Origin of the sequence: Micromonospora sp. NPDC000121 (genome assembly GCF_042899165.1) — a bacterium.
Lineage (GTDB): Bacteria > Actinomycetota > Actinomycetes > Mycobacteriales > Micromonosporaceae > Micromonospora.
Genome location: NZ_JBIAZP010000009.1, coordinates 115,344 through 229,830, shown reverse-complemented (window position 1 = coordinate 229,830; position 114,487 = coordinate 115,344). Strand labels below are relative to the sequence as shown.

99 protein-coding genes and 1 pseudogene (2 of these 100 only partly in view) are annotated in these 114,487 nt (G+C 73.4%); 45 read left to right on the top strand and 55 right to left on the bottom strand.

What is annotated here, in order from left to right; translation table 11 throughout:
- Positions 1-327 carry the start of a class I SAM-dependent methyltransferase gene (locus ACFY23_RS24315; RefSeq protein ID WP_350683435.1) on the bottom strand. Its footprint begins 411 nt before the window's first position, so only the first 327 of its 738 coding nucleotides appear in the window; it begins with the start codon at positions 325-327; its stop codon lies beyond the left edge, outside the window.
- A 110-nt stretch (positions 328-437) separates the two neighbouring features.
- On the opposite strand from ACFY23_RS24315, the gene ACFY23_RS24310 reads away from it, so the two are divergent.
- Positions 438-830, top strand: coding sequence for a helix-turn-helix transcriptional regulator (locus ACFY23_RS24310; RefSeq protein WP_350683433.1), 393 nt, complete (start codon positions 438-440; stop codon positions 828-830).
- Positions 831-887: 57 nt separating this feature from the next.
- Here the strand turns inward: ACFY23_RS24310 and ACFY23_RS24305 are convergent, their stop codons facing one another.
- On the bottom strand, positions 888-2,075 hold the full coding sequence (locus tag ACFY23_RS24305) for a glycosyltransferase (protein ID WP_350683431.1): 1,188 nt from the start codon (positions 2,073-2,075) through the stop codon (positions 888-890).
- Between the two features lie 205 nt (positions 2,076-2,280).
- Between ACFY23_RS24305 and ACFY23_RS24300 the strand changes: the two genes are divergently transcribed.
- The 3 genes from ACFY23_RS24300 (at position 2,281) to ACFY23_RS24290 (ending at position 4,336) form a co-directional block, all read left to right on the top strand.
- Complete coding sequence (locus ACFY23_RS24300; protein ID WP_350683429.1) at positions 2,281-3,054, top strand: class I SAM-dependent methyltransferase; 774 nt, start codon at positions 2,281-2,283, stop codon at positions 3,052-3,054.
- Positions 3,055-3,233: 179 nt separating this feature from the next.
- Positions 3,234-3,779 carry an SRPBCC family protein gene (locus tag ACFY23_RS24295; protein ID WP_350819321.1) on the top strand — a complete coding sequence of 182 codons (546 nt, stop codon included), beginning with the start codon at positions 3,234-3,236 and terminating at the stop codon, positions 3,777-3,779.
- Positions 3,780-3,787: 8 nt separating this feature from the next.
- Positions 3,788-4,336, top strand: a complete 549-nt coding sequence (locus ACFY23_RS24290; RefSeq protein ID WP_350677296.1) for an SRPBCC family protein — start codon at positions 3,788-3,790, stop codon at positions 4,334-4,336.
- A gap of 306 nt (positions 4,337-4,642) precedes the next feature.
- Here ACFY23_RS24290 and ACFY23_RS24285 read toward each other — a convergent pair whose 3' ends face one another.
- The 4 genes from ACFY23_RS24285 to ACFY23_RS24270 form a co-directional block, all read right to left on the bottom strand.
- Positions 4,643-5,485 carry an ABC transporter permease gene (locus ACFY23_RS24285; RefSeq protein ID WP_350677294.1) on the bottom strand — a complete coding sequence of 281 codons (843 nt, stop codon included), beginning with the start codon at positions 5,483-5,485 and terminating at the stop codon, positions 4,643-4,645.
- Positions 5,482-6,468 (bottom strand): ATP-binding cassette domain-containing protein, encoded by a 987-nt coding sequence (locus tag ACFY23_RS24280; RefSeq protein ID WP_350677292.1) that lies wholly within the window; start codon positions 6,466-6,468, stop codon positions 5,482-5,484. The genes ACFY23_RS24285 and ACFY23_RS24280 overlap by 4 nt, the downstream gene beginning before the upstream one ends.
- Positions 6,469-6,584: 116 nt before the next feature.
- Entirely contained in the window at positions 6,585-8,291 is a 1,707-nt protein-coding gene (locus tag ACFY23_RS24275; protein WP_350677289.1) for an ABC transporter substrate-binding protein, read from the bottom strand.
- 23 nt (positions 8,292-8,314) lie between these two features.
- Entirely contained in the window at positions 8,315-9,313 is a 999-nt protein-coding gene (locus ACFY23_RS24270) for a methyltransferase (protein ID WP_350677286.1), read from the bottom strand.
- A gap of 204 nt (positions 9,314-9,517) precedes the next feature.
- Here ACFY23_RS24270 and ACFY23_RS24265 point away from each other — a divergent pair, with 204 nt between their 5' ends.
- Positions 9,518-10,840 (top strand): aminotransferase class V-fold PLP-dependent enzyme, encoded by a 1,323-nt coding sequence (locus ACFY23_RS24265; RefSeq protein ID WP_350677284.1) that lies wholly within the window; start codon positions 9,518-9,520, stop codon positions 10,838-10,840.
- A 13-nt stretch (positions 10,841-10,853) separates the two neighbouring features.
- On the opposite strand, the gene ACFY23_RS24260 is transcribed toward ACFY23_RS24265, so the two are convergent.
- The gene (locus ACFY23_RS24260) at positions 10,854-12,140 is read right to left on the bottom strand and encodes an RNA-guided endonuclease TnpB family protein (RefSeq protein ID WP_350677282.1); all 1,287 of its coding nucleotides are present in this window, start codon (positions 12,138-12,140) and stop codon (positions 10,854-10,856) included.
- 15 nt (positions 12,141-12,155) lie between these two features.
- On the opposite strand from ACFY23_RS24260, the gene ACFY23_RS24255 reads away from it, so the two are divergent.
- A complete protein-coding gene (locus tag ACFY23_RS24255; protein ID WP_350677279.1) occupies positions 12,156-13,838 on the top strand; it encodes an ABC transporter substrate-binding protein in 1,683 nt (560 codons plus the stop codon).
- A 53-nt stretch (positions 13,839-13,891) separates the two neighbouring features.
- Positions 13,892-15,082 (top strand): DUF885 domain-containing protein, encoded by a 1,191-nt coding sequence (locus tag ACFY23_RS24250; RefSeq protein WP_350677301.1) that lies wholly within the window; start codon positions 13,892-13,894, stop codon positions 15,080-15,082.
- A gap of 82 nt (positions 15,083-15,164) precedes the next feature.
- Here ACFY23_RS24250 and ACFY23_RS24245 read toward each other — a convergent pair whose 3' ends face one another.
- Positions 15,165-16,358, bottom strand: coding sequence for a macrolide family glycosyltransferase (locus tag ACFY23_RS24245; protein ID WP_350677276.1), 1,194 nt, complete (start codon positions 16,356-16,358; stop codon positions 15,165-15,167).
- A gap of 50 nt (positions 16,359-16,408) precedes the next feature.
- Positions 16,409-17,401 carry an aldo/keto reductase gene (locus tag ACFY23_RS24240; protein WP_350677274.1) on the bottom strand — a complete coding sequence of 331 codons (993 nt, stop codon included), beginning with the start codon at positions 17,399-17,401 and terminating at the stop codon, positions 16,409-16,411.
- A 196-nt stretch (positions 17,402-17,597) separates the two neighbouring features.
- Between ACFY23_RS24240 and ACFY23_RS24235 the strand changes: the two genes are divergently transcribed.
- The 11 genes from ACFY23_RS24235 (at position 17,598) to ACFY23_RS24185 (ending at position 32,606) form a co-directional block, all read left to right on the top strand.
- Positions 17,598-18,728, top strand: a complete 1,131-nt coding sequence (locus tag ACFY23_RS24235; protein WP_350819320.1) for a DegT/DnrJ/EryC1/StrS aminotransferase family protein — start codon at positions 17,598-17,600, stop codon at positions 18,726-18,728.
- Positions 18,729-18,762: 34 nt separating this feature from the next.
- The gene (locus tag ACFY23_RS24230; RefSeq protein WP_350677269.1) at positions 18,763-19,899 is read left to right on the top strand and encodes a nucleotide disphospho-sugar-binding domain-containing protein; all 1,137 of its coding nucleotides are present in this window, start codon (positions 18,763-18,765) and stop codon (positions 19,897-19,899) included.
- 68 nt (positions 19,900-19,967) lie between these two features.
- Positions 19,968-21,176 (top strand): cytochrome P450, encoded by a 1,209-nt coding sequence (locus ACFY23_RS24225; RefSeq protein ID WP_350677266.1) that lies wholly within the window; start codon positions 19,968-19,970, stop codon positions 21,174-21,176.
- A 40-nt stretch (positions 21,177-21,216) separates the two neighbouring features.
- The gene (locus ACFY23_RS24220) at positions 21,217-22,479 is read left to right on the top strand and encodes an NAD(P)/FAD-dependent oxidoreductase (RefSeq protein ID WP_350677264.1); all 1,263 of its coding nucleotides are present in this window, start codon (positions 21,217-21,219) and stop codon (positions 22,477-22,479) included.
- A 49-nt stretch (positions 22,480-22,528) separates the two neighbouring features.
- A complete protein-coding gene (locus ACFY23_RS24215) occupies positions 22,529-23,563 on the top strand; it encodes a ketoacyl-ACP synthase III family protein (protein ID WP_350677262.1) in 1,035 nt (344 codons plus the stop codon).
- A gap of 44 nt (positions 23,564-23,607) precedes the next feature.
- Positions 23,608-27,423 carry a type I polyketide synthase gene (locus ACFY23_RS24210; RefSeq protein WP_350677259.1) on the top strand — a complete coding sequence of 1,272 codons (3,816 nt, stop codon included), beginning with the start codon at positions 23,608-23,610 and terminating at the stop codon, positions 27,421-27,423.
- Positions 27,424-27,453: 30 nt separating this feature from the next.
- Positions 27,454-28,524 (top strand): methyltransferase, encoded by a 1,071-nt coding sequence (locus ACFY23_RS24205; RefSeq protein WP_350677256.1) that lies wholly within the window; start codon positions 27,454-27,456, stop codon positions 28,522-28,524.
- Between the two features lie 4 nt (positions 28,525-28,528).
- A complete protein-coding gene (locus ACFY23_RS24200; RefSeq protein WP_350677254.1) occupies positions 28,529-29,479 on the top strand; it encodes an SUMF1/EgtB/PvdO family nonheme iron enzyme in 951 nt (316 codons plus the stop codon).
- 2 nt (positions 29,480-29,481) lie between these two features.
- Positions 29,482-29,748 (top strand): MoaD/ThiS family protein, encoded by a 267-nt coding sequence (locus tag ACFY23_RS24195; protein WP_350677252.1) that lies wholly within the window; start codon positions 29,482-29,484, stop codon positions 29,746-29,748.
- A gap of 84 nt (positions 29,749-29,832) precedes the next feature.
- Positions 29,833-31,263: an NDP-hexose 2,3-dehydratase family protein gene (locus ACFY23_RS24190; protein ID WP_350677249.1), complete on the top strand. Its 1,431-nt coding sequence runs from the start codon at positions 29,833-29,835 to the stop codon at positions 31,261-31,263.
- Positions 31,260-32,606 (top strand): cytochrome P450, encoded by a 1,347-nt coding sequence (locus ACFY23_RS24185; protein WP_350677247.1) that lies wholly within the window; start codon positions 31,260-31,262, stop codon positions 32,604-32,606. The genes ACFY23_RS24190 and ACFY23_RS24185 overlap by 4 nt, the downstream gene beginning before the upstream one ends.
- 70 nt (positions 32,607-32,676) lie before the next feature.
- On the opposite strand, the gene ACFY23_RS24180 is transcribed toward ACFY23_RS24185, so the two are convergent.
- The 8 genes from ACFY23_RS24180 to ACFY23_RS24145 all read right to left on the bottom strand — a co-directional run bounded on the left by ACFY23_RS24180 (position 32,677) and on the right by ACFY23_RS24145 (position 40,627).
- Positions 32,677-33,249 carry an SRPBCC family protein gene (locus ACFY23_RS24180; protein WP_350677244.1) on the bottom strand — a complete coding sequence of 191 codons (573 nt, stop codon included), beginning with the start codon at positions 33,247-33,249 and terminating at the stop codon, positions 32,677-32,679.
- A gap of 245 nt (positions 33,250-33,494) precedes the next feature.
- Positions 33,495-34,046, bottom strand: a complete 552-nt coding sequence (locus tag ACFY23_RS24175) for a copper resistance CopC family protein (RefSeq protein WP_350677242.1) — start codon at positions 34,044-34,046, stop codon at positions 33,495-33,497.
- Positions 34,047-34,054: 8 nt separating this feature from the next.
- On the bottom strand, positions 34,055-34,648 hold the full coding sequence (locus ACFY23_RS24170) for a hypothetical protein (protein WP_350677240.1): 594 nt from the start codon (positions 34,646-34,648) through the stop codon (positions 34,055-34,057).
- Positions 34,649-34,727: 79 nt separating this feature from the next.
- Entirely contained in the window at positions 34,728-36,230 is a 1,503-nt protein-coding gene (locus tag ACFY23_RS24165) for a radical SAM protein (RefSeq protein WP_350677237.1), read from the bottom strand.
- Positions 36,231-36,519: 289 nt separating this feature from the next.
- Positions 36,520-37,725 (bottom strand): macrolide family glycosyltransferase, encoded by a 1,206-nt coding sequence (locus ACFY23_RS24160; RefSeq protein WP_350677235.1) that lies wholly within the window; start codon positions 37,723-37,725, stop codon positions 36,520-36,522.
- 214 nt (positions 37,726-37,939) lie between these two features.
- Positions 37,940-38,806, bottom strand: a complete 867-nt coding sequence (locus ACFY23_RS24155; protein ID WP_350677233.1) for a class II fructose-bisphosphate aldolase — start codon at positions 38,804-38,806, stop codon at positions 37,940-37,942.
- A complete protein-coding gene (locus ACFY23_RS24150) occupies positions 38,784-39,731 on the bottom strand; it encodes a hexose kinase (protein WP_350677230.1) in 948 nt (315 codons plus the stop codon). The genes ACFY23_RS24155 and ACFY23_RS24150 overlap by 23 nt, the downstream gene beginning before the upstream one ends.
- The gene (locus tag ACFY23_RS24145; protein ID WP_350677227.1) at positions 39,728-40,627 is read right to left on the bottom strand and encodes a sugar isomerase; all 900 of its coding nucleotides are present in this window, start codon (positions 40,625-40,627) and stop codon (positions 39,728-39,730) included. Before ACFY23_RS24145 ends, ACFY23_RS24150 begins: the two co-directional genes overlap by 4 nt.
- A 153-nt stretch (positions 40,628-40,780) precedes the next feature.
- On the opposite strand from ACFY23_RS24145, the gene ACFY23_RS24140 reads away from it, so the two are divergent.
- Positions 40,781-41,566 carry a DeoR/GlpR family DNA-binding transcription regulator gene (locus ACFY23_RS24140; RefSeq protein ID WP_350677225.1) on the top strand — a complete coding sequence of 262 codons (786 nt, stop codon included), beginning with the start codon at positions 40,781-40,783 and terminating at the stop codon, positions 41,564-41,566.
- 24 nt (positions 41,567-41,590) lie between these two features.
- Here ACFY23_RS24140 and ACFY23_RS24135 read toward each other — a convergent pair whose 3' ends face one another.
- Positions 41,591-42,583, bottom strand: coding sequence for a winged helix-turn-helix domain-containing protein (locus tag ACFY23_RS24135; protein WP_350677222.1), 993 nt, complete (start codon positions 42,581-42,583; stop codon positions 41,591-41,593).
- 65 nt (positions 42,584-42,648) lie between these two features.
- Between ACFY23_RS24135 and ACFY23_RS24130 the strand changes: the two genes are divergently transcribed.
- The gene (locus tag ACFY23_RS24130) at positions 42,649-43,866 is read left to right on the top strand and encodes an MFS transporter (RefSeq protein ID WP_350677220.1); all 1,218 of its coding nucleotides are present in this window, start codon (positions 42,649-42,651) and stop codon (positions 43,864-43,866) included.
- A gap of 566 nt (positions 43,867-44,432) precedes the next feature.
- Positions 44,433-45,662, top strand: a pseudogene (locus tag ACFY23_RS24125) (glycoside hydrolase domain-containing protein); the annotation flags it as partial.
- Here ACFY23_RS24125 and ACFY23_RS24120 read toward each other — a convergent pair.
- Both ACFY23_RS24120 and ACFY23_RS24115 read right to left on the bottom strand, forming a co-directional pair.
- Positions 45,649-46,317, bottom strand: a complete 669-nt coding sequence (locus ACFY23_RS24120) for a phosphotransferase (protein ID WP_350677217.1) — start codon at positions 46,315-46,317, stop codon at positions 45,649-45,651. The pseudogene ACFY23_RS24125 and the gene ACFY23_RS24120 overlap by 14 nt on opposite strands.
- A gap of 108 nt (positions 46,318-46,425) precedes the next feature.
- On the bottom strand, positions 46,426-47,232 hold the full coding sequence (locus ACFY23_RS24115) for a hypothetical protein (protein ID WP_387051275.1): 807 nt from the start codon (positions 47,230-47,232) through the stop codon (positions 46,426-46,428).
- 356 nt (positions 47,233-47,588) lie between these two features.
- Here ACFY23_RS24115 and ACFY23_RS24110 point away from each other — a divergent pair, with 356 nt between their 5' ends.
- On the top strand, positions 47,589-47,906 hold the full coding sequence (locus ACFY23_RS24110; RefSeq protein WP_350677213.1) for a hypothetical protein: 318 nt from the start codon (positions 47,589-47,591) through the stop codon (positions 47,904-47,906).
- Positions 47,907-48,265: 359 nt separating this feature from the next.
- Positions 48,266-48,952 carry an HAD-IA family hydrolase gene (locus ACFY23_RS24105; protein ID WP_350677211.1) on the top strand — a complete coding sequence of 229 codons (687 nt, stop codon included), beginning with the start codon at positions 48,266-48,268 and terminating at the stop codon, positions 48,950-48,952.
- Positions 48,953-48,999: 47 nt separating this feature from the next.
- Here the strand turns inward: ACFY23_RS24105 and ACFY23_RS24100 are convergent, their stop codons facing one another.
- On the bottom strand, positions 49,000-49,860 hold the full coding sequence (locus tag ACFY23_RS24100; protein ID WP_350677209.1) for a hypothetical protein: 861 nt from the start codon (positions 49,858-49,860) through the stop codon (positions 49,000-49,002).
- A 573-nt stretch (positions 49,861-50,433) separates the two neighbouring features.
- Here ACFY23_RS24100 and ACFY23_RS24095 point away from each other — a divergent pair.
- The 3 genes from ACFY23_RS24095 to ACFY23_RS24085 all read left to right on the top strand — a co-directional run bounded on the left by ACFY23_RS24095 (position 50,434) and on the right by ACFY23_RS24085 (position 58,755).
- Positions 50,434-55,902: a carboxyl transferase domain-containing protein gene (locus ACFY23_RS24095; protein ID WP_350819319.1), complete on the top strand. Its 5,469-nt coding sequence runs from the start codon at positions 50,434-50,436 to the stop codon at positions 55,900-55,902.
- Between the two features lie 380 nt (positions 55,903-56,282).
- Complete coding sequence (locus tag ACFY23_RS24090) at positions 56,283-57,986, top strand: tetratricopeptide repeat protein (RefSeq protein ID WP_350677205.1); 1,704 nt, start codon at positions 56,283-56,285, stop codon at positions 57,984-57,986.
- 76 nt (positions 57,987-58,062) lie between these two features.
- Positions 58,063-58,755 (top strand): hypothetical protein, encoded by a 693-nt coding sequence (locus tag ACFY23_RS24085; protein ID WP_350677203.1) that lies wholly within the window; start codon positions 58,063-58,065, stop codon positions 58,753-58,755.
- Between the two features lie 136 nt (positions 58,756-58,891).
- On the opposite strand, the gene ACFY23_RS24080 is transcribed toward ACFY23_RS24085, so the two are convergent.
- Positions 58,892-59,209 (bottom strand): hypothetical protein, encoded by a 318-nt coding sequence (locus ACFY23_RS24080; protein WP_350677201.1) that lies wholly within the window; start codon positions 59,207-59,209, stop codon positions 58,892-58,894.
- A gap of 384 nt (positions 59,210-59,593) precedes the next feature.
- Between ACFY23_RS24080 and ACFY23_RS24075 the strand changes: the two genes are divergently transcribed.
- Entirely contained in the window at positions 59,594-60,814 is a 1,221-nt protein-coding gene (locus ACFY23_RS24075; protein ID WP_350677200.1) for an MFS transporter, read from the top strand.
- A gap of 45 nt (positions 60,815-60,859) precedes the next feature.
- Here the strand turns inward: ACFY23_RS24075 and ACFY23_RS24070 are convergent, their stop codons facing one another.
- The 3 genes from ACFY23_RS24070 to ACFY23_RS24060 all read right to left on the bottom strand — a co-directional run bounded on the left by ACFY23_RS24070 (position 60,860) and on the right by ACFY23_RS24060 (position 61,789).
- Positions 60,860-61,015: a hypothetical protein gene (locus ACFY23_RS24070; protein ID WP_350677198.1), complete on the bottom strand. Its 156-nt coding sequence runs from the start codon at positions 61,013-61,015 to the stop codon at positions 60,860-60,862.
- Positions 61,016-61,103: 88 nt separating this feature from the next.
- On the bottom strand, positions 61,104-61,310 hold the full coding sequence (locus ACFY23_RS24065; RefSeq protein ID WP_184690149.1) for a helix-turn-helix transcriptional regulator: 207 nt from the start codon (positions 61,308-61,310) through the stop codon (positions 61,104-61,106).
- The gene (locus tag ACFY23_RS24060; protein WP_350677196.1) at positions 61,310-61,789 is read right to left on the bottom strand and encodes a DUF2975 domain-containing protein; all 480 of its coding nucleotides are present in this window, start codon (positions 61,787-61,789) and stop codon (positions 61,310-61,312) included. The genes ACFY23_RS24065 and ACFY23_RS24060 overlap by 1 nt, the downstream gene beginning before the upstream one ends.
- On the opposite strand from ACFY23_RS24060, the gene ACFY23_RS24055 reads away from it, so the two are divergent.
- From ACFY23_RS24055 to ACFY23_RS24035, 5 genes are all read left to right on the top strand, one after another.
- The gene (locus ACFY23_RS24055) at positions 61,775-62,218 is read left to right on the top strand and encodes a hypothetical protein (RefSeq protein WP_350677194.1); all 444 of its coding nucleotides are present in this window, start codon (positions 61,775-61,777) and stop codon (positions 62,216-62,218) included. The genes ACFY23_RS24060 and ACFY23_RS24055 overlap by 15 nt on opposite strands.
- Before the next feature lie 346 nt (positions 62,219-62,564).
- Positions 62,565-64,931: a nitrate- and nitrite sensing domain-containing protein gene (locus ACFY23_RS24050; RefSeq protein WP_350677192.1), complete on the top strand. Its 2,367-nt coding sequence runs from the start codon at positions 62,565-62,567 to the stop codon at positions 64,929-64,931.
- Positions 64,924-65,346 (top strand): roadblock/LC7 domain-containing protein, encoded by a 423-nt coding sequence (locus tag ACFY23_RS24045; RefSeq protein WP_350677190.1) that lies wholly within the window; start codon positions 64,924-64,926, stop codon positions 65,344-65,346. Before ACFY23_RS24050 ends, ACFY23_RS24045 begins: the two co-directional genes overlap by 8 nt.
- Before the next feature lie 69 nt (positions 65,347-65,415).
- Positions 65,416-65,742: a DUF742 domain-containing protein gene (locus ACFY23_RS24040; protein WP_350677188.1), complete on the top strand. Its 327-nt coding sequence runs from the start codon at positions 65,416-65,418 to the stop codon at positions 65,740-65,742.
- Complete coding sequence (locus tag ACFY23_RS24035) at positions 65,723-66,313, top strand: ATP/GTP-binding protein (RefSeq protein WP_350677186.1); 591 nt, start codon at positions 65,723-65,725, stop codon at positions 66,311-66,313. Before ACFY23_RS24040 ends, ACFY23_RS24035 begins: the two co-directional genes overlap by 20 nt.
- 167 nt (positions 66,314-66,480) lie before the next feature.
- On the opposite strand, the gene ACFY23_RS24030 is transcribed toward ACFY23_RS24035, so the two are convergent.
- The 5 genes from ACFY23_RS24030 to ACFY23_RS24010 form a co-directional block, all read right to left on the bottom strand.
- A complete protein-coding gene (locus ACFY23_RS24030) occupies positions 66,481-67,560 on the bottom strand; it encodes an NAD(P)/FAD-dependent oxidoreductase (protein WP_350677184.1) in 1,080 nt (359 codons plus the stop codon).
- A gap of 47 nt (positions 67,561-67,607) precedes the next feature.
- Positions 67,608-68,348: a helix-turn-helix transcriptional regulator gene (locus ACFY23_RS24025; protein WP_350677182.1), complete on the bottom strand. Its 741-nt coding sequence runs from the start codon at positions 68,346-68,348 to the stop codon at positions 67,608-67,610.
- Between the two features lie 113 nt (positions 68,349-68,461).
- Positions 68,462-69,547 carry a hypothetical protein gene (locus ACFY23_RS24020; RefSeq protein WP_350819318.1) on the bottom strand — a complete coding sequence of 362 codons (1,086 nt, stop codon included), beginning with the start codon at positions 69,545-69,547 and terminating at the stop codon, positions 68,462-68,464.
- Between the two features lie 16 nt (positions 69,548-69,563).
- A complete protein-coding gene (locus tag ACFY23_RS24015) occupies positions 69,564-70,100 on the bottom strand; it encodes a hypothetical protein (RefSeq protein ID WP_350677177.1) in 537 nt (178 codons plus the stop codon).
- A 133-nt stretch (positions 70,101-70,233) separates the two neighbouring features.
- Complete coding sequence (locus ACFY23_RS24010; RefSeq protein ID WP_350677175.1) at positions 70,234-70,818, bottom strand: CGNR zinc finger domain-containing protein; 585 nt, start codon at positions 70,816-70,818, stop codon at positions 70,234-70,236.
- A 114-nt stretch (positions 70,819-70,932) separates the two neighbouring features.
- On the opposite strand from ACFY23_RS24010, the gene ACFY23_RS24005 reads away from it, so the two are divergent.
- The gene (locus tag ACFY23_RS24005; RefSeq protein ID WP_350677172.1) at positions 70,933-71,946 is read left to right on the top strand and encodes a LacI family DNA-binding transcriptional regulator; all 1,014 of its coding nucleotides are present in this window, start codon (positions 70,933-70,935) and stop codon (positions 71,944-71,946) included.
- A 139-nt stretch (positions 71,947-72,085) separates the two neighbouring features.
- Here ACFY23_RS24005 and ACFY23_RS24000 read toward each other — a convergent pair whose 3' ends face one another.
- A complete protein-coding gene (locus ACFY23_RS24000) occupies positions 72,086-73,075 on the bottom strand; it encodes a helix-turn-helix domain-containing protein (protein ID WP_350677169.1) in 990 nt (329 codons plus the stop codon).
- Positions 73,076-73,308: 233 nt separating this feature from the next.
- On the opposite strand from ACFY23_RS24000, the gene ACFY23_RS23995 reads away from it, so the two are divergent.
- Entirely contained in the window at positions 73,309-74,106 is a 798-nt protein-coding gene (locus tag ACFY23_RS23995) for a DJ-1/PfpI family protein (protein WP_350677167.1), read from the top strand.
- 24 nt (positions 74,107-74,130) lie between these two features.
- Here ACFY23_RS23995 and ACFY23_RS23990 read toward each other — a convergent pair whose 3' ends face one another.
- On the bottom strand, positions 74,131-74,763 hold the full coding sequence (locus ACFY23_RS23990; protein WP_350677165.1) for a hypothetical protein: 633 nt from the start codon (positions 74,761-74,763) through the stop codon (positions 74,131-74,133).
- 8 nt (positions 74,764-74,771) lie between these two features.
- A complete protein-coding gene (locus ACFY23_RS23985; protein WP_350677163.1) occupies positions 74,772-75,239 on the bottom strand; it encodes a hypothetical protein in 468 nt (155 codons plus the stop codon).
- A gap of 193 nt (positions 75,240-75,432) precedes the next feature.
- On the opposite strand from ACFY23_RS23985, the gene ACFY23_RS23980 reads away from it, so the two are divergent.
- The gene (locus ACFY23_RS23980; protein ID WP_350677161.1) at positions 75,433-75,924 is read left to right on the top strand and encodes a hypothetical protein; all 492 of its coding nucleotides are present in this window, start codon (positions 75,433-75,435) and stop codon (positions 75,922-75,924) included.
- Positions 75,925-76,109: 185 nt separating this feature from the next.
- On the opposite strand, the gene ACFY23_RS23975 is transcribed toward ACFY23_RS23980, so the two are convergent.
- Positions 76,110-76,409 carry a hypothetical protein gene (locus tag ACFY23_RS23975; RefSeq protein WP_350677158.1) on the bottom strand — a complete coding sequence of 100 codons (300 nt, stop codon included), beginning with the start codon at positions 76,407-76,409 and terminating at the stop codon, positions 76,110-76,112.
- Positions 76,410-76,728: 319 nt separating this feature from the next.
- On the opposite strand from ACFY23_RS23975, the gene ACFY23_RS23970 reads away from it, so the two are divergent.
- Complete coding sequence (locus ACFY23_RS23970) at positions 76,729-77,679, top strand: helix-turn-helix domain-containing protein (protein ID WP_387051273.1); 951 nt, start codon at positions 76,729-76,731, stop codon at positions 77,677-77,679.
- Positions 77,680-77,748: 69 nt separating this feature from the next.
- Here the strand turns inward: ACFY23_RS23970 and ACFY23_RS23965 are convergent, their stop codons facing one another.
- The 3 genes from ACFY23_RS23965 to ACFY23_RS23955 form a co-directional block, all read right to left on the bottom strand.
- The gene (locus ACFY23_RS23965; RefSeq protein WP_350677153.1) at positions 77,749-81,498 is read right to left on the bottom strand and encodes a S8 family serine peptidase; all 3,750 of its coding nucleotides are present in this window, start codon (positions 81,496-81,498) and stop codon (positions 77,749-77,751) included.
- Positions 81,499-81,706: 208 nt separating this feature from the next.
- Complete coding sequence (locus tag ACFY23_RS23960) at positions 81,707-82,912, bottom strand: low temperature requirement protein A (RefSeq protein WP_350677151.1); 1,206 nt, start codon at positions 82,910-82,912, stop codon at positions 81,707-81,709.
- 515 nt (positions 82,913-83,427) lie between these two features.
- Positions 83,428-84,048, bottom strand: coding sequence for a helix-turn-helix domain-containing protein (locus ACFY23_RS23955; RefSeq protein WP_350677149.1), 621 nt, complete (start codon positions 84,046-84,048; stop codon positions 83,428-83,430).
- 63 nt (positions 84,049-84,111) lie between these two features.
- Between ACFY23_RS23955 and ACFY23_RS23950 the strand changes: the two genes are divergently transcribed.
- Positions 84,112-84,702, top strand: a complete 591-nt coding sequence (locus ACFY23_RS23950; RefSeq protein ID WP_350677146.1) for a dienelactone hydrolase family protein — start codon at positions 84,112-84,114, stop codon at positions 84,700-84,702.
- A gap of 11 nt (positions 84,703-84,713) precedes the next feature.
- On the opposite strand, the gene ACFY23_RS23945 is transcribed toward ACFY23_RS23950, so the two are convergent.
- Genes ACFY23_RS23945 through ACFY23_RS23920 form a run of 6 tightly spaced genes read right to left on the bottom strand, consistent with a single transcriptional unit; the run spans position 84,714 to position 90,773 of the window.
- The gene (locus tag ACFY23_RS23945; protein ID WP_350677144.1) at positions 84,714-85,472 is read right to left on the bottom strand and encodes an NAD(P)-dependent oxidoreductase; all 759 of its coding nucleotides are present in this window, start codon (positions 85,470-85,472) and stop codon (positions 84,714-84,716) included.
- Positions 85,473-85,477: 5 nt separating this feature from the next.
- Positions 85,478-86,623 carry a mandelate racemase/muconate lactonizing enzyme family protein gene (locus tag ACFY23_RS23940; protein WP_350677141.1) on the bottom strand — a complete coding sequence of 382 codons (1,146 nt, stop codon included), beginning with the start codon at positions 86,621-86,623 and terminating at the stop codon, positions 85,478-85,480.
- On the bottom strand, positions 86,620-87,474 hold the full coding sequence (locus tag ACFY23_RS23935; protein WP_350677139.1) for an SMP-30/gluconolactonase/LRE family protein: 855 nt from the start codon (positions 87,472-87,474) through the stop codon (positions 86,620-86,622). Before ACFY23_RS23935 ends, ACFY23_RS23940 begins: the two co-directional genes overlap by 4 nt.
- Before the next feature lie 19 nt (positions 87,475-87,493).
- Positions 87,494-88,312, bottom strand: a complete 819-nt coding sequence (locus ACFY23_RS23930) for a carbohydrate ABC transporter permease (RefSeq protein WP_350677136.1) — start codon at positions 88,310-88,312, stop codon at positions 87,494-87,496.
- Positions 88,312-89,301 carry a sugar ABC transporter permease gene (locus tag ACFY23_RS23925; RefSeq protein WP_350677134.1) on the bottom strand — a complete coding sequence of 330 codons (990 nt, stop codon included), beginning with the start codon at positions 89,299-89,301 and terminating at the stop codon, positions 88,312-88,314. The genes ACFY23_RS23930 and ACFY23_RS23925 overlap by 1 nt, the downstream gene beginning before the upstream one ends.
- Positions 89,298-90,773, bottom strand: coding sequence for an extracellular solute-binding protein (locus tag ACFY23_RS23920; protein ID WP_350677132.1), 1,476 nt, complete (start codon positions 90,771-90,773; stop codon positions 89,298-89,300). The genes ACFY23_RS23925 and ACFY23_RS23920 overlap by 4 nt, the downstream gene beginning before the upstream one ends.
- A gap of 295 nt (positions 90,774-91,068) precedes the next feature.
- Between ACFY23_RS23920 and ACFY23_RS23915 the strand changes: the two genes are divergently transcribed.
- Together ACFY23_RS23915 and ACFY23_RS23910 are read left to right on the top strand one after the other, a co-directional pair.
- Positions 91,069-95,760: an NEW3 domain-containing protein gene (locus ACFY23_RS23915; protein WP_350677129.1), complete on the top strand. Its 4,692-nt coding sequence runs from the start codon at positions 91,069-91,071 to the stop codon at positions 95,758-95,760.
- Between the two features lie 95 nt (positions 95,761-95,855).
- A complete protein-coding gene (locus tag ACFY23_RS23910) occupies positions 95,856-96,677 on the top strand; it encodes an IclR family transcriptional regulator (protein ID WP_350677127.1) in 822 nt (273 codons plus the stop codon).
- Positions 96,678-96,731: 54 nt separating this feature from the next.
- Here the strand turns inward: ACFY23_RS23910 and ACFY23_RS23905 are convergent, their stop codons facing one another.
- The 6 genes from ACFY23_RS23905 to ACFY23_RS23880 form a co-directional block, all read right to left on the bottom strand.
- Entirely contained in the window at positions 96,732-97,373 is a 642-nt protein-coding gene (locus tag ACFY23_RS23905; protein ID WP_350677124.1) for a DUF624 domain-containing protein, read from the bottom strand.
- Entirely contained in the window at positions 97,370-98,098 is a 729-nt protein-coding gene (locus tag ACFY23_RS23900) for an SDR family oxidoreductase (protein ID WP_350677122.1), read from the bottom strand. Before ACFY23_RS23900 ends, ACFY23_RS23905 begins: the two co-directional genes overlap by 4 nt.
- A complete protein-coding gene (locus ACFY23_RS23895; RefSeq protein WP_350677120.1) occupies positions 98,095-99,234 on the bottom strand; it encodes a mandelate racemase/muconate lactonizing enzyme family protein in 1,140 nt (379 codons plus the stop codon). The genes ACFY23_RS23900 and ACFY23_RS23895 overlap by 4 nt, the downstream gene beginning before the upstream one ends.
- Positions 99,235-99,247: 13 nt before the next feature.
- The gene (locus tag ACFY23_RS23890) at positions 99,248-100,165 is read right to left on the bottom strand and encodes a dihydrodipicolinate synthase family protein (protein ID WP_350677117.1); all 918 of its coding nucleotides are present in this window, start codon (positions 100,163-100,165) and stop codon (positions 99,248-99,250) included.
- Complete coding sequence (locus ACFY23_RS23885; protein WP_350677115.1) at positions 100,162-101,337, bottom strand: mandelate racemase/muconate lactonizing enzyme family protein; 1,176 nt, start codon at positions 101,335-101,337, stop codon at positions 100,162-100,164. The genes ACFY23_RS23890 and ACFY23_RS23885 overlap by 4 nt, the downstream gene beginning before the upstream one ends.
- A 123-nt stretch (positions 101,338-101,460) precedes the next feature.
- Positions 101,461-102,450, bottom strand: a complete 990-nt coding sequence (locus ACFY23_RS23880) for a sugar kinase (protein WP_350819316.1) — start codon at positions 102,448-102,450, stop codon at positions 101,461-101,463.
- Positions 102,451-102,557: 107 nt separating this feature from the next.
- On the opposite strand from ACFY23_RS23880, the gene ACFY23_RS23875 reads away from it, so the two are divergent.
- On the top strand, positions 102,558-103,235 hold the full coding sequence (locus ACFY23_RS23875) for a bifunctional 4-hydroxy-2-oxoglutarate aldolase/2-dehydro-3-deoxy-phosphogluconate aldolase (protein ID WP_350687166.1): 678 nt from the start codon (positions 102,558-102,560) through the stop codon (positions 103,233-103,235).
- Here ACFY23_RS23875 and ACFY23_RS23870 read toward each other — a convergent pair whose 3' ends face one another.
- A complete protein-coding gene (locus ACFY23_RS23870; protein ID WP_350687164.1) occupies positions 103,236-103,712 on the bottom strand; it encodes a cyclic nucleotide-binding domain-containing protein in 477 nt (158 codons plus the stop codon). It lies immediately after the preceding gene.
- Between the two features lie 213 nt (positions 103,713-103,925).
- On the opposite strand from ACFY23_RS23870, the gene ACFY23_RS23865 reads away from it, so the two are divergent.
- From ACFY23_RS23865 to ACFY23_RS23855, 3 genes are all read left to right on the top strand, one after another.
- A complete protein-coding gene (locus ACFY23_RS23865; RefSeq protein ID WP_387037760.1) occupies positions 103,926-106,706 on the top strand; it encodes a cation-translocating P-type ATPase in 2,781 nt (926 codons plus the stop codon).
- Positions 106,707-106,755: 49 nt separating this feature from the next.
- A complete protein-coding gene (locus tag ACFY23_RS23860) occupies positions 106,756-107,652 on the top strand; it encodes a universal stress protein (RefSeq protein WP_350686781.1) in 897 nt (298 codons plus the stop codon).
- A gap of 122 nt (positions 107,653-107,774) precedes the next feature.
- Entirely contained in the window at positions 107,775-108,656 is an 882-nt protein-coding gene (locus ACFY23_RS23855) for a universal stress protein (RefSeq protein ID WP_350686779.1), read from the top strand.
- Positions 108,657-108,704: 48 nt separating this feature from the next.
- On the opposite strand, the gene ACFY23_RS23850 is transcribed toward ACFY23_RS23855, so the two are convergent.
- The 3 genes from ACFY23_RS23850 to ACFY23_RS23840 form a co-directional block, all read right to left on the bottom strand.
- Positions 108,705-109,328: an FMN reductase gene (locus tag ACFY23_RS23850; RefSeq protein WP_350686777.1), complete on the bottom strand. Its 624-nt coding sequence runs from the start codon at positions 109,326-109,328 to the stop codon at positions 108,705-108,707.
- Positions 109,325-110,428 carry an LLM class flavin-dependent oxidoreductase gene (locus ACFY23_RS23845; RefSeq protein WP_350686775.1) on the bottom strand — a complete coding sequence of 368 codons (1,104 nt, stop codon included), beginning with the start codon at positions 110,426-110,428 and terminating at the stop codon, positions 109,325-109,327. Before ACFY23_RS23845 ends, ACFY23_RS23850 begins: the two co-directional genes overlap by 4 nt.
- A gap of 139 nt (positions 110,429-110,567) precedes the next feature.
- Positions 110,568-111,197: a DNA-3-methyladenine glycosylase gene (locus ACFY23_RS23840; protein WP_350686785.1), complete on the bottom strand. Its 630-nt coding sequence runs from the start codon at positions 111,195-111,197 to the stop codon at positions 110,568-110,570.
- A 97-nt stretch (positions 111,198-111,294) separates the two neighbouring features.
- Here ACFY23_RS23840 and ACFY23_RS23835 point away from each other — a divergent pair, with 97 nt between their 5' ends.
- Positions 111,295-111,711, top strand: a complete 417-nt coding sequence (locus ACFY23_RS23835; protein ID WP_350686773.1) for a DNA-binding protein — start codon at positions 111,295-111,297, stop codon at positions 111,709-111,711.
- 49 nt (positions 111,712-111,760) lie between these two features.
- Positions 111,761-112,117, top strand: coding sequence for an MmcQ/YjbR family DNA-binding protein (locus tag ACFY23_RS23830; RefSeq protein WP_350686771.1), 357 nt, complete (start codon positions 111,761-111,763; stop codon positions 112,115-112,117).
- 39 nt (positions 112,118-112,156) lie between these two features.
- Here the strand turns inward: ACFY23_RS23830 and argH are convergent, their stop codons facing one another.
- Together argH and ACFY23_RS23820 are read right to left on the bottom strand one after the other, a co-directional pair.
- Complete coding sequence (gene argH, locus ACFY23_RS23825; protein WP_350819313.1) at positions 112,157-113,620, bottom strand: argininosuccinate lyase; 1,464 nt, start codon at positions 113,618-113,620, stop codon at positions 112,157-112,159.
- A gap of 17 nt (positions 113,621-113,637) precedes the next feature.
- Positions 113,638-114,487, bottom strand: partial view of an argininosuccinate synthase gene (locus ACFY23_RS23820; RefSeq protein WP_350681736.1) — the 3' portion only. The gene runs 353 nt beyond the window's last position; 850 of the gene's 1,203 nt are visible here — the last part of the coding sequence; its start codon lies off the right edge, out of view — the gene reads right to left on this strand; the stop codon is at positions 113,638-113,640.

Here is a 114,487-nt window from a genome sequence, read left to right as displayed (position 1 = left end):
GACCGCGGTGAACAGGCAGGTCACCGCGTCGAACGTGACGCCAAGGTCGAACGTCCGCATGTCCCCGGCGTGCAGGCGCACCCCGGGCAGCCGGTGTCGGGCGAGCGCCAGCATCGCCGGGGCCAGTTCGAGCCCCTCCACGTGGGGGAAGCGGGTCGCGAAGGTCTCGAGGTGCGCGCCGGTGCCGCAGCCGACGTCGAGCAGCCGGGCGGCGTCGGGGCGGGCGGCCCGGATCCGGTCGGCCACGTCCGCCGCCTCGTCGTGCCAGCTCTTGCCGCGGCCGCGGTAGGCGGCCTCGTACACCTCGGCGTGCTCCGGTCCGAACATCTCTCCCCCTGCTGCGCGGCCGCCCGGTCCACCGGCCGCCGCGGCGGTGCCGACGGTGTGACCGACCGAACCTGCGGCTTCTATAACTCCGGTCTGATATTGTCGTACCCGTGCACGCGTTCGACATCCTGGGCGACCCCGTCCGCCGGCGCATCATCGAGCTGCTGGCGGACGGCGAGCTGTCGGCCGGCGAGGTCGGTGCGGTCGTGCAGCGCGAGTTCGGCATCTCCCAGCCCGGCGTCTCCCAGCACCTGCGGGTGCTGCGCGAGAACGGCTTCGCCACCGTCCGCCCGCAGGGCACGCGGCGGCTCTACGCGGTCGACCCCGCCCCGCTGCAGGAGCTCGACCGGTGGCTGGAGCGCTACCGGCGATTCTGGAACCAGCGCCTCGACGCCCTGGGCACGGAGATCGCGCGCGGTCGCGCCCGCCAGGGCGAGGGCCGCGCCGGCGGGTCCGAGGGGCGACCACCTCGCCGCCGCGCGGCCGCCGACGGCCAGGACTGAGCGGTCCGGGCCGCCGGCGACGGTACGGGCGACCGCCTACGGCAGACGTAGCGCCGGTCAGCCCGCGCTCCTGGAGGCGAAGCCCGGCAGCAGGCGGACGACCTCGTCGGGGCCCGGCATGGCCGCGATCTCGGCCGCCACGGCCCGCGCCCCGGCCCGGTAGCTCTCCTCGGCCAACAGGCGCTTCGCGGCGCCCGACACCGAGTCGGGGCTGATGTTGTCGGGCAGCAGGTGGTCACCGGCGCCGGCCTGCGCCACCGCCTGCGCGTTGGCGAACGAGTCCCCCGCCCACGGGAAGGACAGCTGCGGCACGCCGGCGCCCAGTGCGCCGAGCGTAGTGCCGCTGCCCCCGTGGTGCACCACCAGGTCGACGTGGGGCAGCAGGGCCGCCTGCGGCACCCACGACTCGAGCCGTACGTTTGCCGGCACCTCGCCCAGTCCGCTGACGTCGAGGGACGGGCCGCTGGCGACCAGGACGTCGGCGTCGAGGCCGGCGAGCCCGTCGATCGCCGCCCGCAGCACCTCGACGGTGCCGCCGCTGGACGTGCCGAGCGTCAGGTAGACCAGCGGGCGGGCCGTGTCGCGCGAGGACAGCCAGGCCGGGAGGTCACCCTGCTCGGCGAAGGGCACCGGGCGCAGCTCGTGGCGCCGCGGGCGGGCCCGGAACTCCGGCTCCTGCAGCGACGGCGGGAAGATGTCGATGAAGGGGTTGCCGAAGCCGTCGATGCGCCCGGGCGGCAGGTCGAGGCCGAGCCGCTGGGCCAGCCCCCGCACCTCCTCCTCGATGGACCGGGTCAGGTCGTCCGGCGTGTCCCGGCCGACCCCGTGGCAGATGGTCGGGATGCCCGCCTTCAGGGCGGCCAGGCCGGCGCCGTAGTTGCTGATCTCCTGCACCACGAGGTCGGGTCGCAACCGTTCGATCACCGGCTGGAGCTCGTCGAAGACGCGCTGCGGGATGACCCGCCCGAACACGATCTGCGGCAGCTCACTGAGCTGCTCGGGGGTCAGCCCCTCGGGGCTGTCGGTGTCGAAGCGGATCCGCAGCGCCGCCAGGAACCCGTCGAAGACCGGCATCCCGGTCGCGACCGGCTCGAAGCCCAGCTTCCGCAGGGTGCCCGCGAAGCCCTCGCCGGTGGCGAAGGTGACCTCGTGGCCCGCCGCACGGGCGGCCGTGGCCAGTGGCAGCAGGGGGTAGGTGTGGCCATGGGTTCCGAGACTGGCGAACAGCACACGCACGGTGATCACTTGCCTTTCCAGAGTTGGCAGGGGCGACCCGTCTACTTGAGTCATATCTAGCACACGGGTAAGTCGATCTACAGTGGCTCATCTTGCGCAAGTCCCGTACGCGCGCGGTGGCCTGAGAACCATGGTCGACGGCACTGTGTTGTGCCGACCCTACCCCTCCATTACGCTTGAAACTATCAAGTGATCTATGCGATGGAGGCTGCGGATGGACAGCGGCGACGGTCAGGACCTGCGTGCGTTCGTGCACGACTCACCGGAGGAGACGGAGACCACCCAGCGCCTGACGAAGCTCTTGACCAACTCTCCGATCCCCACGGAGGAACTGGTCAACAACCTCCCCCTGTTCCTGCGCCGCCACCAGATGACCGATCTGCTCTCGATGGACGCGCTCTACCGTCAGGTCCTCGACGTGCCGGGCGTGATCATGGAGTTCGGCGTCCGGTTCGGCCGTCACCTCGGCACGTTCGCCGCCCTGCGCGGTGTCTACGAGCCCTACAACCCGCTGCGCCGCATCGTCGGCTTCGACACCTTCACCGGCTTCCCCGACGTCAACGACGTCGACCGCGTCGGCCCCACGGCGTACCAGGGCCGCTTCGCAGTGCCCGGGGGCTATCCGGCGTACCTGAAAGAGGTGCTGGACGCGCACGAGTGCAGCGACTTCTTCGGCCACGTGACGCAGCGCAGCGTGCTCGTCGAGGGGGACGTACGGGAGACGGTGCCGCGCTACCTCGCGGAGAACCCGCAGACCGTCATCGCGCTGGCGTACTTCGACCTCGACCTCTACGAGCCGACGAAGGCCGTCCTGGAGGCGATCCGCCCCTACCTCACCAAGGGCAGCATCGTCGCCTTCGACGAACTCGACAATCCGAAGTGGCCCGGCGAGAACATCGCGATGCGGAAGGTGCTCGGGCTGGACCACGCCCCGCTGCGCCTGCTGCCGGGCCGCCCGGCGCCGGCGTACCTGCGGTGGGGCGACTGACCGGCGACACCTGCCGCGGGGCCCGGGACGGCGACACCCGGCGGGAACCGTGGCGCTCGCCGCGCGATTGACCGGACTACGTATAAACTATAACTTACGTTCGTGCCGACTTATGGAGGAGGATGGGCGGACCCCGTCTGACCCGCCCAGCCTCCGCGCAGCGACAGTGAGGACGAGACATGACTCAGGAGAAGACCGCACCGGCCGCGAAGAGCACGACCACCAAGAGCACCGCCGCGAAGAAGCCGAAGCCCCCGAACTACGACCCGTTCGTCCGGCACAGCGTCACTGTCAAGGCCGACCGCAAGACCGCCTTCAAGACGTTCCTCGAAGGCTTTCCGGAGTGGTGGCCGAACAACTTCCGCACCACCAAGGTCGGGGCCCCGCTGGGCGTCGACAAGAAGGGCGGCCGCTGGTACGAGATCGACGAGCAGGGCGAGGAGCACACCTTCGGCCTGATCCGGAAGGTGGACGAGCCGGACACGCTGGTCATCGGCTGGCGGCTCAACGGCTTCGGCCGGATCGACCCGGACAACTCGAGCGAGTTCACCGTGACCTTCGTGGCCGACGGCCAGAAGAAGACCCGGGTGGACGTCGAGCACACCCACTTCGACCGGATGGGCACCAAGCACGCCAAGCGGGTCCGCAACGGCATGGACAAGGGCTGGCCGACGATCCTCCAGTCGTTCCAGGACAAGATCGACGAGGAAGGGGCGAAGAAGTGAACGGCCCGGTGGCGTCAGGTCAGGCGACGGAGCGTGCCCTCGGCCGGCGCACCATCCCGGCCGGCGAGGCCCGCAGCATCATCATCCGGCAACGGTACGACGCGCCCGTCGACGAGGTCTGGAGCGCCTGCACCGACCCGAACCGCATCAACCGCTGGTTCATCGAGCCCAAGGGCGACCTCCGCGAGGGTGGCAACTTCGCCCTGCAGGGCAACGCCAGCGGCGACATCCTGCGCTGCGAGCCACCGCGCCGGCTCACCATCAGCTGGGTGTACGAGGGCAAGCCGGACAGCGAGGTGGAGCTGCGGCTGAGCGAGGAGGGCGACGGCACCCTGCTGGAGCTGGAGCACGCCACGACCTCGGAGCAGATGCTCGTGGAGGTCGGCGTCGGCTGGGAGATGGCGCTCGACTTCCTCGGTATGTTCATCCGGGGCGACCTGCCGGGCGGCCCGGTCCCGGAGGACGCGGCCGAGGAGTTCGAGCCGAGCCCCGAGATGATGCGGATCTCGCAGGAGCGCGGCGAGGCCTGGGCCGCGCTGGTCCACTCCGGCTCGTAGCCGGGTCGGGAGCTGCTCGACCGACCACGACGCGGCCCCGGACGGACTCATGTCCGTCCGGGGCCGCCGTCCGTCCGCCGACCGCACGGCGGCCACAAGTGGGCAGCCGGCCCCGACACGGTGCGCCGCCACGGCGCCGGTGACCGACACAGCGGGCGGTTACGGCCGCAGCAGCGGTGGCCGGCGCGGCAAAGGCTCCGGGTGCGGCCGGGGCACAGCGCCGACCGGCGGCGGGATGCCGCGACGGCCCCGGGCCTGCCCCTGCGAGGAGAACAGGGGGCACACCGGGGCCGTCGGGGAGGGGTGTCAGCGCTGCTTGCGGCTGTAGAGCCAGATCGTGGGCGGGGCGAGCAGCACGATGAGCACGGCGCAGGTCAGCAGGCCGGCGCCCATCTCCCCCGAGGTCACCGTGCCGTGCATCAGCCCGCGGGTGGCGGTCGCGGCGTGGGTGACGGGGTTCAACTTGACCACCGCCTCCAGCCAGCCCGGCATCGTCTGCGACGGCGCCAGGATGTTGCTGCCGAAGAGGAGCACGAACTGCAGGAGGTTCACCACGCCGGCGGCGGCGGTCGGCTGCGGGATCAGCACCGCGAACAGCATCCACAGCCAGGCGACGCTGAAGGTGAACAGCTGCAGGTAGAGCAGGGCGAGCACCACCCCGGACAGGCCGCCGTCCGGCCGGAAGCCGAGCAGCAGGCCGAGCGACAGCGGCACGATCGAGGTCAGGGCGTACCGGACGGCGTCGCCGGCCATCGCCCCGACCAGTACCGCGGGCTGCCAGATGGGCGTGCTGCGGACCCGGTCGAACATGCCGGTGGCGATGTCCCGGTTCAGCGTCAGGGCGCTCATCATGCTCGACGACACGAGCGAGAGGACGATCACGCCGGGAAGGAAGAACTGCAGGTACTCCCGGGGCGAGCCGGCGATCGCGCCGCCGAGCAGATAGGTGAAGACCAGCGTCAGGATGATCGGGAAGACCACCGCGGTGCCCAGGTGGTCCTGCACGTACCGGAGCTTGATCAGGTTCCGCCAGGCGAAGGTGCGGACGGCGAACAGCGGGCCGGGGCGTGGCGGCCGTTCCGCGCCGGCCACCGATCGGCTGAAGATCTCGGCCGGCAGCGGCCGCACCTCGGTGCTGGGTGTCGTCATGCCCGTACCTCTGCTTCCTCTTCTTCGCTGGCGTCGACCGTCGAGTGACCGGTGAGGGCGAGGAACACCGTGTCGAGCGAGGGCTGGCCGAGCGTGAAGTCGTCGACGTGGATGCCGGCCCGCGCCAGCTCGCCCAGGGCCAGCGCCGCCCGGTCGGGGTCGGTCACCCGCACCGACAGCCGCGCCGGATCGGAGTCGAGGTCGGCGGCGGCGCCGACGGCCTTGGCGAGCAGGGCGCCCGCGTCGGCCCGGCGCTCGGGGTCACGCAGCCGCACGTCGAGCACGCCGGCGGCGCGGCTCGCCTTCAGCTCCGGCGGGGTGCCCTGCGCCACGATGCGGCCGTGGTCGATGAGCGTCAGCTCGTCGGCGAGGTGGTCCGCCTCGTCGAGGTACTGCGTGGTCAGCAGGACGGTGCCCCCGTCCCGGACCAGCGCCCGGATCATCTCCCAGACCTCGCTGCGGCTGCGCGGGTCGAGGCCGGTGGTCGGCTCGTCGAGGAACAGCAGCTCGGGGGTGACCACCATGCTCGCGGCCACGTCGATGCGCCGCCGCTGCCCGCCGGAGAAGGTCTTCACCAGCCGGCCGCCGACCTCGGTGAGGTCGAACGCCTCCATCAACTGCTCCGCCCGCGCGGCCGCGGACGCGTGCCGCAGACCCTGCAGGCGGCCGGCGAGGATCAGGTTCTGCACGCCGGTCATGTCCTCGTCGACGGACATGGTCTGGCCGGTGAGGCCGATGCGGCGCCGGACCTCGGCGGCCTCGCGGACCACGTCGTGCCCCAGCACGGACGCGGTGCCGGAGGTGGGTCGCATCAGCGTGGCGAGCATCTTGATGGCCGTCGTCTTGCCGGCGCCGTTCGGGCCCAGCACCCCGTGGATCGTCCCGGCCCGCACCACCAGGTCCAGTCCGTCGACCGCGCGCGTCTGGCCGAAGACCTTCACCAGATCGCGGGTCTCGATGGCCAAGGCCGGATTGGTTGTCATGCTCACTCCTGTCGCGTCACAGGCGAACTCGGGCAGCTCGATCACGAAGCTCCGTCGGGGCCAAACTACAAGAACCGCTTATATCAGTCAAGGCTGCTATTAGCCGTGGGCCGAATTCAGTCGGGCGGGTCCAGCCAGAGGTTCGCCGCGTCGTACCAGCGGTCCACGTGCGGCAGCGGGATCGCCCCCCGCACCCGGGAACTGGTCAGGTGCTCGATGGTCGGCTCGCAGGCCAGGATCGGCACGATCGCCACGTCCTGCAGCACCTGCCGGTCGACCCGGTGCCACAGCTCCTCCGCCTCGGCCTCCGTCCGGGCGGACAACGCGCGGTCGATCAGCTCGTCGACGAGCGGGTTGTGGTAGCCGCCGTAGTTGGCCGTGCCGACGCCGGTGTTGGACTGGAACATCGGCTGGACGTACGACCGCCCGTTGTTGCCGAACCAGTCCGGCATCCAGGCGGCCGGCGTGATGTCCCACTCCCCCGCCGCCGCGCGGGCCGGGTCCTGGAGGATGCGGTAGTACTCGTCGGTCTGGTCGATCTCGACCAGCCGGACGTCGACGCCGCCCGCGCCCAGGTCCTCGGCGATCGCCTTGGCCACCTGGCCGTGCACCGCGTCGATCCGGTAGATCATGGTGAGCCGCAGCCCGTCGGGGTACCCGGCCTCGGCGAGCAGCTCCCGGCAGCGCGCCCGGTCGCCCCGGTCCCCCGGCGTCGGGTACGGGTCGTACTCGCGGTGGCCGAAGTTGCCCGGCGGGATGGCCGTGTGCGCGGGGCGGGTCACCGTGCCGATGTTCATGTCGTCGAAGAACCGGACGAGCCGCGCCTTGTCGACGGCGTACGCGATCGCCAGCCGGACGGTCCGGTCGCGCAGCGCCCCCCGCTCGTGCGGGCTGTGCAGGTTGAACGCCAGGTAGGGGTTCAGCGCCCAGCCGAGGTTCCGGTCGGCCGCCGTACGCCGGCGGGGCCTGCCCACGGCGGCGCCCCACGACAGGTCGGCCGCCCCGCTCTCGATCTCGGCGCGGACCCGCTCGTCGCTCACCCTCGCCATCCGCACCTCGATACGGTCCACGTAGCGGCGGCGGATCGGGTCTGCGTCGGCCCGCCAGGCGGGGTTGTGGTCCATGGTCAGGTGGCTGCCCCGGGCGTAGCCGGTGATCCGGTACGGCCCGTTGGAGCGGACCAGCCGCGCGAAGTCCGGACCGTCCGGGACGAGGTCGTCGAACTCCCGGGGCGCGGCGGAGGCGAACGGCATCGCCAGCAGGTTGAGCATGTCGTTGGCGGGGCGCAGCAGCTCGATCACCAGGGTCCGGTCGTCCTTGGCCCACAGCCCGCTGATCTCGTGGCCGTTCTGGTAGTCGGCCAGCTCGGCGGCGGTGGGCGTACGCCCGGCGAAGCGCGCGCGGTAGCCCTCGGCGAACTCCGCCATGCCGGCGATGGTGCTCGTGTAGTAGGCGATGGCGCCGGCCCCGGCGACCGGGTTGGCCATCCGCTTGAAGCCGCGCACGAAGTCCCCCGCGGTCACCGGCCGCGGCGGGGCGGTGTCCCACCGGACCCCGTCGCGCAGGCGGATCGTGTACGTGCGGCCGTCCTCGCTGAGCCCGCCATTGTCCACCGTGGGCAACTCGGCGGCCACGTCGGGCACCGGCACCAGCGCGGCGGCGTCCTCCGTGGTCGGGTAGCTGAACAGCTGCCGGGCGAAGAGCCGGATGACCTGGTGGGAGAAGGCGTAGTACGCGGCGGCGGGGTCCAGGTGGTCGAGGCCACCGGGCCCGTAGTAGCGCAGCGTGCCGCCGTGGCGAGGCTGCTGGTCGTGGTCCGGCACGGGTCTGCGGCCCCTTCCCTGGGTCAGGCCGGCACGCCGACCGCGATGGACATGACCGACGAGGTGCCGACGACCCGGTCCAGGCGCAGCCCGGCCGCGGTGAACAACGGCTCCAGCTCGGCGGCGGTGCGTTCCTGGCCGGTGCGCGCGGCGAGCATCATGAAGTCCATCTCCTTGCTCTGGTGCGCGTCGTTGCCCTCGGGGACGACCGCGTCGATCACGAGCACCCGGCCGTGCGCGGGCATGACCCGGCGGCAGTTCGTCAGGATCCGGACGCTGTCCTCGTCGCCCCAGTTGTGCAGGATGCGCTTGAGCACGTGCACGTCGGCGTGGGGCACCTCGCGGAGGAAGTCGCCCTCGACAACCTTCCAGCGCCCCGCCACGTCCGGGGCGTCCAGCCGGTGCCGGGCGACCACCTCCGCGCGGTCCAGCAGCACGCCCTGCAGGCCGGGGTGCTCGCGTAGGACGGTGAGCAGGAAGCCGCCCCGGCCGCCGCCGACGTCCGCCACGGTGCCGGTGGCGGGGAAGTCACCGGCGCGGGCGAGAATGAGGTGCTCCGCCGCGCTGACCGTTTCCATGCCCTCGTAGTAGAGCGCCTCGACCTCGGCGTCGCCGTCGAAGTAGGCGTCCAGCGAGCTACCGAAGATGTCGGCGAAGGCGGGTCGCTCCGGCCCCAGCGCGCTCGCCACCCGGTGACTCATCGTCCAGAACATCGTGTCGGTGAACATGAGGATGCCGGCCCGCGCGGGCACCGGCGAGTCCGACCGCAGCGCCGCGCCCTTGTCGGTCAGCGCGAACCGGCCGTCGGACTCGCGGACCACGTCGCGGACCGCCAGCAGGCGCAGCACCCGGCGGAGCGCGTCCGCGTCGGTGCCCGTCGCGGCGGCCAGCTCGGCGGGCGTACGGGGGCCGTCGACCAGGTGGTCGGCGACGCCGACGGCGGCGGCGGCCCGCAGGGCTGCCGCGTACGTGTAGCCCATCGCCTCCTCGTAGAGGGCCAGCGCCGACTGCAACCTGTCCATGTCCCCTCCGGCCCGTGATGGCGGACGCTGCCGCTGCACTGTGTCGAATGCTATACCCGAGTCAAGTGCCTGTCAGGTGCAGCGGGAGTCAGGAGCGCAACTTGCGCAATAGTCCCGACCACATCCACTTGAGAAAGTGATTGCAGTTCCCGGCCCGGATCGCCGCCGAGCTCCGGGCCCGCCGTCGGCTACGAAGGGATCACCGTGAGCCGTACCGTGGAGTCCCCTGGCCCGGCCACCGTGTCGGCGTCACCGGCGCAGAGTCCGCTGCGCACCGCGTCCTGGGCCCGCATCCGCGAGCTGTTCGCCCTGGACCCGACGACCGTGCACCTCAACACGGGGACGGTCGGCGCCATGCCGTACGAGGTGCTGGACACCGTGGACCGGGTGACCCGCCAGTGGACCGGCGGCCTGCTCGACGTCTACCGCCCGGCGATGTTCACCGAGTACCGGGACGCCATCGCGAAGACGTTCGGCGTGGACGGCGACGAGATCGTGATCTGCCACAACGCCACCGAGGGGGTCGCCCGGGTCATCCACGGCCTCGACCTGCGCGAGGGCGACGAGGTGGTGACGACCACGCACGAGTGCTACTCCGTGCTGTCCAACTTCAACCTGCTGCGCAACCGGTTCGGGGTGGTGCTGAAGACCGTCACCCCGCCGTCCGGCCACGAGGTGCGCGCGGAGGAGATCGTCGAGCTGGTCGAGGCCGCCATCACGCCCCGGACGAAGGTGCTCTCGTTCGCCGCGATCACCCTCTTCACCGGGACGATGTTCCCCATCCGGCAGCTCTGCGAGCTGGCGCACCGGCACGGGCTGACCACCGTCATCGACGGCGCGCTGATCCCCGGCATGCTCGACTGCGACCTGCGCGCGACCGGGGCGGACTTCATCACCTGCTCCGGGTCGAAGTTCCAGTGCGGCCCGCTCGGCACCGGCCTGATCTACGTCCGCAACAAGGTCGTCCCCGAGCACAACCCCCTGCCGCTGCCCACGTTCTGGCCGCTCATCTCGACCTGGTACCCGATGATGGGCAGCCCGCCGCCGCGGACCAGCACCGCCGTGGAGAGCTACAACATGGGCGACTTCCTGCAGAGCGCCGGCAGCGCCAACCTGGCGCGGGGCGCCGCCCTGGCCCGGGCCTTCGAGCTGTGGGACGACATCGGCCGCGACCGCATCGAGGCGTACATCATGGACCTCGCCGAGTACGCCCGCGGCCGGCTCATCGACGCGTTCGGCGTCGAGGCCATGTACTCCCCCGGCGCCGACCCGCGGCTGCGCTCGCCGCTGCTCGCGTTCAACCCGTTCCGGCGGCCGGAGGACGCCTGGAACATCAAGAAGTTCATCGGCTTCGTCAAGCGCCTGGAGACCGAGCACCGGATCTGGACCCGCTGGACGGAGTTCGACGTGCCCGGCTCCCCGCACCAGCACTACGCGGCGCGCATCACCACGCACCTGTTCAACACCCGGGAAGAGATCGACCACACCGTACGGACGATGGTCCGCCTGGCCGAGGAGATGTCTTGACATCCTCCCTCGCCTAAAGGCGGGGGAGTCCGACCCTCGCGGGTTGGGGTTCCTGGTTCACCGCAGACCGCACGGAAGGAGGTCCTTCGTGTCTGACGTCCGCTCCGCAGGCGTTTTTCGTCTCGGCCAGCCCGGCCGCGACGGTGATGTTCTTGGCTGCGTTGACGTCCCGGTCATGCCGGGTGCCGCAACTCGGACACGTCCAGTGGCGTGTGCCGAGGGAGAGTGTGGCGAGCAGGTGCCCGCACGCCGAGCAGGTCTTCGACGACGGGTACCAGCGGTCCACCACCGCGAGGGTGCGGCCGTCGCGGTGCGCCTTGTAGGTGAGCAGGGTGCGGAACTCGGCCCAGCCGGTACGCGAGATCGCTTTGGCCAGGGAGTGGTTGCGGACCATGTTCGCCACGGCCAGGTCCTCCACGGCGATGGCGGCGAACCGGCGCACCAGGGCGGTGGACTGCTGGTGGAGGAAGTCCCGGCGGGCGTCGCGCACCTGCGAATGCGCTCGGGCGACCATTCGTTTGGCTTTGGCGCGGTTGGCGGAGCCCTTCTGTCGGCGGGCCATTATCCGCTGATACCGCTTGAGTCGGCGTTCCCGCCGTTCCATGTGCTTCGGGTGGGGGATGCGTTCGCCGGTGGACAGCACCGCGAAGTCGGTCAGGCCGAGGTCCACGCCCACCGCCTCGCCGGTGGGTTCGGGTGCGGCGGGTGTGTCGACGTCGACGGCGAAGGTCACGAACCAGCGGCCGTCCGGGTCACGCGACACCGTCACCATCGTCGGATCCAACCCCGCCGGATCCACGTTCGGCAACGACCACACGAACCGCAGCACCCCGGGTGTCTTTCCCAACGACAGGTTCCCGCTGCGGAGGCGGAACGCCGACCGGGTGTAACTGGCGGACTGGCGGCCGTGTCGGGACTTGTAGCGCGGGTACCGGGCCCGCTTGGCGAAGAAGGCGGTCATGGCGGTGTGCTGGTGCCGCAGGGTCTGCTGCAACGGCACCGACGACACCTCACCCAGATACGCCAGGTCGGGCTGCTTCTTCATCTCCGTCAACGCCCGATCGGTCTCCGCGTAGGAGGTGGATCTCCGTTCGGTGTGCCAGCGGGCGTGACGGGCGGCGAGCGTGCGGTTCCAGACGACACGTACACACCCGAACGTGCGGTTCAGCACCGCCGCCTGCTCCGGGGTCGGGTACGCCCGACACCTGTACGCCGTCCGCACAGGACCAGCCCTACCAGAAAGGACAGTCGTGGCTGACAACGCATCCGCCGTTCGTCCCCGCCCTGAAGGACGTGGCATCCTGGCGGTGATCCGGTGACGCAGGCGCGCAGTGCAACGACGACGAACGACACCCGGCTGCGGGGCACCCTGCGGCTGCTCGGGCCCGCCGCCGTCCACCAGGCGGACCCGGCCGCCGCCTGGTCGCCGGCCGAGCGCCAGTTGCTGCGGCTGTGCACCCGGCAGCTGATCAGCTACCGCCCGGAACCCGACCCGGGCGACTGGCGCGCCCTCGCGCCGGTCGCCGACCTGGCCACCGACGTCCCCTCGACCTACAACGCCGGCCTGGGCGCCAGCCACCGCAGCTACGTGGTGCACCTGCGCCCCGGGGTGCTCTGGGACACGCCGACCCCCCGCCCGGTGACGGCGCACGACGTCGTACGCGGCTTCAAGCGGCTGGCCAACCCGCTCACCCGACACCCCGCGCTGGCGTACTTCCGGGGCACCCTGCGGGGCATGGGCCGGTACTGCGACGAGTACGCGGCGGCGGTCGCCGGCCACCCGGTCACCGCGGCGCTGCTCGCCGGCTTCCAGGACGCCCACGAGATCCCCGGCGTGTTCGCCGTCGACGACGAGACGGTGGTCTTCGAGCTGGACCGTCCGGCGCTGGACTTCGTCGACATGCTGGCGCAGAGCGGCGCCTCCCCGGCCCCGGTGGAGTACGACGCACACCTGCCGGGAAGCGCCGGCCTGCACGAGCACCTGGTCGCCAACGGCCCGTACCGCGTCGTGTCGTGGCGCCCCGGGGGCACCATCCGGCTGGAGCCGAACCCGGCGTGGCGGGCGGAGACCGACCCGATCCGCGAGCGGCGGTTCGACGCCGTCGAGTTCCGCGTCGCCATGGGCGGGCCGCGCGAACTGGCCGACCGGCTCGCCGCCGACGACGCCGACCTGCCGTGGGGCGTGCCGATCGGCCCGGTGCCCGGTCAGCGGCTCGACCCGTGCCTGGTGTTCAACCTGCGCGACCCCGCCAACCCGGCCGTCGCCGACGCCGCGGTGCGCCGGGTCGTCGCCGGGGCGGTCGACCGGGCGGCGCTGGTGCGCATCGCCCGGGCCGCCGACCCGTGGTCCGAGGTCCGCGCCGCGCACACCGTCGTGCCGCCCGGCAACGACGGGCACCGGCAGCCCGACCCGCTCACCGACCCGATTCCCGACGCCGACGCGGACCCGCGCGAGCGGCTCGCCGCCGCGGGGCACCCGGACGGGCTCACCCTGACCGCGGTGCACCCCGACACGGCCGAGGACCTGGCGCTGGCCCGCTCGTGGGCGGCCGACCTCGGCGCCGCCGGCATCGACGTACGCCTGGTCGCGCTCGACGACGCCAACCACCGGGCCCTGCTCGCCGCCACGGGCGACGCGCCCGGCCTGCGATGGGACCTGGCGACCGCCACGTTCACCGCGCCGTGGGCCTACGGCAACGCCCGGGTGTTCCTGCAACCGCTGGTCGGCGAGGGACCCGGCAACCCCGGCGGCTACCGCGACCCCGGGGTTGACCGGGTGGTCGAGCGCGCGCTGGACGCGGCCGACCCGCGCGAGGCGGTCGCCCTGTGGCAGGAGGTGGAGCGGCGGCTGCTCGCCGACGCCGCGGTCGTACCCCTGCTGTTCCGGCGGGCCACGGACGCCGCGCCGCGCGGGCCCCGGGTGCGGCGCGCGACCGCCCTGCCGGCGCTCGCCGGCCTGCCCGACCTCGCCGACGTGCGGCTCGGGGTGGACCGGTGACCGGTGCCGCCGCCGACGCGGTGGTCGCCGACTACCTCGCGCTCGGGCTGCGGATGGGTCGGCTCGTCGAGGGCTACGTCGACTGCTGGTTCGGCGACCGGGCCCTCGCCGAGCGGGTCGCCGCGGAGCCGGCGCCGGACCCGGCGGAGCTGGCCGGACAGGCCCGCGACCTGCTGCGCCGCCTGGGCGACGCGGACCTCGACGCGGAGCGGCGGCGGTTCCTCGCCGCGCAGCTGACCGCGGTGGAGTGCGCGGCCCGGCGGGCGGCGGGTGAGCAGATCGGCTTCCTGGCCGAGGTGGAGACCTACTTCGACGTCGAGGTGCGCCTCGGCGACCCGGACCGGTACGCCGCCGCGCACGACGCCATCGACGCGCTGCTGCCGGGCACCGGCCCGCTGATGGACAAGGTCGAGGCGTTCTACGCCCGCAACGTGGTGCCGCCGGAGCGGCTGGGCCACGCCGTGCGGGCCGTCGCCGACGCGCTGCGCGCCCGTGCCCGGCCGATGCTCGGGCTGCCCGAGGCCGAGCGGGTCGACATCGAGGTGGTCCGCGACCGGCCGTGGAACGCGTTCAACCGGTACCACGGCGGCTTCCGTTCCACGGTGACGCTGAACGAGACGGCCGGCCGGACCATCGCCGTGCTGCCGCTGATGGCCACCCACGAGGCGTACCCGGGCCACCACACCGAGCACTGCCTCAAGGAGGCCGGGCTGGTGCTCGACCGGGGCTGGGACGAGCACCGCATCGCCCTGGTCAACACCCCGCAGTGCCTGGTGGCGGAGGGCACCGCCGAGCACGCCGCGGCGGCGCTGCTCGGGCCCGGCTGGGGACGGTGGACCACCGAGGTGCTGGCCGGCGAGGGGGTGCCCGTCGAGGGCGACCTCGTCGAGCGGATGGTGGGGCTCGTCAACGAGCTGATGCCGGCCCGGCAGGACGCGGCGATCCTGCTGCACGACCGGGGGGCGTCGATCGACGACGCGGTGGAGCACCTGCACCGGTGGCTGCTGCTGCCGCGGGACCGGGCCGAGCAGATCGCCACCTTCCTGACCGACCCGCTGTGGCGGGCCTACTCCGTGACGTACATCGAGGGGGCCCGGCTGGTCGGCGGGTGGCTCGCCGCCCGGCCGGCCGGCGAGCCGCTCGTCGCGCGGTACCGCACCCTGCTGGCGGAGCAGCTCCTTCCCGCGCAGCTCCGCGACGGCACGGTCCCCGCGGGCGCGCCGCCCGTGCCCGCGGCCCGCTGAGCGCCCGCCCCACCGACCGCCGCCGCGCCGCCCCCGCCCACCGGGGCGCTCCCGTGCGCGGCCGGTCGATGCGCGGGGCGGGTCAGCGGGCGCGGGCCAGGTACGCCTCCACGGCGTCGGCGGCCCGGGCCGCGCCCCCGGCCCGGCGGACGTGGCCCCGCATGGCCTCGACCCGGGCGAGCAGCGCGGGGTCGGCCGCGACGGCCCCGACGGCGGCGAGCAGCGTGTCGCCGTCGGCCTTCTCCCCGGGCAGCACCGCGCCGAGGCCGAGCTGGTCGACCCGCCGGGCCATCGGCTGCACGTCGAAGGACTGCGGCACGACCACCAGCGGGCGCCCCCAGTAGAGCGCCTCCATGAGGGTGCCCATGCCGCCGTGCGTCACGCAGACCGTCGCCTGTTCGAGCACCTTCACGTGCGGGACCCAGCGGTGCGCCTCCACGTTGGGGGGCAGGTCGCCGAGAGCCGCCGGGTCGACCTGGCCGCCCAGCGTCATCACCACGTGCCACGGCTGGCCGTCGAACGCCCGCGCGCAGTCGCGGAAGAATCCGGGCCGGTCGTTGAAGGTGGTGCCGAGCGACACCAGCACCACCGGCAGGTCGTCGGCCGGGCGGGTCCACTCGCCGAGGAACCGCCGGTCGTCGAAGCACGGCCCGACGAAGACGAAGCGGTCGTCGAAGGTGTCGCCGGCGATCTGGAACGCCTTCGGGACGAAGACCAGGTTGAGTTGCTCCACGTGGTTCCAGCAGTCCACGACCGACCGGGACAGGCCGTGCTCGGCGAGCAGGTCCCGCAGGGTGTCGCGGAACACCGGCAGGTCGAGCGGGTCGATCGTGCCGGCCAGGGTGACCATGTCCTGGGAGAACGAGTAGTGCTCGTTCGACGCGAACGCCGCGCTGAGCCGGACGGCCGGCCGCCGCCAGCGGGCGGCCAGCAACTGCCCGGCGATGAACGGGAAGTCGTCGTAGAGGACCAGGTCCGGCACGTCGCCGTCGAGCGCCTCGGCGGTGGCCCGGAGCACCGAGACGTTCTCCCGCAGGTACATCAGGTGGGGACGGACGCCGAGGTCGTCCGAGCCGAACACCTCGGCGGCGTCCGCGTCGATGATCTCCGACTGGTAGGGCACCACCGTCGCGCCGGCGGCACGGACCGGCTCCGCGAACCCGCCGGCGGTGACGTAGCTGACCCGGTGCCCGCGCCGGACCAGCTCGGTGACCACGGTGAGGGTGGGCAGGATCAGGCCGTGGCTGGCGACGTTGACGATCAGGAGGTGGGCCATCGTCGACTCCGTCCGTGGTCGGGGTCCCGGGCGCGCCGGCGCGGGTCGGGTCAGGACATCCAGGCGTCCGGGGCGGCGCCGCCCCGGCCGAGCGGCGGGAACAGCTCGTCGAGCCGGGCGAGCTCCGCCGCCGACAGCGGCCGGTGCAGGGCCCGCAGGGCGCCGTCCAGGTGTTCGGGGGTACGCGGACCGACGACCGCGGCGGTCACCGCCGGGCGGTGCAGCACCCAGGCCATGCCGACCTCCGCCGGGTCGCGGCCGGCCTCGGCGCAGAACGTCTCGTACGCGGCGAGTGTCGCGCGGTGCCGCTCGACCGCCTCGGCGGCCCGTCCCTGCGCGGACTTGACCGCGGTGCCGTCGGCCAGCTTCCGCAGCACGCCGCCGAGCAGCCCGCCGTGCAGCGGCGACCAGACGAGCACCCCGATGCCCTCGGCGACGGCGGCGGGGAGCACCTCCAGTTCGACGTACCGGCTGACCAGGTTGTAGACGCACTGCTCGCTGGCCAGCCCGAGCAGCCGGTGCCGGCGCGCGGCCTCCTGGGCGCTCACCAGGTCCCAGCCGGCGAAGTTCGAGGACCCGACGTAGCGGACCTTGCCCTGCCGGACGAGCTGCTCCATGGCCTGCCAGATCTCGTCCCAGCCGACCTCCCGGTCGACGTGGTGCATCTGGTAGAGGTCGATGGCGTCGGTCTGGAGCCGGCGCAGCGACGCCTCGCAGGCGGCGACGACGTGTCGGGCCGACAGGCCCCGGGCGTTGGGGCCGTCCCCCATGGGATTGCCGACCTTGGTCGCGAGGACCACCTCGTCCCGCCGGGCCGGGTCCTTGGCGAGCCAGCGCCCGATCATCTCCTCGGTCCAGCCCCGGTGCACCCGCCAGCCGTAGATGTCGGCGGTGTCGACCAGGTTGACCCCCTGCGCGACGGCGTGGTCGAGCAGCCGGTGGGCGTCGGCCTCGTCGACCCGGCCGCCGAAGTTGACGGTCCCGATGGCGACCCGGCTGACCCGCAGGCCGGTCCGTCCGAGCCGGACATGCAGCGACGACACCCGGACCTCCCGCGTACCCGGTGCCGGACGCGGCGTCCGGCGACCCGTTGAAGATATACATTTCTCAACCCCCGCACCTGGCCGCTCGGAAGTTCCGCAATCAGGAAGAACGCCTGGCGGGCGATATCGATAGGGCTCCCTTGACGACCCTTCCCATGCGCTTGAGAATCATGTGGCAACTAGCGAGAGGGGTGTCATGATCCCGCTGTCCAAGGTCGCCATGTCTCCGGACGTCAGCACCCGCGTCTCCGCCGTCCTGAGCAGTGGCCGGCTGGAGCACGGGCCGACCGTCGCCGAGTACGAGGCGGCCGTGGGCAGTCGTATCGGCAACCCCCGGGTGGTCTCGGTCAACTGCGGCACGGCCGGGCTCCACCTGGCGCTGAGCCTCGCCGCGCGGCCGGGGGCCGGCGAGTCGGAGCACGACGGCCCGGGCGAGGTGCTCACCACGCCGCTGACCTTCGAGGGCACGAACTGGCCGATCCTCGCCAACGGGCTGCGCATCCGGTGGGTGGACGTCGACCCGGCCACCCTCAACATGGACCTCGACGACCTGGCCGCGAAGATCTCGCCCGCCACCCGGGCCATCGTGGTGGTCCACTGGCTCGGCTACCCGGTGGACCTCAACCGGCTGCGCGCCGTCGTGGACCGGGCCACGGCGGGATACGACCGCCGCCCGCTGGTCGTGGAGGACTGCGCGCAGGCGTGGGGCGCCACCTACCGGGGCGCGCCGCTGGGCACGCACGGCAACGTCTGCGTGTACAGCACCGGCGCGATCAAGATCCTGACGACCGGCAGCGGCGGCTTCGTCGTGCTGCCCGACGACGACCTGTACGACCGGCTCCGGCTGCGCCGCTGGCTCGGCATCGAGCGGGCGTCGGACCGGATCACCGGCGACTACGACGTCGCCGAGTGGGGCTACCGGTTCATCCTCAACGAGATCGGCGGGGCGATCGGCCTGTCCAACCTGGAACGCGTCGACGAGCTGCTGCGCCGGCACCGGGAGAACGCCGCGTTCTACGACAAGGAACTGGCCGGCATCGACGGCGTCGAGCAGACCGAGCGGGCCGACGACCGGGAGCCCGCGTTCTGGATGTACCCGCTGAAGGTCCGCGACCGTCCCGCCTTCATGCGCCGGCTGCTCGACGCCGGCATCGCCACCAGCGTCGTGTCGCGCCGCAACGACGCGCACAGCTGCGTCGCGTCGGCCCGCACCACCCTGCCCGGGCTGGACCGGGTGGCGGACCGCGTGGTCCACATCCCGGTGGGCTGGTGGCTCACCGAGGACGACCGCTCCCACGTCGTCGAAACGATCAAGTCCGGCTGGTGACCCCCGCCGGATCCCCGAACAGAAGGGCTCCGACATGCGCGTGCTGTTCGTCTCCTCCCCCGGTATCGGCCACCTCTTCCCGCTGATCCAGCTCGCCTGGGGCTTCCGCACGGCCGGCCACGACGTGCTGATCGCGGTCGCCGAGCACGCCGACCGGGCCGCCGCCGCGGGCCTGGAGGTCGTCGACGTGGCGCCCGACTACAGCGCGGTCAAGGTCTTCGAGCAGGTGGCCAAGGACAACCCGCGCTTCGCCGAGACCGTCGCCACGCGTCCCGCGATCGATCTGGAGGAGTGGGGCGTGCAGATCGCGGCGGTGAACCGCCCGCTGGTCGACGGGACCATGGCGCTGGTCGACGACTACCGTCCCGACCTGGTGGTCTACGAGCAGGGCGCCACCGTCGGCCTGCTGGCCGCCGACCGCGCCGGGGTGCCGGCAGTGCAGCGCAACCAGAGCGCCTGGCGGACCCGGGGCATGCACCGCTCGATCGCGTCCTTCCTGACCGACCTGATGGACAAGCACCAGGTCAGCCTGCCCGAGCCGGTGGCGACGATCGAGTCGTTCCCGCCGAGCCTGCTGCTGGAGGCGGAGCCCGAGGGCTGGTTCATGCGCTGGGTGCCGTACGGCGGCGGCGCCGTCCTCGGCGACCGGCTGCCGCCGGTGCCCGCCCGGCCCGAGGTGGCGATCACCATGGGCACCATCGAGCTCCAGGCGTTCGGCATCGGCGCCGTGGAGCCCATCATCGCCGCCGCCGGCGAGGTGGACGCCGACTTCGTGCTCGCCCTCGGCGACCTCGACATCAGCCCGCTGGGCACGTTGCCGCGCAACGTCCGGGCGGTCGGCTGGACGCCGCTGCACACCCTGCTGCGTACCTGCACCGCGGTGGTGCACCACGGCGGGGGCGGCACGGTGATGACCGCCATCGACGCCGGCATCCCGCAGCTGCTCGCCCCGGACCCGCGCGACCAGTTCCAGCACACCGCCCGGGAGGCCGTCAGCCGGCGCGGCATCGGCCTGGTCAGCACGTCGGACAAGGTCGACGCGGACCTGCTGCGCCGGCTGATCGGGGACGAGTCGCTGCGCACCGCGGCCCGGGAGGTACGCGAGGAGATGGTCGCGCTGCCCACGCCGGCGGAGACGGTGCGGCGCATCGTCGAGCGCATCTCGGGTTGAGCCGGTCGCGTCGCCCGCCGCCTCCGTCGGCGGCGGGCGGCGCGAGGAGCCACTGGAAGGGGCACCTCGTGCTGGTCGATGCCGTGACCGCGTTCGATCCCACCGACGCCGACGTGCGGCGTGACCCCTACCCGTCCTACCACTGGCTGCTGCGGCACGACCCGGTGCACCGTGGCGCCCACCGGGTCTGGTACGTCTCCCGCTTCGCGGACGTGCGCGCGGTGCTCGGCGACGAGCGCTTCGCCCGGACCGGCATCCGCCGGTTCTGGACCGACCTCGTCGGGCCCGGGCTGCTCGCCGAGATCGTCGGCGACATCATCCTGTTCCAGGACGAGCCCGACCACGGCCGGCTGCGCGGGGTGGTCGGCCCGGCGTTCTCGCCGTCCGCGCTGCGCCGGCTGGAACCGGTGATCGCCGGCACCGTGGACGACCTGCTGCGGCCCGCCCTGGCCCGGGGCGCGATGGACGTGGTCGACGAGCTGGCGTACCCGCTGGCGCTGCGCGCGGTCCTCGGCCTGCTCGGCCTGCCCGCCGCCGACTGGGGGGCGGTCGGGCGCTGGTCGCGCGACGTGGGACGGACCCTGGACCGGGGCGCCAGCGCCGAGGACATGCGCCGCGGCCACGCGGCGATCGCCGAGTTCGCCGACTACGTGGAGCGGGCCCTCGCGAGGCGGCGGCGTGAGGGCGGCGAGGACCTGCTGGCGTTGATGCTCGACGCCCACGACCGCGGCCTGATGAGTCGCAACGAGATCGTCAGCACGGTGGTCACGTTCATCTTCACCGGCCACGAGACGGTGGCCAGCCAGGTGGGCAACGCCGTGCTGAGCCTGCTGGCGCACCCGGACCAGCTCGACCTGCTCCGGCGCCGGCCGGACCTGCTGGCCCAGGCCGTCGAGGAGTGCCTGCGGTACGACCCGTCGGTGCAGTCCAACACCCGGCAGCTCGACGTCGACGTGGAGCTGCGCGGTCGGCGGCTGCGCCGCGACGACGTCGTGGTCGTCCTGGCCGGCGCGGCGAACCGGGACCCGCGGCGGTACGACCGGCCCGACGATTTCGACATCGAGCGGGATCCGGTCCCGTCGATGTCCTTCGGCGCGGGGATGCGCTACTGCCTCGGGTCCTACCTCGCCCGTACGCAGCTGCGCGCCGCGGTGGCCGCCCTGGCCCGACTGCCGGGCCTGCGGCTGGGCTGCGCGTCGGACGCCCTGGCCTATCAGCCGCGCACCATGTTCCGGGGCCTGGCCAGCCTGCCGATCGCGTTCACGCCGGGCGGTTGAGCGCCGCGTCGTGCCTGTCCGAGCAGGAGGAGTTGTCGACATGAGCCACCCCGAACCCGAGTACGACGTGATCGTCGTGGGCGGCGGCCCGGCCGGATCGAGCACGGCCGGTCTGCTCGCCCAGGAGGGCCACCGGGTCCTGCTGCTGGAGCGCGAGAAGTTCCCCCGCTACCACATCGGCGAGTCCCTGATCAGCGGCGTCACCCTCACCCTGGACGCGCTCGGCGTACGCGAGCGGATGGCGGAGCTGCGCTTCCAGATCAAACACGGCGGCAGCCTGCTGTGGGGGGCCGATCAGACCGCCCCGTGGTCGTTCCGGTTCCGGGAGATCCGCGACGCCCGGTTCGACTACTCGTGGCAGGTCCGGCGTGCCGAATTCGACGCGATGCTGCTGGACCGGGCGCGGGAACTGGGCGTGGTGGTGGTCGAGGGAGCCACCGTCCGGGGGCCGCTGACCGACGGCGAGCGGGTCGCGGGCGTCAGCTACCAGTTCCGGGGTGAGGCCGACCCGATCGACGCCCGCGCCGCGATCGTGGTCGACGCGTCGGGGCAGCAGCGCTGGCTCGGCCGGCACTTCGGGTTGGTCTCCTGGCACGACGACCTGCGCAACATGGCGGCGTGGAGCTACTACGCCGGGGCGCTGCGCTACCCCGGCGATCACGAGGGCGACCTGCTCGTCGAGAGCTGCGCCCAGGGTTGGCTCTGGTACGCGCCGCTGAGCCCCACCCTGACCGGGATCGGGTACGTCACCCCGTCGGACCGGTTCGCCGAGACCGGCCTTCCCCCGGATCAGTTGCTGGAGAAACAGATCGCGGAGTCGAACGAGGTCTCCTGGCTCACCGCCGGCGCGCGGCGGGTCGACGTCTACCGCACCGCGCGGGACTGGTCGTACGCGTGCAGCCAGTTCTCCGGGCCGGGCTGGGTGCTGGTCGGTGACGCCGCCGCCTTCATCGACCCCCTGCTGTCCTCCGGCGTGACGCTGGCGATGCGCGGCGCGCTCAGCCTGTCCCGGGCGGTGCACGAGGCACTGGCCGCGCCGGAGAAGGAGCGCCATCTCATGCAGGTGTACGAGGACCGCTACCGGGACTTCCTCGCCGCCCTGCTGGATCTGATCCGGTTCTTCTACGACGGCGCGCACGGCCGCGACGAGTTGCACCTGCGCGCCCAGGCCATCGTGGACCCGGACCGGCTGATGCCTCCGAAGATCTCGTTCGTCTCCCTGCTGTCGGGGCTGGCGCGGGGCGACGAGACGCTCGACCGCAGCCCTCGGACGGCCATTGACCGACCGTCAGACGCTATATAATCTTAAAGCGAATTGCCTCGATCACGTCGAACGCCGAGGAGAGAAGCCGATGCGCACCGCCGGAACGTACATCCGTGGGATCGGGGCCTACCTTCCTGAGACCGTCACCGTCGAGGAAGCCGTCGCCCAGGGCCTGTACCCGCAGGAGGACATCGAGACGCACGGGCTGGGCGGGGCCGCGATCGCCGGCGAACTGCCCGCGCCGGACATGGCGCTGCGGGCCGCGCAGGACGCCCTCAAGGAGAGCGAGCTGGGCCGCGGCGACATCGACCTGCTGCTCTACGCGGCCGCCTGGCACCAGGGCCCCGAGGGCTGGCTGGCGCACTCCTACATCCAGCACTACCTGCTCGGCGGGGTGCCCCGGGCGACCGAGATCCGGCAGGGCTGCAACGGCATGTTCACCATGCTCGAACTCGCGGCCAGCTACCTGAAGGCCGCGCCGGAACGCAAGGCGGCGATGCTCGTCGCCGCCGACAACTACGGCACCCCGCTGCTGGACCGCTGGCGCACCAACCTCGGCTTCATCCTCGGCGACGCCGCCTCCGCGGTGGTGCTGAGCACCGAGAGCGGCTTCGTCGAGCTGATGTCGGTCTGCTCCATCACCGTGCCGGAGGCCGAGGAGGTGCACCGCGGCGGCGAGCCGATGTTCCCGCCCGGCGCGACGCTCGCCAAGGAGCTCGACTTCGGCGCCCGGCTCTTCTACCACATCACCGAGCAGACCCCCGTGCTCGCCGTGCTCGGCGAGGCGCAGGAGACGATGACCACCGTCGCCGAGCAGGCGCTCGCCGAGGCCGGCATCGGCACGGGAGACCTGGCCAAGGTCTCCTTCATGAACTACTCCCGCGAGGTGGTCGAGCAGCGCTGCATGGCGCCCCTGGGGCTGGGGATGGAGAAGTCCACCTGGGACTTCGGGCGGATGATCGGGCACTGCGGCGCCAGCGACCACCTGCTCGCCCTGCACCACTCGCTGCGGGCCGGTGAGGTCGCCGCCGGCGACCACGTGCTGTGGCTGGCGATGGGCCCCGGCGTGGAGTTCACCGCCGCCGTCCTGCGCGTACTGGACAACCCCTACGTCGAGCGCTGACCGCCCCCCGCCCGCGCCGCGACCCGACCAACGGAGGTACGACGATGACCCGGGACGATCCCGCCGACAACCCGTACCAGGTGGCCGTCATCGGCATCGGTTGCCGGCTGCCCAGCGACGTCGACACCCCGGACGCCCTCTGGGAGCTGCTACTCAAGGGCGGCCAGACCGCCGGCGAGATCCCGGCGCAGCGCTGGCGCGCCTACCGGGAGCGCGGCCCCGAGTACGAGGCGGTCCTGCGCGACACCGTCACCGCCGGCAGCTACCTGCGTGACGTCGCGGGCTTCGACCCCGAGTTCTTCGGCCTGTCGCCCCGGGAGGCGGCCGAGATGGACCCGCAGCAGCGGATCCTGCTCGAGGTCGGCTGGGAGGCCCTGGAGCACGCCGGCCTGCCACCCACCCGGCTGGCCGGCACCGACACGGGCGTCTTCGTCGGGGTCAGCACCACCGACTACGGCGACCGGCTGCTGGAGGACCTGCCGACCGTCGAGGCGTACACCGGGATCGGCGCGGCCACCTGCGCCCTGGCCAACCGCATCTCCTACGCGCTGGACCTGCGCGGCCCGAGCGTCGCCGTCGACACGGCCTGCTCGGCGTCGCTGGTCGCGGTGCACCTGGCCTGCCAGAGCCTGCTGCTGCGGGAGAGCACGGTGGCCCTGGCCGGCGGCGTGAACCTGGTGCTCACCCCGGGGCAGAACGCCTCCCTCCAGGCCGCCGGCACGCTCTCCCCCGACGGCGTGAGCAAGTCGTTCGACCGCGACGCCGACGGGTACGGCCGCGGCGAGGGATGCGGCGTGCTGGTGCTCAAGCGGCTCGACGAGGCCGAACGGGACGGCGACCGGGTCCTGGCGGTGATCCGGGGCAGCGCGGTCAACCAGGACGGCCACACCGACGGCATCATGGCCCCGTCCGGCCCCGCGCAGCAGCACGTCGTCCGCCGCGCCTGCGACCGGGCGGGCGTCGCCCCGGCCAGCGTGGACTACGTGGAGGCGCACGGCACCGGCACCCAGCTCGGCGATCCCGTCGAGGCGACCGCCCTGGCCGCGGTCTACGGCGCCGGCCGCCCCGACGACCGGCCCTGCCTCATCGGCTCGATCAAGTCCAACGTCGGGCACCTGGAGGGCGCCGCCGGGGTCGCGGGGCTGATGAAGGCCATCCTCGCGCTGCACCGCGGCCAGATCCCGGGCACCCCGCTGCGCGGCCAGGCGATCCCCGCCGTCGGCGACGGCACCGGGCTGCGCCTGGTGACCGGCACGCTGCCCTGGCCCGAGCGGGACGGTCCGCGCCGCGCCGCGGTCTCCGGGTTCGGCTACGGCGGCACCATCGCCCACGTCGTCCTGGAGGAGGCGCCGCCCGTTCCCGCCGACGGCGACGCGCCGGCTGCCGACGAGGCCGCCCGGCCGCTGTTCCCGCTGTCGGCCCGATCGGACGCCGCCCTGCGCCAGCAGGCCGCCCGACTCGCCGACCGGCTCGACGGGGACGACCGGCCGGACCTGGTCGACGTCGGCCACACGCTCGCGCGCCGCCGGGCCCACCTGACCCACCGCGCGGTGGTCACCGGGCAGGACCGCGACGAGGTCGTCGCCGCCCTGCGCCGGCTCGCCGCCGGCCAACCCGACCCCGACACGGTCTCGGCAGTGACGCCGGCCGGCCGGTCCGCCCGGCCCGTCTGGGTCTTCTCCGGGCACGGCTCGCACTGGGCCGGCATGGGCCGCGACCTGCTGGCCCACGAACCGGCCTTCGCCGCCGCGATCGACGAGATCGAACCGGTCGTCGCCGAGGAGGCCGGCTTCTCGCTGCGGCAGGCCCTCGCCGACCCCGAGCTGGCCGGGGTGGACCGCATCCAGACCCTGACCTTCGCCATGCACGTCGGCCTGGCCGCGGTCTGGCGGGCGTACGGTGTCCGCCCGGCCGCCGTCATCGGGCACTCGGTCGGCGAGGTCGCCGCCGCCGTGACCGCGGGCATCCTCACCCCGACCGACGGGGCCCGGCTGATCTGCCGCCGGTCCGCCCTGCTGCGGCGGGCCGCCGGCCGGGGCGCGATGGCCATGGTCACCCTGCCGTTCGCCGACGTCGCCGAGCGGCTCGCCGGCCGCGCCGACCTCGTCGCGGCGATCGCCTCCGCCCCCGCGTCCACCGTGGTCTCCGGCGACATCGCCGCCGTGGACGCCGTGATCGAGCAGTGGCCGGCGGACCGGATCGCGGTGCGCCGGGTGCAGTCCGACGTGGCGTTCCACAGCCCGCACATGGACGCCCTCGCCGACGAGCTGCGGGCCGCCGCGGCCGACCTGCCCACCTCGGCGGGCACCGTGCCGATGTACTCGACGGTGCTCGACGACCCGCGCGCCGCGGCCCCCTGCGACGGGGCGTACTGGGCGGCGAACCTGCGCCGACCGGTCCGCCTGGTCGACGCGGTCGGCGCCGCCCTGGCCGACGGGCACCGCACCTTCGTCGAGATCTCCGCCCACCCGGTGGTCGCCCACTCTGTGCGGGAGACCCTCGACCACGCCGGCATCGAGGACGGGTACGTCGGGACCACGCTGCGCCGTCACGTTCCCGGGCACCGCACGGCCCTCGCCGCGGTGGCGGAGGCGCACTGCCACGGCGTCGAGGTCGACTGGGCCGCGCTGCGGCCCGACGGCAGGCTCACCGACCTGCCCCGGTACGCCTGGCGGCACCAGGAGCTGTGGCGGGAGCCCACTCCCCCGGTGGCCGCCGGCGGGCACGACATCGGCTCGCACACCCTGCTCGGCACGGCGACCACCGTCGCCGGCAGCGACCTGCGGCTGTGGCACACGGTGCTCAGCGACGCCAGCCGTCCGTACCCGGGCAGCCACACCGTGCAGGGCGCGGAGCTCGTGCCGGCCGCGGTGCTCGCCGCCACCTTCCTCGCCGCCGGGGCCCGCGACGGCGCGCCGGTGGCCCTGCACGACCTGTCGATGCGGGTGCCGCTGGCCACGGCCGGGCGCCAGGAGATCCAGGTGGTGGACGACGGCGGGAAGCTGCTGCTCGCCTCCCGCCCGGCCGGCGCGGACACCGCGCCGTGGCTGACCCACGCCACCGCGCGCGTGACGCCGGACGACGCCGCCCCGTCGGCGCGGGCCGCCGACCCCCGGGGGCCGGGCGGGGTGGTCGCCGACCCGGGGCTCGTCCGGGACCGGCTGGCCCGGGTCGGGGTGCCCGAGACGGGCTTCCCATGGCGGGTCGACCGCCTCACCACCGGCAACGGCGGGCTGCGGGCCCGGGTCCGCTTCCCCGAGCCGGCCGAGGACTGGGCGGCCGTCATCGACGCGGCGGTGTCCATCGCGCCGGCCGCGTTCCCCGGCGAGCCCCGGCTGCGCCTGGTCGACGCGATCGAGCGGATCTGGACGACCGGCGTGGTGCCGGCCGTCGCCCTCGTCGACGTCGTCCGGGACGGCGGGCGGGAGGACACCGTCGACGTGACGGTCTCCGGGGCGGACGGCACTCTCGCCGCCCGGCTCACGGGCCTGCACTACCCGGTGGTCCCCGACGCCCCGGCCGCCGACACCGACGGGCCCGCCCCGACCCGGCAGTCCCTGGCCGACCTCGACCCGGACGAACTGCGCGAGCGCCTGATCGAGGAGGTCCGCGCGGCGGTCGCCGCCGAGATGAAGCTGGCCGCCGAGGCGCTCGACCCGCGCCTGCCGCTGGTGCAGCAGGGCATGGACTCGGTCATGACCGTCATCGTGCGCCGGCGGCTGGAGAAGACCTACCGCCAGGTGCTGCCCGCCTCGTTGTTCTGGCAGCAGCCCACCGTCACGGCGATCGCGGTGCACCTGGCCGAGCTGATCGCCGCCCCCTCGCCGGACGGGGCGGTCGCCGACGCCGTGGCCCGCTGACCCGCCGGACGCGTCGACCCGGAGGAGCGCATGGAACTCACCACGACCGCCGCCCGGCCCGGGCTGCGGCACCGGATGCAACAGCTGATCTACGGGTTCTTCACGGCGCAGACGCTGCACGTGGCGGTCCGGCTGCGGATACCGGACCTGCTCGCCGACGGCGCGCGCGACGTCGGCGACCTCGCGTCGGCCACCGGCGCGGACGCCCCGTCGCTGCGCCGGCTGCTGCGGGCGCTGGTCTTCCTGGAGGTGCTCGACGAGCCCGCGCCAGGCACCTTCGCCCTCACCGAACAGGGCGAGGTGCTGCGGGCGGACGTGACCGGGTCGATGCGGGAGCTGGTGCTGCTGCTGTCCGGGCCGGAGAGCTGGGCCGCGTGGGGGCAGCTCGAACACAGCGTGCGCACCGGCGAGGTGGCGTGGGAGCACGTGCACGGCCGGAGCTGCTTCGACCACCTGATGGCGGACCCGCAGCGGCAGGCGGCGTTCAACGCGGCCATGGCCGAGGGCTCGCGGGCCTTCGTGCCCACGCTGCTGTCGGCGTACGACTTCGGCGACCTGCGCACCGTGGTGGACGTGGGCGGCGGCAGCGGCGCCCTGCTCGCCGGGGTCCTCGCGGCGCACCCGCACCTGCGCGGCACGGTCTTCGACACCCCGGACGGCGTGGCCGACGCGGCGCGCACGGTCGCCGAGCAGGGCGTCGCCGACCGGTGCGGGGTGGAGACCGGTGACTTCTTCGTCTCCGTGCCACCGGGCGCGGACGCCTACGTGCTCAAGAGCGTGCTGCACGACTGGGACGACGAGCAGTGCGTCGAGGTGCTGCGCACCGTCCGCCGGGCGGTCCGACCCGACAGCCGCGTGATCCTCGTCGAGTCGCTGATGCCGACGACGGTCACCACGGCGCCGAGCGTCGCCCAGGTGGTCATGAACGACCTCAACATGATGGTCTGCCACGGCGGCCGGGAGCGCACCGTGGCGGAGTTCCGCGAGTTGCTGCGGGTGGCGGGCTTCCGGCTGGAGTCCGTCACGCCCTGCCCGGCGCCGAGCGTCGTCGGCATCCTGGAGGCGGCGCCCGCCCCGGCCACCGGGCCGGACGGGAGCTGACGCGATGGCGCGCATCGGCGACCTCGACGCCGCCCGGCCCGCGCCGGAGGCGGTCCCCGGGGACATGGTCCGCATCCCGGGCGGGACGTTCCTGCAGGGCTCGCCCGAGCGGACGCTGGACTGGCTGGACCGCGAGGGGCAGGCGTTCCCCCGCGACTGGTTCACCGACGAGACGCCGCAGATTCCGGTCACGCTGCCCGACTACCTCATCGACCGGCACCAGGTGACCGTCGCCCAGTTCGCCGCCTTCGTCTCCCGCACCGGCTACGTCACGTCCGCCGAGCGGGCCGGGGGCAGCATGGTCTACGGCGAGCAGTACTGGGAGATCCGCGAGGGGGCCTGCTGGCACCGCCCGGCCGGGTACGGCAGCGGCATCCGCGGCCGCGACGACCACCCCGTCGTGCACATCTCCTTCGCCGACGCCGAGGCGTACGCGCGCTGGGCGGGCCGGCGGCTGCCCACCGAGTCGGAGTGGGAGCGGGCCGCCACCGGCCCGTCGTACCGGCTCTGGCCCTGGGGGGACACCTGGGACAGCAGGAACGCCAACACCGCCGAGCACACGGCCGGGGCGCTCGGCGACCTGGACGCCTGGCGGACCTGGTGGGGGGCGATCCACGCCGTGCAGGGGCCGATGCCGCAGACCACGCCGGTCGGGGCGTTCTCGCCGCGCGGCGACAGCGTCGACGGGTGCGCCGACATGACCGGCAACGTCTACGAGTGGACGTCCACCCTGGCGCACCTCTACTCGCCCGCCACCCGGTGCGACCCGACGATCCACCTGGTCATGGGGCGTTCCCGCGTGATCCGGGGCGGCTCCTGGATGAACTTCCGCTACCAGGTCCGGTGCGCGGAACGGCTGTACGGGGACCCCACCGGATGGTCCAACTTCGCTCTCGGCTTCCGCTGTGCGCGTGACGTCACGGCGGTCCCCCACGTCGACGACAACGGGAGGTAGCGATGGTCACGGTGCTGCTGTCGGCCGGCTGGGCCCACCGGGGGCAGAAGAGTTTCGAGTGCCGTGAGGGCACCGTGCGGGACGTCATCAGGGAGTTCGTCGAGACGTACCCCGTCTACCGCCGCCGGCTGCTCGACGACACGGGCGAGCCGCTGACCTACTACAACGTCTACCTCGACGGGGACCTCGTCGAGAAGGCGGACCGGTCCCGGGTGACCGCCCGAGCCGACAGCACGGTCGCCATCGTCCCGCCGCTGGCCGGGGGCTGACCCACCCGTCGGGCGCCCGGGTCCCGACCCGGCCGCGTCCGGCCACCGGCGTCCCGCCGAGCGCGTCCCCGTCAGGGAGGAAGCATGCTCCTGCCGCACACCGACGCCCGACCCGGCCCCGGGCGGGCCGATCGTGACGACCTCGCTCTCCGGCTGGCCCGGTCGGCCCGGCACCGCCCCCGCTCGGCCGCCCGGCTCGCGGCCTGGCTCGCGCAGCGACAGCGGGCAAACCCGTTCGAGGTCACCGCGGTGCCGTTCGCCGACCTGACCGGCTGGCACTTCGCGCCGGACTCCGGCGACCTGGTGCACGAGAGCGGCCGGTTCTTCAGCGTCGAGGGCCTGCACGTACGGACCGACCGCGGGCCGGTCGGCGAGTGGTGGCAGCCGATCATCCACCAGCCCGACCGGGCGATCCTCGGCATCCTGGCCCGGGAGATCGACGGGGTGCTGCACTTCCTGATGCAGGCCAAGATGGAGCCGGGAAACGTCAACGGCGTCCAGTTCTCCCCCACCGTGCAGTCCACCCCGAGCAACTACCAGCGCACGCACCGCGGTGCCCGGTCCCGCTACGTGGAGTACTTCCTGGAACCGGGGCGCGGCCGGGTCCTGGTGGACGTGCTCCAGTCGGAGCAGGGCTCCTGGTTCCGGGGCAAGCGCAACCGGAACATCATCGTCGAGGTCGCCGACGAGGTGGCACCGCACGAGGACTTCGTGTGGCTGACCCTCGGCCAGATCCACGATCTGCTGCACCGGCCGAACCTGGTCAACATGGACGCCCGTACCGTCCTGTCCTGCCTGCCCGGCCACGCGGTCGCCGACGGCGACGGGGACGCCGGGACGATCGGCGGCGCGGTGGCGGAGTCCTCGCTGGCCGACGGCGCGTGGCAACCGCTGCTCGGCGTCCGCAACTGGCTGACCGCCAACAAGGCCGGCCCCACCCTGGCGACCCGGCAGGTCCCGCTGCGCGAGGTGCGCGACTGGTACCGCGCCGACGACGAGATCCGCCACCGCTCCGGCCGGTTCTTCCGCATCGTCGGCCGGCGGGTGCGGGCCAGCAACCGCGAGGTGTCCCAGTGGTGCCAGCCGTTGCTGGCACCGTGCGGGACGGGTCTGGTGGCGTTCGTCGTCCGACGCATCGACGGCGTGCTGCACGTGCTCGCCCACGCCGACCTGCGGCCCGGCTACCGGGACACCGTCGAGCTGGGACCGACCGTGCAGTGCACCCCGGACAACTTCACCGGCCCGGCCCGGGACGGCCGCCCGGCGTACCTCGACCTGGTGCTCTCCGACGAGGTCCGCGTGCACTACGACGTGCTGCAGTCGGAGGAGGGCGGGCGGTTCCACCACGCGGTGACCCGGCACATGGTGGTGGAGGTGGGCCCGGACTTCCCCACCGCGACACCGCCGGACTACACCTGGCTGACCCTGCGCCAGTTGACCGCCGTGGCGGCCTTCAGCTATCAGGTCAACATCGAGGCGCGCAGCCTCCTGCTCTGCCTGCGGGCGCTGCGGTGACCGGGCGCGACGACCGGCCCGACGGCGCTCGGCCGGTCCCACCCGGGCCAGCGGTCACGCCCGGGCCAGCGGTCACGCCCGGGCCGCCGGTCACGCCAGGGCGGGCGGCGGACGGACCGGCCGAGGCCGGGAGCGCGGCCGGGATCGACGCGTTTCCGCTGCCCCGCCGGTGCCCGTTCGGCCCGCCGGCCGAGTACGCCCGGCTGCGGACCGAGCGGCCGGTCGCCCGGCTGCCCATGCTCGGCGGCAACACGGCCTGGGTGGTGTCCCGGTACGCCGACGTCAAGCGGGTGCTCAGCGACCCGCGGATGAGCGCGGACCGGCGCCGGGCCGGTTTTCCGCGGTTCGCGCCGACCACCGAGAGCCAGCGGCAGGCCTCGTTCGCGAACTTCCGCCCCCCGCTGAACTGGATGGACCCGCCGGAGCACACCGCCGCCCGCCGCCAGATCGTCGACGAGTTCGCCGCGCGGCGGGTACGACAGCTGCGGCCGCTGGTCGAGCGGGTGGTGGACGAGCACCTCGACGCCATGACGGCCGGGCGGTCGAGCGCCGACCTGGTGCCGTCGTTCAGCTATCCGGTGCCGTCGCGGGTGATCTGCGAGATGCTCGGCGTGCCGTACGGCGAACACGCGTTCTTCGAGCGCCGGTCCACCCGGATGCTGAGTCGCGGCGTGCCCGCGGACGAGCGGGCCCGGTGCGCCCGCGAGATCCGCGAGTTCCTCGACGGCGTGGTGACCGACAAGGAGCGGCACCCCGGCGACGACGTGCTCAGCCGGCTGCTCGCCGCGCAGCGCGCGGCCGGCGAGCCCGACCACGAGGCCGTGGTGAGCATGGCCTTCGTGCTGCTGGTCGCCGGGCACGTCACGACGTCGAACATGATCTCGCTGAGCGTGCTGGCCCTGTTGACCCATCCGGAGCGGCTCGCCCGCCTGCGCGCCGAGCCGGACCGGTTCCCCGCCGCCGTCGAGGAGCTGCTGCGGTACTTCACCATCGTCGAGGCGGCGACCGCGCGGACCGCGACCGCCGACGTGACGGTCGGTGGGGTCACCATCCGGGCCGGGGAGGGGGTGGTGGCGCTGGGCCAGGCCGCCAACCGGGACCCGGCGGCGTTCGACCGGCCGGACGAGTTCGACCCGGACCGCGACGCCCGGCACCACCTCGCCTTCGGCTACGGACGACACATCTGCCCCGGCCAGCACCTGGCCCGGCTGGAACTGGACGTCGCGCTGAGCCGGCTGGTCCGGCGGCTGCCCGGGCTGCGGTTGACCGTGGACGTGGACGACCTGCCGCTCAAGGAGGACGGCAACATCTTCGGCCTGCACGCGCTGCCGGTCGCCTGGTGAGCCGACCGCGCCGGCGCCCGGCCGCGCCGTCGGTGCCGGACGCCGGTCCCGGTCGGGAGCGCCGACGGGTTCAGCGACGCTGGGCGATCACCGTCGTCCACGCCTCGCTGATCCGCTGGGCCGACTCGGACGCGGCCGCCATCTCCTCGGGGCCCGCCTTGGCGATCCAGTCGACCGCCCGACCCTCGGGAAGCGTGCCGGCGAGGTAGTCGTCGAGCGCGACCAGGCCCATCTCCCAGCCGGCCCCGATGCCCCACGCCCCCGGCGCCGCGTTGGGGATGATCTCGGCCGGCACCGGCGCGTGCTCCAGCTCCAGAACGGTGGCGTCGCCCGACGGGGTGAGTCGCAGCTCGACCTCGCTGCTGCCGTCGCCCGACTCCCAGGTCAGGCCGATCGTGCTGGGCCGCTCGCACCGCAGGATCTCGCCGCTGGCGTTGCCCTCCAGCTGGAAGCGCCCGCCCACCCGCAGGTCACCGGAGATCGGCAGGAACCAGCGCACCAGGCGCTCGGGATCGGTGATGGCGTCCCACAGCTCCTCCGGTGAGGCGTCGTAGCTGCGGCGGACCACCAGGGCGTTCAATCCGCTGGGGTGATCGCGCAGCTCGCGCTCGGTGTCCCTGACGACGTCGGACGTCTTGTTCATGCCACTTGACCTTCCTACAGGTGCGTGGTGCCACGGGAGCCGGTCCGGCCCGCACGCCGAGGACTTTAGCAGCCATGACTTACCTAACGTCCGATTTGTGCCCCACAACGCTGGCGCGTCGTGCACACCCCGACACGATCGGGTCACACGAAGACGCCACGACCGGGTCGTGGTCGACCGAGGGCTACCGGTGCGGGCCGACGCGGGCGCGCCACGAAGCGGGCGGGCCGGAACCCGTGGCGGGATCAGGCGATGTCGCGGTCGGTGCGGGAGCGCCGCGCGAGCAGCACGAGCACGGCGAGGAGCGCGAGACCGTCGACGGCGAGCAGGGCAGCGCCGACCGGGTCGATCCCGTGGGCGTGGGCCGGCGCCGGGGGCTCGGGCGGCGGCGCCCCGCCCGGCGCGCCCACCGTGAACCGGGCGATGCCGGAGGCGTCCCGCCCGTCGACCGTCACCACGTGGTACGCGACGGCAACCTCACCGGACCCGGTGGCCCGCACCGCCTGGGTCAGGCCGTCGCGGCCGGCGGCCGTCAGCGCCCCCTGGTTGAGCAGGGACCGGTCCGCGTCGTAGACGGAGATGTGGGATCCGGCGAGGTCCGGCCGGCCGGCCACCCGGATGCGTACCGCCGTCGGCGCGCCCGACAGGACGGCGCCATCGGCCGGGTCGACCGAGACCACCTCGACCTTCGACGCGGCCGTGGACTGCGAGTCGATCCTGCCGGCGAGGGCGAGGACGGCCACCAGCGCCGCCACGGTGAGGGCGGCGCCGGCGTAGATCCGTCTCGTGCTCGACATGACGCCCGTCAGTCGGTGGCGGCCACGGGCTGGCGCCAGGCCGGCGCACCGGCCCGGTGCACGCAGGAGCACGTGGCGGCGGCCCGCTCCGCGGCGTTCGGGCGCAGGTGCAGGTACATGGCGATCAGCATCGGAAGGAAGACCACCGAGTTGTAGAACAGGTGCAGCTCGACCCGGGGCACGATCAGCTGGAGCAGGCTGGTCGGCTCGGCCGAGCCCGGCAGCCGGAACGTGCTGTGGGCCTGCACGAGCAGCAGCCCGTGCTCGATGTGGTGCCAGAACTGCAGGGCGAGGGCCACCGTCCACCAGGCCCGGGACCGACCGGTGAACCCAGGAAGCAGCAGGAACAGGCCGACCAGCATCACGATGGCGTAGCCGTAGTGCAGCCACTCGGAACTCACCAGCCAGGGGAACGGCATCCCCAGCACGCCGCGCGCCTCCGGCCGCGGCCAGCCGAGCGCCCAGATCTGGTACGCCTGCACCAGGTGTTCGGCCCAGTGCGCGACGACCACCGCCATGTAGAGGGCGAGCGCCGTGCGGTGGAACCGGCCGTTGAGTGACGCCATCAGGCCGGAAGAGGCTTTACGGACAGTGGCTGCCATGGGTCCCTCCATAGTCCACACCGGAAGGTGTGTCTTCACGCTATGAGGTGTGACGACCGCGGCGTGACTCTGAACTTGCTCAGCTGGCCGTCGCCGCCCACGCCTTCTTGGCGTTCTTCCAGGTCGGCGAGTTCACCTCGTCCCAGGCTCGGTGGCGCAGCTCCTCCAGGACCTCTGCCGGCACCAGGGTGCCGGTCATGTTGGCCCGGTAGATGTTCATCGTGTCCGGGTCGAAGTCGGGGCTGATGTGGCCGCCCGCGATCGCCATGTCGAACAACGGCGCGCCGGGCAGCGGCACGACGAGGAAGAAGTTCGCGGCGTCCAGCCCGTAGGAGACGTGCTCCTTGGCGAGCTGGATGGTCGTCTCGATCTCCTCCAGCGTCTCGTCCGGGTAACCCATCATGTAGTTGCCGTAGATCTGGAAGCCGTACTCCTTCATGGCGACGATCAGCCCGGGCAGGTCGGCCTTCTCGATGTTGAGCTTGTTGCTCGCGTACTTGCGGATGATCCGCAGGTTGCCCGACTCGAAGGGCATGTTGATCTGCGTGAAGCCCGCGTCGGCCATCGCCTCCAGGACCTCGTGGTCGGGCTTCCAGCGCTTGAGCAGGTGGATGAGGTTGATGCCGTTGAGGTCGCAGATGGTCACGCCAGCGCCCTGGATCTTCTTGAGCAGCCGGAGGCCGCGCCGCTTGTCGCCCAGGAGCGAGTCGTCCTCGATGAACACGTTGTCGACGCCCAGGCTCTTCAGCGTCTCGATCTCCGCCAGCACCCGCTCGTCCGACTTGACGCGGAACTTGCCGATCGGGCCGCTGGGGCTCCCCTCCTGCTCGCCGGCGATGTGGCAGTACGCGCAGCGGAACGGGCAGCCGAGCGAGGTCATCATGGTCGCGTACCGCAGCTCGGCGCCGGGCTCGAAGAGACCGGAGTGCGGCCGGGCGATCGTCCAGTACCGTTCGTTGGGCAGCAGGTCCCAGGCCGGCATGGGCAGGGTGTCCAGGTCCCACACGACGTCCTGCGCCCGCGCGGGGTTCATCCGGATCCGGCCGTCGTCGAGGAAGGCGACACCGTGGATGTCGGCGAAGCTCGGGTGCGGCGACCGTCGTACGGCCTCGACGATGTCGATGATCGTGCGCTCGGCCTCGGACAGGCAGACCACGTCGAAGCCCGCCCCGAAGAACTGCGGCAACCGCGACCGCGCGTTGACCCCGCCGGTGACGAGCAGCTTCTCCGGGTAGGCCGCCCGGATGAGCCGCGCGCAGTGCAGGACCATCGTCTCCTGGTCGGTGAAGATCGAGGTGATGCCGACGATGTCGTGGTCCTTCACCACCTCGAGGATCCGCTCGTCGCTGACGCCGGTGCGGAGGAAACCGCTCGGCATCGGCGTGGGGTTGGCGAAGATGTCGTCGAGCGGGTCGGCGCCCTCGCCGACGCAGGCGTCGAAGACGCGAACGTGCACACCGTGCTCCCGCAGGGCTCCGCCCAGATTCGGGTACGCGAGCGATCCGTTCGGCTTGCACACCGTGCCGGGGGCGGTCTGGTTCGGCGGGTACAGCAGCAGCACGCTGACGTCACGAAGACCCATGGCGAAATACTACCTAGTTTTGAAGTGGAAACAAGGACCCCAGCGGCCCAGAGCCGGAACCAGAATCGATATGTCAAGTGGACGGTCCACGCCGTCGGGAGGACCGGCGGGCAGGCTGCCGCCCACGCCGACGGGCGACACCCGCCCGCGCCGACGGACGGGCGGGCCGACGGACGGGCGGGCCGGCCGCGCGAGCGGCGGGCGGCCTCCCCACGCGCCCACCAGCGACGGCCGGCCCTGCCACCCGGTCATGACGCCGGCCCGCGTGGACGGCAGGGAACGCCAGGGGTCAGGGCGCGACCCGCCCCAGGTACGCCTCGACCTCGTCCGCCGCCCGGGCCGGCCCACCGGACGAGAGGATGTCGCGCTGCATCCGGCGCACCCGCTCCCTGACAGCGGAGTCGGCCGCGAGCCGCTCCACGGCCTCCCGGATGCTGGCCGGTTCGAGCTGGTCCGGCCGCAGCACGGAGCCCAGGCCCAACTCGATGACGCGCTCCGCGGACGGGGCGGCCTCGGTCGCGAAGTGCGGCACGAGCACCAGGGGCACGCCCGCGGCGAAGGCCTCCAGCACGGCGCCGGTGGTGCCGTGCGTCAGGCACGCCCTGGCGTGCGCGAGCACGGAGTGGAACGGGATCCACTGGTGCGCCTCGACATTGGGCGGCAACGGGCCCAGCACCGCCGGGTCGAGGAAGCCGCCGATCGCCATGACCACGTGCCAGGGGGTGTCGGCGAAGGCCTGCGCGCAGGCGCGGAAGAACTCGGGGTGCTCGTTGAACTGGTTGCCGAGCGAGACCAGCAGCACCGGCGCGTCCGGCCGTGGCGGCTGCCAGCCGGGCTGGCCGTCGCGGCCGGTGAGGGTGGGCCCGACGAACGCGAACCGCTCGTCGAAGGTCTCGGCGAAGGGCTGGAACGACTTCGGCAGGAAGACGATGGTGAGGCCCTCGATCTCGTCCCAGTACTCCTTGACCGGGGTGTCGACGCCGTACTTCCCGAGCAGGTCGACGAGCACCGAGTGCACGGCCTCGACGTCGGCCGGGTGGCGTTGGCCGTTGCTCTTCCACAGCTCCTTGAACAGCGAGTAGTGCTCGTTCGCGGCGAAGCCGCCGGTGAGGCGTACGGCCGGCCGGTCCCACCGGGCGGCCAGGAGGCGCCCCGCGATGAACGGGAACACGTCGTAGACCACGAGGTCGGGCGGGTTGTCCCCCAGCGCCTCCTCGGCGGCCCGCAGGATGGCCACGTTCTCGCGGACGTACACCAGGTGCAGTTGCGTCTCGGCGTCCTCCTGCTTGACGACCTCGGGCACGTGGAAGGTGTCGAACTCGGACTTGTACAGCACGACCTCGGCGCCGGCGGCCTTGACCTCGTCGGCGAACAGCGGCGTCGTCACGTACGTGATCCGGTGCCCTCGCCGGGCCAGCTCGCTGACGAGGCCGAGCGACGGGTAGACGTGACCGTGACCCTGGACGTTGGCGAAGAGGATGTGACGCTGGCGCATGGGCTCACTCCCGGCTGGTCGTCTCGGCGTTGTCAGCGCGGCGCGTGCGCGCGGAGCGGTGGCTCCCCTGGGATCCGACCGCGCCCGCCGACAAGGGCGACGACGGGCGCGACGGGGGGCCAAGGCTTTAAACATATATAGCACGATTGATCGACGGGACGCTATGTCGAAGGAGGCCGGTGGGGCCGGCCGCCGCGGTGGCCGGCCCCGGGGTTCAGCCGCGGGCGAGCGCCCCGGACGGCTCCGGCAGCACGGCGAGCAGCTCCGCCACGGCGGCGGTCATCGCCTTCCGGCCGGCGCTGAGGTAGCGCCGGGGGTCGACCGAGCTGTCCCCGGCGAGCGCCGCCCGGACCGCGCCGGTGAACGCCACGTTGAGGGCGGTCCCGACGTTGACCTTGACGATGCCGTTGCGGATTCCGGCCCGCAGCTCCTCGAAGGGCACGCCGGACGACCCGTGCAGGACCAGCGGCACCGGCACGGCCTCGCGCAGCGCCGCGATCAGCCCCTGGTCCAGCGTCGCCGTCCGGGTGGTCATCGTGTGCGAGCTTCCGACGGCGACGGCGAGCGCGTCGACGCCCGTCTCCGCCACGTAGCGGGCCGCCTCCTCCGGGTCGGTGCGTACGCCGGCGAGGTGGGCGCTGGCCGGCGCTCCCGGCTTGCCGCCGACGTATCCGAGTTCCGCCTCCAGCCACAGGCCCTGCTCGCGGGCCCAGTCCGCCGCGGCGCGGGTGGCCGCGACGTTGCGGTCGTACGGCAGCGCGCCGGCGTCGAACATCACCGAGCTGAACCCGGCGTCCGCCGCCTGGCGCAGCAGCGCGACGTCCTCCACGTGATCGAGGTGCAGGCCGAGCGGGACCGGGCAGAGGCGCGCGACCTCGGCCGCCACGGTGGCGATCGGCAGCACGCCGGCGTGGTAGCGCACCGCGTTCTGGCTGATCTGCAGGATCGCCGGGCGGCCGGCGGCGGCGGCGCCGGCGGCGATCGCCTGGGCGTGTTCGAGCGTGATGACGTTGAAGGCCAGCACGGCGGTGCCGGCCGCGCGGGCGGCGGCGACCAGTTCAGCGGTGGCGGCGAGCGGCATCGGTGACCTCCTCGACGGTGACGTGGGTGAGCAGCCGGTCCGCCGTGGGGGTGTCGAAGTCCCCGGCGTACGGCGAGACGACGGCCGCAGCCGAGATCGCGGCGGCCCGGGCGAGGATCCGCGGCCACGGCTGCCCGGCGGCGAGCCCCTGGGCGAGCACGGCGGCCAGGGCGTCGCCCGCGCCGGTGGGGTTGCCGTGCACGGTCTCCGGCGCGCGCACCTCGTACGCGGTCCCGCCGACGACGGCGACGAAGCCCGCGGCGCCGCGGGAGACCACCGAGGCCCCGGCCCCCAGGTCACCCAGCCGGTACGCGGCGGAGACGGCCTCGGTCCCGGTACGGGGCGCGGCCCCGACGATGTCGGCGATCTCGTCCGCGTTGGGCTTGACCACGTCGGGGCGCGCGGTGAGCGCGTGGCGCAGCGTGGCCCCCGCCGCGTCGACCAGCACGACCGCCCCCGCGGCGTGGGCCGCGACGGTGAGGTCGCGGTACGCGCTGACCGGCACGCCGGGCGGGCAGCTACCCGAGAGCACGACGACCGCCGCGTCCGCTACGGCGGCGTCGAAGCGCTCGGTGAAGGCGCCCCACTCGGCCGCCGTGACGACGGGGCCCGGTTCGTTCAGGACGGTCGCCGCGTCCGGAGACACCACGGTGACCGTGCGCCGGGACTCGCCGCCGACGGTGGTGAGGTCGGCCGGGATGCCGGCGTCGCGCAGCTCCTCCCGGATGGTCTCGCCGGTCGTGCCGCCGGCCAGGGCCAGCAGCCGGGTCTGCGCGCCGAGCCGGGACAGCACGCGCGCCACGTTCACTCCCTTGCCCCCGGCCCGGCACCGCGCGGCGGTGACCCGGTGCGAGGTGCCGGGAACGAGATCGGGCACCGTGTAGGTGACGTCGATCGCCGGGTTGGGACACACCGCGAGGATCACGGTCGGCTCGCCGTCGCCGGCAGCACGACGGACCGGGTGAGGTGGCGTGGACGGTCCGGGTCGAGGCCCTTGCGGGCGGCGACCGCGACGGCGAGCCGCTGCGCGGCGACCAGCTGCGCCATCGGGTCCGCCGGGGACTGGACCACCGTGGCGCCGGTGGCGTCGACGTCCTCCCGCAGGCCGTCCGGCGCAGGCCCGAGGATCCACACCGCCGACTGCGCGTCGGCGACGCTGATGGGGCCGTGCCGGTACTCCATCGCGGGGTACGACTCCGCCCACGCCTGCGCGGCCTCGCGCAGCTTCAGGGCCGCCTCGTGTGCCAGCCCGACCGCCCAGCCGCTGGCGAGGAAGGTGAACTGCCGGCGGTCGAGCAGCGCCGGGTCGACGGGGGCGGCCAGGACCGCGCGGGCGTCGTCGACCGCGGTGCCCAGGCCGGCGCCGACCGCGCAGCGCCACAGCGCGAGCGCCGTCGTGGCGAACCGGGTCTGCACGACCGACCGCTCGTCGGCGAAGTCGAGCACCACGGACCGGTCGGCCAGCCGCGTGGCCGCCTCGTCGGCGACGGCGGTGACGACGGTGGACCGCTGGCCGGCGGGGAGGTCGGCGAGCAGGCGGAGCACCTCGGTGGTGGTCCCGGAGCGGGTCAGGGCGACGACCCGGTCGTAGCGGCGGTGGTGCGGGAACTGCGACGCCGCGAAGGCGTCGGTCTCGCCGCCGGCGGACTCCCGCAGCGCGGCGAAGCACTGCGCCATGAACAGCGACGTGCCGCACCCGACGACGGCGACCCGCTCACCGGGTGCGGGCAGCGCCGCGGTCACGGCCGACGAACGGGCCAGGCTCTCTGCTCGCGACCACAGCGCGGGCTGCGACGCGATCTCCTCGGTGATGTACGCCATCGACTGTCACCTCATGCAATAACAGGGCCGTAATTTTGCAAGTTGTTGCAGGACGCTACGGCGACGGGCGGCACCGGTCAAGGTGAGCCGGGCGGGGCGGGCCAGCCGATAGGGTTACCGGCCGAATGCGTCCAGGGACCGGAGTGCGCGACGATGAACCGCTACGAACGGTGGAACAAGCTGCTCGAGATGCTGGCCGAGGAGGGCCAGTTGGACATCGAGACGACCGCCGCCGCACTGCGGGTCAGCGGCGCGACGGTGCGCCGCGACTTCGACGAACTCGCCGCCCAGCAGCTGGTCACCCGGACCAGGGGCGGCGCCGCCTCGAGCAACGTCGCCTACGACCTGCCGCTGCGCTACAAGGCGGGCCGGCACGCACCGGAGAAGCAGCGCATCGGCGAGGCCGCCGCCGCGATGATCGCCCCGCACTCCACCGTCGGCATCAACGGCGGCACCACCGCGACCGAGGTCGCCCGCGCCCTGGCGCTGCGCGCCGACCTGGCCGCCGACGGCCGCACACCGTCGCTGACGGTGGTCACCAACGCGCTCAACATCGCCAACGAGCTCATCGTCCGCCCGCACATCCGAGTGGTCCTCACCGGCGGGACGGCCCGGCCCCACTCGTACGAGTTGGTCGGCCCCATCGCCGCGACGATGCTCGACGGGGTGGCGTTGGACGCCGCGGTGATCGGGGTGGACGCGATCGACCACCGGCACGGGGCGAGCGCGCACCACGACGGCGAGGCGGCCGTCAACCACACCATGCTGGCCGCCGCGGCCCGCGCGATCGTGGTGGCGGACGGCTCGAAGCTGGGCCGTCGCGCGTTCGCGCGCATCTGCACGGTGGGCGAGATCGACACGCTGGTCACCGACGCCGGCGCGGACGACGAGCAGGCGACGCTCCTGGCCGGGGCCGGGGTGACCGTGGTGCGGGCCTGACCGGGGGCGCGCGGCGAACCCTGTTCACCCACCCCCGGCGAGCGCCTCACCCAGCGGGGTGCGCCGGTAGAGGACCGTGCGGCCGGTGCGCGCACGAGCGACGAGCCCCGCCTCGCGCAGCACGGCCAGATGGCCGCCCACCCCGCCCAGGCTGGCCCCGAGCTGGGCGGCGAGCTGGCTGGTGGTGGCGGGCACGGCCAGCGCCCGCAGCACGGCCGCCCGCCCCCGCCCCAGGAGCCGGTCCAGCGCGTCCTCCGGCCGGGCCGGGTCGGGCGACCCCAGCACTTCGGCCACCCCCGAGGCGCGGTAGACGACGGCGAACGGCCACGGCGGGTCGACGTAGGTGATCATGGTGCCGAAGACGGTGGGGACGAAGAGCAGCCCCCGCCCGTCGAGCCGGCAGACGCATGGGTCGCCGTCGGCGACCTCGATCGCCCCGACGGCCCCGCCGGGCTCCCACCGCAGCCGGGGGTCCAGGTCCGCCACGGCCGCCCCCCAGCCGTACGCGAGCAGCCGGCCGGCCCGGTGCAGCAGGTCCCGTTCGAGAACCGCGCGGAGGCGGGGCCAGTCCGGCTCGACCAGGGTCACCCAGGCGGCCTCGATCGCGTCCGCGAGCAGGTCCACCAGGTGGGGCGAGTCGTAGATCCGGCGGGCGTACGCCGGTGGGGCGCTGCGCGGACCGGCGAGGTTGCGGGCCAACTCGCCGCGGGCCTGCGCGAGCGGGGTCGCCCGCACCACGGCCAACTCGTCGGCGAAGTCCCGCCCCGTGCCGTCCGGTGGTGGCTGGATGAAATCCGCGTTGTAGCCGCCGCGGCGCAGCAACGCCAGCAGCGCGCCCACCGCCGGCAACTCCCGCCGCAGCCGTTCGTACCCCGGTCGCGCCCGGGCCACCCACGGTGCCAGGACGGTGGCGGGGTTCTGCCCGGCGCAGAGCCGCAGCGCGGCCACCGCCTCGCCCAGTGGCGAGATGGCGTAGCGGCTCGCCGCGACGTCGGCCAGGGTCACCTCGATCCGCACGCCGCGCCTTTCGTTCGACAACGAAAGGATAGGCCAGCCACCGGCACGGCCCGCACGATGCCCGGGTGACCGCCACCTCCACGAGAGCCGACGCCGGGCGACCCGCCACCTACCGGGACGCCTTCGCCGTCGCCGAATTCCGGGTGCTCCTCGGCAGCTTCGGCGTGTTCATGATCGGCGAGACGGTGAAGATGCTCGCGCTGTCCGTGCTCGTCTACGAGCGCACCGGCTCGGGGCTGCTCGCCGCCCTGGCGTACGTGACCGGGTTCCTGCCCCACGCGCTGGGCGGGCTGTTCATGCTCGCGCTCGCCGACCGGTGGCCCCCGCGCGCGGTGATCGTCGGGTACGACCTGCTCCGGCTCCTCCTGGTGGTGGTCCTCGCCCTCGGCGCGCTCTCCCCGGCGGGCATGCTGGTCCTGGCCGCGGCCGTCGGCCTGCTGGCACCGGTCGGCAGCGCCGCGCGCACGGCGCTGCTGCCGGAGGTGCTGCCCGGCGACGCGTACGTGCTGGGGCGGTCCCTGCTCACCGTGGCGGCGGGCGGCACCCAGGTGGCCGGGTTCGCCCTCGGCGGCCTCCTGCTCGGCCGGATCGGCCCGTACGGCGCACTGTGGGTGGCCGCCGCGACGTGTGCCGTCTCGGCCCTGCTCGTGCGCGCCGGGCTCGCGGCGCGACCGCCCCGCGCGGGGCGGGACGGTTCCGGGGCGGTCCGGGAGACCTGGCGGGTCAACCGGGCGTTGCTCGCCGACCGGCGGATCCGTGGGCTGCTGCTGGCGCAGTGGCTGCCCGGCTCGCTGCTGGTCGGGGCAGAGGGCGTCGCCGTGCCGTACGCCGCCGGGCTCGGGCCGGGAGCGAGCGCGGGGGTGCTGCTGATGGCGGCCGCGTTCGGGATGCTCCTCGGGAACCTGCTGGTCGGGCGGTTCGTCGCACCCGCCCGCCGGGAGGCGTGGACACCCTGGCTCGCACTGCTGCTCGGCGTACCCATGCTGGCCTTCGTGGCCCGGCCGGGTCTGTGGCCGGCGGCGGCCCTCTTCGCGGCGGCCACCGCGGGTTTCGCCTACCAGCTCGGTCTGGCCCGGCGGTTCCTCGACGCCGTTCCGGAGGCCCGTCGCGGTCAGGCCTTCGGTCTGCTCGGCGCCGGTCTGATGGCGACCCAGGGGGTGGCCGCCGCAGCCGGCGGCGCCCTGAGCGACGTGCTCCCGCCGGGAGCGGTGATGGCGCTGGCCGGTGGCGGGTCGCTCGCGGCGACGCTGGCGCTGTGGCGCGTCCTCTCGCCGCGACGGTGAGGGGTTGAGCATCGAGATTGGTCTCTGGCTATAGCCGCCCGCGACTGGTAGAAATTTTGCAACGCTGTTCACCCGCCGGCAAAATTCTTCCCCAGAGTGAGGCTTCGATGACGATAAGAAGGATCCTGGCGAGCCTCACGGTCGCCATCGTCGGTGCGGTGGGGGCGGTGACCCCGGCCTGGGCGGCCCCCACCGAGGAGCACACCGTCAGCTACCGCGGCTACCGGGTGGCGGTGCCCGCCGGCTGGCAGGTCGTCGACCTGGCCGAAGATCCGCACGCGTGCGTCCGGTTCGACCGGCCCACCGTCTACCTGGGCCACCCGGGCGACGAGCCGTGGTGCCCCTCCGGCCTGGTCGGGCGCACCGCAGGACTGGTCATCGAGCCGATCGACGCCGTCACCGCCGACCGCCTCACGGCGGACACGGCCATCACGGCGAGGGGCCGGGCGACCGTAGACGCCCCGGTGTCACGCGACGGCACCATCCAGGTCGCGGTGCGCGACGCCGGCGTGCTCGTCACGGCCGCGCACACGCCGGACACCGAGTCGGCGGTCCGCCGCGTCCTGGCCTCCGCCAGCCTCGGTCGGGGCGCCACCCCGGCACCCCTGGACCTCACGCGCGCGGCCGCCGGCCCGGCCTCGGTGACGCCGCTGGCGGCGGCCGGTCCGCAGCCGGGCACCTACACCGGCAAGGGCTTCGACACGTGCACCGCCCCGGCCCAGTCGACCATGGACGCGTGGCGCAGCAGCTCGCCGTACCGGGCGGTCGGCATCTACATCAGCGGCGCCAGCCGGTCCTGCACCCAGGCCAACCTGACGGCGACCTGGGTGACCAACCAGACCAACAAGGGCTGGCACCTGATCCCCATCGAGCTGGACTACCAGGCCCCGTGCGGCACCCGCACGCCGAAGATGTCCTACGACCCGGCCACGGCCCGGTCGCAGGGCGCGACCCGGGCGAACAGCGCGGTGAACGCGGCCCGCGCGCTGGGCATCCCCGCCGGGAGCGTGATCTACAACGACATCGAGCACTACCCGTCGAGTGAGTCGTGCAAGGCGGCGGTGCTCTCGTACCTGTCCGGCTGGACCGAACAGCTCCACGCGCTCGGCTACCTCTCGGGCATGTACTCCAGCGGCTCCTCCGGTGTCCGAGACCTGTGCTCCGCGTACGACGACCCCCGGTACACCCGCGTCGACCACCTCTTCTTCGCCTGGTGGAACGGCGTGGCGGACACCGACGCCGGCAGCTACTGCCCCGACGGGCACTACGCCAACCGGCAGCGGATCCACCAGTACACCGGGGACAGCTACGAGACCTGGGGCGGGGTGCGGATCTACATCGACCGCGACTACCTCGACGTCTCGACCGGGACCACGCCGCCGCAGGAGTTCAGTGTCACGGTCGACAACACCACCACGGGTCGGTTCACGGCGAGCGCGAACTGGGGGACGTCGACCTATTCCAGCCAGCGGATCGGTCCCGACTACCGGTTCGCCAACCCGGTCTCGGCCAGTGACGTGGCCTGGTACAAGGCGAACCTGCCCGAGACCGGCGCGTACGAGGTCTCGGTCTGGTACCCGGCCGCCTCCGGCTACAACGACTCGACCCCGTACATCGTGGCGACCACCACCGGCAACCAGACGGTACGGGTCAACCAGCGCCTCAACGGCGGCCGGTGGGTGTCGCTCGGCGTGTTCACGCTGGCCGCCGGCGACGGTGACAAGGTCGGCGTGAGCCGGTGGACCAGCGGCACGGGCTACGTCATCGCCGACGCGGTCCGCATCACCCGCGCCTGAGGCAGGTCGCGACGATGTGCGCCGCCACGCCGGCGAGGTGATCGACTTCGCCGGCGGGCGACGCGGGGTCGGCCCGACGCATCGCGACCGCCCGGTCCAGTACGGACAGTGGGCCGCCGCCGACGGTGGTGAGGAAGGCGGTCAGGACTGCGGCGGCTGGTGCGGCCAGCGCGTGCGTCGCGTCGACCGCCACCTGCCCCAGGAGCACCGCCGTCATCGCCACGTCGAGGTCCGCGGGGCCCTCCGTGGCGTTGCGCCAGTCGATGACGACCGGCCCTCGCCCGCTCAGGATGACGTTGTCGGGATGCAGGTCCATGTGCAGGATGCGCGCCGCGGGATCGGTGCCGCGTCGCGGCGGGACGGCATGCAGCCGGCGGTGGACGTCGGCGAGCAGCCTGGCCGCCGCCACGGGCGTGAGGCGCGCGTCGAGGAGCGCCTGCAGCATGGTGGGCCCGTCCACCCGCTCCATCACCAGATCGGGCCCGTTGGCCTCGTGCACCCTGGGGACGGGGAAGCCCGCCTTCTCCAGGTACGCCATGACCGTCGCCTCGGCCGTCACGTCGCCGCCGCGCCGATAGCGGCGCAACACCAGCAGGTCGCCGAGCGCGTACACGTCCGCGTCGCGTCCCGAGGCGAGAAGACCGCCATCAGCCATGCCGCGAACGATAGTGGGACTCGCGGCCTCCGCCAGGGCCGCGGGTCCGGCGGGTGCCGGTGACCCGGCCGGGCCGCCCCCAGGCGCGGCCGGGTCACCGGGTCCACGTCACTTGACGACCGAGCGCAACCGGCCGTACAGCGTCTCCGACATCGAGATCGCCGTGGTCAGGTCCGGTTCGCAGATCTCCAGGTAGTGGTTCCCACGGGCCACGTAGAGCTGGTACTGGCGCACGGTGAAGTCCCCGGCGGGCTGGTTGACGGTCGTGCCGGTTCCCGCGCCCTCGTCGCAGGTCCAGCCGACGGCGACGACGGCCGACGCCGCCTCGATCGAGCAGCTGTCCGCGACGAGCTGGTCGAACTGCTGCTGCGTCAGGCCGGTGAACGTGATGGTCGACTGCAGCCCGTACGTCGCGGCTCCGTCCAGCGCCGGCACGGGCACCTCGGCCAGGTCGATCGTCGCGCTCACCTTCAGCGACCGCCAGGTCATGCTGCCGGAGGCGCAGGTGCCCGCGGCCTCGCGGAGCCGGGCGAGATCAAGCCCCTCGGGCAGTTCCTCGACGGTCGCGGTGAACCTGCCCGTGGTGCCCCTGTCGACGTCGCGCCGGCTGCCGACCTGGATCCAGCCGCCGGCGGCCCGACTCTGCCCTCCGATCGCCAGTTGCAGGGAGCCGAGGCAGGCCACCGGCGAGACGGCGACGTCGGGGTCGGGCTCGAACAACCTGCCCGCGTCGGCCAACGACATCTCCACCAGTTCCGTACCCGCGGGGTGGTCGGCCTTGGGCAGCAGGACCTCCCGGAGACGCTCGTTCGACGGCGCCGGCACGGCCTGGCCGGCCGCCGCTGCCGCCAGCGTCGTCCGCTCGGATCCGGCGGTGCGGTGGTTCGCCACCACGACGACCAACACAGCCGCCACCAGCAGCAACGCTGCGCCGGCCGCCGTGAGGGCACGACGAGTTGTCAGCATGGCACGCCTCCGTTTGCTAGGTGTTCCTGTGGTAAGGAACAGCAGTACCGCACCGAAGGCATCGATCGCTATACATGAGTGAAGTGCGTTTTTGCTGACCGGAGCCGCCCGCGACATCTCCGACAATCGGCACGTGTCGCGACGACCCGGCGACGGTGCCGCACCGCCGGCAGGGAGCTGCCGCGCCGGCCAACCCGACGAGGGCGCCGACCAGACCAGCGCGTCCCTTGTGCACGCTGGTCGCCTGGTAGGTTGCGTCGGCGTACGCAGGTAACGGGGGAGGCAACTGTGCGGGCGGCTCGGCCATGAACGCCGACGCCAAAGCCGCCTGCACCACGATCAACGGTGACATCGAGAGCGCGCTGGCGAAGGTGGCCGACGCGGAGAAGATCGGGCCCCCGGCGGGTCACTCGGCCGTCAGCGCACAGTACTCCGCCGGCGCGGCAGGTCTCTACGCGCACACGTTCACCTCGTCCGCCACGGTCAACGACGCCGTGAAGGCGGTTACGACCGCCATGTCGGAGCTCGCCGACACGTACGCCACCAACCCCGCCAAGAAGCCCAGCACTGCGGCCCTGGACACCGCCGTCAAGCAGGTGAGGACGGCCTGCGCGGCCGGCTGACCCGCGCCCGGGAGCGGTGACGCCGGATCCGGGCGACGACCGGCTGTCCCGGATCGCGCCGCGGTTCGCGCCCGGCGGTTCCAGCCGGACCGGCGAGCACGCCTCCGACGGGCTCGACGTCGAGGCGGCGCCACGCTGGCTGTTCGTGGTCGCGGACCTGACCCGGGCGGGCGACCTCCCGGCTCAGCGGGGACGAACGACCCGGCCACGAGGCGGGGATTGGTTCTCGACGGGAGGCGGCCGGCCGCATACGGTGCGGGCGTGATGGAGCGCATGCGTGTCGGTAGCGGTGACCACGAGGTCGGGCGGGACGGGGTCGAGGCGGCGACCCGGGTACCCGGACGGCGGAGAGGCGCCCGGTGAACCGCACCCCACCGGAGGCGTCCGTGACCCGGCCGCCCCGCGTCGGCCCGGCCGCGGTCGTGTTCGACCTCGACGGCACCCTCGTCGACACGATGACGATCGCTCCGACCGTGTACGCCGACACGATCCGCGCCCTCGGCGGGCCGGACGTCTCGCCGGCCACCGTCGTCGCCACCTGGCACATCGGGGCCACGCCGGTGGTACTGGCCCATTTCCTGCGACGGCCCGTCACCGCCGGGGACCTCGAGTGCTTCCACCGCCACTTCGAGGCGGCAGTCGCGAACGTACGACCGTTCCCCGGCGTACTCGACCTGGCCGACGACCTCGACCGCGCCGGCTGTCGGCTCGGCATCTTCACCGCCGCCGCACGACGGAGCACGGACCTCGTGCTGGCCCGCACGGGGCTCGACCGGCTGTTCCCGGTCGTGGTCTGTGGTGACGAGGTTCCCGCGCCGAAGCCCGCGCCGGACGGGCTGTGGCTGGCCTGCCGCCGCCTGGGCGTCGACGTCGCCGAGACCGCGTACGTCGGCGACGCGGCGGTGGACCTCGCGTGTGCGGAGGCGGCGGGAGCGCTGGCGGTGCACGCCCGCTGGTGCGACACCTCCCCGGCCACGGCGGACGTCCGGGCGGTGGCCCACCGGCCCGCCCAGGTCCTCGACCTGCTCGCGGTGACGGCTGCCTGAGGGGCGCACCGCCGATCGTGAGCCCATTCCCTCGCGGGTCGTCACAGTCAGCGGGCATCAGCGGCTGGCGGCCACAGTTCGCCGACCCCGGAGCCCGGCAGGTGGGTGCAGTGCGCAACCGTGGCGTCGTCGGGGACCCGAGCGTCGGGGCCTGCGGGGGTGTGGGCTTCGGCCTGCCGGACGCGGCGGATGATCTCGGCCGGCCCGTGAGCGCCGAGCAGTTGCCGCACGCCGGGCCAGTCGGTCAGGCCGTATGGGCTGACGATGCGGCTGGCGCCGTTGCTGAGCAGCGCGATGCTGTTCAGGTCGGTAAGGGGCCGGCTGCCGGTCACCGCCTCCTCTGCCGCGTGCGGATCGTCCTTGGCGATCCAGTAGCCGCCCGGCTGGTTCCGGCGAGCGCGCAGCGCCTCGACGCAGGAGTCTCGGACGCGGTCGTACTCCGGCGTTCCCCCGGGAACGCCGTCCAGGGGCGCTGAGCAGGTGCGCCTGGCGGTGACCTCACGCTCGTCGGTGATGACCTGCGGGCCACCGCGGGCCTGGTCGAGGAGGAGGAAGGAGTCCGCGAGCAGGAGGTAGTCCAGGCGGCCCCGGTGAGCGCGGACGATCACCACCGTCGCCTGCGGGCTGCCGGGGTTCGTGATGTCGCAGGTGCCGCGGTGCTCGGCGGCTATCTCGCCGATCGTGGTGGCGAGGATCGCCGCGAGGTCTCGCCCGTCGCCGCGCGACAGCCGGCCGAGCAGGGCCCCGCCGAGGCGGTGCGTGTACCAGGCGACACCGTGGGAGCAGATCGACTCGGTGCCCGGGATGCCGGCGCCGTCCAGCAGAACGGCAGCGCCGGGAACAGCGCCGACGAAGTCCTCGTTCGGCTGGCCGGCCCTGCCGGCGCTGGTCGCCATGCTGACGCGCACCCATGGGCTCCTCAGTCCGGGACAGCAGACGACGATCGGTCGTTCCTGCGTCCGACCTGCGGCTGACGTGCTCACCTGGCTCACCGCGTTCATCGCGACTCGACCAACGCGGCTCCCAATCTCCGGGACGGCCAGCCTAACCACCCGACGCGGACCTCCACACGACTGGCGGGCATCCGATCCACCGGACCTATGATCCAGTCGTGACCGGTGGGACCCTGCGGCAGCGGAGCGGTGCGATGGCGAAAGCGGCGCGTCACGCGCTGCGACCTCGGGGAGACGCACGTCACGGGCGTGACGGCCGGGCGAGCGCTCGACGAGGTGGGCGGGGGCTGACCGTCGCGGGGGGCGGTGCCTTCGTCATGTCACAGCGGGCCGTGCCCGCCCCGCCGGCGGTTGAGCCCCTGCCCTACGGTGTTGGGGCCGCGTAGCGCGTCGTCCGCGATCTGGCACCGCCAGCCGTCGGATGTCGAGCGAAACAGGGGTTCTCAAGTGCCGGCGGAAGGGTGAACACTGCCGAGGGCCGCCGTGTCACGGGGCGTACATAGTTGGTCTACAGGAGGGCTCGTTCGGGTGTTCAGTCGTGTCGCCATCGTCAACCGTGGTGAGGCCGCCATGCGGCTCATCCACGCCGTACGGGACCTGGCCGCGGAGACCGGCGCCCGGATCGAGACCGTCGCCCTGCACACCGACGTCGACCGCACGGCCACCTTCGTCCGCGAGGCGGACCTGTCCTACGACCTCGGTCCCGCGTCCGCGCGCCCGTACCTCGACCTGAAGGCGCTGGAGCGGGCGCTGGTGGAGACCGGAGCCGACGCCGCGTGGGTCGGCTGGGGCTTCGTCGCGGAGGACCCGGCGTTCGCGGAGCTGTGCGAGAAGGTCGGCGTCACCTTCGTCGGCCCGAGCGCCGAGGCCATGCGCAAGCTCGGTGACAAGATCGGCGCGAAGCTGATCGCCGAGGAGGTCGGCGTGCCGGTCGCGCCGTGGAGCCGCGGCGCCGTCGAGACCCTGGACGCCGCCCTGGCGGCGGCGGCCGAGATCGGCTACCCGCTGATGCTGAAGGCGACCGCGGGCGGCGGCGGGCGCGGCATCCGCGTGATCACGAACGAGGCGGAGCTCGCCGACGCCTACGAGCGCACCAGCCAGGAGGCCGCGCGGGCGTTCGGCAGCGGCGTCGTGTTCCTGGAGCGCCTGGTCACCGGCGCCCGGCACGTCGAGGTGCAGGTGATCGCCGACGGCCAGGGCACCGCGTGGGCGCTCGGTGTCCGCGACTGCTCCGTGCAGCGGCGCAACCAGAAGGTGATCGAGGAGTCGGCGTCGCCGGTGCTCAGCCCGGCGCAGGCGGCCGAGCTCAAGGCGTCGGCCGAACGGCTGGCCGTCGCGGTCGGCTACCGCGGCGCGGCGACCGTCGAGTTCCTCTACCACCCGGGCGACCGGCTGTTCGCGTTCCTCGAGGTCAACACCCGCCTGCAGGTCGAGCACCCGATCACCGAGGCGACCACCGGGTTCGACCTGGTCAAGGCGCAGCTGCACGTGGCCTCGGGCGGCCGGCTCGAAGGCGAGCCGCCGGCGGAGCGCGGGCACGCCGTCGAGGCCCGGCTGAACGCCGAGGACCCGGACCGCGACTTCGCGCCCTCCCCGGGCCGCATCGCGCGGCTGGACCTGCCCGCCGGGCCGGGCATCCGCGTGGACACCGGCGTCAGCGAGGGCGACACCATTCCCGCCGACTTCGACTCGATGATCGCCAAGATCATCGCGTACGGCCGCGACCGCGACGAGGCGCTCGGCAGGTTGCGCCGGGCGATGGCGCAGACGACGGTGATCATCGAGGGCGGCGCGACGAACAAGAGCTTCGTGCTCGACCTGCTCGACCAGCCCGAGGTGATCGACGCCAGCGCGGACACCGGCTGGATCGACCGCGTCCGCGGCGAGGGCAGGCTCGTCTCGCACCGGCACTCCGCCGTCGCGCTGGCGGCCGCCGCCATCGAGGCGTACGAGGAGGAGGAGCGCGCGGAGCGGCAGCGGCTGCTGTCGACGGCGTTCGGCGGGCGCCCGCAGGTGCAGCACAAGAGCGGCCGACCGCTGGACCTCAAGCTGCGGGGCGTTGGCTACCGCGTGCGGGTCGCGCGGGTCGGCGCGCACCGGTTCCGCGTCGGCATCGAGGCGGGCGCCGACGTCCGCACCGCCGACGTCGAGCTCGACCGCTTCGACCGGCACACCGGGCAGATCGTCGTCAACGGCACCCGGTACCGCCTGCTCACCGGCACGCACGGGCCGACCCACCTGGTCGAGGTGGACGGGGTGACGCACCGGGTCAGCCGCGACGAGGGCGGCGTCGTCCGCTCCCCGGCGCCGGCGCTGGTCGTCGCCACGCCGCTGGAGGTCGGCGCCGAGGTCGAGGCGGGCGCGCCGGTGCTGGTGCTGGAGAGCATGAAGATGGAGACGGTGCTGCGGGCGCCGTTCCGGGCGCGGCTGAGGGAATGCGCCGTGTCGGTGGGCAGCCAGGTGGAGACCGGTGCCCCGCTGCTGCGGCTGGAGCCGCTCGCCGACGACGCCGACGACGACGCCGAGGACGCCTCGGCCGCCGGGTCGGTCGAGCTGGACCTGCCCCCCGTGCCCGCGGAGGTGCCGGCGCGCGAGCGCCTCACGCGCGGCCAGGAGGACCTGCGCAGCCTGCTGCTGGGCTTCGACATCGACCCGCACGACGATCGCCGGACGCTGGACGACTACCTCGCCGCGCGCCGGGCGGCCACCGAGGACGGCCACCGGCCGCTGGCCGAGGAGTTCGAACTCGTCGACGTGTTCGCCGACCTCGCCGAGCTGAGCCGCAACCGGCCGGCGGGCGAGGACGTCGGCGGCGAGGGCCACGTGCACAGCGCCCGCGAGCACTTCCACACCTACCTGCAGAGCCTCGACGTCGAGCGGGCCGGGCTGCCAGAGGCGTTCCAGGCCAAGCTCGCCCGGGCGCTCGGGCACTACGGTGTCACCGACCTGGAGCGCTCCCCCGAGCTCGAAGCCGCGGTGTTCCGGATCTTCCTCGCCCAGCAGCGCGCGTCCGCCGACGCGACGGTCGTCGCGACGTTGCTGCGCTCGTGGCTGCGGGAGCCGCCGCCGGACGAGGCGCTGCGGGAGCCGGCCGGTCTCGCGCTGGAGCGGCTGGTGGCGGCGACGCAGGTCCGCTTCCCCGTGCTCGCCGACCTCGCGCGCGGCGTGGTGTTCGCCTGGTTCGGCCAGCCGTTGCTGCGCCGCAACCGCGCCCGCGTCTACGCGAACGTCCGCAAGCACCTGCGCCACCTGGACGCGCACCCGGAGGCGCCGGACCGCGCGGAACGCGTCGGCGAGATGGTGCGCAGCACCGAGCCGCTGGTGCGGCTGCTCGGCCAGCGGCTCGTCCGCGACTCCCTGGACCACGCGGTCATGCTGGAGGTGCTGACCCGGCGCTACTACGGCAACAAGGGTCTCACCAGCGTCCGCACCAGCGAGGTCGCGGGCTGCACCTTCGTGGTCGCCGAGCGCGCGGACGGTTGCGTGGCCTCCGCCGCGGTGAGATTCGACGCGCTGGGCAGCGCGCTGCGCGGGCTCGCGGAGCTGGCGGGTGGCGAGGATGCCGTCGACGCCGACATCTATCTCGCCTGGGAGAAGCAGCCGGAGGACCCGGACGCGATGGCGGCCGCGCTGCACGAGGTCGTCAGCGCGCATCCGCTGCCGAGCCAGGTCCGCAGGGTCACCGCCACCGTCGCGGGCCGCAGCGGCGCGGTGATGCACCACCACTTCACGTTCCGGCCGTCGGCCACGGGGATGACCGAGGAGCGGCTGATCCGGGGCCTGCACCCGTACATCGCGCAGCGGATGCAGCTGGAGCGGCTGCGCAAGTTCGACCTGACCCGGCTGCCGTCGTCGGACGAGGAGGTCTACCTCTTCCGGTGCGTGGCGCAGGAGAACCCGTCGGACGACCGCCTGGTCGCGTTCGCGCAGGTGCGTGACCTGACCGCGCTGCGGGAGCACGACGGCAGGCTGGTCGCGCTGCCGACGGCCGAGGACGTCATCGCCACCTGCCTCGACTCGATCCGCCGCGCGCAGTCGCGGCGACCGTCGAAGAACCGCTTCAACACCAACCGGATCGTGGTCTACGTCTGGCCGCCGAGCGACCTCACCCGGGCGGAGCTGGAGATGATCGCCGGGCGTGTGCTGCCGACGACCGCGGGCGCCGGGCTGGAGGAGATCCTGTTCATCGCGCGGCAGCGGCACCGGACGACCGGCGAGCTGACCAAGATCGCCGTGCGGGTCTCCTTCGACGCCACCGGCGGCACCAAGCTGACCGTCGGCCAGCCGTCGGACGAGCCGGTCGAGCCGCTCGACGGCTACCGGCAGAAGGTGCTGCGCGCGAGCAGCCGCAACACGGTGTACCCGTACGAGCTGACCGGCCTGCTCGGCGACTTCGTCGAGCACGACCTCGACGACGACCACGCGCTGGTGCCGGTCGACCGGCCGAAGGGGCGCAACACCGCGGCGATCGTCGCGGGCGTGGTCAGGACGCGTACCCGGCGGCACCCGCAGGGCGTCACCCGGGTCGTGCTGCTCGGCGACCCGACGAAGTCGCTCGGCGCGCTGTCGGAGCCGGAGTGCCGCCGGGTGATCGCCGCGCTGGACCTGGCCGAGCGGATGCGGGTGCCGCTGGAGTGGTACGCGCTCTCCGCCGGCGCCCGGATCTCGATGGAGTCCGGCACCGAGAACATGGACTGGGTGGCCGCGGCGCTCAAGCGGATCGTCGAGTTCACCCAGGCCGGCGGTGAGATCAACATCGTGGTCGCGGGCATCACCGTCGGCGCGCAGCCGTACTGGAACGCCGAAGCGACGATGCTCATGCACACCAGGGGCATCCTGGTGATGACGCCGGACTCGGCGATGGTGCTCACCGGCAAGCAGTCGCTCGACTTCTCCGGCGGCGTGTCGGCGGAGGACAACTTCGGCATCGGCGGCTACGACCGGGTGATGGGCCCGAACGGGCAGGCGCAGTACTGGGCGCCGAACCTGACCGCCGCGCGGGACGTGCTGATGTCGTACTACGACCACACGTACGTCGTGCCCGGCGAGGCGGGGCCGCGGCGGGCGAAGACCACCGACCCCGTCGACCGGGACATCTCCGACTTCCCGCACGTCCTGGCGGGCAGCGACTTCGCCACCGTCGGCGAGATCTTCTCGGCCGAGGCCAACCCGGACCGCAAGAAGCCGTTCGACATCCGGACCGTGATGCGGGCGCTCTCCGACCAGGACCACCCGGTGCTGGAACGCTGGGCGGGCATGGCCGACGCGGAGACCGCGGTGGTGCAGGACGTGCACCTCGGCGGCATTCCGGTGTGCCTGCTCGGCATCGAGTCACGGTCGGTGCCGCGGCGCGGCTTCCCGCCCACCGACGGCCCGGACACGTACACCGCGGGCACGCTGTTCCCGCGGTCGTCGAAGAAGGCCGCGCGGGCGATCAACGCGGCCAGCGGCAACCGACCGCTGGTGGTGCTGGCGAACCTGTCGGGCTTCGACGGCTCGCCGGAGTCGATGCGGAAGCTGCAGCTGGAGTACGGCGCCGAGATCGGCCGCGCCATCGTGAATTTCCGCGGGCCCATCGTGTTCTGCGTGATCTCCCGGTACCACGGGGGCGCGTTCGTGGTGTTCTCGAAGGCGCTGAACCCGAACATGACCGTGCTCGCGCTGGAGGGGTCGTTCGCCTCGGTGCTCGGCGGCGCCCCCGCCGCCGCGGTGGTGTTCTCCGGCGACGTCAACGCCCGTACCGCGGCCGACCCGCGCGTGCGGGACCTGGAGGCCCGCGTCGCGGCCGCCTCCGGGGCCGACCGCGCGGCGTTGACCGCGGAGCTCGACGAGCTCCGCTCGTCGGTCCGCGCGGAGAAGCTCGGCGAGGTGGCCACGGAGTTCGACCGCGTGCACAACATCCAGCGGGCGGTCGAGGTCGGCTCCGTCGACGCCGTCATCCGCGCCGCGGAACTGCGCCCACGGATCATCGAGGCCATCGAGTCCCGCCTGCGCTGATCCCACCCGCCGCCGGCCGGGGCGGTCGCCCCGGCCGGCTGGTACGCCAGGCACCTGCACCGGTGCGCGGAAGCCTCCGCGCACCGGTGCCCTCGTTTCCTGGCCGAGGGACGTGGCGGAAACCCGCGTCGACGACAGAAGGGCTTGCCGCAGTCACCACCATCGCGAGCCATCTTCATATTTACATGGATCTCGATTAGGCTCTGAGCCGTCCTGTAGTGATCCACAGTGGAGGCGCCTCGTGAGGAAGATGACCGTCCGCCGCAAGAGTTCGCTGCGCCTGCTGTCCGGTGCCCGCCGACTCTGGATCGAGTGGTGCTGGTAGCAGCCGACACGGCGGGCGCTCCAGGGCGCCCGCCCCTGCGGCGACCGGCCCGGCCGTGACCGACGAGCCGGACGGCTACGACTGCCACCGCGACCACGGGCCGTACGCCGGGGTCGCGGCCTTCCTCGGCCGCGTCGCCGCCGACCGCCCGCGCCTGGCATCCCGCCACAGGGTCGCGCTGCACGCCATCGCTCCCCGACTGGACGGCACGGCACGACCGGCCGCCGAGGAGGAGCCGATCCGGTTCCATCCCGCCCGACGCACCGCCTACCTGGCCTACGGCGCGGCCGAGTTCGTGGCGGCCTGGGCGGACCGGCTCCGCCGCCCGGTCACGGTGCGGTTCACCCACGTCGGGAGCGCCGACGAAACCACCCGCGAGCTACTGGACGTGCTGACCCGCCGGCTCGGGCCATCCCCCGTGCGCCTCGACCCGCACGACAGCGGCCCCCGCCAGCCGGCAACGGCCGCCCCGACGCCGAAGGCGATGCGCACGGCCCTGGGCGACAGCCTGGCCCGCGGCTTCTACCACCACGCGGCCCGCACCGCCCGACGCGGACGCGCCACGGTGACCCCGGACGGCGACCTGCGGCACTGGTGGGCGTTCACCACCGGCCTGGCCACCGCCCTGGCGGCGCTGGACCGGGCCACCGAAGCCCTCGACCTCTACCACGAGGCCCGCGCCGCCACCGACGACCCCAGGATCACGATGTCGGCCGCGTACGCCACCGCCATGCTGTACGCCCGGCACCTGCCGGCCGCCGAGCAGGACCCGGCGCGGGCGCGGCACTGGCTGGAGGAGGCGCTCCACCTCGCCGCCGGGCTGCCCGACCCGCGGCAGCGGGTGCTGTCCACCGTCTTCTACGAGCAGGGCCTGGCCCTGCTGGACAGCAGGGAGGGCGATCCCGCCTCCGCGCTACGGCTGATCGACGACGGGCTGGCCCGGCTGACCGCGGTGCTCGCCCCCGGCGAGCGCCCGCAGGACCTGGCCCGGCTACGCCACAACCGGGCGCAGGTGCACCTCGCCCTGGGCGATCCGGCGCAGGCCCTGACGGACCTCGACACCGTGATCGCCCACGACCCCGACAACTGCGAGTACTACGTGGACCGGGCTGCCCTGCACCGGGCGGCGGGGCGGCCACGGGCCGCGATCAGGGACTACGACACCGCGATCCGCCTGGGGCCGCACCTGCCCGAGGCGTACTACAACCGGGCCATGCTCCAACAGGAGCGGGGCCGCGCCGAACGGGCGCGCGACGACCTGGAGCGCGTGCTGGCAATCGACCCCGGGCACCTCGACGCCCGGATCGCCCTGGTCAACCTGCACGTCCGACGCGCCGCGTTCGCACAGGCCGAGACGGACGCGCGGGCCGGGCTGGCGCTCGCCCCGCAGGAGCCCGCGCTGCTGTGCACCCTCGGCCTGATCCGCTCTGAGCGCGGCAGCCTCGCCGAGGCCGACCACCTGCTCAGCCAGGCGCTGGCCGGGGATCCGGAGCTGGTCGAGGCGTGGACGAACCGTGCCGCGATCCGGTTCGAACGCGGTGACGTGCCCGCCGCCCTGGCCGACCTGGACCAGGCGGTGGCGCTGTCGGCGGCACCTGTCCCCCGCTACAACCGCGGCACGGCGCTGATGCGGCTGGGACGGTGGGAAGAAGCCGCCCGCGACTTCACCCACGCGCTCACCCAACCCGACCTGGACCGGTCGCTGCGACGCGACCTCCGCGCGGAGCTGGCCCGCTGCCGGCGCGCCATGCCCCGGTGACCGCCGGCCGAGGCGGTACCGGCGAAACCGACGAGCCCGTCGACCGCGCGGCCTGATCAGGCAGTATCGTCCCGGGATGAACCCGGTGACGCCGACGCTGCCCGCGAGCACTGCGATGCTCCACTACTACCTGCTGCACCCGACCGGCGGGGATGACGCGGCGGGGGCGGGGCTGCTGGTCGAGGAGTTCGTGCTGGGCGACGACCTGTCGGCCGTACGGCTGCGCAGCGCCTGCTGGACGGCGGACGCCGGCTGGCGGAGTTCGGCCACGTTCGTGCGGACGGTCCGCACCGACCCACGCCTGCGTTCCCGGTTGGCGGCCGTCAACCGCCCCGGGGCGGAGGCGGCGTACGGCCGGCTCGGCGGCGGGGCGCTGCCGGACGAGGACGCGCTGCGCCGGCAGTTCAGCGACGACGTCCCGCTGGGGGCCGGTACGCCGCTGCGGCTGGGCGCCGGCCCGGCGGTGCACCGGGTGCTCTTCGCCGGCGAACCGGACGGTGACGCGATAGCCCGCCTGTCGGCGTTGCTGCGGCTCGGCGCCGCCTCGGGCCCGGACGTGAGCGATCCTGGCGTGGTCGGCACCGGCCGGCTGCGGGTCAACGACACGAACCACGTCTGGCAGCTCCGCCGTGTCGGCGGTGTCGCCTGGAGCATCGACGTGACGTCCGACCCGGCCGGTGGTGACGGCCTACGCTGGGTGCTGCGCCAGGTCACCGACGTGGCCCGCTGGCACGGCCTGGTCCCCGCGACGATCGAGCGTCTCTCCTGACCACCGGAGCCGGCCGGGTCCCGCCTGGCCCGGGCGGCCGACCGCGGACCGGATCGGGAGACACGCCCCGGCGACAGGTCGACGCCGCGGAGGCCCTGAAGAGGGGTTCGGGCCTCCGCGGCGTCGCACGGCACCGTCAGTCGGCCGGGTTGACCCACACGTCGGTGACCCACAGCGGGTGGTTGCAGTTGGCCTGCGACCAGGTCGGGCCCGGCTGCAGCCACGGCCCGGTCCGGTAGGTGCCGTCGCTGCACCGCACGAGCACCTGGAACGCGGGCATGCCGTAGTTGCACCGGGCGATGCCGTAGTACCAGCCCATCTCGGCGAAGCAGCCCGCCGGCGGTTGGTGGACGCCGGCGGAGGCCGGGCTCGCGACGCCGACCAGGCCGCCCACGGCCATCGACGTGGTGGCCGCACCGAGGGCGAGGCGGCGGATGATCTTGGAAATACTCATGCCGACGAAGGTATTGATCGTCGCTGTCGCGCCGCTGTCACGCCGCTGTCGCGTCCGGCCGGCCCGCGCCGACCTCACCAGGACAAGGGAACGCGGCGCCCGGTGCGTGCCGGTGGGCCCATCCGATCGGCGCGACGAGGCCCGCCCAACAGCGGAGCGCCGACGACCGGGCCCTCCCCGTAGCCGCAACCGCCGTCCTGGCACAGCCGGTGACAACAGTCCCGGGTCCAACTGGTATCCACAACCGTGGTGGATCGCGCCGGACGGCCGCGGGCTTCGGCCCCGCGCGGTTCTCGACGGCGATCGGCGAGGGGAGGTCGAATGGCGGGTCGGGTGTCGAGTCGACGCCGGCGGCGGCGGGGCAGGGTCGGTGGCACGTCCGACGTGGCCGGGCGTGCGTGGTCGCCGTGGCGGGTCGTCGTCGGGTTCGGCGTGATCAGCCTCGCCGGGGACATGGTGTACGAGGGCGCCCGTTCGGTGTACGGTCCGCTGCTGGCCTCGCTGGGCGCCTCGGCGGTCGCGGTCGGGCTGGTGACCGGGGCCGGTGAGGCCGCGGCGTTGCTGCTGCGCCTGGTTTCCGGGCCGCTGGCGGATCGGACACGCCGCTACTGGTCGCTGACGATCCTCGGGTACGCGTTGACCGCGATCTGCGTGCCGCTGCTCGCCGTCACCCCGCTGCTGGGTGGCGCCGGCATGGCCGTCGCCGCGGCACTGATCGTCGCCGAACGGCTGGGCAAGGCGATTCGCAGCCCCGCCAAGTCGGCCCTGCTCGCCGACGCCGCCACACATGTGGGATTGGGTCGGGGCCTGGGCGTGCACAAGGCACTGGACCAGATCGGCGCCTTCGCGGGTCCGTTGCTCGTCGCCGGAGTCGTCGCGCTGGCCGCGGGCACGCTGTGGCCGGGGCTGGCCGCACTTGCCATCCCCGGGGCCGTCACCATGCTGCTGCTGGTCGTCGTGCGGGCCCGGGCGGCCGCCCCCGTACCGGCCCACGCGCCGCCGGACGAGGCCGCACCGCGCCCGCCGGCCGGTCCCGCGGGCCGGGTGTCGCTGCCGGCCCGCTTCCACTGGTTCGCGGCGGCGATGGCGCTGTGCACCGCGGGCCTGGTGACGTTCGGGCTGATCGGTTTCCACCTCGTACGCGCCGGCGTCGTCGCGACCGCCGCGGTGCCGCTGCTGTACGCGGCGGCGATGGGCGCGGCTGCGCTCGCCGCGCTGGTGACCGGCCTGATCTACGACCGGGCCGGCCCGTGGGTGCTGGTGGCGCTTCCCGCGCTGGTTGCCGCCGTGCCCGTACTGACGTTCGGCGGAGGCCCGCTGCTGGCGGTGGCCGGCGTGCTGGTCTGGGGTGCCGCCGTGGGTGTGCAGGACTCCACCGTCAAGGCCCTGGTGGCCGATCTCGTGCCCGGCGCGCGCCGGGCCACGGCGTACGGGGTGTTCGCCGCCGTGCAGGGTGCGGGTGCCCTGGCCGGCGGCGCTGCCGCGGGAGGACTGTACGAACACTCCGCGGCGAGCCTGATGGTGGCCGTGGCGATCTCACAGGCCGCCGCAGCAGTGGCACTGGTGGGCATTCTGGCGAGGATCCGCGCCGCGCGCCGAGCCTGAGGGATGGCTCGCGACCGGGTGCGGGGCGGGGGACGGGCCGTCCTGCTACCTGCTGCGTCGGACGCTCCGCACGCCGAACGCGATCGCGCCGACGACGAGCACGGCGCCCATGAGCTGGAGGCCCGGGGAGTCGTCGGCCTCCCCGTGCACGATGCCGGCGACGCCGAGCGCGACGACGACGAGGGCGAGGAAGTACTTCATCGGATCTCCTGTCTGAGGCTGGGCCCGCGGCCGACCCTGCCGGTGCGCGGGTGGACGTCGTCGACGTGCTCAGTGCGTGGCGTGCCCGTCATTCCTCGACCCACTCGAGCAGGTCACCGGGCTGGCATTCGAGCACCCGGCACATGGCCTCCAGGGTGCTGAAGCGGACAGCCTTGGCGCGACCGTTCTTCAGCACGGCCACGTTCGCCGGCGTGAGCCCGACGCGCTCGGCGAACTCACCGACGCTCATTTTGCGTTTCGCCAGTTCGACGTCGATGCGGACGACGATGGGCATCAGATCACCGCCTCCATGTCGGTACGCAGCGTCGTGGCCTGCCGCAGCAGCGCACGCATCACCACCATCAGCAGCCCCAGCACGGCGACTCCCACCAACATCAGGAACAGCAGGAGCGGCAGGCCGGGATCTGTCGCTCTGAAACCGACGTAGAGAAACACGCCCAGCAGCACCACCCAGGCGGCGACGATCGCCCACACGATCGCATTCACCCAGCCCATGGAGGCGTCGCTGAAGATGCGGTCGTTCTTGACCAGAGTGAGCAACTTCCAGGTCGCCACGATCACCACCTGGATGCACAGCACCCAGAACACCGTGATGGCAGTCATCGGCCACCTGAGGTAGGCGAGGTCCGGGGACTCCTTGGCCATGTGCGCGAACTGCCCGGGCAGCGACATGGTCTGGAACAGAACCAGGATTCCGAACAGCAACACGAGGAAGACTCTGAGCGGGGCGACCGCTCGATGCTCGGCAAACATGCATCGACTATCGCTCGCAACCTATCGATTGTCAATCGGTTCGACGATCTACCGCGGGACGACGGCATCCAGCCCACCGGGAGCACCCAGCGCCAGGCGTACGACATGGTCGCCGAGCGCTACGGGCCGGGCTGGAACGCGCCGCCGGTCGTCATCGGGGTCGACGCGGACGAGGCGGGCGTGACCAGGCTGGCCCGCGCACTCGCCGTCGATCCGGACGTCGATCCGGCCACCCCGCCGAAGTCCGGTAAGGACGGCGAGAGCGCGATGCCGGCAGGCGGCCTCGCCGGGAACCCGTGTCCACCACCCACCGGGCTCACACTCCGCGGCACCCGTTACCTGTCCGCCCGGCCGATTCGTGCCGACTTGGGCCGCCTGGGTTTCGATGGCGGAAACAGGAATCAGCTTCCGGAAGAAGGCTCCGTGTGACCTATTCTGAATACCCGCGCCCCTGCGAGCGCGTCAGCACACGTGGCACATTAACGCTCCGCCAGATCAGGATCTATGTAACCGTTTCCGGCCTCCACGGCTACTCTCGGTCGTATTGTTCAGGCCTTGACAGCCCCTTATGCTCTTCCCGTGTTGATCTATCGTCTCCGGGCCGAACGGCGTATGCCGTCCGGCTACCCCACCACGGGGGCTCGGACCGTTGCTTGATGAATCTGCGCGCCCTCGGACACCGACGGGCGCCCCCGGGTCGGATATGCCTCGGTCGGGCGGCGACAGGCGGCGCCTCCGCCGGCGCTCGGTACGTTTTCAGATCTGGTCGCTGCTGGTGGTGGCGTTCGCGACGCTCCTGCCGCTGTGGGCCTTCGGCATGTATCTCACCGTTCCCAGTGCGGTGTCGACCAGCCAGAGCCAGCAGCGGAACCTGGAAATCGGCGTACCCACCGACGCGCTGGATGCCGCGTTAAGTGCGGAACGCAAGGCGTCGGTGGTGTATCTGGCAAACCGTGGAACGGGCCGATCCGCGCTCGAAGAAGCGCGCGCCGTCACGGATCAGGCCGCCGACAAGTACCGCAACGACGCGATTGACGTAATCGGCGAAATCGGCGAGGGATCCACCAGTCCGTTGGCGCGGGAATTGCTTGGCCGCCTCGGGGAATTGCCCCGTCAGCGCTCCGCGATCGACAGCGGAACGGCAGAACCGGCGCAGGTTTTCGCGTACTACAACGCCGCCATCGACAACGGCATTCGCGTTCTGAACTCCCTCACGAATGTGGACGACAAGGGGGTGCACAGTTTCGGTGAGGCGTTGTCCCGCCTCGCCCGCGCCCGGGCGCTGCTGCAGGAGGTGGACGCCCGGGTGTCCGCCGCGATCGCCGCCGGGGTCATGACCCGCGACGCCTGGTACGCCCTGGTCACCAACATCGGCGCGGTCAACGGCACGTACGCCACGGCGCTGCCCAACCTGCCCGCCGAGGTCTCGGCGGAGTACAACAGGATCGCGAGCAGCGAGGCGATGAGTCGGCTGCGCGCGCTGGAGGAGACCGTTGCCCAGACGCGGCCCGGCACCCGCATCGGGGTCACCGCGGCGGAGTGGGACGCCGCGACGAAGGCCGTGCTCGATGAGGTGCACGCCTTCGAGTTGAGGACCGCCAACGTGTGGGGCACCAGCGCCGAGCCGGTCGCGCGCTGGGCCCTGATTCGGGCCGCCATCGCCACCGGGTTCGGTCTGCTCGGCGTCTTCGCGCTGGTGACCGTGTCGATTCGCACCGGCCGGACCCTGATCCGGGAGAGCACCCTGCTGCGCAACCGGATGGACGACGTCGCGACCGTACGGTTGCCGCAACTGGTGCAGCGGCTCCGCGCCGGCACGGACGTCAACCCCGACGAGCTCACCAGGGGCCGGGCCGCCGAACGGCCACGCACCAAGGAACTCGACGACCTGGGCGGCTCGTTCGACCGGGTCCATCGGGTCGCCGTCGAGGCGGCCAGCGGCGAGGCGAAGCTCCGGCAGGGCGTGTCCCGGGTGTTCGTCAACCTGGCTCGACGCAACCAGACGCTCCTGCACCGCCAACTGAAGCTGCTGGATGAGATCGAGCGGCAGAACAGCGACCCTGATCAGCTCGCGCAGTTGTTCTCGCTGGACCACCTGGCCACCAGAATGCGCCGCCACGCCGAAAGCCTGATCATTCTGTCCGGTGAGGCGCCGGGCCGGGGTTGGAGCAACCCGGTGCCGCTGCAGGACGTGGTGCGCGCGGCGGTCACCGAGGTGGAGGACTACCCGCGGATCAACGTGCACGTGCCGCCGTCGGTAGGCATCGTCGGCCCGGTCGTCGCCGACCTCATTCACCTGCTCGCCGAGCTGATCGAGAACGCGGCACTCTACTCGCCCGCCGACACGCAGGTGCAGGTGCGGGGCATGAGGGCAGCCAACGGCTTCGTGGTCGAGGTCGAGGACGCCGGTGTGAGCATGAGCGAAGCCACGATGTCGGAGCTGAACTCGCAGCTCGCGGATCCGCCTGAATTCGACCTGTCGGACGGAAGCCAGCTCGGCCTGTTCGTCGTCGGTCAGCTCGCCGCTCGGCAGGGCATCCGCGTCTCGCTGCGCGGCTCGCCCTACGGCGGTACCACGGCGATCGTGCTGCTGCCGCCCACCCTGCTCGCCGAGGTCAACGCCGACCCCCCGCTGGAGCGTGTGCCGGCCGGCCGGCTCAACGGGGTCGACCACGCGCAACGGGACGCGTTCGCCACCAACCGCCCTCCTGCCGAGGCGCCGCGCCAGCCCGCCGCGCCGGTGGCAGGCCGGTCGGAGCTGGACGCGCCGACGAGACCGGCGCTGGACCTGCGCTCGCTGGACCTGCCCACACTGGACCTGCCCGCGCTGAACCTGCCGCCGGTGCGGCGCAATCCGGTGGAGGTCATGCCCGACGCCGACCGGCCGGCGCTGCCCCGCCGCTCCCGCCAGGCAGCCCCCCCTGCGTACCCGGGGGCCAGATCCAGCCGTGCGGGGGCCGCCCCCGCACAGCCCGAACCGGTGCATGACCGCAACCCCGACGAGGTCCGGTCAATGATGTCCGCCATCCAGCTGGGCTGGGACGGGCTGCGCCCCGAAAACCTGAGGTCCGATAATGACGCCGGCGTGAATTTCGGCGCGCCGTCGTCAACACCCGCACGGGAGAGTGATCAGAATGACTGAGTCGGCTGCGGACGCTGGCGGCCTTGCCTGGCTGCTGGACGGCTTCGCGAACCGCGCCCCCGCCGTCCGGCACGCAGTCATCCTGTCCAGCGACGGCCTCCTCGTGGCGCGTACCAGAAATCTGGACCGCAACGACGCCGACCACCTCAGTGCCGTCGCGGCGGGCTTCCACAGCCTCGCCAACGGCGCGGGCGATCATTTCGACTGCGGTGAGGTGCGCCGGACGGTGGTGGACCTGACCCGCGGCTTCCTGTTCGTGACGGCCGCCGGCGCCGGGGCCCGGCTGGCCGTCGTGGCCGAGCCCGACGCGGACGCGGGGCTGATCGCCTATGAGATGTCGATGCTGGTACGCCGGATGGGTGAGCACATGGCGACCCTTCCGAGGCACCAGAGCGCTGCGTACGAGACCCGGTGACCCCTGATGGCGGCATGGCGGAGGTCGTCGGGAGGCAACGAGTGGCTTGACGACGAGGCGGGGCCCTTGGTGCGACTCTACGGCGTGACCTCGGGCAGGACCCACACCGCGAAGATCTCGCTGGATCTGCTCACCGTGATCGCCGCCGTCAACGTCCATCCCGCCGCCATCCAGCTTCTCGGTCCGGAGCACGTCGCGATCCTGCGGTTGTGCGCGCGGCCGACCGCGGTGGTCGAGATCGGCGCCGACCTCGACCTGCCCCTGGGCGTGCTCCGCGTGCTGCTCGCCGATCTCCACGAGTTGGAGTTGATCACCATTCGCCCGCCGAACCACGGCGCACTGCAGGCCAGTGTGCATCTTCTGGAGGAACTGCTCGATGGTCTTCAGAGACTCTGACACCCGGGCCACGCCGCAGGAGCCAGCCTCGCTGAAGATCCTCGTCGCGGGCGGGTTCGGCAGCGGCAAGACGACGCTGGTCGGCTCGGTCAGCGAGGTGCGCCCGTTCCGCACGGAGGAGACGCTCAGCGACCGCTCGGTCGGGGTCGACTCGACCGCCGGCGTCGAAGCCAAGCGAACCACCACCGTCGCCATGGACTTCGGGCGCATCACGCTGAGTCCGCGACTCGCGCTGTACCTGTTCGGCACCCCGGGTCAGGACCGGTTCTGGTTCATGTGGGACGAGCTGACGCTCGGCGCGCTCGGTGCGATCGTTCTCGCGGACACCCGCCGGCTGCCCGACTCGTTTCCCGTGATCGACTACTTCGAGCAGCGCGGCACGCCCTTCGTGGTCGCCGTGAACTGTTTCGAAGGCGCACCCAGATATCTGCCGGAAGAGGTTTCCGACGCGCTGGAGCTGCCGCCCTCCGTCCCGGTCGTTCTCTGTGACGCGCGGGACCGGGAGTCGACCAAGTACGTGCTCACCACCCTGGTCACCCACGTGCTCACCGCCAAGGCCCACGCTCACTGAGCGTCCCGTCCGCAGCGGCACCGCGGCCGGCCGCTGCCATGTGGGGACCGCACCTGCGGAGGTGGCCGGGGTGGGTTGGGCGACCCTGTTCGGGAGGTGCCCACCCCGGCCAGGAACCGGCTCGGCAACGCCGGCCCCTCCTCAGCGCGGCGCCGAGCCGGATTCCGTTACAGCCGGTCCGCATGCCGGGCATCCCGCGCCTCCGAGGCTGTGGACGCGCGCAGCAGGCGGCTGACCACGGCGGCGTCCTGGCCGACCCAGCCGAGCAACGCGGATCCCCTGTTGCGCTGGAACGGCAGGCCGACGTAGTACAGGCCGGGTACCGGGCTCACGCCGTCGACGTGGACGGGCAGCCCGTCGGCCGGGTCGACGGCGCCCGGCACCCACAGCCAGCCGAAGTCGGCGCGGAAGCCCGTCGCCCAGACCACGACGGAGGGCGTCAGCTCCTGTCCGTCCGCCGTCCGCAGAGTCCGGCCCCGCGCGCCGGTGACCCGACCGACAACGCGGACACCCCGTCGCCGCAGGGTGCGCGGACCGCTCCCGATCAGGGGGTCCCGCGCCCGGATCCGCCGCCCCAGCCAGCCCTCGGCGGGCGCCTGTACCGCCCCGAGGGCCTCCAGCCAGGTGAAGATGTCGACGCCGAGGGGGCGCTGCGGAAGGACCGGCTGCCGCGTCCCGAGCGACAACGTGACGGAGCGCGATGCCGCCAGCTCGGCGGCGATCTGCACGCCGGAGTTGCCGCCCCCAACCACCAGGACCGGGCCGTCGGGAAGGTCGGCGGGGCGCCGGTAGTGGGCGCTGTGCACCTGGAACAGTTCCGCGGCCAGGGCACCGCCCAGCGCCGGGACATGAGGGACCTGGAAGGGGCCGGTCGCCACGACCACCGCCCGCGCCGTGCGGACCCCGTCGGCCGTGACGGCCTCGAAGGCACCCTCGGAGGTCCGCCGCAGCAGCCGTACGGCCGCGCCGTGCTCGACGGGCAGAGCGTGGTGTTCGGCATAGGCCGCCAGGTAGTCGGCCACCTCGTCCTTGCTGGGATAGTGGCCGGGCGGAGCGGGGAAGGGCAGGCCGGGCAGGGCGCTGTGCCGCGCCGGGGTGAACAGCCGCAGCGAGTCCCAACGGTTTCGCCACGTGTCCCCGACCCGCGTTCCCGCGTCCAGCAGGAGGATGTCGAATCCGGCGCGGCGCAGCTCGTACCCCGCGGCGAGACCGGCCTGGCCCGCACCGATGATGAGAATTTCTGTCACGACACCACGATTCCCCGGCGTGACGGTCCAGGGCTTGGACGAACCTGCTAACCGTCCCACCGCACCCCGCGCAGCAGCTCGGACGGCGCCAGCCCGAACATGCTTCGGAACACCCTGGTCAGGTGGGAGGAGTCGGCGAAGCCGGCCTCGTGGGCGGCCTGCGTCAGGGACCCGCCCGACGACAACAACAGCAGGGCGGTGCGCAGCCGTTCCCACCGCACGTAGGCACGGAACGGCAGCCCCAGCTCCTGCCGGAACAGGTGCGACAGCCTGCTCGGCGACAGGTGCACGGCTCGCGCCACCTCGTCGAGCGCGACCCTGCCGGGCAGCAGGGCGGGAACCAGTTTCACCGCCTCGGCCACGGCAGGGTGTCGCGGGCGCGCGGTCGGGATCTCACCGCGCGCCGCGGACCGGATCACCGCGTCGATCGCGTCCGTCGACGAGGCGTCGCCCGGAGGCAGTGGATATGGATCGAGCCGCCACTGCGCGGCCGAAGCGGACCGCCCTTCGCCGCGATCAAGCAGCCGGCCGAGACTGGACACCGGGTCGATCAACGCGAGCAGGCCGTCCGCCGCGCCCTGGACGATGGCGTGCGCGGTGTTGGCCGGAATCAGCGCCGCGCGGCAGGAATGGTCGGTGCCGTCGGCACCACGGAGCACCAGGGCGGTGTCCCGGGCGACGAGCAGTTGCACCGCGTGGTGCGAATGCGTCCCGGCCGCACCGATCTCGCCGCGGTAGTAGATCCGGCCCGGCGCCAGCCCCACCCACCCCCGCCACGTCGCGTTCAACTCGCCCGTTCCCTGCTTCCTGCTCCCTGGGCGTCGCCGGCACGGGACCGCGGTCGCCGGGCCTCGTCACCGCAGCGAGCGTACGCGCGGCTGCCGACCGCTGACGGTCACGTTCATCTGACCGGACCGCAGAACCGGCTCGGTGCGAAGGGGCTGCCGGGTGGCGCGGTGGGTCGCCACACCGGATTCAGCTCGATGGCGAGGGCGGGCGCGTGCCAGGCCGCCACCAGCCGCTGGAGCAGGCCGAACTCGCTGCGCCGGCGGTCGACGTCCGCACCGGCGAGGAAGTCGAGCAGGTCCTCGTTGGCGTCCGTTCGTTCGATGATCTTGCCGTGGAAGGTCAGCACCTCCACGACCGGGATATGGATCAACTGACCCGGTGGGGCCTCGGCTGCGGTCACCGTCGGCAGGAAGGCGATCACCCGTACGCCCTGGACGGGGCACAGAGTCTGGTAGCGGTAGAAGGGCGCCTCGTCGAGCAGCGAGCGGATGAACGGCTCGTCCGGCGTGCTGGCCGCCTCGCTGCCGATGGTCGTCACGTGGAACATCGCCCGCAACACCCACCCGGTCGCCAGCCCCCAGCCGGTGCTGGCGTCCGGCGGCGGGTAGTACGTCCGCGCGGTGCGGACCAGCGGGCTGAACATCGCCAGCGCCCGCACCGGAGAGCCGGGCAGGTCCCGCAGGTAGGTGCGGGCCACCATCACCCCCTCGCTCTGCGCGACCAGGGCGACCGGCCGTCCGGTACGCCGGTGTACCGCCTCGACCTGGCGGGCGAGCAGTTGGGAGCTGGACCTCAGTGACCGATGGGTGGCCCTCGGCCCGTACGGCAGCGGGCGCCCGCCCGCGTCCAGGCCGGCGTAGGAGAACCGCTCCACGTTCGGATCCGCCGCGGGCCGGCCGTCGTAGTCGGAGTTGTGGCCGGCGAGCAGGACCACCGCGTACGGCACCCGCTCGGGCAGCGGCCGGCCGAGGATCGGCGGCGTGAAGGGGGTCGCCTGCCGGCGGGACTCGAAGAGCGCCTGCGCTGTCAGGGGGATGGCCAGGGCCAGCACCACCACGACCGGCACCACCGGCACCCGCCGCCACCGTACCCGTTTCTGGAGGACGGCCGCCCGCACCGTCCGGTTCCACAGCAGGCCGTTGACCGCGCCGGCGGCCGCGGCGACGAACGGCGCCAGGAGCTGGGGAGCGCTCCACACCAGCCCACCGGCCACACTAGATCACCACGAAGTCGAGCAGCGACCAGGCCACCAGCTCGGCCGAGGGCAGCCCCCGCCACAGGCCTCGGCCCACCGACATCCGCTGCAGGAAGGGAGCGAGCAGCATCATCGGGATCAGCGAGGCGAACAGGAACCAGGACAGCGAGGCCACCGACGCCGCGACCGAGTACGCGGCGAACGGCAGGACGAGAACCGCGCCCAGCGCCGCCACTTCGAGGTTGCGCCGCACCAGCGCCCGGTACGGCGGCCGTGGAACGCGTGCCGGCCAGGCGAGGCCGACCAGCGCCGCGGTCAGCACCCCGCGCAGCAGGATCACGCCCAGCAGCCCGGCCCAGAACGTCAGCCAGGTGTTGTGGTAGACCAGCAGCCAGCGCATGTCGTGGTAGGAGTCGTACGGCCAGACCGCCGAGGCCTGCGGGGCGAGCCCCTCTGCCGTGGCGAACCCGCTCGGCATGAGCACGAGCACCTCGGCCAGCGGGACCACCGCGGCGACCCCGAGGAGGGCCACCAGCCGGCGCCGGGTCGATCGCACCAGTCCCCCTTCGGCCCGCGACTCTTCGCCGACTTTCCCGCGTCACGGCAGCTACAGGGGCTGTTTCGGAGGAATCGGTCCGTCGAGCGCGACCAGGGGTGCGGCCCGGGCGCGGGCGTTCGGGTGCGACGGCTCAGTGTGTGGGCGTTCCGTGGGCGGCCTTCCTCCTGCGTGTGGTGCGTGCGGCGTACGCCCGGCGCATCTTGACGTAGTTGCCGCAGCCGGCCATGGAGCACCAGCGGCGGGCCTGGTTCCGGGAGGCGTCGTAGTACGCCCAGCGGCAGGTGTCCCGGGCGCACACCTTCAACCTCGTCCAGCTCTGCTCCGCTCCGCACTGCCGGACGGCGTCCAGCAGGGCTGCCAGAGCGTGGTCGAGGGCGGCGTCGCGGGCGGCGACGAGGCGGTGACCGCGGTCGGTGAAGGTCATCCGCACCGGTACCCCGGCCAGTGCCTGGTCGAGTCGGTGCAGCGCGGCGGGGTCGGCCGGATGGCCGGCGTGGCCGAGCAGCACCGCGCGCAGGCCCTCGCGGACGGTCACGGCGACGGCGAGGTCGGCCGCCCGCAGCCGAGCGTCGGGGCGGAGCAGCCGCCGTTCGGCGAACCAGTCCCGGAGCCGGTCGGGGGCGGTGAGCGACTCCTCGTCGGTCTGCGGTTCGAACGTGTTGACGAAGTCCCGGAGCAGACGGGCGGCGGGCGGGATCACGTCCTCCTCGCTCATCGCACCCCCTCGGCTCACACCAGCGTAATTCCTTGACAGGTGTCACTCTGCCCGTACACCATCAAAGGGGTTTCGCTGGTGTAGCAGGAACGCGACGAAGGCGGGGAAGGCCCGATGCCCAACACGCTCCGCGACGTGGCGCGGTTGGCCCAGGTGTCGGTGAAGACGGTCTCCAACGTGGTGAACGGCCACCCGCACGTCAGCGCCGGGATGCGCCGCCGCGTCGAGGCCGCCGTCGAGGCGCTGGACTACCGTCCGAACCGCTCCGCCCGGACCCTGCGGACCGGGCGGACCGGGATGCTCGCCCTGATCGTGTCGGAGGCGGACCTGCCCGGGATCGGCGTGCTCGCGCGGGCGGTCGTCCACGCCGCAGCAGGGCACGGCTACCGCGTCGTCGTCAACGCGATCGGCTCCGGCCCCGGGCGCCCCGGCACCGCGAACCCTCCGTTGCCGGTCGACGGCTGCCTCCTGCTCGCCGACCTCCCGGCCGCGCCGGGCGTCGGCGGGCTGCCCCTCGTCCGGCTCGGCCGGCCCGCCGCCGGCGGTCACGTGGACCGGGTCGGCATCGACCACATCCGTGCCGGCCGCGACGCCACGGCACACCTCCTGGGCACCGGCCGGCGGCGCATCGCCGCCATCGACGCCGGACCGGGCGAGCCGTCCCCGACACCGCCGGGCATCCAGGGGTACGCCGACGCCCTCCGCGCCGCGGGCCTCGCCCCGCTCCCCGGCCACCTCCTCCGGGCACCCTCCCATCAGCGCGCCGACGGCTACCGGGCCGCCCGTACGCTGCTGGCCCGACACCAACGCCCGGACGCCGTCTTCTGTGCCTCGGACTCCCTGGCGATCGGCACCCTGTGCGCCGCGTTCGACGCCGGCGTACGCGTCCCGGACGACCTCGCGGTCATCGGGGTCGGCGGCAGCGAGGAGGGGCGGTGGGCGCGTCCGGCGCTCAGCACCGTCTCCGCCGACACCGGGTTCGTCGCCCGCCAGGCCGTGGCCCGGCTGGTCGCCCGCATCGCCGCGCCGGACGCCGCCCCGGTCGACGTGGTGGCCCCCCACACCCTGCTGCCCCGGGCGAGTACGCGGAGGGCCGACCGGCCCGGCGCGGTCCGCGCCTCGTGCTGACCCGGTCTGCCCGCGAACGGGGACCGGGACGTCGGGTCGAGCAGCGGACCAGGCTCCGACCGGCCTGCGACCCCGACGAGACGTCGCGCGTCCGTCGGATTCGCGGCCCGCCGGAGGGGGACGGAAACCCGCGTGCCGGTCACGGCTGCCGCCGCCGTACGGCTGCCTCGTGCGCCTCCTGCCCACGGAACCGACGACGGTACGTGGCCGGGGTGACGCCGGCGACCCTCAGGAAGGCCCGACGCATCGTTTCGGCCGAGCCGAAACCACAGAGACGAGCGATGGAGGTGACGCCGGCATCTCCGGCTTCGAGGAGGGCCCGGGCCGCGTGCACCCGGATCAGTTCGACGTACCGGGCCGGGGTGGTGCCGGTCTCGCGGCGGAACAGCCGGGTCAGCTGGCGCTCGCTGACCGCCGCGCGGGCCGCCATGGTGGCGAGGGTGTGTTCGGCCGACGGTTGCGTCTCGACCGCGTCGAGCACCCGGCGCAGGACCGGCCCGGCCGGCGCGGGCCCGACGCCGGCCGAGTCACGTTGCGCCCGGCCACCGGGCCGGTGGACAGACCCGGCCAGGTGTCTGGCGACCGTGCGCGCCCGGTCGACGCCGAGGTCCTCGGCCACGAGGGCGAGCGCGAGGTCGATGCCCGCGGTCATCCCGGCCGAGGTCAGGTGCGGGCCGTCGCGGACCCAGACGGCATCAGGTCGCACCGCGACGCCAGGGAACCGTGCCGCCGGATCGCCGCAGACGGCCCAGTGGGTCCTCGCCCGCCGGCCCTCCAGCAGGCCCGCCTCGGCCAACACCAACGCCCCCGTACGGAAAGACGCCACCCGCCGCGCCGACCGGCCGATCCGCCGTACCTGTTCGACCACCGTGGTGGGTGGGCGGTTGCCGGCCGTCGTCGGACAGCCCGCAACCATCAGCGTGTCGACCGGCGTACGGACCTCGGGCAGTGCCAGGTCGACCCCGATCCACACGCCGACATCGGTACGCACCGGCCGCCCGTCGGGCGACACGAGCCGCATCCGGTAGCCGCCGGAGCCGTTCAGGACCTGGAGCGGTCCCGCCACGTCCAGGAGGACCGCACCGTCGTGCACGACGAGGACCACCTCACGCCCGTCATCAGCCGCCATACCCACAGGTCCGATGCGCCGGCCGGCTGGTTCCCGGACCGGGCTTACTCGCGCCGTCCCGTAGGCCGGCAGCGGCAGCGGGCACGCCTGATGCGGACCGGATCCCCTCGGATCCGGACCAGTCGCACAGAACCGGGAACCGCGGCGGTGACCGGGCCGACCAGTGCCACATGCACGGACATCAGCCGGGGACGTACTCGATCGGTCCAGGCCGAGCCATGAGGAGGTCATGAATGTTGACGATGGACGTCAGCCGACGGACGGTTCTGCGGGCCGCGGCCGCTGGCGGGGCGGGCATGGGGCTGGCCGGCACGGGCCTGGTCACGTCCGGCCCGGCCGCCCCGGCCTCGGCCTCGGCCGGGCAGCGCAGCGGCTCCACCGGCCCGGCCCGGAAGCTGCGCATCGCGATCCTGCTCTTCGACGGAGTCACGGCGGTGGACGCGATCGGCCCGTGCGAGGTGCTGTGCCGGATCCCGGGCGCCGAGGTGGTGACCGTCGGCAGGGAGTCCGGCCGGGTGCGGACGGACACCGGGGTGCTCACGCTCGGCGTGGACCACACGCTGAGCCAGGTGCGCACGGCCGACGTGCTGCTGGTGCCCGGGGGAAACGTCCGCGACGTGCAGGCGGACCCCGAGACGATCCGCTGGATCCAGCGGGTCCATCGGCACACGACGTGGACCGTCTCGGTCTGTACCGGATCCCTGGTGCTGGGCGCGGCCGGCCTGTTGCGCGGGCTGCCGGCCACCACGTACTGGGCGCTCAAGACCGAACTCGCCCAGTTCGGCGCGACGTTCGTCCCGAGCCGCTTCGTCGAGGCAGGTCGGATCATCACCGCGGCCGGCATGTCCGCTGGGATCGACATGTCACTGCATCTCGCCGCCAAGCTCGCCGGTGACCGGATCGCACAGGCCCTACAACTGGTCGTGGAATACGACCCTCAACCGCCGTTCGACACGGGCAGCCCCGACAAGGCCGGTCCGGAGCTGACCAGCCTGGCACTGCGGCTGCTCAGGAATTCCGGCGCCCGCTGACCCGGGTCTGGGGAAGCGGGCCGGTCAGGGCGCCGGATCGCGCTGTTCGAACCGGATACTGCGCAGGATCGAGACCATCACCCGGCAGTACTCGGCCCAGTCGGCGAGGCTCGGGGTGGTGAGGCGTAGGACCAGTAGGTACGGCGCGTCGGGCAGGGGCACGACCGCCTGGACGTTGGCGACCGGGACGACTGTCGGTTCCGGCTGCGCGCCGAGCCGCGTGGGGATCGGCGCGCCGGACCCGGCCAGCACGACCACCGCCGGACCACACGGCAGGATACGTCGCTCCACCCGCTGGTACGGCCCCGCCGCGCGTTCGAACTGCGTGGCCAGCCGGTCCGCAGCGAGGTTCACGTCCAACTGCTCCGCGGGCTCCAGAGCGACCAGCAGGGACGACACGCTGGCCTTGCCGTCGGCCACCAGGCAGCTGAACCCGTAGTAGAGCAGCGGGTAGCGGCTCAGCTCGACGACCTGCCGGTCGTACAGTGCGGCCAGGGACCGACGCTGGTCGGGGTCTCCCTCGGGTAGGAACCGGGCGGCGAGCTCGAACAGAGCCTGCCGGCGCTGGTCGGGGTCGGGGTGCAGCGGCATCGCGTGGAACCAGGAGGGCACGGCGAATCCGACGCGGGGCAGCGCGGGCGGCGCCGTCTCGGTCACCGGGAGCACTAGTGGGCCACCGCCTTCTTCGCCTCCTGCAACCGTTCCGCCTTCTCCCGCTGTGCGGCGTCGTCCTCGCCCCCGCCCAGGCTCCACGCCCGCTCCATGGCGGCCGGGATGTCGTACCAGCCGTCCTGCCAGTAGTCGTCGACGTGGTTGGCGATGTCCTCCTGCTGCATGGAGTTCGCCGACGACTGCCAGCTTCCGTCGAAGAACGCCTCGTGCATGCCGCGAGTGACGTCGTCGAGGCCCTCAAGGGCCGGCCGCATCAGCCTTCCGAGGCCGATGGTGACGGCTCCGGCGATGTCGAAGGTCAGATCCTGGGCGGATACGTCGCCGCCGCCGAACCAGGCGGTGCCATGCAGAACGAGGGCGCCGACCCCGAGGATCGTGCTGGCACCCAGGCCGCTGCCGCCGACCACGATGAGCGCCCCGCCCAGCGGGGCGCCGTCTGTGGTGGGTCTGCCCTGGCCCACCTGACGGAGCCAGCCCGCCGCATCGACCTGTGGGTCCGCCCGTAGGCCACGTCAACGCGAAGCTCGACGGGTGACGCGGCGGCGAACCTGCAAGATCATTGCAATATGATCTTGGGCTTGGTTCGCGTCGGCGGGCGCACGGCGGGCATGCCCGCGTCCCCGCATCATCACGCACTACGAAGGAGAACCCCTCTTGCGTCTTCGCGTTGCAAGGGTCGCGCTGCCGCTCGTCGCCGTCGCGCTGCTGTCCGCCTGCGGTGGCGGCCAGGCCGAAACTGGTGACGACAGCGGCACCGGCATCCCGAAGTCCCCGGAAGACTCGTACGCAGCGATCATGAAGGCCATCTACGCCGCCGACTCGCAGCGGGTGTGCTCACTGATGACTCCGGACGCCGCGGACAGGTTCATCGGGGAGATGAGGCGATGGAAGGACGCTGAGGGCACGACCTGCGAGGGCGTGGTGGACTCCTTCGCCAGCCAGCAGTCAGGTCCGCCGCCGAAGGAGTGGGGGCCCACGATGTACGGCAAGGTCGAGTACCCCAACCAGTTCTTCGCGATGCTGGAGGCCTGCCCGCCGGACCCGAACGGCGGCTTCCAGGGGAACTTCGCCGCAGTGACCTGGAAGAAGCAGGACGACGGCTGGATCATCACCGAATTCGACATCAGCACCGGCTGCGGAGGCTGAGCCCGCCGACCACCCCTGTCTGACCTGGACCTGCCCAGCAGCGACCGGGACGTCGGACAAGAGCGCCGGCCTCCTCCTGTGGGAGGAGGCCGGCGCTCTCACCGCCCCTGGACGCACGCGCCAACAGGCCGCCGCGTGAGCCAGGACCAGCCCGTGGCGCGATCGGCCAACCGGTCAGGTGACGCCTAGCGTCGAGGCACGGCGAACCAGCCCACCGCAGTCAGGGCAAGGAGCAGCGACACCACGAGCAGGGCGACTCCCACCGAATGGGGCATGGGGATGAGAAACGGCGCCTGCTGGACCAGCAGGCACGCGCCGAGCAGCGCCTGACCCACGCCCATGCGGACGGGTTGGGACCGCTGCCTCGCCGTCAGGCGCGCGACCCGCACCCAGGCCACGGGAACCCGGCGCGACACGGCGACGCGGACACCGAAACCGATCATGGCGAGGCTGAGGACCACGATCACGAGGCGCACGGTGGTCACACAGACTCCAGGTCACTCGGGCTCATGCGCCCCATCGTTCAAGGCGTGTCAAGGTCGCATCTCCTCGTCACAGTCGCAGACCGTCCAGCCTCCCGGACGGGGACCAGGCAGGGCGCCCTACCAGACGCCTGACGGCTTCCGCAGCGGATCCGCGCACGGCCGGTCGCGGCCGGAGTGCGGCTCCCAGTTCGCCGGCGGGGTGGAGAAAGGGTGGGGTGGCGGGCGAATGATCTAGACGGCCCGGTGGAGTCAGGGCAATACTGCGGCTGGTCCTTACGTGGCCGGCACCCCGATGGCAGGGGCGGGAAGTGGGATGAGAATGCTGCGTGGGCTCGGAATCGGCGAGAAGGACGAAGCCGTCTACGTGGAACTGCTGCGCCGCCGCCGGGCGACCGCCGCGGATCTCACGGAGGCGTTGCAGATGGCGGCGCCGGCGGTGACGGCCGCGATGGCGCGACTGGTCGCGCTCGGCCTGGTCACCGTTGACGACGGCGGCCTGCACACCGTCGTACCGCCCGACGTCGGGCTCGGCACCCTCATCGTCCAGCGTCAGGCCGCACTGCAACAGGTCCAGGGCAGGCTGGGAGAACTGGTACAGGTGTACCGGACCGGGGCGAGCTCCACCGTGGGTGAGGTGGAGGCGCTCACCACGCCGGAGGAGCTCGCCACCTGGATCGACAACATGGAGCGGGGTGCCAAGCGGGAGATCATGGCGTTCTTCCGGCCTCCGTACGTGCTGGACGGCGAGCTCGAGGTCTCCACCGACGTGCCCGCCTACCGGTACGTGTACGAACGCGCCGCCCTCGACGATCCGCGGACCCCCGCCGAGATCGGCAGGTTCCTCAAGAGCGGGTACGAGATCAGGATCGCCGCCGAGCTGCCCAGCAAGATGATCATTGTGGACCGGGAGACGGTGCTGCTGCCGATGCTGCCCGACCAGACGAGCGTCCATCCCGGATTCCTCCTGGTACGAGGTCAGGCGCTGGTGCACCTGCTGGTGGCGCTCTTCGAGCGGGTCTGGCAGGCGGCCACGCCGTTGCGGCTCACCGCCACGGGTCTCGCCGAGGGGTCTCCCGCGTGGGACGACGTCGACGTCGCGCTGCTGACGTACCTGCTCTCCGGGATGCCGGACAAGACGGTGGCCAGCCGGCTCGGGACCAGCGAACGGACGGTGCAGCGCCGGATCCAGCGGCTGATGAAGCTGGCCGGGACCGACAGCCGCATGCAGTTGGCCTGGTACGCCGCCCGGTCGGGGCTCATCTCGCCCTGACCGGGCCCGGAGAGCGGGTCGCCCCCACCCGCGACGCGCGGATGGGGGCGACCGTGCGGGACGACGAGGTCATCCCCGCAGCTTGTAGGCGCGGGTCACGGTCTGCTCGACGGTGTTGCCGTCAGCGTCGGTGGCCTGCACCCGCAGGGAGACGAAACCGTTGGTGTCGTCCAGGGCCGGGCTCTTGATGGCGCCCTTGACGGTGGCGTCGCCCCCGGCGGTGACGGTCACCTGCCGCCAGGTGACGCCGTCGTCGTAGGAGGCCCACAGCTTCGCCTCGCGGATCCGCAGGCCGGCCAGATCCTTGGGGTACCAGAAGTCGAGGCTGATGCCGACCGTGGACTGCGCCTGCACGGTGTTGTCCAGGTCGACGTCGAGGTCGTAGCCGACCGACAGCACGGGCAGGAGCGCCCGGTCGCCGGCCTGCTGCGAGTGGAACGTCCAGGCGGTGTTCACCTTGGTGGAGGTCGTCCACCACGGCTGGTCCCGCCGCACGTCCGTCACCACGCGGTACCTGGCACGCTCAGGCGTCATCGGGAAGGCCACCGCCGCGGCCGGTGCGGACCCGAGCAACTGGCCGTCGCGGTACACGGTGGTCAGCGCCTTGTCGGTGTTGTTGGGGATCGTCAAATACTGGCCGGTCGCCTCGTCAAGGAGGCCGGTGGTGAACACGACGCCCACGTCGCCGACCCGGACGGCTCCCTCCGGCCGGCCGGCGGGTATGGCGGACCGGACGACGGGCTTGTTCCAGGCCCGGGTCAGCCGCTGCCCGGGCTCGAACACCGACGGAAGTGTCTGCTGGAAGCCGGGCATCGACTCCCACACGCCGGCCGGCGCCATCAACTCCCAGGTCGGCCGGCCCGCGGTGACGTACTCGGTGAGCGACCTCGGCATGGTCGTCCGGGCGAGGGTCATGACGATGAAGGACTGCAGCGGCGAGAGAAGGAAGCGGGAGTATCCGGCTTCGGTGCCGGGCGTCGAGGCGTGGAAGGACGTGTCGACCGTGGCCAGTTCCTCGGGGCTGACCTGGTAGCGCTGGTCGGCCGAGATGCCGTGCTGGTACTTGATCAGCTCGTAGGAGTACGGGCTCACCGCCGTACCCTTGAGCTGGATCAGGACGCCGCCGCGGTCGGCGAGACCGGCCAGTCGGCCGCCCTGCTCACCGGAGAGGGTCATGGCCGGGATGGCGGTCGGCGTCTTCTGGTAGACGTCGGTACCCCACTCGGCGGGGAGGTCGTTGTAGATCAGGATCGCGCCGGCGCCGGCCGCCGCCGCGTTGTCGATCTGCTGCCGCGGGGTGAGGCCGTCGCTGCGCCGTACCAGCGCCAGCTTGCCCTTGACGGCCTTGCCCGCGTAGTCCTGCGGCCGTCCGAGGCCGGCGTTCACCACGCCCAGGACCTGCGTGCCGTCGATGCGCGCCGAGCCGACCCAGCCACCGACGTACTCCGGCGTGATCGGGAACGCTCCGGGACTGACCAGTTGCGCCTCCAGTGCCGGTGCGGCCAGCGACCAGGCCAGCCGGTGCTCGAGGTTCTCGCTCTTGAACTGCGACGGGATGGCGTGCAGCTTCGTGTAGCCGTTGAACTCGGTCTGGAGGCCGTACATGAGCGACTTGTCGTCCTTCAGCAGCGACATCCCCATCCGGACGCGCTGCGGCTGGCTCGGCTTGGGCGTCTGGATGCTGACCTGGCTCGACTTGCTCCCGTCGAAGGTGATGGTGCGGTCGGAGTCGACGACGATGCCTGATTCCGCGCCGTAGACGTGGTCCCGGACCTGCTGGTAGTCCGGGGTGAATCGGTAGATGCCCGCCTCGAAGGCGTACTCGCCGCGGGGCAGCCTCAGCTCCAGAGTGCCCTCGGCGCCGAGGATGAAGTGGATGTCGGCGGGCCCGGGATTGTCGAGATCGAAGACCCACACGCTGCTGTAGGTGGAGGCCGGCGCCTTGCCGTCCAGGTCCATCAGCTTCACGTTCACGTTGAAGCGCTCCGAATCCCGAACGAAACCGACGGCCGTCGTCACGACCGTCCCGCCGTCGGCGGAGGCGGCGGTGACGTGCGCGCCGTACGCGCCGGGCGGCACCACGCCGCTGTTGGCGGTGACCGTCACGTCGGCGGTGCCACGGGCCGGCACGGTCACCGTGTCGGCGCCCAACGTCAGCGCCCCTGCCGGCAACTGCCCGGCGGCGCCCCTGGTCGTCAGCGCGAGGGTGACCGGCTGGTCGCCGTCGTTGACGTAGGTGAGTTGCCTGGTGACCGGGGCGGTCGATTCCCACGCCTGCAGGCCGAAGTCGACCACGCCGGGCCCGGACACGGGCTGCCGTACGGCGCGGCTCACGTCGGTGCGGCCGGCGCCCTGGGCGTAGACCGAGGTGTCGGCCGTGGTCTTCGCCGTGCTGACGAGCTGGCTCTTCAGCCGCGCCGGGGTCCAGTCCGGGTGCTGCTGGGCCAGGATCGCGGCGGCGCCCGCCACGTGCGGCGTGGCCATGGAGGTGCCGCTGGCGGCGGTGTAGTGGTCGTCCACCGGGGTGCCCATGCTGGTGCCGGCCGCCCGGGCGGCGACGATCCCCGCGCCGGGTGCGGTGATCTCCGGCTTGAGGGCGCCGCTGGCGAGCGGGCCACGGCTGGAGAAGGAGGTGACCGCGTCGGCGCGGTTCACGGCGCCGACCGTCAGCGCCGACGCGGCGATGCCGGGCGAACCGACCGTCGTCGCGCCGGGCCCGGAGTTCCCGGACGCGATGGTGAACAGCACGCCCGTCTCGGCCGTCAGCTGGTCGACGGCCTCGGCCATCGGGTCGACCCCCTCGCCGGCCACGCCGCCCAGGCTCATCGAGACGACCTTCGCGCCCGAGTGGGCGGCCCAGTCCATCCCGGCGATGATCCACGACTCCGCGCCGCCACCCTCGTCGGCCAGCACCTTGCCGACGAGGAGTTGCGCACCGGGCGCGACGCCCTTGTGCCTGCCGCCGGAGGCTGCGCCCGTGCCGGCGATCGTGGCGGCGACGTGGGTGCCGTGCCCGTGCCCGTCGTCGACCGACTCGCCCGGCACGAAGCTGCGGCTCTCAGTGATCTTGCCAGCCAGGTCCGGGTGGTTCAGGTCCGCACCGGTGTCCAGGACGGCGACCTTCACGCCCGTTCCGTCGTATCCGGCAGCCCACGCGGCCGGCGCGCCGATCTGCGGCACGCTCTGGTCGAGCAGGGCGTGCACCTTGCCGTCCAGCCAGAGCCGCTCGATGCCCCCGGCGAGCCGGGCCTTGGGGGTACGGGCCCTGGCGGTGTCGTCGTCGACGGCCTCCCAGAACGTGGCGGCCTGCTTCTTGTCGGCGGCGATGGCGGCGCCCCGGATGCTGGGCAGGCTCCGCTTCACCCGGCTGCCGGCGGGGGCGGACGGCGCGCCGGCCCTGCCCGCCGCCCCGGCCGGGTACTTCACGATCAGCGGGATCGACGTGTCGTGCGCGTCGTCGTAGCCCTGCGCGATCAGGCCCGTGACGTTGAACAGTCGCCTGTCCACCTGGCCGGTCGCGATGAGCGGCTCGACCGCCAGCGGGACGACGTACACGTCGGTGCCGACCGAGTAGGTGCGGAAGTTGCCGACCGGCCCGTCGTGCGGAGTGACGGTGATCGCCGGCTTGCCGCCCTGCGTCGTCACCGTGACCACGTCACCGGTGACGAGGGTGACCTGTGCCGCCTTCGACGACGGGGGTACGGCGGCGGTTACCTCGCCGGCAGGTGCCGGTGCCTTGCCGTGCGCGCTTGTGCCGACGGTCGCGACGAGTGTCGCCGCGAGCGCGACGCCGAGCAGCGTCGATCTTCTGGTTCGCATAGAGCTGACCCCTCCTTCTGCCGGTACGGGTGGTGGTCCGTGCCGGTGGGGCAAAGCTTCGTGAAAGCGGGGGTGAACTCGCTACGGCTGGGCCTGGCGAACACTGGACATGTCAGGTCGCCGCCACCGCCGATCGGTGGGTGTACATACGTCGACCGGCCCGGTGACCACCGTCGGCTGGCCTGCCGACGGCCGGCGCGCCGGGGCGCTACGGGCGCGGTGCTCCCCCGCGGGGCGACGGTGGCGGGGTCGGTTCGCTGGGGCGGACCCGCCAGGAGACGGCGTCCGTCGCGGCGATCCCGGTGAGGATGACGACGGCCACCACGGCGATCAGGACCGGTGGCAGGAACGCGACCACGGGCGCCAGCGCGACCAGCAGGAGCAGTCCGATCACCCGGGACAGGGCGACCCGGCTGAACGACAGGTAGTCGAGCCGGGCCCGGCCGGCCAGGTAGATCGCCGGTCCGCAGAGGATGACGGCGGACCACGCGAGGTTGGGCTCGGCGAACGGGTGGGTGATGATGATCTCGTCGCCGACCGAGCTGAGCACAATGCCGCCGGCCATGAGCAGGTGGGCGTACGAGGCGGACCGGCTGAACACCGCCGGCGTGGTGCTCGCCGCGATCACGGCCGGGAGCAGCAGCCCGGCCCGGTAGAAGTAGATCCGCCACAGCAGCGTGGTGATGGCGAACGTCAGCACGAACGCGATCACCCGGTCCCGCTCGAAGCCGAGCCCGGCGAACTGTCCGCCCGCCGCCAGGATCGACTCGCCGAACGCGACGATCATGATCTGCTGGTAGCGCTCGGCGAGATGCTCCGCCGAGACCGCCTGCGTGGTGATCCGGGCCGGACCGAGCTTGGGCAGCCGGAAGTCCAGCCGACTCATGACGTACCCGAGGACGGCCGCGACGAGCCAGATCACCACCCGGGTGTTGCCGTCGGTGAGCGCGCCCGCGATCCACAGCACTCCGGAGATGCAGGACCAGATGAACTGCTGCAGGGAGCCGATCGTCACCTCCCGGCCGCGCATCGCGACCGTGACGAAAAGGGCGCGGCCGACCTGGATGAGGACGTAGGCGCCGGCGAAGATCATGCCGTCCTCGGCGAACGCCTCGGGCACCGCGCCCGCCATGATCAGGGTGCCGAGCATGATCGGGATGATCACGAGCTGGATCGCGGGCTGGGCGGGGTTGAGGCGGTTCGTGGTCCAGGCGGTGAAGACCCAGACCCACCAGAACGCGGCGAGCAGGATCCCGGTGTGCAGCGCGCCGAGCCAGGTGAGGTCGCTGAACAGGGTGTGGGACAGCCGGGTCAGCGCGAAGACGAAGATCACGTCGAAGAAGAGCTCGACGTAGGTGGCGCGCTGCGGCTCGGCGTGATCCCTCAGGAGGTCGCGCGGGCTGCCGGCGGTCATCGGCGCGCCCGGTCTGTCGGTTCTGCGGTACCTGCCATCAGTCGTACCACGCGCCGCGCCGCCGTCGGCCCGGCTCACGCCGACGCTTGTCGAACACCCGCGCCTCCCGCTCTCTGCGACCACTGCGGCGATCTTGCGTGCCGGGTGGGATTGGGCCTGTCTGGTCCTGCGCCGCGCGTCGATGGCCAGGGTCCGGCGCCCGGTCGAGGGGAAGTGCGGGCGGGAAGCTCTGGTGGCCGGCAGGCCCCGCACTTCGCCGCCGCCACCGTGCGACTGCGGTGACCGCGGGCCCGCGCTCCGCGTCCGGCGCGCCGCGTGCTCGCCGGCGCACCGCCGCCGTCGGTCACCCGGGACAGGCCAGAACGGTATGACGTCCGACCGGAGGGCCCGCCGGTCAGGGTACATCGGGCGGATCGCCCGTCACGGCGCGATTGACAGCAACCGATGGCCGCTCGTGGGCGCGAAGTCGCGGACCGCCGCGCCTCTCCGACGACGTCGTCGTTCCGCGCCGGACGTCAGGCGGCTGGATCGCGCTCGGCGTCGGGGAGGGCGGGAGCGTCGGGAGGGGCGGGAGCCTCGGGAAGGGTGGGAGCGTCGGTGGGGTACAGGCCGGCGACGAAGCCGTACACCTGGTCGCCGGCGCGGGGGATCTGGGCGAACCGGCGGGCCAGCTCCTGGACCTGCGCCCAGAAGTTGCGCACCTCCTCGACGGGGATGCGGGCGTGCACGAGCGTGCACCGCAGCTCGTCGGCCGCGTGGGCGGCAGCGGACTCGGCGGTCGCCTGCGCGAGCCCGTTGATGGCCGCCACGACCTGCTTGTCCTCGCTGCGGCTGAGCACGCCGACGTAGAACGTCCGGGCGACCCGGCCGTAGTACCGCTCCTCGATCGCCCGCACGCGGCGGGTGCGCACCACGCGCAGGAGACCGACGTCGACGAGAAGCTTCACGTGGTAGGCGACGCTGCTCTTGGGGCGGTCGACCGCCTGGGCCATCTCGGTGACCGTGGCGGCCCGCTCGAGGAGCAGCTCCAGGAGGGTGTCGCGCAGCGGGTCGGCCAGCGCACGCAGTTGCTCGGGCGCGGTGACCACGAGCATCTCCTCGAGGTCGTAGTCCGGGATCCGCTGATTGACCGACATTTCTCGACCGTTCTAAGATTGTGGATCGTTTGATCCTCGCCGTCCGTTGTCAGGAGTGTAGAGATGGCCGAAGTCGTGCTGTTCCACCACGTGCAGGGACTCACCGACGGGCTGCGCGCGTTCGCCGAGCAGCTCCGCGCCGGCGGCCACACCGTGCACACGCCGGACCTGTTCGACGGCGCACGACCGGCGACCCTCGAGGACGGCCTCGCGCTGACCCGGCGCATCGGGGGTGAGGTGCTCGACGAGCGGGCCGACCGGGCCGTGGCCGACCTCCCCGAGGAGCTGGTCTATGCCGGCTTCTCCTTCGGCGTCGGCACCGCGCAGCGGATGGCCCAGACCCGCCCCGGCGCCCGCGGCGCACTCCTCTACGAAGCCTGCCTCCCGATCACCGGCGAGTGGGCCGTCGGGCCGTGGCCCACCGGGGTCCCGGTGCAGATCCACGGCATGGACAAGGACCCGTTCTTCGCGCTGGAGGGCGACATCGACGCCGCGCGCGAGTTGGTCGCGACGGTCGGAGCCGACCTGGCCGAGCTGTTCGTCTACCCGGGCGACCAGCACCTGTTCGCCGACAGCTCGCTGCCGTCGTACGACGCGGACGCGACGGCGCTGGTGGTGCGGCGCTCGCGGCAGTTCCTCGACCGGGTGGGCTGACCGCGACGGGCTCAGCCCTGCCCGCCCCGGCACAGTGTCGACGGGCCGTCGGGCGCGCTGTCCCGGTACGCCTCCGAGTCCAGGACCGGCGCATAACCCAGGTCGCGCCGGGCCGCGTCGAGGTCGAAGACCGCCCGGGTGTTCGCCGAGGTGATGGTGTACGCCCCGAAGTCGACGTCGGCCCGCAGCGCGCGGCGCACCGCCTGGCCCAGGTCCGCCGGGCCGAGCCAGGTGTCGAACCAGCCGTGCGTCGGCGGCACGGCACGGCAGCCGCCGAGGCGCAGACAGACCGCGGAGAAGGCGCCCGAGTCCGCGTACACCCGGGCGGCGGCCTCACCGAAGACCTTGGTCGCGCCGTAGCGGCAGCACGGGTGGGGTGGCCACGGGTCGCGTATCGGGCCCGGCGCGGGCCGGGCGGCCGGCGGGCGGTAGCCGCCGAGGACGTGGACGGAGCTGGCGAGCACGACCCGGCGTACGCCCGCCTCCGCGGCCGCCGCCAGGATCACGGTCGGCACCTCGATGTTGGGACCGCGCAGCCGGTCCCAGTCCTCGCCGGGCCGTGGGTTCCCGGCCAGGTGCACGACCGCGTCCATCCCGGCGCAGAGCCGTTCGGCGAAACCCCGGTCGGCGAGGTCGCCGGGCACCACCTCCGCCGGCCCGACCGGCTGCGGGGCGCGCAGGTCGGTCAGCCGCAGCTCGTGTTCTCCGGCGAGTTCCGGCACGAGCAGACCGGCCACTCCGCCGGCCGCGCCGGTCACCAGTATCCGCATCCCGGTCACCAGTTCGTGAAGGAGCCGTCGCGGCGGTGGTAGACCGGCAGCGGGGCCGGACCGGCGTGGTCGAGCCGGCGGGCCGCGGCGAGGTCGAGCTCGATGCCGAGGCCGGGCCGCTCCGCCGGCCTGATCCGGCCGGGAGCCAGCACGGGGCCGGCGGTCAGCACCGGCGAGGGCGGGAACTCGGGCCAGGGCTGCTCCTGGACGGAGACGTTGGGCAGGACGAGGTTCAGGTGGGCGGAGGCGGCGGCGGTGACCGGGCCGAGCGGGTTGTGGGTGGCCAGGTTGATGTGGTGGACCTCGGCCATCGCCGCGATCTTGCGGGCCTCCGTGAGCCCCGTGTTGGCCACGTCGACGCGGGCGTGGTCGATCAGCTCGCCCTCGATCAGCGGCCGGAACTCCCACTTCGTGCCGAGCTGTTCTCCCGCCGCGAGCGGGACGGCGCTGCGGTGGCGCAGCATCCGGTAGCCGTCGAGGTGTTCGCTGCGCAGCGGGTCCTCGACGAAGTACGGCCGCAACGGCTCCAACTCCCGGCACAGCGTCACGGCCTGCGGGGGCTCCAACCGGGTGTGTACGTCGAGCAGCAGCTCGACGTCGTCGCCGAGCGCGGCGCGGAGCCGTTCCACGGTGGCGACGGTGTGCCGCAGGGCGCCGCGCTGGTCGTACCCGCCGTCGGCGTCCGGGCTGTTCGCCGGCACCCGCAGGTGGCGCCATCCGGCTGCCGCGAGCCGCTCGGCTTCGGCCACCATCGCGGCCGGGTCCCTGTTGTCACCGACGCGGACGTGCACATAGCACTCGACGTGGTCCCGGGAGGCGCCACCGAGCAGTTGGTGCAGCGGCACGCCGAGCGTCTTGCCCCGCAGGTCCCACAGCGCCACGTCGATCGCGGCGAGCACGGAGGCGAGCACCCCGGTCGCCGGGAAGAACCCCGACCGGGAGAGGAACTGCCAGAGGTGTTCGATCCGGCTCGGATCGGCGCCCTCCAACTGCTCGGCGAAGTCCTCCACCGCGCCGCGGACGGCCCGCCAGCGGGAGCGCATGCCGACCTCGCCCACGCCGTACTCGCCGGAGTCGGTGTGCACGACCACCAGCAGCATGGCGCTCGCGTCCTGCGGCACGGTCAGCAGCTCCAGGTGAGTGATCTTCACGCCGCCCCCCAGGTGTGCGCCGATGGCCCGTCGATCCCGACGTCGACGGCGAAGATCCGGCCGCTGTCCGGCGCCGCCCGCCGGGTCGCCTCGTCCAGCCCGATCCAGGCCGTGGTCACCACGAGGGTGCCGGCGACCAGGCAGACGGCGGTCGGCCGGGGCACCGGCAGCCGCACCCGTGCCAGCGGGGTCCCGTCCGGGGCGAAGCGGCGGACGCACCAGCCGTCCCACATCGCCACCCAGAGGCAGCCCTCGGCGTCGACGCAGAGCCCGTCGGGGGTGGCGTCGTCGAACTCCACCAGGACGCGCGGGTCGCCGGCCTCACCCGTCGCCGGGTCGTAGCGGTAGCCGGTGAGCCGCCGGCGCCGGCTGTCCACGTGGTACATCGTCTCCCCCGCCGGGTCGAACCCGAGCCCGTTCGCGCACCCGATGCCGTCCAGCACCGTCGCCACCGAGCCGTCCGGCTCCAGCCGGTAGAGCGCGCCGGACCAGGGTTCCGCGCCGCCCAGGATCTGGCTTCCGGCCAGGAACCGGCCGTACGGGTCGCAGGCGCCGTCGTTCATCTGGGTGCACGGCGCGGCGACGTCACCGCCGAGGGGACGCACCGTGCCGTCGGCCGCGACGTGCCGGAAGCCCCGCCCGGCAGCCACGACCCAGCCCGCGCCGCCGGCGGCGAGCGGTGCCACGGCCCCGGTCGCCGCCCCGACGTCGTACCCGGCCAGCACCTCGATCCGGTCGCCGCCGAACCGCCCCCGCCACAGCCGACCGGCGCGGATGTCCACCCACAGCAGTTCACCGGTACGCGGGTCCAGCCGCGGCCCCTCGCCGAGTTCGTATCGCTCGGCGGACACCGGGTGTGCGCGCAGGGTGTCAGGACTTGACGGCACCGGCGATGCCCTCCACGAACGTACGCTGCAGGAACAGGAAGATCGCGATGATCGGCAGCAGACTGATCGTCGCCGCGGCGGCCAGTCCGCCCCAGTCGGTGGCCTCCTGGCCGAAGAAGCTGTACATGCCGACGCCGAGCGTGCGCAGCTCCGGCCGGCCCAGGGTGAACACCAGCGGGATGAAGAAGGCGTTCCACGCCGCCATGAAGTTGAACAGCGCCACGGTGCCGATCACCGGCTTGGCCAGCGGCAGCATGATCCGGAAGAAGATGCGCGGGTAACCCGCGCCGTCCATCCGCGCCGCGTCCTCCAGTTCCTGCGGCATCCCGGCGAAGTACCCCATGAACAGCAGGATGGGTACGACGTGCGCCGGCCCGGCGGTGGCCAGCACCGCACCGAGCAGCCCGTTGTTCAGCCCGAGCCCGTCGACCAGCTTGAAGATCGGAATGATCGTGTAGCCGTGCGGGATGAACATGGTGGCGATCAGCAGCCCGACGATCACCTTCTTGCCGGGCAGGTCGCCGCGGCCGAGGGCGTACCCGGAGGTGGCGGAGACCAGCAGGACGATGGCCACGGTGGTGACGGAGAAGACGACCGTGTTGGACAGGTAGGTGCCGAAGTGCGCCGTGTCCCAGGCCCGGATGAAGTTGTCGAAGCTCCACTCCTTCGGCAGCACCGAGAGCCCGCCGAGGAAGACCTCCCGCTCCGACTTGAAGGCCGTGGAGACCATCCAGACGAAGGGGTAGATCCAGACCAGGCAGAGCGGCACCAGCAGCAGGTGCCAGAGGTGCATCCGACGCATCAGCGGCTCCCCTTCAGGTACTGCCGGCCCAGCAGGGGTGCCTGCAGAGCCGTCATCACCAGCGTGATCACCCCGAAGACGACGCCGGCGGCGCAGGCGAAGCCGTAGCGGGGCGCGTTGAGGTCGGGGTTGAAGGCGTACCGGTAGATGTAGGTGGCGACCACGTCGGTGGCGTAGTTGGGGCCGGCCTGCGTCATCGCCTGCACCAGGTCGAACGGGTTCATGCTCTTCTGAAATGTCAGCAGCAGGATCACCACGGCGATCGGGGCGATCACCGGGAGCGTCACGTGCCGCAGCGTCTGTCGCCCGTTCGCCCCGTCGATCTTCGCCGCCTCGTACAGGTCCTCGGGGACGGTCTGCAGCGCGGCGAGCCAGTAGACGAGGGTGATGCCGAAGCCCTTCCACACGTCGACCGCCATGACGGTCGGCAGGGCGGACGACTCGGAGAGGAAGCTCACCGGCGAGTCGACGAGCCCGGCGGAGCGCAGGACCTCGTTGACGAACCCGCCGGCCGGGTCCAGCAGGACCGCGAAGACGATGCCGACCACGGCGGTGGTGGTCACCACCGGCAGAAAGAGGAAGAGCCGGTAGAGGTTGCGCCCGCGCAGCCGGCGGCTGTTGAGCAGGATCGCCACGAGCAGCGCCAGCGGCATCTCGACGCAGATCGCGACCAGGGAGAAGAAGAAGGAGTTGCGGAAGGAGTGCCAGAACCGCTCGCTGCCGAGCACCTCGGTGTAGTTGGCGAAGCCGACCCACTCGGTGGCCGGGCCCACCCCGTCCCATTCGAAGAACGAGTACCACCAGCTCGCGACCATCGGCCAGAGGGTGAAGGCCACGAAGAGCAGCAGCATCGGGGCGAGGAAGACGTACTGCCAGGCGTGCCGGCGCAGCCGGCCGGGGCGGCGCCGCCGGGCGGCGGCGGGGGCGGGCCGGGACGGCGCCGCCGGCTCTGCGGCGCCGCCCGGGACGATGGTGGGGGTGCTGGTCACTTCTGGCTCGGGGTGAACGGCTGCAGCGGGTCCCAACCGGGGAAGGTGAGGTCGGCGCGCGAGGCCTGCACCCCCTTGCCCGACAGGGTCTTGATCTGCTCGTCGATGAAGGCGTCGAGCTTGGTGTTGAGGCCCGCGGCGGCCGGGGCGAAGGGCTGGTTGCGCAGGATGGCCGGCAGGGCGATCTCGGACCACTGCAGGTCCTGCTTGCCGCGGATGGCCGCCATCAGCTGCGCGCCGCCCTTGCTGGCGAGGACCGGGTTGGGAATGAGCCGGACGGTCTCCGCGGCGATGTCCATGATCGCCTTCTGGTCCGCGTTGGCCGCCGCCTTGTCCTGCCAGGCGCTCTCCAGGGCGGTCAGGGTGCCGAACTTCTCGTAGTACGCCCGGTGGAACTCCTTGGAGGCGAGGAAGTCCATCACCTTCCACGCCTGCTCCGGATGCTTGGACTGGGCCGACATCGACCAGAGCGGGCTGAAGCTCGCCGTCTGCCCCGAGTAGCCGCCGCGCCCGGCCGCCGGCACGGGCACGGCCGCGATGGTCATGTCGAGCTGCGGGTTCAGCTTGCGGACCTCGTTGATCTGGAACGGCGAGGCGAGGAACATCGCCAGCTCGCCCTTGGCGAACGCGGTGTGCACCTTGCCCGCGTCCGTCCAGGTCTCCCAACCCGGGGTCATGGTCTTCGCGGCGTGCATCCGCCTGAGCAGGTCGACCGTCGCGGCGAGGGACGGGTGGGTGATGGCCGCCCGGCCGGTGCGCAGGTCGATGCCGTTGTCGATCGAGGGCGGCCCCGCGGTGTGCTGGAGCATGCGGGCCAGGACGCTCTTGCTCCACGGGCCGGCGAAGCCGAACGTCCTGCCCCCGCCGGCACGGGTGATCGCGGCGGCGGACTGTTCCAACTCCTCCCACGTCTTCGGGGCGGCGGTGACCCCGCCCGTCTTCGCGGCGGTGTTGTTCACCAGGAGGAACCGCACCACGGACCACTTGCCCCAGACCAGCGGCAGCGTGTAGAGCTTGCCGTCGCGGTGCAGACCCGACGTGGCCGGGTCGAGGGTGCCCTCGGGGAACCGGGCCTTGAACTCGTCGGTGACGTACTGGTCGAGGGGCGCGATCCAGCCGCGTTCGAAGATGCGGTCGAAGCCCTGGTCCTGGGCGCGGAAGACGTCCGGCGCGTTGCCCTGCTGGAAGCTGAGTTCGATGGCGTTGATCTGCTGGTCGGTCGGGTTCTCGATGACCTGGACCTTGATGCCGGGGTTCTTCTCCTCGAACAGGTCGAACTGTTCGCGGTAGAACTGGGAGGCGCCGGAGGGGTCGGGCACCAGCATGACCTTGATCGTCACCGTGTCCCCACTGGACCCGTCGCCGCTGCCGACCAGGTTGCACGCGGTGGTCAGCCCGCCCGCCGCGGTCGCGGCAGCACCCACGCCCAGGATCCGCAGCAAGGACCGGCGGGTGAGCTCTGGTTGCTTCATGTCCTACTCCTGTTCGATCACCGGTTGGCGGAGCCGCTCGGCCAACGAGGACGAGGCTTCGGTCTGTGTTTCGTCGCGGTGAAGAGCGTGTTGAGGACAGTAGCTTCACCGACCACCTTGTGCAATAGCCATCCGCCATGTGGGTTGGTCACGCACAGGGGTCGCGAGCCGCCCCGGGGCGGCCGGCACCGCGCCGTACGGCGCGAAGCGCGTCGGGACCGCCTCGATCGGGCATGCATGCCCCTACCAACGGACGCCCTTGACACCGACATCGATTGCATTGACTATCCACTTCATGGATGTGAAGCCCACCGTATCGAGGCGACATCGTTCAATACTCACCCTCTTCCTCGCCCTCACGGCGCTGGTGCTGCCCTCCGGGGCGGCCGTCGCGGCACCGACCGCCCCGGACCAGGCCCCGTTCGCCGCCCCGTTGCGCGAGACGGACAAGCCCGACCTGCGGATCCGGCAGGTGGCCGCCATCGAGGGCGACCACCACCGGATGATCTTCCACCAGGCCACCTGGCGCGGCGGGCAGACGTACCTGCGGGACATCCAGGTCCGCACCCCCGGCGGCTGGCTGCCCGTCACCGACACCGAGCGGCGCTTCGACGAGCAGTGGATCGTGCTCAGCGGCGCGAACGGCACCCCGACCGACTACTACAGCTCCATGAACCCGGGCTGGGTCGGCTTCACCGGGCTCCGCACCGTCGACAGTCGTACCGTCGAGCTGCGCACCGGGGCACCCGGGGCGTACGAGTTGACCGTCCGCTGGTCGGTCGCGGGCGACAACCCCGAGGCGTCGTGGACCCTGACCGCCCGCCGCGCCGACAACTTCGTCGTCGGCTACCAGTCCCTGGACGTCACCTCCCTCGGCGACGTCGACGAGGTGCTCTGCGGCAGCCGCCAGCACGCCCGGGTCGTCTACGGCGCGGAGGCGCTCAGCGCCTGGGAGCTGATGACACCGGCCTGCCTGATGGAACGCACCGTCGCGGGTCGGCAGGTGACCAGCGGGGTCTACGCACCCGCCGAGGTGATCCCCTTCGAGCACCAGCGCGGGGCCGGCGCGGACGGGCAACCGTTCGGGATGAGCCTGCGAAACGAGAACGGCGCCATCCAGCCGGTCGCCTTCGCGCCGCAGGTCGGCCGACTCTCGCCGTTGCAGACCGGGCAGCAACACCGGTTCACGTTCGGCGTCTACGCCCGGCCCACGACGATGTACCAGGCGTACACGCAGCTGACGCGCGACGAGTACGACTACAGCGCGTACCGGCAGAACATCTACGACACCTCGCTCACCGAGACGGTGCACAACCTGGTCGACCTGACGATGAAGGACACCGAGGCCGACGACAGCGAGACCTACCAGCGTTCGCTGTCGGGCTGGTGGGACCGGGCGAAGGGCTTCGTGGACACGGAGAACGACCGGGCGGTGCGCACCGCCACCAGTGGCGTCCTGCTCGGCGCCTACTACCTCACCGGGAACCGGGACCTCTACGACAAGCGGGCGCGGCCGTCCCTGGAGTACCAGGTGTCCCGCAACAACATCGGGTGGACCCCGATCAAGCAGAACCCGGTCTACGGCGACACCAACGCCTGGCGCGTCGGCAGCGTGTCCGGGGACGCCTCCACCCTCGTGCCGCTCTACCAACAGACCCGGGGCCAGGTGGCCGGCCTGCACGAACTGGCCCTGAAGTCGGTCGAGGAGCGGGTCCGCAAGGACAGCCGGACGCCGGTCAGCACCCCGCTCGCGGCGTGGCGGCTCACCGGTAACCCGGCGTACCTGGCCGAGGCGAAGGCCGAGGCGGACCGCTACATCACCGCCCAGATCGACCCGCCGTACACGACGAACATCGGCGAGAACGGCTTCCAGTTCAACTACTCCAAGGGCTGGATCGAGCTGCTGGAGCTGTACGAGGAGACCGGCGACAAGCGGTACCTGAACGCCGCCTACACCGAGGCGAAGCGGTTCGTCACGCAGACGATGGTGCGCCCGGTGCCCGAGGGCAACATCACCGTCAACGCCGACGGCTGGATCGACGCGCAGGTGGACCGCTGGACCCCTCCCGTCACCTACGACTATCCGAAGAAGGATGTGCCGGCCGAGGAGGTGCCGGCCTGGATGGTCTCCACCAACGGCATGACCTTCGAGCAGCTCAGCACCTACAAGATCGCAGCGGGTCGGGAGAACCCCGGCGGCGGCCTGGTGATGAACCCGATCTGGGCGCCGTTCCTGCTGCGGCTCTCCGCGCACACCGACGACCGGCTGCTCGCCGACGTGGCGCACAACCTCGTCGTCGGCCGCTTCACCAACTACCCCGGCTACTACTACCGCGAGTTCACCGCGGCCCAGATGCGCCCGGACTTCCCGCTGACCGGCCCGGCCGGGCTCACCTCCATCTACTACCACCACATCCCGGCCCAGCTCGGGCTGGCCATGGACTACCTGATCTCCGAGCAGACGTACCGCTCGCGCGGCAAGATCAGCTTCCCGGCCGTGTTCGAGACCAACTACGTCTACTTCAAGTACCACGTCTACGGCCACCAGCCCGGCACCTTCTACGGCGAGGACGGCGTCTGGCCGTACCTGCCGAAGGGCATCGTCGACGTCGCCGATCCGCAGCTCAACTGGGTCACCGGGCACGGCAACGACAGCCTCTACCTCAGCCTGACCAACGAGGCGACGGACACCTCCCGCAGCGTCGTGCGCTTCGACCCGAAGGTCAGCGGGGTGCGGCCCGACCGGGCGTACACGGTCGAGGTGATCCAGGACAACGGCTCCCGGACCGTCACCACGATGCGCGGGGCGACCCTGCCGGTCACCGTCTCCGCTCGGGGCATCACCGCGCTGGTCGTCCGCGACGTGTCGGTGCCGAACGTGGGGCACCAGGTCGGCGGCGGGCAGGCCGACACCGGGCAGGACAGCTACCACTTCGACGACGCGAGCCCGATCGGGACCGCCCGGGGGATGCTGCTGACCCGGCCGGACGGCAGCGGCTACGACGCGTACCTGCAGGCGGCCACCGAGGCGCCGGCGACGCTGCACTGGTCGACCGACGGGGGCGCGACCTGGAAGGAGCAGGAGGACCGGATCTACCCGAACGAGTGGACGATCCCGGTCGAGGACCTCGACACGTCGTTCCGGTACCGGATCAGCACCGAGGCCGCCAGGACCGACGAGGCGACCCTGCGCCTGCCGCCGGCGGTCACCGGCCGCTGCCCGGCCGGAGCGACCGTCTGCGGTGCGACGACCCCCGCCTCGCCGGACACCACGCCCGGCGACACCGTGGGGCTCGCCGTGACCGTCCGCAACGACGGTTCCGCCGCCCTCACCGACCCGGCGGTCACGCTGGACCTTCCCGCGGGCTGGTCGGCCCGGCCGGAGGGCACGCAGCCGTCCACCGTGCCGGCCGGGGCCTCGGCCACCTGGCGCTACGAGCTGACCGTCGCGCCCGACGCCGCCGCCGGCACGGTGGCGCTCAAGGGCACGGCGAGGTGGCACGGTGGCGCGGTGGCGCTGACCGCCGGACGACTCACGGTCCGCCCACCGACCCGGCTGAGCGCCCTCGTCGCGGCACCGGCGGAACTCGCGAAACCGGGTGACGCGACCACGGTCACCGCCAGCGTCCTCAACGTCGGCCCGGCCACCGCCCGGGGCACCCTCCGCGTGACGCCGCCCGCCGGGTGGACGATCACCCCGGCGAGCGTGGAGTACGAGGTCGGCGCCCGCGGGGAACGCGCGTACACCTTCACCCTCACCTCGCCGTCCACGGCGCAACGCGACCAGGCGTACCGGGTGAGCGCGGCGATCGACGGCGGCGCCGAGACCACGGCGCAGGTACGGATCGCCAGCAAGGACGTCGTCATCACCACCCAGGACATCCGTCCCCGGTACACGGAGACGGGTGAGTGGCTCGCCAGCGGCCTCGCCGGCTACAACGGCACCCAGTCGCGCTTCAGCGCGGAGGGGAAGCTCGGGGGCACCGCGACCTGGCGGCCGGCCCTGGCCGAGGCCGGGTGGTACGAGGTCGCCGTCTGGTACCCGTCCAACGCCGACACCACCAGGGAGGCCGACTACCTGGTGCGGCACCGCGACGGGGAGACACCGGTCCGGGTCGACCAGCAGCAGGACGCGCGTACCTGGCGGGTCCTCGGGACCTTCCCCTTCGCCGCCGGCGAGGACGGCTTCGTCCGGATCTCCGTCGACGACCCGGCCTTCCACCGGGTCAGCGCCGTCCGGTTCCGGCCGGTGGATCCGGCCGTGGTGCAGCCCCGGATCACCGGGCTCTCCGCCGACGCGGTGGCGGCCCCGGGGGGCAGCACCACGGTCACGGCCACCATCACCGCGGCCGCGATGGCGGGCGCGAGCGGCTGCGCCGCCCTCGGCCTGCCGGAGGGGTGGACCAGCACACCGGCGTCCGTCCCGGTCGAGTTGGCCCCGAACGCCACCCAGCAGGTGAGCTTCACGATCACGGCTCCGCCCGACGCGACCGTCGGCGCGCTGCACGAGGTGGCGCTGCACGTGGCCGGCGCGGTCGGGCGGACAGCGGTACCCGTCGGGACGCCGGACCCGGCACGGGCGGTCGTCGTCGACAACGGCCAGGACGGCTACACCGAGACCGGTGGCTGGACCGCCAGCACGCTCAAGGGGTACGCCGACAGCACCACCCGGGTCGCCGGCGGCAGCACGGGCGCCGTCGCGACCTGGCGGCCGACGCTGCCGGCCGGCGCGTACCAGGTCAGTGTGTGGTACCCGACGAACTCCACCACGACCACCGCGGCCACCTACCGGGTGGCGCACACCGCCGGCACCGACACCCGCATGGTCGACCAGACCAGGGACGCCGGGCAGTGGCGGGTACTGGGCGCCTGGCACCTCGACCCGGCGACGGCCGCGGTGAGCCTGTCGGCGCAGCAGGTCGGCCACCACCGGGCCGACGCCGTCCGGTTCGAACCGGTCGTCCCGGCCCGGACGCCGGGCTGCTGACCGGTGGTGCGGGCCGCCGGCCGTGGCGGTCGGCGGCCCGCACCGCCGTGCGATGTATGATCCGTAATCTGGATTACACTCCTACGCTTTGAGGGATGGGCAGAATGCCACGCTCCACCACCCGCGAGGTCGGCGGCGGCACGCAGAGTGTCGAGCGCGCGCTGTCGCTGCTGCGTGCGTTCACCGAGGAGCACCCGGAGCGGCGCGTCTCCGAGCTGGTCCAGCTCACCGGGCTGGGCCAGTCGACGGTCTCCCGGCTGGTCGGCACGCTGGAGGCGCTCGGTTTCGTCACTCACGACCAGCGCAGCGGCCTCTACCGCATCGGGCCGACGGTGGTGGGGCTGGCCGGCGTCGCGTTGAACCAGTCGGCGGTGCACCGTCAGTCCCGGCAGATCGCCCAGGACCTCGCCTGCGACCTGGGCCTCGGCGCAAACATCGCCGAGCGCCACGGCACCGAGCTGTTCTACCTCTGCAACTTCGAGGGGCGGCTCGCCCCCCGCTCGTTCACCCTGGTCGGCCGCCGGGGCCCGCTGCACGCGACCGCCCTGGGCAAGGCGCTCCTGTCCGACCTGACCGCCGAGGAGATCGAGGCCCTGATCGGGGCGCGCTATCCGGCGTACACCCCGAAGACCGTCGCCGACCTCGACGGGCTCCTCGCCGCGATCGGCGAGGGGCGACGGCGCGGCTACGCCACCGAACTGGAGGAACTGGCCTTCGGCCGGGCCTGCCTGGCCGCGCCGATCCGGGACCGCTCGGGCAAGGCCGTGGCGGCCCTGTCGGTCTCCGGCCCGCTCTCCGCGATGGACCTGCCCAGGCGCCAGGACGAACTGGCCATGAAGGTCATCGAACAGGCCGACCAGATCTCCACCGGACTCGGCTACCACGCCAGCGCCGCGCCGCTCTCCGCCGTCGTCTGACGACACGGGCCCGTCCGCTCCCTCACCGACGGACGCCGCGACGGTGGGGCCGTCTCACCCGGGTTCGTCGCCGCCGGGGGCCGGCGGCGCCGCCGGCAACGAGTCGAAGCCCCGCGCGGCGACCAGGGCGACCAGCGCCGCCGGGGCGCTGGGCAGGAAGAAGGGGATGGCGACGGGCACGGCGACGAGCATCGCGAGGACCAGCAGCGACAGCGTCGCGCCCAGGCCGAGCGTCCACAGCGGAGCACGCGCGGCCGTGAGGGCGGCGATCCGCCAGGCGGTGGTGGCCGGCACGTCGAAGTGCGCCAGCACCGGGGGCAGGTAGGCCAGCACCGCCAGATACACCAGGGCGAGCACGGCCACCGCGCCGGCGAGCGGCGTGCCCCGCACGGCGAGCAGGTAGAACACGAACACCCACACGGTCAGTAGCGGTAGGCCCAGCCGGACCTGCGAGCGCCCGAACTCCGCCCGCCAGTGCCGCCAGAAGTCTCGCCACGCCTGGGGATGCCCGCCCCGCTGGTAGTCCCGCAACAGCGCGAAGAGCGCCACGGTGGCCGGCGACAGGCCGGCGACCACCCCGCCGGCGAGCACCCCGGCCAGCCACAACAGGTTCAGCCCCGCCAGCCGCGGCGGCCAGTCGAGCAGCCGGTAGAGGCGGGCGTACCGCCCACCGACCGGCGCCTGCGGAGCGGTCACGGGGCCAGCTCGGCCAGGCGCTGCCGCAGGTCGGCCCGGGCGTAGGCGGCGGGCGACGCGATCGACAGCCCGCCGTCGACGGGCAGCACCACCCCGGTGACGCCGCTGGCGGCCTCGGAGGCGAGGAAGTACACCGCCGCGGCGACCTCCTCCGGGCGCAGCGTCCGCCCGATCGGGTAACCCCCGGCGGCGTCGGGAAGCTGCTCACCACCGACGATGCCCGGCGCCACCGCGTTGACCCGGATCCCACGCGCGCCGTAGTCCAACGCGACCTGGCGTACCAGGGCCTCCACCGCGCCCTTGGCCGCCGCGTAGGCGGCCACCCAGGGGGCGGCCAGGAACGCGTTCACCGAGGAGACGGCGACCACCGCCCCGCCGGCCGGCAGCAGCGGCAACGCCGCGCGCAGCGGGAAGAAGAGCGTGTCCAGGCAACCCGTCAGGGCGGCCCGCCACTGCTCGTCGCTGGTGCGGTGGGCCGGCGCGATCGGCATCCTCCCGGCGGCGGCGACCAGCACGTCCAGCCCGCCCAACCGCTCCCGCGCCGCCTCGACGGCGGCGGCGGCCCCGTCGGCGGTCGAACAGTCGCCGGCGAGGTCGGCGACCAGGCTCGGTTCGCCCGCCGGTTCCAGGCCGTAGCCGACGACCCGGTCACCGGCGGCGGCGAAGCGGGCCGCGATGGCCCGGCCGATCGGGGTCGACGCGCCGACCAGCAGTACGCGCCTCACCGCGCACCCCACGTGCTGTGCCGGGCGACCGCCTCGGCGTCCACCGAGACCCCCAGCCCGGGGCCGGCGGGCAGCGGGATCGCGGTCGGCGTCGGCTCGATCGGCACGGTGAGGATGTCGTTGACCCGGTCGAAGAGGGTCGGGTGCCACTCGAAGGCGACCAGGTTCGCGCAGGCGGCGGCGACGTGCAGACCGGCGGCGAGGGCCAGCCCGAGCCCGGCCGAGTGGTGCGGGGCCACCGGCAGGTGGTGGGTCTCGGCGTACTGGGCGATCGCCAGCCCCTCGGTGATCCCGGTCCGTCCGATGTCCGGTTGCAGCAGGCCAGCCGCCCGGGCCGCCACGAACGGCTGGAACTCCCAGCGGTGCCGCAGGCTCTCCCCCAGCGCCACCGGCACGTCGATGCGCGCGGCCAGGTCGGCGTGACCGGCGACGTCCTCGAAGGCCAGTGGCATCTCCAGGAACCAGCCGTCCCGGTCGGCCAGGCCACGACCGAGCCGGACCGCGTCGGCCAGGCCGTAGACACCGTGGACGTCCACGGCGACCTGAAGGTCGGGGTGGACCTCGCGCAGCGCGGTCACGGTCGCCAGGTCGGCGTCCACGCCGTACCCGAGGCCGACCTTGACCCGCCGGACCCCCTGCCCGACCCAGTCCCGGGCCTGCGCGACCCGGTCGGCGTCGGTGCGGCCGGGCAGCCCGGAGACGTACGTCGGGACCGCGTCGTGGAACGCGCCGCCGAGCAGTTCGACGACGGGGCGGCCGGCCAGCTTGCCGGCGAGGTCCCACAACGCGATGTCGACGGCCGCGATCGCGTCGGCCTGGTGGCCGCCGAGGTGACCCCGCTCGCGCATCAGCTCGCCGAGCCGGTGGCGCAGCGGGCGTACCCGGCGCGGATCCGCGCCGAGCAGCACCGGCGCCAGCAGCCGGCGGACGATCTCGCCGGGCACCTCGGGGGCGACCGGGGCGAGCGCCTCCCCCCAGCCCGTCGTGCCGTCGTCGGCGGTCACCCGGACCACGAGGGTCTCCCGCTGGTTGCCGTACACGCTGGGCCAGGGCGGTCGCGTGGCGTAGGCGCGGGGCGCGCCGTCCGGACGGCCCAGCGCCAGGGGGTAGACGTCCACCGAAACGATCTTCGTCATGGCGGTCAGCCTCTCACGGCCGCCAGGCCGGCAGCGGGGCGTGCCGCAGTATCGCGTCGAGCGCGGCGCGGCTGCCGGCGTCCAGCGGCACGGCGGGGTCGCGCACGAAGGCGGACTCGATGACGCCCCGGCGCACCAGCACCTCCTTGTGCACCGCCCAGGCCAGGCGGGGTTGCAGGCCGAAGCGGACCAGCGGGAGCAGCCGGTTGAACGCGGCGTGGGCCGCCTCCTGCCGGCCGGCCCGCCAGTCGGCCAGGATCGGCGCGAGCACGTCGGTGAACTCGCAGGCCGGCATCGTGCCGACGGCGCCCCGGGCGTACTCCTCCAGCACGAAGAAGGCGTTCTGGCCGCCGAGGACGTCGAACTCGCCGTCGGTCGCGGTCACCACCTCCCCCACCTTCGGCGCGGTGGGCTGGGTCTCCACCTTCACGGACTCGACGCCGGGCAGCTTGCTCAGCTCCACGATCAGGGCGACGGGCATCGTCACCCCGGTCGCCGCCGGCGCGTCCTGCACCATCACGTGCAGCCCGCTCGCCTCGGCGACTCCGGCGTAGAACTCGACGAGTTGCCCACCCGCGGGCTTGGCCAGGTACGGGGGCAGGACCATCAGGGCGTCCGCGCCCCCGTCCCGCGCCGCCAGCGCCAGCTCGACGGCGGTGGCGGTGCTGGTGCCGTTGATTCCGGCGACCAGCGGCACGCCCGGGCCGGCGACCGCCCGGGTCTCGGTCAGGATCGTGGCCCGCTCGGCGGCGGTGAGCGCGAACCCCTCGCTGGCCATGCCGAAGACGGCGAGCCCGTCCACGCCGGCCGCGAGTTGGAACTCCACCAGCCGGCGCAGGCTCGGCACGTCCAGCGCGCCGGCGTCGTCGAACGGGGTGGCGAGGATGGGGACCAGCCCGCGTACGCGGGCCCGGGGCTCGAGGGTGCTCAACTTTCCTCCGCGAGGGCGCTGACAGTGGAAACGTCCACCTCGACCCCGAGGCCGGGTCCGGCCGGTACGGCGAACCCGTCCGGCCCGCCCGGCAGCGGCGCGGTGAGGATCCGCTGCCCGACGTCGGTCGTGGTGGGTTGGTACTCGAAACAGCTGAGGTGCTCGACGGCGGCGCTGAGGTGCAGGCCGGCGGCGAGCGCGACACCGAGCCCCACCGAGTGGTGCGGCGCGGTCGGGACGTGGTGCGCCGCGGCCAGCTCGGCGATGGCCACCGCCTCGGTGATGCCGGTGCGGGCGACGTCCGGCTGCACCAGGCCGACGGCCCGCTGCCGCAGCCAGGGCAGGAACTCGTACCGGTGGCGCATCGCCTCGCCGACGGCGACCGGCAGGTCCGTGCGGCGGGCGAGGTCGGCGTGGCCGGCCAGGTCCTCCGGCGCCAGGGGCGCCTCCAGGAAATCGATCCCGCCGATGGCGGTCAGGCCGCGCGCCAGCCGGGTCGCGGCGGCCAGGTCGTAGGTCCAGTGCGCGTCCACGGCGAACCGCACCTGCGGCGCGGCGGCGCGCACCGCGTCCACGGTGGCCAGATCCGCCGCCACCCCCTTGCCGAGGTGCAGCTTGATCCGTTCGACGCCCTTCGCCGCCCACTCGGCGGCGAGGGCCGCCCGCCCCGCGTCGTCCCGCTTGGGCAGCCCGGAGACGTACGTCGGGACGTGCTCGCGGAACGCGCCGCCGAGCAGCTCGTGCACGGGCAGCCCGGCCAGCCGTCCCGTCAGGTCCCAGAGCGCGATGTCGACGGCGGCGAGCGCGTCGCCCTGGTGGCCGCCCAGGTGGCCCCGCTCCCGCATGAGATCGCGCAGCCGCGCGCTGAGCGGTCGCACCCGGCGCGGGTCGGCCCCGACCAGCGTCGGCGCCAGGAGCCGGCGCACCACCTCCGCGGGGACCTCCGGGGCGACCGGCGCGAGGGCCTCGCCCCAGCCGCTGACGCCCGACTCGGTGGTGAGCCGGACCAGCAGCGTCTCGAAGCGGGGCGAGTAGATGCTGCGCCACGGGGGTCGCACCGCGTACCCGGAACGCGCCGGGTCGGAGGAGTCGTCGGGGGGGCCGAGGTACTGCTCGGGGTTCGGGAGTTTGAGAACGAAGCAGTCCACCGCTGCGATCCGTGGCCGGGTCATCGTCGCTCCACCCCTCAACCTTGTCTGCCACATTACGGAACTAGATTCCACACTACGGGTTGCGTGTTCGTCAAACCCCCCGCTGGGCGCTCAGTCTGGCCGGCGAGGTCCCGCCCAGCGGCGTCAGCCGGCGAGCGCGCGGCGCAGCAGTTCGGCGGCGGCCGCGCGGTCCGGCAGCCCGGCGGTGTCGCCGGCCCGGGCCACCACGCCGGCGGCGAGGGCGGTGCCCAGCCCGGCCGCGGCGGCCGGCGAGGCGCCGCGCAGCCGGCCGGCCAGGTAGCCGCCCGCGAAGGCGTCGCCGGCCCCGACCGGATCCACGACCGTGGTCGCCGCGCTCCGCAGGTGCACCGGGGCCCCGGTCGGACCGGCGTGGTGGCACCCGTCGGCGCCGGCCTTGAGCACCGTCTCGCCGACGCCCGCGGCAGCCGCGGCGGCGAAGACCTCCTCCGCGTCGCCCGGGTCCCGTACGCCCAGGACGGGCCCGGCCTCGTCGGTGCCGAGCAGCAGGACGTCCACGTACCGCAGCAGCGCCCGCACCACATCGGCCTGCCGGCCGACGTCGCCGAGAGCGGGACGCAGGTTGGGGTCGAACGCCACCGCGACGCCCCGACCCCGGGCTTCGCGCAGCACCGCCTCGACCGCCGCCCGGGGGGACGCGCCGAGGGCGAGGGTGATCCCGGAGACGGCGACGAGCCGCGGTCGGGCGGCCAGCAGCCTCGCCGCGTCGGACGTGTCGAGGTGCGCCGCCGCCGATCCGCCCCGGTAGTAGTGGACCCGTCGACGCCCGTCCGCCCGGGCGTCCTTGAGGAACAGGCCGGTCGGGTGCCCCGGGTCGACGACCACCAGCGAGGTGTCCACGCCGGCGGCCCTTGCCGCCGAGAGAACCCGGGCGCCGAGCGGGTCCGCGCCGACCCGGCTGCAGAAGCCGGCGCGGACGCCGAGCCGCGCGGCGGCCGTGCAGAGGTTCAGTTCGGCCCCCGCGACGTGCACCTCGAGGGTCGCGGTGTCGGCGAGCAGTTGGCCCGGCGGCGGTTGGAACAGGGCCATCGCCTCGCCCAACCCGACGATCTCCAACCCGGACGCCGAGGCCCCAGACCGGTTCCCGTCGGCCACCGGGCCGCCGCCTCCCCAGGCCGCGCCAGCGGCACTATGACTATCGTCATGCATAATGCGGGATACGTTGCCATATCCCAGGAGACACTTCCAGAGGAGAGGTCGACATGGCATCAGGGCACGGGACGCGCGACGCCCTCCCCGGCGGCCGGGTGATCGCCATCATCCGGCTGTCCGATCCCGACGCGGCGGTCCGCGCCGGCCGGGAGCTGGCCGAGGCGGGCCTGGACGGCGTCGAGGTCACGCTCACCACGCCCGGGGCGCTCGACGCCGTCGCGACGCTCCGGGGCGAGCTGGCCGGCTCGTGCCGGGTGGGCGTCGGCAGCGTGCGTACCCCCGCCGAGGTGACCACGGCCAGGGACGCCGGCGCGGAGTTCCTCGTCACGCCCACCACCCGGGTCGAGGTGCTCGCGCGGGCGAAGGCGGCGGGGCTGCCCGTGGTCTGCGGCGCGTTCACCCCGACCGAGGTCGACGTCGCCTGGTCGTCGGGCGCCGACCTGGTCAAGCTCTTCCCGGCCGGCGTCGCCGGCCCGTCGTACGTGCGGGAACTGCTCGCCCCGCTGCCCGACGTGCCGCTCGTACCGACCGGCGGCGTGACGCCCGAGTCGGTGGCCGAGTGGGCGGCGGCCGGAGCGGTCGCCGTCGGCGCGGGGGGCGCCCTGGTCGACGCCGCCGAGGCCGCCGACGGCGACTGGGCGGCACTGCGGCGGCGTGCCCGGGCGTTCCTCTCCGCCGCCGCGGCCGCGCACTGGCCCGACGAGCGGGGCGGCGGCCCTCGCGGGTGATCAGGCGGCGGGCGGGGCGGCCACGGGATAGCCGTACAGGTCGAGCAGCCGGCCCCGGGCCGCGTGCAGCCGGTCCACCACCACGCTCATGAAGCGGGTGGTGAGCTGCCGGCCGAGCGCGTCGTCGGACTCCATCAGCCGGCGCACCCCCGGGGCGGTGAACTCCACCGCCGTGCTGCGCTGCGCCGCCACCGCCCCGAACTGCCAGCGGTACGGCGGGAACAGCCACGACCAGCCGAGCACCCCGCCCGGGCCGATCGTCTCGAATTCCACGTCACCCCGGCCGGGCACCGGGAAGTCGAGCGCGACCTGCCCGGCGCGGACCAGCCAGAAGCGCTCCGCCGGCTGGTCGGCCCGGAACAGCCGGTGCCCGGGGTGCCACACCACCGGCCGGGCGTATCCGGCCAGCCGGGGCAGCCACGGCTCGGGCAGGCCGGCGAGGAACGGGTGCGCGCGGAGCATGTCGAGGGTCGTCATGCGGGTGCCCCTTTCGTCGGGAGGGCGCGGCGGTGGCCGGACCCTGCGACGGTCGGTCGTCCTGCTTACCAGTGCACCGCACTGCGTCCCCCAGCGACAGGGCCGTTGGTCCCGGGCCACGCGGGCGGAACTGCCCTGGTCGGCCCGCACCGGCGGGGCGAGGGTGGAGTCGGAACGGTGCGCCGGGACGGCGCCACGGCAGGGCGGAGGGTGATGTGGGAACGTCCGGGGAGCGGCGAGGACGGGGGCCCACCGGTGCCCGTTGACACCTCGACCGGGCCGGCGACCGGGCTCGGTTCGGCGGAGGCCGCCGCCCGGCTGCGGGCCGACGGCCCGAACGCGGCGGTCGCGCCGCCCCGCCGGCACCTGGCCGTCCGGGTCCTGCACCAGCTCACCGACCCCCTGGTGGCGCTGCTGCTGGCCGCCGCCGTGGTCACCGCCGTGCTGCGGGACTACCCGGACACCGCCGTGATCGTGCTGGTCGTGCTGGTGAACACCGCCATCGGCGTGGTGCAGGAGGTCCGCGCCGACCGGGCGATCGCCGCGCTGGACCAGCTCGCGGCGCCGACCGCCCGGGTCGTCCGGGACGGGCGGGACCTCGTCCTGCCCGCCGCCGACCTGGTCCGGGGCGACCTGGTGCGGGTCGAGGCCGGCGACGTGGTCCCCGCCGACCTGCTCCTGGCCGAGGCCGCCCGGCTGACCCTCGACGAGTCGGCGCTGACCGGCGAGTCGGTGCCGGTGGGCCGGGCCGCCGGCGAGGAGGCCAGCGCCGGCACGGTGGTCACCACCGGGCGGGCCACCGGCACGGTGGTGCGCACCGGCGCCGCGAGCGCGCTCGGCCGCATCACGGCCCTGGTGGCGTCCACCCGGCCCGCCGCCACCCCGTTGCAGCGCCGCCTCGCCGGGCTCGGCCGGATCCTCGGCTTCGCCGCGGTGGTGCTCTCCGGGCTGGTCTTCGTCGTCGGCGTGGTCGGCGGGCGGCCGGTGGTCGACATGGCGGTCACCGCGGTGAGCCTGGTGGTGGCGGCCGTGCCGGAGTCGCTGCCGGCGGTCGTCACCCTCGCCCTGGCCCTCGGCGCCCGCCGGATGGCCGGGGCGCGGGCGATCCCCCGGCGGCTGCACGCGGTGGAGACGCTCGGCTCCGTCACCGTGATCGCCTCCGACAAGACCGGCACCCTCACCGAGGGCAGGATGGCGGTGCAGCACGCCGTCACCGCCGACGGCTCCCGCTACGGCGTCACCGGCACCGGCTACGCGCCGCAGGGGACCGTGCACCACGGGGGCGAGCCGGTGGCCGTACCGGACGAGCTGCGCCGCCTGGCGCGGGCCGGGCTGCTCTGCAACGACGCCACGCTGGCGCCGCCCACCGACGAGCGGCCGGAGTGGGCCGCGGTGGGCGACCCGCTGGAGGCGGCCCTGGTCGCGTTCGCCGCCCGCTGCGGGCTGGAGCCGGAGACCACCCGCGCCGCCTGGCCCCGGGTCGCCGAGCACCCCTTCGACCAGGAGCTGCGCCGGATGACCACGGTGCACCGTTCCTGCGACCGTCGGTACCTGGTGGTGTGCAAGGGCGCGCCGGAGAACGTGCTGGTCGCGCCGCTGGTCGACGCCACCGCCGAGGAGATCGCCGAGCTGTCGGCCGCCGCGCACCGGCTGGCCGCCGAGGGGCTGCGGGTGCTCGCGGTCGCGTCCGCCGTGACCGACGCGCCGCCGGCGGACCCCGCCCGGCCGACCGGGCTGCGGCCGGTGGGGCTGGTCGCCGTCGGCGACCCGCTGCGCGCCGGGGCGGCGGACATCGCGGGCAGCTTCGACGACGCCGGGGTCCGGCTGGTGCTGGTCACCGGCGACCACCCCGCGACCGCCGCGGCCATCGGCGGCCAGCTCGGGCTCTGGCACGAGGGCGATCCGCTGGTACGCGGGGACGACGGCGACCCGGCGCGGGCGCACCCGCGGGCGCGGGTGTTCGCGCGTACGCAGCCGGACCAGAAGCTCGACATCATCGCCGGGCTCCAGTCCCAGGGCCACGTGGTGGCGATGACCGGCGACGGGGTGAACGACGCTCCGGCGCTGCGCCGCGCCGACATCGGCGTGGCGATGGGCGGCGGCACGGAGGTCGCCCGGCAGGCCGCCGACCTGGTGCTGGTCGACGACGACCTGTCCACCGTGGCCGCGGCGATCGGCGAGGGCCGCCGCATCTACGACAACATCCGCCGGTTCCTGCGCTACGCCCTCTCCGGAGGCGTCGCCGAGATCGCGGTGATGCTGCTCGGGCCGCTGTTCGGGCTGGCCGTACCGCTGCTGCCGGCCCAGATCCTCTGGGTCAACCTGCTCACCCACGGCGTGCCCGGCGTGGCGCTCGGCGCGGAGCCGGCGGAACCGGGCACGCTGCGCCGGGCGCCCCGCTCCCCCTCCGAGTCGGTGCTCGGTGCCGGCCTGGGCCGGGACGTGCTGGTCACCGGCGCCCTGATCGCCGCCGTGGTGCTCGGCGCCGGCGTGGCCGCCGCGCACGGGGACCGGCCGTGGCAGTCGGTGGTCTTCGTGGTCCTCGGCCTGGCCCAGCTCGGGGTGGCGCTCGCGGTCCGGGCGCCCCGGGCGCGCGGCGCCCGGCGCGGCAACCGCGCGCTGCCGGTCGCGGTGGCGGTCTCGGCGCTGCTCCAGGTCGCCGGGGTGCTGCTGCCCCCGCTGCGGGAGCTGCTCGGCACGGAGCCGCTCGGCGCGGTGGAGCTGCTGGCCTGCGCCGCCGTCAGCGTGCTGCCCGGGCTGGTGCTGCGGCTGGCCCGCCGACCGGCCGGTCCCGCCACCCCGTCGTCGGGCACGGACCCGCACGCCACCACCACCCGGAGCGCGGGCGCACCGGCCGCCCGCGGCGGGCCCGCCGGGGGCACGGGGGTGGCGGGCGGCCCGGACGCCACTGTCGGGGCGGCGGGCGGCCCGATCGCCACTGTCGGGACGGCGGATCGGGACCAAGGTCCCGGCGGCCGGGACTGCCGACTCTGACCGGGAGACGCGCGGACAGAGCAGGATGAAGGCGGACGAAGGAGGAGTCATGGTCATCAACACCGGTGCCCCCGTCGTGGTGGGTGTGGACGGTTCGGCCGCCGCCCTGGACGCGGTCCGGGTGGCGGCGCGGGAGGCGGCGCAGCGGCAGCGTCCGCTGCGGGTGGTGCACGCCTTCATCTGGCCGCTGACCAACGCCCCGCTGGACCCGGTGCCGGGCGCGCCGGCCGGCGCCGGCCTGCGCAACCAGGCCGAGCGGTACGTCGCCGAGGCGGTCGCCGAGGCCGGCAAGGCCGCCCCCGAGGTGGCGGTCGGCGGCGCGGTGGTCGACGGCGCGGCGACCCCCGTCCTGCTCGACGAGTCCCGGCAGGCGGCGCTGGTGGTGCTCGGGCACCGGGGTCTGGGTGGCTTCGCCGGGCTGCTGATCGGCTCGGTCACCGTGCAGGTCTCCGCCCGCGCGCAGTGCCCGGTCCTGGTGGTGCGCGGCGAGCCGCGCGCCGACGGTCCGGTGGTGGTGGGCGTCGACGGCTCCGCGAACTCCGCCGAAGCCGTCGCGTTCGCCTTCGAGGAGGCGTCCCACCGGGGCGCCCCGCTGCTCGCCGTGCACGCCTGGCTCTACCCCTCGCCGGTCGGCCCGGGCGACATCCTGCCCCTCGTGTACGACCTCGACGCGCTCGGCGCGGAGGAGGAGCGCGCGCTCGCCGAGTCCGTCGCCGGCTTCGCCGAGCGCTACCCGGACGTGCCGGTGCGGCACCGGCTGGTCCGGGGCTCCCCCGCCCGGGTGCTGGTCGAGGAGTCGAGGACGGCCCAGCTGGTGGTCGTCGGCGCGCACGGCCGGGGCGCGCTGGGCGGGCTGCTGCTCGGCTCGGTCAGCCACGCGGTGCTGCACCACGCGCACTCCCCGCTGGCCATCGTGCGGCACCGGAAGCGGGCCGACGCGTCCTGACCCCGCCCCCCGTCCCGTCGCGTCGGCCGCTCCCCCGGCCGGCGCGACGGGGGCTCGTGGGAAACCCCGGTGCGCCGGCGGGGCCGCGTCGACAATGACCTGATCGACCTCTGGGAGGGCTGATGAACCGACCCGTCGTGGTGGGTGTGGACGGATCGCCGTCGAGCCTCGTGGCGGCGGAGCACGCCGCCCGGGCCGCCGCGCTGCGGTCCCGCCCCCTGCACCTGGTGCACGGCTACCTGCACCCGCTCGGCTACGGCGTGCCGGTCAACCCGTACGACGTGGGGTTGCCGGCGCCGACCGAGGAGGCGCAGAAGATGCTGGAGCGGGCGGCCGCCGACCTGGTGGAGCGCTGGCCGGGGCTGGCCGTGGAGGCGCGCCAGGTGGCCGGCGGGCCGGGCGCGACGCTGGTCGAGGAGTCCCGGCGGGCGGAACTGGTGGTGGTGGGCAGCCGCGGCCTGGGCGGCTTCGCGGGGCTGCTGCTCGGCTCGGTCGGCGCGCAGGTGGCCGCGCACGCGCACTGCCCGGTGCTGGTGGTCCGCCCCGCCGAGGAGCCGATCCCGGTCGACGGGCCGGTGCTGGTCGGGGTGGACGGCTCGGAGCCCGCCGAGCTGGCCGTCGGGTACGCCGCCGACGAGGCGGCCCGCCGCGGGGTCGGGCTGGTGCTGGCGCACGTCCGGCCGCCGGACGGGGAACGCCGGGTGCCGGACGAGGTGGCCGGGACGGGGGCCGCCGGGCACGCGGAGTCCGCCGAGCTGCTGGCCACCGCCGGGGCGGCGGTGCGCGGCAGCCACCCCGGGCTGGCCGTCGAGGAGCGGGTGCTCCGGGCGGGGAAGCCGGAGCAGGCGCTGGTCGAGGCGAGCGGCGCGGCGGCGCTGGTGGTGGTCGGCTCGCGGGGCCGGGGCGGGTTCGCCGGGATGCTGCTCGGCTCGGTCAGCCACGCCCTGGTGCAGCACGCGCACTGCCCGGTGCTGGTCGCCCACCCGTACGGCCACGCCCGCTGAGCCGGCGCGGACCCGCCGGCCCACGAGGGGCCGGCGGGTCGGCGGCGGTCAGTGGTCCCGGCCCCCGAGCAGCTCCTCGAAGCTGGTGGTGAGCGCGAACGGGTCGGCGGGGCCGGCGGCCGGCGGGCGCCGGTGGATCTGGTCGGCCAGTTCGCCGCCGGCGCGGGCGATCCGCGCGCGCAGCGCGCCGTCGGCGCCGCCGTCGGACCAGTCCTCGGGCGCGGCGAAGACCGCCGTGGGCACCACGACCGAGCGCAGGTAGGCGAACATCGGCCGCAGGGCGTGCTCCAGGGCGAGCGAGTGCCGGGCGGTGCCGCCGGTGGCGCCGACCAGCACCGGCCGGTCCGCCAGCGCGCCGGAGTCGACCAGGTCGAAGAAGGACTTGAACAGCCCGTTGTACGACGCGTTGAAGATCGGCGTGACGGCGATCAGCCCGTCCGCGCCGGTGACCGTGTCGAGCACCTCCCGCAGGGCGGGCGGCGGGAAGCCGGTGAGCAGGTGGTTGACGATGTCGTGGGCGTGCTCGCGCAGCTCGACGGGGCGGACGTCCACGTCGTCGCCCCGCCGGGCCAGCTCGTCGCGGGTGGCCGCGGCGAGCTGGTCGGCGAGCAGCCGCGTCGACGAGGGCTGACCGAGCCCGGCCGACACCACGGCGAGGGTGCGGCGGGTCATCGGCCCGCCTCCGCGCCCGCCCCGGCCTGCTCGGCGGCGGCCCGCAGCGACGCGTGCGTCGGCGCCTCGGGCACGTGCGCGGGGCGCAGCGACTCGAACTCCTTGCGCAGCACCGGGACGACCTCCTCGCCGAGCAGGTCGAGCTGCTCCAGCACCGTCTTCAGCGGCAGGCCGGCGTGGTCGATCAGGAACAGCTGGCGCTGGTAGTCGCCGACGTAGTCGCGGAAGCCCAGCGTACGGTCGATGACCTGCTGCGGGCTGCCCACGGTCAGCGGGGTCTGCGCGCTGAACTCCTCCAGCGACGGGCCGTGCCCGTAGACGGGGGCGTTGTCGAAGTACGGCCGGAACTCCCGCACGGCGTCCTGCGAGTTGCGCCGCATGAACACCTGCCCGCCCAGCCCGACGATGGCCTGGTCGGCGGAGCCGTGGCCGTAGTGCGCGTACCGCTCCCGGTAGAGCCCGACCATCCGCTGGGTGTGCTCCTTGGGCCAGAAGATGTGGTTGGCGAAGAAGCCGTCGCCGTAGTAGGCGGCCTGCTCGGCGATCTCCGGGCTGCGGATCGAGCCGTGCCAGACGAACGGCGGCACGCCGTCGAGCGGGCGCGGCGTCGAGGTGAACGACTGCAGCGGGGTGCGGAACCGGCCCTTCCAGTCGACCACGTCCTCGCGCCAGAGCCGGCGCAGCAGGTCGTAGTTCTCGATGGCGAGCGGGATGCCGTTGCGGATGTCCTGGCCGAACCACGGGTAGACGGGCCCGGTGTTGCCGCGCCCCATCATCAGGTCCACCCGGCCGTCGGCGAGGTGCTGGAGCATCGCGTAGTCCTCGGCGATCTTCACCGGGTCGTTGGTGGTGATCAGCGTGGTCGAGGTGGAGAGCAGCAGGCGCTCGGTGCGGGCCGCGATGTATCCCAGCATCGTGGTGGGCGACGACGGCACGAACGGCGGGTTGTGGTGCTCGCCGGTGGCGAAGACGTCCAGGCCGACCTCCTCGGCCTTCAGCGCGATGGCGACCATCGCCTTGATCCGCTCATGCTCGGTCGGCTCGCGACCGTTGGTCGGGTCGACCGTGACGTCGCCGACGGTGAAGACTCCGAACTGCATGACCAGCTCCTCGCGTTGTCCGGCCGGGGCCGGTGCGGCTCCCGTTCGCACCGCACAACATATTTGACGAGTCAACTATTCCGCGCGCGGAGGCGTCTCCCGTGGGCGCGGTCACGCCGGCGAGGGGGCGAGCGGAGGGTCAGCGGCTGCGCGGGACGTGCCGACGGTAGGCGCTCACCGTCGGGTCGCCGGCGATCCAGAACCGCCAGGGGACGTCGTGCGCCCCCGTCACGCCCACCCTCGGGCCGGCGGCCACCGACTCCGCCGGCACCGGCCGGTCGGCCGGGCGCAGCCGGACCGGGCCGTCGCCGAGCAGGTAGCGGCCGTAGACGGTCTTGTCGATACCGAGCGCCGCGCAGAGCCGGGCGGGCCCGCGCGCGAGGTCGACGTCCCGGCGTACGGCGGTGCGCCGGGCCCGGGCGACGTCGAGGCCGTCGACCACCTCGCCGGCGCGCAGCAGCACGGCCGACGCCTCCCCGTCCGGCCCGGTGACCACGTTCATGCACCAGTGCATGCCGTAGGTGAAGTAGACGTAGGCGTGCCCCGCCGGGCCGAACATCACCGCGTTGCGCGGGGTGCGGCCCCGGTGGGCGTGCGACGCCGGGTCGCCGGCCGTCCCGGCGTACGCCTCGACCTCGGTGATCCGGACGGTGACGCCGCCGGCGGTGAGCCGGCAGCCGAGCAGGCCGCGCGCGGCCGGCACCACGGGCCCGGAGAGCAGGTCGGCCAGCCCCGCGAGGTCGGCGGGACGGCGGTCGGAGGACGCCACCACGGGCACGACCCTATCCGGCCGCGACGCCGCCCCGCCCGGCTCGGCACATCAACGATTCGTTGACAACTGTTCGTTGATGTGCTGGGGTCGGGGTATGACCGACTCCTTCGCCACGCCCGACGCCGGCCGGGCCCGGGCGCACCGCACGTACGACGCGCTGCACCGGATCACCGAGCGGCACGCCGGCACCGAGACGCGCCGCCGCCGCCACACCAACCCCTACGTCCCGGACACCTACGAGGCGGTCGCGCTGGTCACGGCGCTCGCCGCCGGCGGGGCCGAGGCGGAGCCCGGGGAGGAGCCGGTCGACGACGCCGACCTCGTCGCGGCCCTCACCCTCGTGCCGCACCTGCGCGCCGAGGTCGACACGATGGAGGCGGGGCTGCTGACGCTGGCCCGCGGTCGCGGGCTGACCTGGCAGCAGATCGCGTACGGGCTCGGGCTGGGCAGCGCGCAGGCCGCCAAACAGCGTTTCGAGCGCCTCTCCGCCCGCACCGCCGCCACCGAATGACCCACCGGTGGGCCAGACTGGGCGCGGGATCGGTGTCGAGGAGGACGCGATGACGCGCGAGGAGATGCTGGCGTACTGCCTGGACAAGCCGGGGGCCTGGCTCGACCAGCCGTGGGAGGGCGACGAGGTGGTCAAGGTCGGCAGCCGGATCTTCGCCTTCCTCGGCTCCGCCGGGGGCGACGACCCGACGGTCGGGGTGAAGTGCGGCCCGACCCGGGAGGTCGCCGACGAGTGGCTGCACCGGCACCCGGGCGACGCGCGGGCCTCGCCGTACATCGGGCGCTCCGGCTGGAACACTCTGCGCCTGGCCGGCGGGATCGACGACGAGGAGCTGACCGAGGCGGTCGACGCGTCGTACGACGCGGTGGTGGCCAAGCTGCCGAAGCGGGAGCGGCCGACGGCCTGACCCCGCGCGGCGCCGGTCGCGCCGCGCGGGGTCACGCACTCAGCGCGGCACGACCCGCTCGGCGGCCCACTCCCGCCAGCCGGCCAGCTTGTCCGCGGCGGCGGCGAGCTGGTCGGCGACCGGGCCGGGGCCGGTCGAGCCGGGGGTGGTCCGGGCGGCGAGCGCCGACCGGACCGAGAGCACGTCCCGCACGGACGGGTCGAGGTGTTCGCTGACCGCCGCGAGGTCGGCGTCGGAGACCTCGTCGAGGGCGCAGTCCCGGGCCACGCAGAGCGCCACCAGCTTGCCGGTGATCTCGTGCGCGTCGCGGAACGGCACCCCCCGACGGACGAGCCAGTCGGCCACCTCGGTGGCCAGCGAGAAGCCCACCGGCGCGGCGGCGACGAGACGGTCCACCCGGACGGTCATCGTCGAGATCATCCCGGCCAGGGCCGGCAGCAGCAGCTCCAGGGTGTCGACCGCGTCGAAGGCCGGCTCCTTGTCCTCCTGCATGTCCCGGTCGTAGGTCATCGGCAGGCCCTTGAGCATGGTGAGCACCGCCATCAACCCGCCGACGAGCCGGCCGGACTTGCCCCGGGCCAGCTCGGCGATGTCCGCGTTCTTCTTCTGCGGCATGATCGACGAGCCGGTGGCGAAGGCGTCGTCCAGCTCCACCCAGCCGAACTCCTGCGACGTCCAGAGCACCACCTCCTCGCCGAGGCGGGACAGGTGCACCCCGACCATCGCGGTGACGAAGAGGAACTCGGCGACGAAGTCCCGGTCGGCCACGGCGTCCATCGAGTTGGCGAAGGACGTGCGGAAGCCCAGCTCCTTGGAGACGGCCACCGGGTCCAGCGGCAGGCCGGAGCCGGCGAGCGCGCCCGCGCCGAGCGGGCTGATCGCCGTGCGGTGGTCCCAGTCGCGCAGCCGCTCCAGGTCGCGCAGCAGCGGCTGCACGTGGGCGAGCAGCCAGTGCCCGAAGGTGACCGGCTGGGCGTGCTGGAGGTGGGTCATCCCCGGCGCGGCGGTGTCCACGTGCCGCCCCGCCTGCTCGACCAGCGCCTCGGCCAGCTCCACCAGCCGCGACGCCACGCCCCGGGCGTGATCACGCAGGTAGAGCCGCAGGTCGGTGGCGACCTGGTCGTTGCGGGACCGGCCGGCGCGCAGCTTGCCGCCGAGACTGCCCAGGCGCTCCAGCAGGCCGCGCTCCAGCGCGGTGTGCACGTCCTCGTCGTCGACGGTGGGGCGGAACTGCCCGGAGGCGCAGGCGGCCTCCAGGTCGTCCAGGGCGGCGAGGATGCGGCCCAGCTCCTCCGGGTCGAGCAGGCCCGCGCCCGCGAGGACCCGGGCGTGCGCCCGGGAACCCGCGATGTCGTACGGGGCGAGGCGCCAGTCGAACTGCACGCTCACCGACAGCCGCGCCAGGGCCTCGGCGGGGCCGCCGGCGAACCGGCCGCCCCAGAGGCTGGTGCGGTTGGCGGCGGCACTGTTCTCGGTCAGGCTCTTGTCGTCCACGCCGCCCATTGTGGTTCCCACGATCTTCAGCCGCCCAGCCGGGCGTCCCGCGCGGCGGCCATCTTGCTCGGCAGGCCCCAGAGCTGGACAAAACCCTTGGCGAGGGACTGGTCGAACGTGTCGCCGGTGTCGTAGGTGGCCATGCCAAAGTCGTAGAGGCTGGCCTCGGAGCGCCGGCCGGTGACGGTGGCCCGGCCGCCGTGCAGGACGAGCCGCACCTCGCCGCTGACGTGCCGCTGCGCGTCGTCGATGAAGGCGTCCAGGCTGTTCTTCAGCGGGGAGAACCAGAGGCCGTCGTAGACCAGCTCGCCCCAGCGCTGGTCGACTCCGCGCTTGAACCGGGCCAGGTCCCGCTCCACGGTCACCGCCTCCAGCTCCTGGTGGGCGGTGATCAGCGCGATCGCGCCGGGCGCCTCGTACACCTCGCGGCTCTTGATGCCGACGAGGCGGTCCTCGACCATGTCGAGCCGGCCGACGCCCTGGGCGCCGGCGCGCCGGTTGAGCTCCAGGATCGCCTGGTACGGGGTGACGGTCTCGCCGTCGATCGCCACCGGCACGCCGGCGTCGAAGGTGATCACGACCTCGTCGGCGTCACGCTCCTGCGCCGGGTCGGCGGTGTACGAGTACAGGTCCTCGATCGGGCTGTTCCAGATGTCCTCGAGGAAGCCCGTCTCCACGGCGCGCCCGAACAGGTTCTGGTCGATGGAGTACGGCGACTTCGCCGACACGTCGATCGGCAGGCCCTTCTCCTCGGCGAAGGCGATCGCCTTGTCCCGGGTCCAGGCGAAGTCCCGGGCCGGCGCGATGATCTTCAGGTCGGGCGCGAGCGCGCCCAGGCCGACCTCGAAGCGGACCTGGTCGTTGCCCTTGCCGGTG

Excerpts from the sequence above, each read along its gene's own strand:
- ACFY23_RS24300 (WP_350683429.1), top strand. The coding sequence starts at position 2,281 with ATGGACAGCGGCGACGGTCAGGACCTGCGTGCGTTCGTGCACGACTCA.
- ACFY23_RS24295 (WP_350819321.1), top strand. The coding sequence starts at position 3,234 with ATGACTCAGGAGAAGACCGCACCGGCCGCGAAGAGCACGACCACCAAG.
- ACFY23_RS24285 (WP_350677294.1), bottom strand. The coding sequence starts at position 5,485 with ATGACGACACCCAGCACCGAGGTGCGGCCGCTGCCGGCCGAGATCTTC.
- ACFY23_RS24280 (WP_350677292.1), bottom strand. The coding sequence starts at position 6,468 with ATGACAACCAATCCGGCCTTGGCCATCGAGACCCGCGATCTGGTGAAG.
- ACFY23_RS24270 (WP_350677286.1), bottom strand. The coding sequence starts at position 9,313 with ATGGACAGGTTGCAGTCGGCGCTGGCCCTCTACGAGGAGGCGATGGGC.
- ACFY23_RS24260 (WP_350677282.1), bottom strand. The coding sequence starts at position 12,140 with ATGCCACGTCCTTCAGGGCGGGGACGAACGGCGGATGCGTTGTCAGCC.
- ACFY23_RS24250 (WP_350677301.1), top strand. The coding sequence starts at position 13,892 with ATGGGTCGGCTCGTCGAGGGCTACGTCGACTGCTGGTTCGGCGACCGG.
- ACFY23_RS24245 (WP_350677276.1), bottom strand. The coding sequence starts at position 16,358 with ATGGCCCACCTCCTGATCGTCAACGTCGCCAGCCACGGCCTGATCCTG.
- ACFY23_RS24235 (WP_350819320.1), top strand. The coding sequence starts at position 17,598 with ATGATCCCGCTGTCCAAGGTCGCCATGTCTCCGGACGTCAGCACCCGC.
- ACFY23_RS24230 (WP_350677269.1), top strand. The coding sequence starts at position 18,763 with ATGCGCGTGCTGTTCGTCTCCTCCCCCGGTATCGGCCACCTCTTCCCG.
- ACFY23_RS24220 (WP_350677264.1), top strand. The coding sequence starts at position 21,217 with ATGAGCCACCCCGAACCCGAGTACGACGTGATCGTCGTGGGCGGCGGC.
- ACFY23_RS24215 (WP_350677262.1), top strand. The coding sequence starts at position 22,529 with ATGCGCACCGCCGGAACGTACATCCGTGGGATCGGGGCCTACCTTCCT.
- ACFY23_RS24210 (WP_350677259.1), top strand. The coding sequence starts at position 23,608 with ATGACCCGGGACGATCCCGCCGACAACCCGTACCAGGTGGCCGTCATC.
- ACFY23_RS24205 (WP_350677256.1), top strand. The coding sequence starts at position 27,454 with ATGGAACTCACCACGACCGCCGCCCGGCCCGGGCTGCGGCACCGGATG.
- ACFY23_RS24200 (WP_350677254.1), top strand. The coding sequence starts at position 28,529 with ATGGCGCGCATCGGCGACCTCGACGCCGCCCGGCCCGCGCCGGAGGCG.
- ACFY23_RS24195 (WP_350677252.1), top strand. The coding sequence starts at position 29,482 with ATGGTCACGGTGCTGCTGTCGGCCGGCTGGGCCCACCGGGGGCAGAAG.
- ACFY23_RS24190 (WP_350677249.1), top strand. The coding sequence starts at position 29,833 with ATGCTCCTGCCGCACACCGACGCCCGACCCGGCCCCGGGCGGGCCGAT.
- ACFY23_RS24180 (WP_350677244.1), bottom strand. The coding sequence starts at position 33,249 with ATGAACAAGACGTCCGACGTCGTCAGGGACACCGAGCGCGAGCTGCGC.
- ACFY23_RS24175 (WP_350677242.1), bottom strand. The coding sequence starts at position 34,046 with ATGTCGAGCACGAGACGGATCTACGCCGGCGCCGCCCTCACCGTGGCG.
- ACFY23_RS24170 (WP_350677240.1), bottom strand. The coding sequence starts at position 34,648 with ATGGCAGCCACTGTCCGTAAAGCCTCTTCCGGCCTGATGGCGTCACTC.
- ACFY23_RS24165 (WP_350677237.1), bottom strand. The coding sequence starts at position 36,230 with ATGGGTCTTCGTGACGTCAGCGTGCTGCTGCTGTACCCGCCGAACCAG.
- ACFY23_RS24160 (WP_350677235.1), bottom strand. The coding sequence starts at position 37,725 with ATGCGCCAGCGTCACATCCTCTTCGCCAACGTCCAGGGTCACGGTCAC.
- ACFY23_RS24155 (WP_350677233.1), bottom strand. The coding sequence starts at position 38,806 with ATGCCGCTCGCCGCCACCGCTGAACTGGTCGCCGCCGCCCGCGCGGCC.
- ACFY23_RS24145 (WP_350677227.1), bottom strand. The coding sequence starts at position 40,627 with ATGGCGTACATCACCGAGGAGATCGCGTCGCAGCCCGCGCTGTGGTCG.
- ACFY23_RS24140 (WP_350677225.1), top strand. The coding sequence starts at position 40,781 with ATGAACCGCTACGAACGGTGGAACAAGCTGCTCGAGATGCTGGCCGAG.
- ACFY23_RS24120 (WP_350677217.1), bottom strand. The coding sequence starts at position 46,317 with ATGGCTGATGGCGGTCTTCTCGCCTCGGGACGCGACGCGGACGTGTAC.
- ACFY23_RS24110 (WP_350677213.1), top strand. The coding sequence starts at position 47,589 with ATGAACGCCGACGCCAAAGCCGCCTGCACCACGATCAACGGTGACATC.
- ACFY23_RS24085 (WP_350677203.1), top strand. The coding sequence starts at position 58,063 with ATGAACCCGGTGACGCCGACGCTGCCCGCGAGCACTGCGATGCTCCAC.
- ACFY23_RS24080 (WP_350677201.1), bottom strand. The coding sequence starts at position 59,209 with ATGAGTATTTCCAAGATCATCCGCCGCCTCGCCCTCGGTGCGGCCACC.
- ACFY23_RS24070 (WP_350677198.1), bottom strand. The coding sequence starts at position 61,015 with ATGAAGTACTTCCTCGCCCTCGTCGTCGTCGCGCTCGGCGTCGCCGGC.
- ACFY23_RS24065 (WP_184690149.1), bottom strand. The coding sequence starts at position 61,310 with ATGCCCATCGTCGTCCGCATCGACGTCGAACTGGCGAAACGCAAAATG.
- ACFY23_RS24055 (WP_350677194.1), top strand. The coding sequence starts at position 61,775 with ATGCTCGGCAAACATGCATCGACTATCGCTCGCAACCTATCGATTGTC.
- ACFY23_RS24060 (WP_350677196.1), bottom strand. The coding sequence starts at position 61,789 with ATGTTTGCCGAGCATCGAGCGGTCGCCCCGCTCAGAGTCTTCCTCGTG.
- ACFY23_RS24045 (WP_350677190.1), top strand. The coding sequence starts at position 64,924 with ATGACTGAGTCGGCTGCGGACGCTGGCGGCCTTGCCTGGCTGCTGGAC.
- ACFY23_RS24035 (WP_350677186.1), top strand. The coding sequence starts at position 65,723 with ATGGTCTTCAGAGACTCTGACACCCGGGCCACGCCGCAGGAGCCAGCC.
- ACFY23_RS24010 (WP_350677175.1), bottom strand. The coding sequence starts at position 70,818 with ATGAGCGAGGAGGACGTGATCCCGCCCGCCGCCCGTCTGCTCCGGGAC.
- ACFY23_RS24005 (WP_350677172.1), top strand. The coding sequence starts at position 70,933 with ATGCCCAACACGCTCCGCGACGTGGCGCGGTTGGCCCAGGTGTCGGTG.
- ACFY23_RS24000 (WP_350677169.1), bottom strand. The coding sequence starts at position 73,075 with ATGGCGGCTGATGACGGGCGTGAGGTGGTCCTCGTCGTGCACGACGGT.
- ACFY23_RS23995 (WP_350677167.1), top strand. The coding sequence starts at position 73,309 with ATGTTGACGATGGACGTCAGCCGACGGACGGTTCTGCGGGCCGCGGCC.
- ACFY23_RS23970 (WP_387051273.1), top strand. The coding sequence starts at position 76,729 with ATGCTGCGTGGGCTCGGAATCGGCGAGAAGGACGAAGCCGTCTACGTG.
- ACFY23_RS23965 (WP_350677153.1), bottom strand. The coding sequence starts at position 81,498 with ATGCGAACCAGAAGATCGACGCTGCTCGGCGTCGCGCTCGCGGCGACA.
- ACFY23_RS23960 (WP_350677151.1), bottom strand. The coding sequence starts at position 82,912 with ATGACCGCCGGCAGCCCGCGCGACCTCCTGAGGGATCACGCCGAGCCG.
- ACFY23_RS23955 (WP_350677149.1), bottom strand. The coding sequence starts at position 84,048 with ATGTCGGTCAATCAGCGGATCCCGGACTACGACCTCGAGGAGATGCTC.
- ACFY23_RS23950 (WP_350677146.1), top strand. The coding sequence starts at position 84,112 with ATGGCCGAAGTCGTGCTGTTCCACCACGTGCAGGGACTCACCGACGGG.
- ACFY23_RS23945 (WP_350677144.1), bottom strand. The coding sequence starts at position 85,472 with ATGCGGATACTGGTGACCGGCGCGGCCGGCGGAGTGGCCGGTCTGCTC.
- ACFY23_RS23930 (WP_350677136.1), bottom strand. The coding sequence starts at position 88,312 with ATGCGTCGGATGCACCTCTGGCACCTGCTGCTGGTGCCGCTCTGCCTG.
- ACFY23_RS23920 (WP_350677132.1), bottom strand. The coding sequence starts at position 90,773 with ATGAAGCAACCAGAGCTCACCCGCCGGTCCTTGCTGCGGATCCTGGGC.
- ACFY23_RS23915 (WP_350677129.1), top strand. The coding sequence starts at position 91,069 with ATGGATGTGAAGCCCACCGTATCGAGGCGACATCGTTCAATACTCACC.
- ACFY23_RS23910 (WP_350677127.1), top strand. The coding sequence starts at position 95,856 with ATGGGCAGAATGCCACGCTCCACCACCCGCGAGGTCGGCGGCGGCACG.
- ACFY23_RS23895 (WP_350677120.1), bottom strand. The coding sequence starts at position 99,234 with ATGACGAAGATCGTTTCGGTGGACGTCTACCCCCTGGCGCTGGGCCGT.
- ACFY23_RS23885 (WP_350677115.1), bottom strand. The coding sequence starts at position 101,337 with ATGACCCGGCCACGGATCGCAGCGGTGGACTGCTTCGTTCTCAAACTC.
- ACFY23_RS23875 (WP_350687166.1), top strand. The coding sequence starts at position 102,558 with ATGGCATCAGGGCACGGGACGCGCGACGCCCTCCCCGGCGGCCGGGTG.
- ACFY23_RS23870 (WP_350687164.1), bottom strand. The coding sequence starts at position 103,712 with ATGACGACCCTCGACATGCTCCGCGCGCACCCGTTCCTCGCCGGCCTG.
- ACFY23_RS23865 (WP_387037760.1), top strand. The coding sequence starts at position 103,926 with ATGTGGGAACGTCCGGGGAGCGGCGAGGACGGGGGCCCACCGGTGCCC.
- ACFY23_RS23860 (WP_350686781.1), top strand. The coding sequence starts at position 106,756 with ATGGTCATCAACACCGGTGCCCCCGTCGTGGTGGGTGTGGACGGTTCG.
- ACFY23_RS23855 (WP_350686779.1), top strand. The coding sequence starts at position 107,775 with ATGAACCGACCCGTCGTGGTGGGTGTGGACGGATCGCCGTCGAGCCTC.
- ACFY23_RS23850 (WP_350686777.1), bottom strand. The coding sequence starts at position 109,328 with ATGACCCGCCGCACCCTCGCCGTGGTGTCGGCCGGGCTCGGTCAGCCC.
- ACFY23_RS23845 (WP_350686775.1), bottom strand. The coding sequence starts at position 110,428 with ATGCAGTTCGGAGTCTTCACCGTCGGCGACGTCACGGTCGACCCGACC.
- ACFY23_RS23835 (WP_350686773.1), top strand. The coding sequence starts at position 111,295 with ATGACCGACTCCTTCGCCACGCCCGACGCCGGCCGGGCCCGGGCGCAC.
- ACFY23_RS23830 (WP_350686771.1), top strand. The coding sequence starts at position 111,761 with ATGACGCGCGAGGAGATGCTGGCGTACTGCCTGGACAAGCCGGGGGCC.
- argH (WP_350819313.1), bottom strand. The coding sequence starts at position 113,620 with ATGGGCGGCGTGGACGACAAGAGCCTGACCGAGAACAGTGCCGCCGCC.